This window comes from Paenibacillus sp. FSL P4-0081 (assembly GCF_000758565.1).
GTDB lineage: Bacteria > Bacillota > Bacilli > Paenibacillales > Paenibacillaceae > Paenibacillus_AQ > Paenibacillus_AQ phytohabitans.
On the sequence record NZ_CP009280.1, the window covers coordinates 2,133,845 to 2,249,187 of the forward strand.

Consider the following 115,343-nt stretch of genomic DNA (forward strand, 5'->3'; position numbering starts at 1 on the left):
AGAGGGCGGGACTGCGGCTGATTCTGGCGCATCCGGAACGCGGTCAATTACTGCTGCTCAAACAGGGAGATAAGGTGACCGGTATGGTGAATCTGGTGTTTGCGTTCAGCACGTTTGAAGGCGGGCCGGTAATTATGCTGGAGGATTTCATTGTAGCAGCTGAAGAGCGGAGGCAGGGCAGCGGCCGCTTCTTCATGGACGGCATAGTGGCTTACGCCAAAGAGCACGGATTTCTGCGGATCACCCTGCTGGCCGATGCGGAGAATGCGCGGGCGCTGCATTTTTATGAAGCGGCGGGCTATGAGTACTCTAATATGAGATGTCTGCGGCTGGCGGTGAAGTGATGGAGAGCAGGGGACTTGCGCTAAAACAATTGCTGATAAGCATTCTGGTACTTCTCGGATCAGCGGCTGTGCCTTATGGGGTTCTTCAGTTGTTTTTAATTTTCTTTGCCGATTTTTATCAAACAGGTTTTTTGACCGGTATGTCACATATATTGTATTGCATGGGAATCATGTTCATTCATGCTATTGTAAGCCTCTCATTAATGAATAATTTCTGGAGAGAGAAGAATAACGGATTAGATGGAACAAGGTTTATCAAATATCTGCTCATCTATCTGGCCATCGCTTTATTCGTGCAGGTTGGTCTGAATATTGTTACTGAGAATCCGTTTAAAGATCCGCCTGCCCCGTCATTTTTTTGAATGTGCGCAGCTCGTGTTCAGACAAGTTAATGAGAATGAGAGGATACATATAAATGAAGCAGATGTTAAAAAGCATATTTCGCGGTCCCGGATCAGCGGGTTGGTACGCGGGGCTCCTTGCCATTCTTCTGTGCTTATTGGCGGCAACTCCCGCTCAGGCAGCAACTCCGCTAAGTGCTTCTTATGCCGGAGAATGGGCAGATTCTGAGTTTGCGGGGGATTATGTAACGCGCACTATTCAACTGACTATCAGCGAAGTCAAAGGACAAACAGCCTATATTGAAGCAGCGAGCAGCTATTTCAGCGCTTTTATGTCTACTAAAAAGAACTTTGATGCATCGACCGGCAGATTCCGCGGCAGCCTGGTCGACGGGACGGTTACTTTTAACACATCCGGTATAGCAACGCTGAAATATAAAGATGAATATAACGATGGTGTACTAACAATCGGGCTGAGTAAGGGCAGCATTGCCCTTACCTGGACAGGTGAAGAAATCAGCGAATATTCATTCCTGCCAGGCAGCTACACCATATATCCAGAAATAAATCTAAGCGAAGCAGAGCAGGGGAAACTCGGATTGTTTCTCAGTAATTTTACCGAGCTCGGAATGTACAAACTGGACAGCAGCCAATTAAAGCCGGCAGACCTGATCCGGTTCGGCATTTGGCATAACTATATCAATAATTACAAGTCTGCTATATCCAGCACCAAAGGAAACAAGCTATTTATTTCCCAGGAAACGGTGTCTGCCTCCATCAAGAAATATTTCAATCTCTCGTTCACGAAGCATGCTACAGTTCCGGAATACCAGTATAACGGCAAAGGATATGTGTTCACTGGAGCAGACGGCGAAACCCCTGTGTATGTCAGAGCCCATGATGTATACCAGATTGCTGCCAATCAATATAAAGTAGATGGGAGCATGTACAATCCAGATAGCAGTGATGAAGCAGGATACGGATTTGTTAAAGCTACGGTGAGCAAAGTTACGGAGAATGGGAAGAGCAGATATGTCCTGCAGAAAATCGACGCCAGATAATGGCACAGAAGTTTTTTCTGCTTAGGAGAAAGGTGCCCCGGCAGGCAAGCCTGCATGCAAAGCAGGAAATTAGATTATTCCTGCCGGGATACTCTTTATTCTATCAAGCCCTATCAGGCAAACAACGGGTTCCCCTTCATTCCCACCCACAGCGGTGATTGTTCCAAGCAAGCGGCCAGCTGGAGCAGCAGGTCCTCACGGCCTTTGGAGGCCATGACCTGAACCCCGATCGGCAGCCCCTCTGGTGTGAGATGCACAGGAACACTCATCGCCGGCTGACCGGTCAGATTCGCCAGCTGGGTGAAAGGCGTATAGGCTAGGCTGGGCTCGAACATCTCGTAGATCATCCGCCGCTGAGCGTCTTTGGACAGACTGCTGACTTCCAGCAGCTGCTGAATCTCCTCAGGCGTCTGGGTCAGCTCCCCGATCTTCGGTGCGGAATCCGCATTCGCAGGCGTGATGTACAGGTCGAACCGGTCCATCAGCGCCGCCATCTGCGCGGCGGCCACATCCCATTCATGCAGACTGTGTACGAATTCTGCAGCTGAGACCTGTTTACCAGCTTCGGCCAGCACCCAGGTAACAATATCCACTTCGCTTGCCGCAATCGTACGGCCCATACCGCTCTCGAGCGACAGGAACATTGCCGATACCTCTCCGGCATTCATTGTATAGTAGTTATCCATCAGTCTGACCCCGTTAACCGGACTCAGCTTTTCCTCGACTGCATAGCCTTCCGATTCCAGCCACTTTACAGTGTTCATCACAGCTTGTACAGCTTCTTCCGATACCGGTGTACCCACCGGCGAAGCTGTAGTGTACGCAATTCGCAGCTTCCGCTGCGCAGGCTTCAGCAGATCATCCAGATAGACCCCCGGATACAGCGGGGTCTGAAAAGCAGCTTCCGGCTGCACCACCTGCAGCAGATCAAGCATCGCGGCACTGTCGCGCACAGTCCGCGTCAGGGCGAAGTCGATCGACGCGCCCTGCCACTGGCGGCCGACGCCAGGGCCGACCGGCGTGCGCCCGCGCGTCGGCTTCAGTCCGAACAGGCCGGTGAACGAGGCCGGTATGCGGATGGAGCCGCCGCCGTCACTGGCTCCGGCGGCCGGAACGATCCCTGCGGCAACGGCCGCAGCAGCACCACCGCTGGAACCGCCGGGGGAATAGGCGGGGTTCCACGGATTACGCGCCGGCCCGTGGAGCAGGGGCTCGGTAATATTTTTGAGGCCGAATTCCGGGGTATTCGTGTGTCCCAGCGGTATGAAGCCGCCGCGGCGGATACGGGCTACGTAATTGGAGTCCCGCTTGGCAATATTGTCCTTCATGAGCAGGGCACCCGAAGTCAGCGGTTCTCCGCCGATCGCCTGGGAGATATCCTTCAGCAGGTAGGGCACGCCGGCAAACGGCCGGGAAGTGTCATCATCAAGAACCGGCATCTCATCCGCTTCCTTCAGCGCTGCCTCCCGCCGGGTGCGGACTACTGCATTCAGCAGCGGATTCATTTCATCGAGCCGGGCAAAGGCGGTTTCCACGAGCTCGCGGGGTGAGACTTCACGTGCCTTGACAAGGGCGGCAAGCCCCAGAGCATCATGAGCGGAATAAGAAGACAACGACATGTGAACAACCTCTTTCTGGCAGGGTGTGCAGGCTATAATCGCTATAGATGCGTCTGCGGATAGTAATAGTTGGGACCAGCATCTCTAGTATACTTCGGGAGCGTCAGACTTCCCAATCGGCTGCTAGAATTCACCTGGGTCGATGCTTCTTCGCACAGCCTGGATATCCTTGAGCGGCGGGAGGCCGAACAGTCTGCGGTATTCGCGGCTGAACTGCGAGGCACTCTCATAGCCTACTTCCATGGCAGCAGCCGTGGCACCCATGGAACCGCTCAGCATGAGCCGTCTGGCTTCCTGGAGGCGCAGCTGCTTCTGATACTGCAACGGTCCCATTGCCGTAATGGCTTTGAACTTATGGTGCATGCCGGACACGCTCATATTATTGGCATCAGCAAGCTCATGGACGGTGAAGGAGCGGCTGTAATTCTGGTGAATCCATTCGATGGCCTGGCCGATACCTCCGGCTTTCTGGTCAAAGAGCACCTCCTGCAGGAACAAATGCCCGTAATCGCCGGTCAGCAAATTGAAGATCAGCTCATGCTTGATGAGTCCGGACAGATAGACGGCTTCCCGGGGACTGCCGTTGCCTGTGAGCTTCAGCAGCCGGCTGAACACCTCCAGAAGGCTGGAGTCGGCTTTGCCAATAAAGGCGGCATTATTCACCTTCTTGTTTCTGGGCTTTATGCTGATTCCAGCCTGCGTCATTACAGAGGCGATTTCCTGTGTAGTGATGTCAATGCGAAGACCGATATAAGGCATTTCCCTGGAGACCCCGGCAATTTGCGCGAAGGCAGGGAGATGGATCATGGACACCATGTAGTCTCCCGGCAGATATTCAAGACTGGTTGAGCCGTAGTGCAGCTTCTTCATGCCTTGTAGGATCAGACAAAAGGAAGGCGTTAAGACACTTGGAATCAGAGGGGTTATCCGGCTGTTGCGGGAAATCGAAAGATACGGGATCACAGTGGGATGGCGTCCGTCCGCAAGGGTGATTTTCTCAGTCTGCGCGATGATCCCGGCGATCTGCTCCTGATGATTACCGGTACTCTTTCCAGAAGCGGCGCGGGTCTCGAGCTGTTGCTCTGTCATTGTACATCCCGCCTTCCTGTTTATATAGGTTCAGTTCTCTCTAGCCTGTACTGTTAGTGTACAGTATAGCCGTAACTTGTACGGAAGCAATAGGCAGAATGGGGTGGTAAAAGATCGATTGCAGCTTTAGGCAAGTTTTAGGCAGAAACGGTCTATTATGTCCATGGCGGGCAAGTGATAATAGCCTTGAGATGTTATTCAAGGAGGTCATGGATCATGACAGTTAACCAGCAACAACCTATCGGCTCCGGTTTTGGAGCCTCCACAACTGCCGAGGAGATTCTGCACGGCACAAACCTCAGCGGCGTCACTGCCATTATTACCGGCGGGTACTCCGGGATTGGGCTCGAAACGGTGCGCGCACTGGCTTCCGCCGGTGCAGAGGTCCTTGTCCCGGCGCGGGATACCGCCAGAGCGGGAGCTGCAATTGCCGGAATAGACAATGTCAGAATTGAGCGGATGGATCTGATGGACCCGTACTCCATTGATGATTTCGCAGCACGGTTTCTTGCGACAGGCCATCCGCTGCATATACTGATTAACAGTGCGGGTATTATGGCTGCTCCCCTGGTGCGCGATAAGAGGGGATACGAGTCTCACTTCTCTACCAATCATCTGGGACACTTTCAGCTGACGGCCCGTCTATGGCCCGCTCTGCGTCAGGCCGAGGGGGCTAGAGTCGTCTCGGTATCTTCATGGGGACACCGGCAATCCCCGGTCATATTTGAAGATCCGAACTTCGTACACCGCAGCTATGACCGCATGTCCGCCTACGGCCAGTCGAAGACGGCCAATATTCTGTTCGCGCTGGCGCTGGACAAGCGCGGCAGGGACGAAGGTGTGCGCGCCTTCTCCGTTCATCCGGGCAGCATCGCCGGTACGGGCCTCGGGGAGCATCTGTCCTTCCAGGAACTTCAAGCCGCCGGTGTGATTGACGGAGCTGGCAAACCTATTCTAGATCCTTCGCGGAATCTCAAAACAGCACAGCAGGGGGCAGCGAGCAGTGTCTGGTGCGCGGTAAGCCCGCAGCTGGAAGGGATGGGCGGCGTCTACTGTGAGAACTGCGATATTGCCCCGCTGGTGGAGAATACCGAAGCTGTCACCCGTAACGAGGCTGCCCGCCGTATAGGCTCATTGGCACTTGGCGTGATGCCGCACGCAGTCGACCCTGAAGCGGCGGACCGCCTCTGGAGTCTGAGTGAGCAGCTGACGAATGTGGATTTCACAATTAAGGGAGAGCAATAATGACAGCGGGGTATTGACCGGGCGCTTGAGATTCAGACAGCGGCGCTTACCCGGTATCTCGGTATATGGAACGGTAGAACAAACCCCCTGCAGAGAGGCTCGCGCAGGGGGTTTACTATGCTCAATAACACTATGTGTCCATCAAGTCCGCTCATCCGTAAGATATTTCTTCACCGGAGGCGGGGTATAATCAGCGAGTTGCTGCAGAATTCCCTCCGCAGTCGTATCGTTCAGCATGATGGAATGCTGTTTCTCCTGCATGAACTTCTCCTGGACCATGTTGCCGAACAGGGCAATCAGCGGATCGTAATAACCGTTGACGTTCAGCAGCCCGCAGGGCTTCTGGTGCAGACCGAGCTGCGCCCACGTGAAGATCTCGAAATACTCCTCCATCGTGCCCGGCCCGCCCGGCATGGCAATGAATCCATCGGCAAGCTCAGACATCTTCAGCTTCCGTTCGTGCATGGAGTCCACCATAATCAGTTCGGTCAGACGGGTATGCTCGATTTCTCTTTTCTTGAGAAAATGGGGCAGAACCCCGATCACGCGTCCCCCCGCCTGCATGACGCTATCTGCAATAGCGCCCATTAAGCCGACAGTAGCTCCGCCATAGATCAGCGTGATGCCCCGTGCAGCCAGCTCTTTGCCCAGAGCAACAGCATACTCTTTGTATACGGGCGAAGCGCCGTCATTCGAACCGCAAAAAACAGCGATACTCTTCATATTATGCTGACTCTCCTTTGCCTAAGTATCTAGAAATAGCTTCATGTATGATATTGCACCTGTATCTACATCAAAGATACCACACGATGTCGTGTGGTAGAAGGATATACTTAATGTTTAAACTCTGGATTACATTCAATTTACATAAGAGTCTTATGTACAACAGGAGCCAACAGAAGTTGTTGGCCCCCTTGCGGATGAGCTTAATGGACGGGCGTTAATTCGGCGACTAATTGTACGGCTTTAGCAGCATCGATGCGTCCAAAGCCATAACGGTCATGCCAGCTGCCCGACATAGGTCTTGCGGATTTGCGGAGAATCTCGTGAATTTCTTCACTGGATAAGGAAATGCCGTGGGCCAACGCTTCTGCGAGCATCAGGGCAATAATGCCGGTTACTGCCGGGGCCGCCATGCTGGTGCCCATCATAGGAGTAACACCATCTATTGATCCCGATTTAGCGGCCATAACTTTGAATTTCACAGGTTCATCTTGGGTTTCATTTCCTCCAGGTGCGCTGATCTCGGGCTTTTGTCTTCCGTCCCGTGTCGGGCCGGCGCTGGAGAAGAAGGAAAGTGGTGTGCCTGCTTCTTTGGCGCTGTATGAACCGACAACGATTGTTTTTTTGCCGCAGCAGATTGAACCGAGGGTATGGGTATTATCCAGTGGTTTTTCAAAATGGGACTGGCCAAAATCATCCCGTTCAATCCAGGCATGATATTTCCCCGACCGGATATTCTCTCCGCGCAGTCTAAGTGTCCATGCACCGGCCGGTAAACCTCTCTCCATGAAGATATTGATGACGTTGTCACCGTTGTTCGGATCTTGTTTCCGGTGGGAGATGAAGATCAGGATTTCATTCCGGTTCCCGACCGCCTGGTGAGTCGTGCCGAGCTTAACCTCACCGAGGTTCTCCCCATCCGGAGTAATTAACTGGCAGGAGAATTCATCTGCTGCATCGTACCAAAGTTCGATTTCATTAGAGGTACGGTCTGACTGTTCCACGATCCAGCGGAGATCCTTCAGCTCATTCTGGCGGATTATGCCACTGGCGTGTATACCATGGGTATAAGAGTTGCTGGCGGCCAATACGATGGCCCGATTGTTAGCAGCAGTAAGGAGTGTATCGAATCCTACCTCAACCAGAGAAGTGCCGTCATGCGGTCCGCCATTGGTGCCCAGGCTTATATTGGTGACACACGGCCGGTTTCCGGCGAGCTTATAGATGTATTGCAGAGCCTCCAGCAGATGCGCCGAACTCCCAAAATCTCCTTTTACCGCGTCCGGTCCCGACCATGGAACATCCTCGGCATTCAATTGCACAAATACGATATCTGCCTGAGGGGCAGGACCGGGTGTATTGGTTCCGTTACCGTTGCCCGCAGCAGTATCCATAACGTGGGTTCCGTGCCAATCTTCAATATCATCTTTAGGGTCAGGAAGGTGTAACGCCGCGAACGGAGCATCTGTTTGCAGAGCACGGCTTAATTGCGCTTGTGAAAAGACCTTGCCGTATCCAAACTCGCTATTACTGGAATCAGGAAGCGTCTGATCCCAGTAGCTAAGAATACGGCTTGTCCCGTCTGAATGGATGAAGTTCTTATGGGTAAAGTCACATCCATCATCCACAATCCCGATGACGATACCTTTCCCGCCGTTGCTTTTAGTATTTTGATTCAGCAAATCCGCCCGGGCTTTAGTTTCTTCAATGGTCTTAAAGAGCTGGGGCTTTAACAATTGTGATGCCTTCAAGCTCATTACGGCCGGTGATTTGCGGATCTGCTCAATTTGGTCTGCGGCAATCCGGGCGGTGACGAGCCGTACATTCTCCTGCTCCTCAGGCACGCTGCCCAGGTCGGCAATTTGCCGGACTCCGGACAGATTTTTCCACGCCTCAATATCCTTTACCTTGGCGATAACCGCGATTTCACGGGCATCCGCTGTCTCCGCTGATTCTGCGTTGAACAAATGCGGATGAGCCTCTTTGTGTTCACTTTGATTGAAAGCAATGACCCGCTGCAGTCTTGGATCAAGGTTAGCGGGGATTTCATTCGTGGTTTCTTTGAGTTTCATGTCATGTCTCCTTTAGCTGGCTAGTGTGCTGGAAAATACAACGTCCATATACTTTCACTAATTTGAATTTTTATAAAATCCATTATATTCAAGCAGAGACGTCATAAGGGGTGTGATGAGTACAGCATGAAAATTATGGCCCTTTATACACGGTCATTCTGATTAAATACATAAGTAGATAATGACAAACAAACAAATATGTAAATAAAAGCAAGTATCGTTGAGTGAACGTTTTCACATAATAGCTCCATTCCTTTTTGGAGGTACCAGAGAAAATATAAACAGTAAGCATCAACAATTCATTACTCTGTTCAAAGAGGCTAAGCTGCTGCTTGAGCAGGATATGTCCATAACCAAATGGGCACTTGAGCGGTTGAAGCAAGCACATACAACACAAACTACACACTAAAAAGGAGCGATTATTATGCCGCTTAATCCATACGGAGTGTTAAAAGGAAAGATCATCAGAGGAATACCTGCACCACCCACAGGTGACAGCACCCCGCATTATCATGCAGTAGTCAAGGCTGACGGCAGAGAATACAAATTAGCCATCAACGTTCAATCCAGAGAGCAGCCTTCAGAGCTGTTATACCTGGTCAGAGATAAATGCCGCCAATTTCACAGCTGAGTCGGTGCGGGGCGGTTATATGACTGTGGACGAAATCGATAACACATTGCTGCAGCTTAGCCGGCAAAACCCGGGGCTGGGCTCGCTGATCACTCTTCCCAACCGGACGTGGGAGGGGCGGATATGCCGTGCCGTTAAGCTCAGTGCCGCTCCACAACAAGCCAGAATGAAACCGGTCATTCTGATTACAGGCAATGTGCATGCGCGCGAGTGGGGTGGTTCTGACATTTGCATTAACTTGTTAACCAAGCTCACCCAAGCCTATACAAGCAGACAGCCCATCCAGTATGGGAACAAAAGCTTTACTTATGAACAAATTAAGCAGGCGCTGGAATCTGTGGACCTGATTATCTTTCCGGAGGTTAATCCTGATGGCAAGGTGTATTGTCAGGAAAACCATGAGCAAGATTCATTGAATGATCAGCTGGCGGGTAATGGCTTCTGGTGGCGGAAGAACCGCCGGCCTGATGAGAACGGGAGACCGATGGGCGTTGATTTGAACCGGAATTTTGATTTCTTGTGGGGGAGTACAATCGGTACCTCAGCAGATAAAAACAGTCTGATTTACCTTGGTCCAGCCCCATTCTCCGAGCCGGAATCGCAAAATATCAAGTATCTTCTGGATACGTACAATCAAATCCGTTTTTATGTGGATATTCACAGCTTTGGAGAGAAAATTATGTACAACTGGGGAAATGATAATAACCAAACCACTGACCCCGGCCAGAATTTCTTGAATCATCAGTATGACGGAATGCGTGGAACTACTGAGTTTATGAGGGACCGCTACAAAGAATACATTGCGCCGCAGGATGAGAAGCTGGAGTATGATCTAGGGAACCGGATGAACGGAGCTTTACAAGCCGTACGGGGCAAATCCTACAAGGTTGAAGAGTCAGCCCAGTTGTATTATACCAGCAGAACGACACAGGATTATGCCTACAGCCGTCATTTAAGCGACCCTTCCAAGCCTAAGATTTACAGCTACACCTTTGAATTCGGTACCACGTTTGTCCCTCCTTATGAGGAGATGCAGCTTATCATTGCTGATTTAAGTTCTGCGTTGACAGAGCTGACTTACGCGGTATCCCAGATAAATGCACTAGAGCCTGTTCGCCCGGGTGATTAGAACCCATTAAGCAAGACCCTGCGGCTCAGTCCGCAAACAGGGTCTTGCTTTTTTTACAGTTAAACCGTCAATAATGTATTACGGATTTCCGGTTATGTACCTTCTTTCTCCGCAGCAGCAGAAGAATTCCGATAGCAAAGCCCATACAGGTAAGCGAAGCCGTTGTGGCGTAGCTGTTAGTCCAGATCACCAGATTCACATTCAGCAGCGAGTGGACGCCGACTACGATGAACAGATTCCGGGTCAGGACATAGAGGAGTGCAAACAGCATCCCGAGAATAACCAGCTGGATAAAATCATACACAAATTCCATTCCGCTAAGTCCGCCGTAAATCCGGTTCGGGATATGCATGAGGGCGAAGACCGTTTGCGAGATGAGCAGCGCCTTAACTATGCGGGAAGAAGGCTTACCCGTTCCAGACAACCAATGATGGATCTGCACAAAAAGGAAGCCGCGGAAGATGATCTCTTCCAGCAAGGCATTGCCGAACAATTGCCCGAGCAAAGCGCCCAGAAACAGATTTGGAAAGTCGGCAAGGTCCTGATTCCATGTAAGTGCTGTACCGGTTATGAGATTGATGCAGGCACTCATTACATTGACAGCCAGCCAGAACACAAATGTCCATAGGCATCCGGCCAGCAGCTTCTCCCGTCTCAGTCCCAGATCCCGCAGCGGAATCCGGACCATTGCCCATAAATAAATAATGACAATTACCATGAGACCGAGCAGCCCCGCGCATAACGTGGCATTTATCCACCCGTGGGTCAGCCGGTTAATGTCATCGAAGGTCCCCTTTTCAAAGAAAAGGAGGTTCACTGTCATCGCGAAAATAATCTCCAGAATAATAAGGCCAACGATAAACCTGGCTGAAATACGTTTTCCTGTAAAAATCCCTGCATGTTCCCCTGTCTTAAGCTGCACCTAAGTTACACTCCTTTGGATGAAGAAATATTTACCAGTAAATCCCTCACTATTACTATATTGGCTATGAAAAGGATTCACTGTCACAGAAGTCACAACAGTCACAGAAGTATTGAAGTCACACCGCTGCACTGCCATAATCCTGCCAGTCATAAAAAGTGCGCTGCTATGGGCATAATTAGCAAAGCTGATTTCTGATACTGACGGTTGACACCGTTTTCAGCTTATGTTAAATTGTTTCCGAGGCTTGTTACCGGTAATGCGGGCAAAACCACAATGGGAATGATTGATTCGTTTCCGTTGTTGTTTTGCCCTTTTTTATTCCTCAAAAGCAGGTGGGCTGAAAGTGATAATCAAACAGATTTTCAACAATAATATCGTCAGCACCGTAGATGACAAGGATCAGGAGCTGCTTATCCTCGGCCGGGGTATCGGTTTCCAGTTCCGGGCAGGGGACCCCATTGACGAGGCACGGATTGAGAAAGTCTTCCGCCTTCAGGATTCCTCCATCTATGAGCGCTTCAAGGCGATTGTTACGGAAATGCCGGTTGAAATCCTGCAGGTGACAGATGATATTGTAAGTCTGGCGCGCATGCAGCTGAATAAGCAGATCAGTGACGGGATTTATGTATCACTGTCGGATCATATCCATTTCGCTGTGCAGCGGATGGAGCGGGAGCAGATTGTCCGCAACCCTTTATCCTGGGAGGTACAGCATTTCTACAAAGCCGAGTACGATGTTGCGAAGGAAGCGCTGACGATTCTGCGGGAGCGGCTGGGGATCGATTTTCCCAAGGATGAGATCTGCAATATCGCGCTGCATTTCATCAATGCCGAAGTCAATGATTCGATGAACGATGTGACGCATCTGATGCAGCTGCTGCAGGAGATTATGAACATTATCAAATATCATTTTGGCGTGGATTTGGACGAGGACAGCGTCAACTATTTCAGATTCATTACGCATCTCAAATATTTTTGCCAGCGGGTCATCACCCATACCAGCCATGACGATACCGAGGAGTATTTGTACAAGGTGGTTAAGAAGAATTATCCGGACACCTTCAAATGCATCCGTAAGATTGAATCTTTTATCCTGAAGAACTACGAGTACGTCATGACCCATTCCGAGCAGCTCTATCTGACACTGCATCTGGAGAGGCTGATGAAAACCAAATAACAAGGGGCTTGTTACTGTTCAATCAGGCAAAACCCGAATGAAAACCGGCATGCACTTCTTTACGTATGCACGTGTTCATTCGGGTTTTTTTATTAGATTTTATGACCTACAATTTAGGGGGAAAGACGAATGAAACATCAGGAAACAGCACAGCAAATCGTCAAGTCGGTGGGCGGAGTATCCAATGTGAAGTCGGTGTACCACTGTGTAACGCGTCTGCGCTTCGAGCTGAAGGACAACAATAAAGCGGATCAGGCCGCGCTCAAAAAGCTGGATATGGTAATGGGCACCAACATCTCGGGCGAGCAATTCCAGGTCATTATCGGCAATGATGTGCCTAAGGTATACGACGAAATGGTTAAAGAGTACCCGGCGCTCAAGCAGACAGCGGAAGGAAATAAGCAGGCGGACGGGAAGAAACAGAATGTAATTCTGAAGATTTTTGAGACAATCGCCGGTGTATTCGCACCGATGCTGCCCGCAATCACGGCTGCCGGTATCCTGAAGGGGCTGCTCGCTCTATTCGTGACCCTGGAATGGCTGTCAGCGGGAACAGACACGTACCGTATTCTGTCTGCGATTGGCGATGGCGTATTCTACTTCCTGCCGATGCTGATCTCCTTCAGCGCAGCGCGTAAATTCGGCAGTAACCCGTATATAGCAGTTGGTGTCGGCGCGGCGCTGATGTATCCGGATATGGGCGCACTATTGTCCAGCGGTAACCCCGTATCCTTCCTCAGTATTCCGGTAACAGCGGTCTCCTACGGATCTTCCGTAATTCCGATTCTGCTCGCAATCTGGATTCTTTCTTATGTGGAAAAAACAGTGGACCGCTTCATCATACCCTCTCTCAAGCTGCTGCTCGTTCCGCTGATCTCCCTCCTGGTGATGGTTCCGGTCACGCTGATTGCGATTGGACCTCTGGGAACCTTCGTCGGAGACGGATTGTCCGGCGGCATTAACTGGCTGCTGAATGAAGGCGGCCTGATCTCCGGGATCGTGCTTGGCGGGGCGATGTCCCTGATTGTTATGACGGGTATGCACTACGCACTGGTCCCGGTTATTATCAGCAACCTGGCTACACTCGGCTTCGATAAGTTCCTGCCGCTGACCTTCATCTCCAATATGGGTCAGGCGGGCGCTACTCTGGGCGTATTCTTCCGGGCTAAAGACAAGAAACTGAAATCCGTTGCCCTGTCCACCAGCTTCACCGCACTTATGGGTGTTACTGAGCCGGCCATGTACGGTGTCAATATGAAATACAAAAAGCCGTTCATCGCGGCGATGATTGGTAGTGCGGCAGGCGGCGGCTTCGCGCTGGCGTTCGGCGCCAAGGCATACGCCCTGGCTGGTAACGGCGGTATCCCGGGTCTGCCGGGATTGGTTGGACAGACCTTCTGGTACGCTTTCGGCGGGATGGTCATTGCCTTTGTAGTTGCGGCGGTTGTTACAGTGTTACTTGGCTTCCAGGAAGAGGCTGATGATGCGGAGCAGATTTCCGGCAGTATCGCCGCTAAACCGGCAGATGTGACCCCGGCAGCTCCCGCACCGGTAGAGGTTGAGGTAGAACCGGCATCCGCTACCGCAGACAGCACAGCTTATGCCCCAATGACTGGCAAGGCAATTCCGTTAAAAGAAGTCAATGATCCTACCTTCGGCGATGAGCTGATGGGTAAAGGCATAGCCTTCGTCCCTACGGTCGGCGAGCTCGTATCTCCAGTCAGCGGTACCGTAATGAATGTCTTCAAAACCAAGCATGCTATGGTTATCCGCAACACTGACGGCATGGAACTCCTGATCCACGTCGGGATCAACACCGTGAAGCTGCGCGGCCAATTCTTCGAAGCGCATGTGCAGGCCGGCGATCCGATTCAGGCCGGCGACAAGCTGCTTACCTTCGATCTGGCGCAAATTGCCCAGAATTATGATATTACGACCGCTATGGTCGTGACTAATACGGCCGATTACAAGCAGATTCTGCCGCTTAAGCTGGGCGAGGTTGCTTTCGGTGAGCCGGTGCTGAAGGCTGAGCTGTAAGGTTGCCGGTTTAGCTTTGGTCGCATCTTCGGTCTTTTATGGGAATTAGCTTGGATCTTCGATTTGGACTTTCGATTTTGGTTTTAGTTTTCGGTTTTAGTTTTTGGTCTTAGTTTTTGGGTTTAGTTTTTTGTCTTAGTTTTTTGTCTTAGTTTTTTGTCTTAGTTTTTGGTCTTAGTTTTTGGTCTTTGATTTTTGTCTTAGTTTTTGGTCTTTAATTTGGATCTTAGTTTTTGGTCTTCAATGTTGAGCTTAGCCTGAGTTATTTCCAGGCGCCAGCTCCGGTTTTAGCCTGAGTTTGAGCTTAGTGATTTCGGAACGAAGCGATCGGGTTGGCTTAGAATTTTGTCACCTCCGAATCCGCTTCATCCAAACAAAAGGCTATTAGTAACGGAGGGAAGTTTGGAACTGTAGGAGCGATAGCGTCCGCCTTTGTCTCCGGATGTTATCCGCTAATAGCGGTACAATTCAGAACATCTGGAGACAACAGCGGCCGAAAGTCCAAACTTTCCCGCAGTTACGGCCCGCCTTTTAGCATTCGATTTTCAAAAAATGAGGAGATGACAAAATGACCACTTTTCCACATGGATTCCTATGGGGCGGAGCAATCGCCGCTAACCAGGCAGAGGGCGCTTTTGACGCAGACGGTAAAGGATTGTCCACGGCAGATATGGTGCCATACTACAAGAAAAAAGATTACACCAACCTCAAAGAGCTGATGCACGTCACCAGTGAAACGATCGAGCGCGGAATGCAGCATGCCTCAGCGGAAGGCTACCCGAAACGGTATGGGATTGATTTCTATCACCGGTTCAAAGAGGATATCGCCTTGTTCGGCGAGCTGGGCTTCAAAGTGTTCCGCATGTCGATCAACTGGTCACGGATCTTCCCGAATGGGGACGATGCCGAGCCTAACGAGAAAGGCCTGCAGTTCTATGATGACATGTTCGACGAGATGCGCAAATATGGTATTGAACCGCTCGTCACCCTCTCCCACTATGAGATGCCGATGTCGCTGGTGCTGAATTACGGGGGCTGGAAGAACCGCGCGGTGATTGCGTTTTATGAGAAATATGCTGAGACTGTCATGACCAGATACCGCGACAAAGTGAAATATTGGCTGACGTTCAATGAGATCAATACTACCATCATCGAGCCGTTTACCGGCGGCGGGGTAGTAGAGGATACGGTGGATAACATCCGCGAGGCGTCCTATCAGGCGCTGCATCATCAATTCGTCGCCAGCAGCCTCGCGACCCGCAAAGGGCGGGAGATTAATCCGGAATTCCGCATCGGCTGCATGCTCGCGCGTATGATCCATTATCCGGCGACCAGTGATCCGGAGGATGTGCTGCAGGCCCAGATCGATAATCAGCTCAACCTGATGCATACCGATGTGCAGGCGCGGGGAAGCTATCCTCCGTTCATGAAGCGTTATTTTGCCGACAATCATATTCAGCTTGTGACTGAACATGGCGATGAGCAGCTGCTGCGTGAGAACACGGTGGACTTCATTTCCTTCAGCTACTATACGTCGCTTATTTCCACAGTTACTCCTGAGAAATATGGTGTTACCGGCGGCAATCTGTTCAGCACCGTGAAGAATCCGAACCTGAAGATTACCGAATGGGGCTGGCAGCTGGACCCGATTGGCCTGCGGATTGTGCTCAAAGAGCTGTACGACCGTTACCAGCTTCCGCTGTTTGTGGTGGAGAACGGGCTGGGTGCAAAGGATAAGGTCGAAGAGGATGGTTCCATCCAGGATGATTACCGGATCGATTATTTGCGCAAGCATATCACTCAGGTCAAGGAAGCGGTTCTGGACGGAGTCGAAGTCATGGGCTACACCGCCTGGGGGGCGATTGATATTATCAGCGCGTCGACTTCGGAGATGTCCAAGCGTTACGGCGTGATCTATGTGGACCAGGACGATGACGGAAACGGAACGCTTGACCGGAAGAAGAAGAAGAGCTTCTACTGGTACCAGAAGGCAATTGCCAGCAATGGAGCGGATTTGGAGTAGGCAGTTCCTGGCTGGTGCTGCCTCTGCATTGACAACGATTTTAGAAGCGGCTATACTTTCTGTAATCTTATAGTTGGTATACGTTGAACGAGCCAGTAGCAGACTTGTCCCTGTTCCCAGAAAGCCGGGGGTTGATGGAACCCGGTATATACAATGGACTGCGAATTACACCTCGGGAGTATCTTGGGTAATGCCAAGCGGAGCTAAGCGAACGATAACTCGCGGAAGAGTGGTACGGACATGTTTGAATGTGATGTCTGTGCAATTTGGGTGGTAACACGGTTAATGATAATCGTCCCTGTGTCTATATAGACAAGGGGCGATTTTTTGTTGCCCAAATTCGGGAATTGCAGAGTTACCCGGTAAGCTGGCTGTTTTTCAATGCATACCAATTACACACAAAACAAACCAAAGGGGCTGTACATGTTGAACATTATCGACGAGTTGCTGTGGCGCGACGCCATTAACCAGCAGACAGATGCGGACGGGCTGCGTGAATTAACGAATAGTAAGGCTGTATCGCTGTACTGCGGCGTGGACCCTACAGGCAACACTATGCATATCGGCCACCTGATTCCTTTTATGATGCTTAGACGCTTCCAGCTGGCAGGACACCGTCCGGTCATTCTGATCGGCGGGGCTACCGGAACGATTGGTGATCCGAGCGGACGCCAGAGCGAGCGCTCCCTGCAGACGCTGGAGCAGGTACAGGAGAATGTGGATGCGCTGACGGCCCAGATGAAGAAGCTGTTCATTACTGAAGGCGACAATCAGGTGCGGATGGTTAACAACTACGACTGGACCAAGGACATGAACGTCATCGAATTCCTGCGCGACATCGGCAAGAACTTCAGCATCAATACGATGCTGGCCAAGGACGTAGTCTCCAGCCGCCTGGACAGCGGAATCTCGTTCACCGAGTTCTCCTACCAGATCCTGCAGTCCATGGATTACCTGCATCTGTACCAGCATGAGGATGTGCAGCTGCAGATCGGCGGTTCGGACCAGTGGGGCAATATCACCAGCGGCCTGGATCTGATCCGTAAAAAAGAAGGCAACGAAGCCAAAGCCTTCGGCCTGACCATCCCGCTGATGCTCAAGGCAGACGGTACCAAGTTCGGCAAATCCGCCGGCGGCGCCATCTGGCTGGATCCGAAGCAGACCACACCTTACGAGTTCTACCAGTTCTGGGCGAACACCGATGACCGCGACGTGGTGAAATACCTGAAATACTTCACCTTCCTGAGCAAGGAGGAAATTGAGGCGCTTGCCGAGAAGGTGGCGACGGAGCCGCATAAACGCGAGGCCCAAAAAACACTTGCCGAGGAAATGACCCGCTTCGTCCACAGCGAAGAGCTGCTGGAGCAGGCTAAACGCATCAGCGCAGCGCTGTTTAGCGGGGATATCAGCTCCCTGACTGCCGATGAAATCGAAGAAGGCTTCAAGGAAATGCCGACCTTCACCGCCACTAAGGAGTCGAAGAACATTGTCGACTGGCTGGTCGACCTGGGCATTGAGCCATCCAAACGCCAGGCGCGTGAGGATATTACCAAAGGTGCAATCTCCATTAACGGCGAACGTGTCAACGAGCTGGAGACAGAGATTACCGCTGAGCTTGCCATCGGCGGCAAATTCATCATCGTCCGCAAAGGCAAGAAAAACTACAGCCTGGTGAAATTGGGCTAAGCCCTAGCTGCTGGCTGGGAAGTCCTTAGGTAAACAGGTAAATAGGTAAATAGGTAAAAAGGTAAATAGGTAAATCATAAGAGGCTATCCCGCTGTGTCAGCAATGACGGGGATAGCCTCTTTTTTATAAGGTGATTTATTTGTTTTAGGGTGCCTGCAAAGTACCTGAGTTGTCAGCGTGATAGGGAGTATGAAGTGGCGAGTATGGACGGGGCGGGCAAATGGAAGCAGATCCGCAACATCACACTGCCAGGGATCAGCCCGACCATCGTCATCATGCTGATTCTTGCTATGGGACGGGTGATGGAGGTAGGGTTCGACAGTAGTCAAACAGTAGTCAGCGTGGCAGGGAGGAGGTAACTAGTAGTCAGTGCGGTAGTGGGCAAGTAATTAGTGGTCAGCGTGGTAAGGAGGAGGTAACCAGTAGTCAGGGTGGTAGTGAGTGAGGTGATCAATTATCAGCGTGGTAGGGAGCGAGGTAGTCAGCGAGCAAAAGCCCCGCTCTTGTGGGGATAATTGGTTGGACTCGCCGGGCGGACAGTGCCTGCTGGGCGAGAATCCTGCACAAAATACAACATTTTCTTCCTATGTCTGCCTCAAATTGAGAATTGTTGTATGAAATGCAACATTTCCTTTCTTTCCGGCGGCTTAGCCTGACAATTGTTGTATTTCATACAACAATCTCCTCAAACTCCTTGGAAACTAGGGGGCAGAGTTGTAATACGTACAACATTTCTGCCTGGACAAGGCTGTAAAGTGTAATCTTTGCTCAAAAACTCATTCGCTGCCGGGCAGAACGCTCGGAATAACGCTCAGCACGCCCCCAGCACTCAGCACACACAAAACGCCCAACACACACAACGCCCAGCACACACAACGCTCAGCACGCACCCAGCACTCAGCACACACAAAACGCCCAACACACAAAACGCCCAGCACACACAACGCTCAGCACGCACCCAGCACTCAGCACACACAAAACGCCCAACACACAAAACGCCCAACACACACAACGCCCAACACACACAACGCCCAACACACACAACGCCCAACACACACAACGCCCAGCACCCACCCAGCACCTACCCAGCACTCACCCAGCACCCATCCCGCACTCACCCAGCATACCCAGCACCCATCCCGCACTCACCCAGCGTACCCAGCACCTACCCATCACACCCTAGCACACCCAGAACAACCCCATATTCCCCGCAGCAGCCAGAAGCCCGGCACCGAATGACTATCGGTTTGCTTGAGAAATCAGGTGCCTACTGCGGCGCTGCTGGAATCTACATCTTTTTGTCATTGATAATCATTATCACATGATCTATTGTTAGAGATAGAATCGAGAAGTGACGGTACTAAAATAATCGGCTTAGTCAGGCTTAGTCAGGTGTAATCAGGTGTAATCAGGTGTAATCAGGTGTAATCGGCGTAATCAGATGTAATCAGGTTTAATCCTCAAGCAGCGCCAGCTCGTCTTCGAGTTTGGCAATTTTCTCGCGGATAGCCTCTGCCCGGGCTTCGTCTTGCGCCTTTAATACCACCGCCAATTTTTCTGCAGCTAATTCGATCTGGTATTCCAGATAGGTGTAGTCCGATGCGGCAGCAGGGTGACTGGAACGCTGTGAATAAGTCATGGTCTCACACTTCCTTTCTATTACTAATGTGATGCCCGGCTCTGGGCATCGTATCCATCGTTCAATCGTATCTACAGTATGTTCATGATACAGCCTTTCTGTGAGCGGCTCAACCTTAGTCACCCGTGAAAGCAGTATTTTTGCGCCGGAAATAAGGCTTTGCCGATGGAATTGCGACATTATTCACAGACAGTAGGCCCGGTTCTGGTTTTACCATAAGAAGTATTGAAAATTAAAGCTTAATTTTTCAGTAACGTTTGCAGGGAGAGATCCCGCGAAGGAAGGTTGATATACATAATGAAAGCTTTATCTTTTAACACACCGGGCGAAGCCAGGCGGTATCTGGAACAACTCGATAGCAGCAGAGGCTTGGTGCTGTTCGCTTCCGCTGCGGCAGTCAGCGAATTGTCCCGGTATGCACCCTCCCGGGCGGTATTGTGCTCGACCAAAGGCGAATATACTCCGCAGGGCTACCGCAGCGGCGTAGTCACAGGGTTCGAATACGAATCAGGGATAGCCGATATTGTGGAGATCCTGCATCCGCCCGTGCTTAGCGGCAATATACTACGTGCCTCATATCACAAAGTCCAAGGCAACGCTAATGCCTTTCTGCTGCTGCTATGTGACGGTACAGGCGCGATGGAGGAGACGCTCCTCTCCTCGCTGTTTTTCATTGCCCCGGAATTCAAGATTATCGGGGGAAGTGCAGCGGATGATGAGCATGGAGAGACTTATATTTACATAGGAAGCCGCCGGGTGCGGAACCTGGGAATTTTTTTCAATATGCCGGGCCGTACCGCACTGGTTAAAGAGAATATTTATGTTCCCACCGGGACAACGCTGCTGGTGACAGAAGCCGATGTGTTCGGCAGAACGGTGTATTCCTTCAACGGACGTCCTGCTGCGGAAGAATACGCGCGCGTGCTTGGTATCCCGGAGGCGGACCTGGAAGAGCATTTCCTGAGCAGCCCGCTGGGCAAAAGATACGAAGACGATCTGATCATCGCCTCACCGATGACAATTAACCCGGATGGCTCTGTCACGTTTTACAGCCAGGTTATGTCTAGTACTTATGTGGAGGTGCTGAGCGCGGCAGATCCGCTTGCTGTGCTGGAGGAGACGCTGGGCGGGAGCCCGTACAAGCCATCCTTTGTGCTCAACATTAACTGTACGCTGCGGGATCAGCTCTTCATCCGGGACGGTCTGTGGGCGGATTTCGACAGGACGATGCTCGGATTCTGCGGCAACACTACAGGTTTCATCAGCTACGGAGAGCAATATTATAAAAAGCATGCCAACCAGACCATGATTCTGCTGCTGGTTGAATAAGGGAGAGTAGATTGATTATGCAGTGGATAACCAGATTACGCACTTCATGGGGCAAAAGCACCTCTGCCGGAGGTGTTCAAAGTCATAATACACTAGCCGTTCTTGAAAAAACGGACAGCTCCGGACAATCAGCCGGGACGCTAAAGACAGCTGGAACAGCGGCAAATGCTCCTGAGCCTCCAGAGAATACTGGCGGGATAGCTGACGCTGCCCCCGCTTCGGCCACTGAATCCTATGGGATGCACGCCTATACCCTGGCAGGACAGATCCGCCGCGAAACTGACGAGATTCTCAAGGAAGAGGCACAGCTGGTAGAGGAGTTTGCGGCTTTACGGGCGGGCAGCGGTGAGCTGATCAGCCAGATCGGCGGGACCCAGCAGCTGCTGGAGCATCTGAAGACCAACAGCGGGCAGACCGAAGATCTCATCAATGAAATGTATGGCAGCCTCTCTTTTTCCTCCAATAAAATTGAATTCGCCAAAGAGTCCAATATCCAGATCTCGGCTGAAATGCAGAAGGCTTCGGCGGTATTTACTGAATTTGTCACCTTGAATGAGGACCTGCGGGGGCATTTCCGGAGCATCGAGCAGCTGGCGAAGATCATTACGGATATTGCTGAGCAGACGAATCTGTTGTCGCTGAATGCAGCGATCGAGGCGGCGCGGGCCGGAGAGCACGGACGGGGCTTCTCGGTGGTTGCCACAGAAATCCGCAAGCTGGCCGACAGCACGCGCAGTCATGTGAAGGAGATCATGGGCTCCCTTTCGGGGATGACCCAGGTGATGGAGCAGCTACACAGCAAGTCCGGTGACGGGACAACAGCGATGACAGAGACGAATGCGAAGATCAGCCAGTCCACGGTATATATGAACGAGATCGTGGAGGCGGAGGAAGAGGTGTTCCAGCATCTGGAGAAGATTCAGGAGTCGCAGGAGAGCAGCATGGAGGATGTGGAGCAGATCAATGGCGATCTCCTGCGCATTCTGGAGAAATCGGGACAGGATGCAGGGCAGTTCCAGAAGATGGTGCTTACCGTCCAGAAAAAAGCCGATCACTATCAGCAGCTGCTTAATCATCTGCACCAGATAGAGCAGCTGCAGCAGCTTGATGAAGCACAGAAGATGGGCGTATAAGCAGAAGCAGGTATCCGATAAAAAAGACTACACCCGGCAGAGGGTATGCTGTGGTGTAGTCTTTCGTATGATTAGGTCAGCCAGAACCTTCTGGCTGGCCTTTTTGGTTATCGGGCAGAGGATTGCGAAGATAAGGTACAGTGTGCTGGAGCAAGTGGTCGTCAGCAGAGTGAAGTGGACTGAAAAGCGCTTATTTCCCGGAAAACCCTAATATTGAGGCCGAAGCGGACTGAGAATCACCTATCCTGTTCATTCGTGCCCAAAATGATGGCCAGCTGGCCCATTAACTGAATCTGAGTCCGCTTATCCCGCAATTCAGCCTGATGGGCCCGATTAGCGGATTGTGAGTCCGCCAGAGCAGCTGATGTGCGATTAGGGCCTGGGCCTGAGGAGGCTGAGGAGGCTGAGGAGTGGCAGTAAACTCTGTTGCTTACTGCCGGTCTCAGATAGGAGCAGCTCCAGCCCGGATGAATTCTCCCCCGCCCGCTTGGCGCCCTTGCCTACAACGCAATAAGTCTGTAGCCGTAAGCACCGACCATCAGCGGACCGGCTGGCACGTGCTCATCGCTCAGCACATCCTGTCCGCCCCGCGGCAGGGTTACACTGCCTCCGAGTCCGTCCATGTTCACGATCGTCCATAGTTCACCGGACGCTCCGTGTCTTGGACAGACAACCGTCCCCGCGGTGACATCGCTCCGCAGAGTCACACCGGCCCGGGCTGCATAATGATCGATCAGCGCGCACAGCAGCTTGTCCCCCGCTTCTCCGGAGGGCAGGGAGCCGAGCATTACGATGGCTCCGCGGCCATAGGGCTGCTCGGTCAGGAAGGCCAGGCCCGGCGTCCGGCCTGCCGTGATCCTGCCGGTCACGGTTGCACCGCCCGGCAACGGCTCGAATACCGCACTCCACAGGGACAGCGGCGCGGAGATGCCGAAGGCCTCGCCAATGCTGCCCGTTCCCTCCATCGGGTAGACATATCTGGTGATTACCCCGGCGATGCGCTCCAACCCGCCCAGTGCAGCATCGGTATGCAGGGTATGGTCGGCCGTGCGGCCTCCGCTCAGCGGACCGGCGATCCAGATGCCGCCAGCCTCTGCAAAGCTGAGAGCCTTCTGCATATATTCCGGTGACAGATAATGTACAAAAGGGGTGAACAGCAGCTTGTAGCCGCTAAGCTCTCCGCCTTCGGGCAGCAGGTCACGGTGTATGCCCATATCGAGTACCCGCTTGTAGTAGTCCCCCAGCAGGGAGCGGTAGCTTAGCTTCCGGTGCGGCTCCGTCGCCAGGTACGCCTTGGTCCGGTCCGAGTAGGTAATTGCGACCTCGGCCTGCACCGGCCGGGTAGCCAGCAGGTGCGGCTCGATCAGCAGACGCGCTGCGGAGGCTTCCCGCACATTGTCATAGCCGAGCGCAGGCTGCCCCCAGGCGCTGATGATAGAGCTGTGCGTCTGCTCGCTGCCGGTGCGCTGCTGCCGCCACAGCCAATAGCAGAAGGCTCCTGCCCCCAACGCATAGGCAGACACAGCCTCAGCGGTGAGATAGCCGTCCGGATGGGGTTCGCCGTAGCTCATGAGCGAACCGGCATAGGCCGGGCTGGTCTCCAGCAGCCAGAAGTCCCGCTCTGGCTTAATATTACGCCACAGATCACAGTTCAGCAGATAGGCGTGCTTATTGGTCTGGGAGGCGTAAGTGTCGTACGAGGCGAAATCGAGCTCCCGGAACAGCTGTTCATTGTCCACGTGGAAAGCGACGCTGCTGTTATGGGTTATGGGAGCTGGCGAATAGCGGCGGAGAACCGCTGCCTGCTCAGCCGCGAATCCGGCGGTTGTCTCCATCTGAAACAGGCGGTACAGGGTTACAAGAGATGAGTTATGCAGGAAGGGAGTAGCCACCGGCTGCGGCACCTGATCAAATTGCTGATAGGTCTGGCTCCAGACTCCCGTTCCCCAGGCTTCATTCAGCTTCCCGATATTGCCGTAGCGGCTCTTCAGCCACTCATGCCATAGTGACTTGCAGGTCCCGCACATGCATTCTGACACATGTGCCTTGAGTTCATTATCGAGCTGCCAGGCGACCAGACCCGGCAGCTGCCCCAGCTCTTTTGCCAGCTGTTCGGTGATTATCGCAGCCCGCTGCCGGAAATAAGGGTGATTCGTGCAGACATGCTGCCTGGACCCATGGCCCATAACCGCCCCGTCCGCCCTGATGACCAGGCGTTCCGGGTGCCCGTGTGTCAGCCAGACCGGCGGAGTGGCCGTCGGGGTGCACATTATGGTGTCGATGCCGTAGGCATGCAGCTGCCGGATATGCTCAGCGAAGGGCCGGATATCAATGGAGCCTTCCTCCGGCTCCAGCTCCGACCAGATGAACTCACCCATCCGGACGAGATTGATGCCGGTTTTATTCATAAGCTGAAGGTCATGCTTCCGTTCAGCTTCCCCCCAGAGCTCGGGGTACCATGCAGCGCCGTAATATAGCTTATGATTCACTTGCTTTACCTCCCGGGGAGCCCATTATGAGCGTTTTGGTCTCCCGGCATCATAGTTGCCCCCCGTGCAGCAGGCAATAGTAAAGTTTTGCCGGCTTTGCACTTTATTGTAGCGGAGCGGATCAGGGCAGGACAGGCCCCTGTCCAAAAAGTCCGATTGCCGGAAAAATCTGCTGAAACCATAATAGGAAGCGCAGCCAAGGCACGGCAACGCAAGGCTGCTTATCTATGTGGAGGTGAATGTAATGAAGCAAGGAGCGGCAATAGGGACAGCAGATATACATGCTGCTGCAACCTACCGCAGCAGGCGGGAGCTGCGCTTCAGACGTCTGAAGCGGGACAAATGGCTCTACATCCTGCTGACCCCGGGACTCCTGTATTTTCTCGTATTTAAATATGTACCCATGTGGGGAGTGCTGCTCGCGTTTAAAGATTATCAGCCCTTTCTGGGCTTCTGGAAAAGTGATTGGGTCGGTCTTGAGCATTTCCGCACGTTTTTCCAGAATCCTGACTTCTTCATGCTGCTGCGCAATACACTCGTGTTGTCGCTGTATAATCTGGTGTTCTTTTTTCCGGCCCCGATCATACTTGCCCTGCTGCTGAATGAAGTCCGGCTGTCCTTCTATAAAAGGACGATTCAGACGATGATTTATGTACCGCATTTCATATCCATGGTCATCGTCGCCAGTATATCGTATGTATTCCTGACTACACAGGGCGGTGCTGTCAACGAATTCCTGTACTCCGTGACCGGGAGCAAGATCGATTTCCTGGCCAGCCCCGACTGGTTCCGCCCGCTGATCATCCTGCAGACCATCTGGAAGGAATGCGGCTGGGGGACGATTATCTTCCTGGCGGCGCTGGCCGGTGTTGATGTTGAGCAATATGAAGCAGCCGTAGTGGACGGGGCCAGCCGCTGGCGCCAGACCTGGCATATTACGCTGCCGGCGATCCGCAGCACCATTGTCATTCTGCTGATTCTGCGGATGGGAACCATTCTGGATAATGGGTTTGAGCAGATTTATCTGATGATGAATGCGCTGAACCGTGAGGTGGCCGAGGTGTTTGATACCTACGTATATGCACTAGGGATCACACAGGGGGCGTTCAGCTACAGCACCGCAGTCGGACTGTTCAAATCGGTGATAGGGGTTGTACTGGTGCTCGGCACCAACTGGCTCGCCAAGAAATCGGGCGAATCGGGACTTTATTGAGAGGGAGGCTGTGTGCGTGGCTAAACATTATAAGAGCCCCGGAGAGATTACGTTTGACGTATTTAATTATTTTGTATTGGGAGTTATCGGAATTGCCGCAATCCTGCCGTTTCTGTTCGTGGTCTCCGGTTCATTCGCAACCGAGGCGGAAATTACGAAACGCGCTGTCTTTCTGATTCCGACTACGATCTCGTTTGATGCCTACCGGTTCATTTTCTCCACGGATACCATTGTAAGAAGTATCGGGGTATCGCTGTATGTGACGGTGATCGGTACGGCGGTCAATCTGTTTTTCACAGTAACCATGGCGTATCCGATGGCCAAACGTTATCTGATGGGCCGCAATGTAATCCTCAATCTGGTTATTTTCACCATGCTGTTCGGGGGCGGGATGATTCCCACCTATCTGGTGATCCGCGAGCTGCAGCTGCTGGATACGCTGAATGCGTTAATTCTTCCGGGTGCGATCAGCGCCTTCAATCTGATTATCGTCAAAAACTTCTTCCAGGAGCTTCCGGTCGAGATTGAGGAGGCAGCCCGCATCGACGGCTGTACCGAGCTGGGGCTGCTGTGGAAAATCGTACTGCCGCTCTCCAAGCCCGTGCTGGCGACGTTCACTCTCTTTTATGCGGTCGGGCATTGGAATAACTTCTTCTCGGCGCTGCTCTACATTAATGATCCGTCCAAGTGGCCGCTGCAGGTGATGCTGCGCCAGATCGTTATGCTGTCCCAGTCGGCAGCTGGTGATCTCAGCTCGATGGACCCGAATTTCGTACAGCCGCCTGAGCAGTCGATCAAAATGGCAGTTATCGTGGTCGGCACACTGCCGATTATGTGCGTCTATCCGTTTCTGCAAAAACACTTTGCCAAAGGGGTGATGCTCGGTTCGGTTAAAGGGTAAAAGGGTATGCCAACATACAAAGGGAGGCTAAGTAATGAAGATTGCGCGTAAAGAAGGTTCCATACATTTGAAACGATGGTTGTTTATGTTACTAGCTGCTATTATGATTTTAAGTGTATTCACCGGCTGTGCCGGCAATAAGGAGAATAATGCTGCAGGGCAGAAGGAATCTGCCTCAAGTGAAGGAAATGCGCCTGGCGGAGCTGAAGCTGCAGAACCGCTGGATCTGACGCTGATGCTGCCGATTTTCAAAACGAATTATCCGAAGGACGGCAGTCCGGTTGCCGCTAAGCTCGAGGAGCTGACGAACACCAAGATCCATTTCGAATGGGTGCCGAACGCTTCCTATACCGACAAATTTAATATCACGCTGGCTTCCGGCAAGCTGCCTGACATTATCTATGTGGGCGATGTCAAAGCCTCAAGTTTCGTGAATGCGGCAAGATCGGGCGCTTTCTGGGAGGTAGGTCCGTACCTGAAGGATTATCCGAATCTGAGCGGAGCGAAGGAAGTTATTCTGAGCAACTCAGCCATCGACGGCAAGAACTATGGAATCTACAGAGGACGGGCGCTGGGCCGCAACGGCGTGGTTTTCCGCAAGGACTGGCTGGAGAAGCTGGGGCTTGAAGCTCCGCAGACCGTGGATGATTTCTACAATATGCTAAAAGCGTTCAAAGAACAGGACCCTGACGGCAACGGTCAGGCGGATACCTACGGCATGGTGCTGGTGAAGTGGACCGGCGGATGGGCCAGCGGCTTCGATACAATCAAGCTGTGGTTCGGTTCCCCGAACAAATGGGGCGTACAGGATGGCAAGCTGGTTCCTGAGCATGAATATCCGCAGTACTTGGAAGCGCTTAAGTTTATGAAAAAGCTGTATGATGAGCAGCTGATCAACTCCGACTTCGCGGTGATGGACAGCTCGAAGTGGAATGATCCGGTGGTCAACAACAAGGCCGGTGTCATTGTCGATGTGGTGGACAACGGGGCACGGCTCGATGACAAGATTCATGCTGCACTCCAGAAGGAAGGCACGGATGAGCCTGACCGTCATTATATGGATGTCATCGGCGGTGTGACAGGAACGGACGGAGCACTGCATACCCTTCCGACTTCCGGTTTCTCCGGCATGCTGGCTATACCGAAGTCGTCGGTCAAGACTGAAGCAGAGCTGAAGCAGGTGCTGACCTTCCTGGACCGGCTCAACGAAGAGGATCTGCAGACGATGCTGAACTACGGAATTGAAGGTGTCCATTATAATCTGGTGGACGGATATATTGAACGCTCAGGCGATACGGTTCTGCTGGAATCGGAAGTGGAAGGTCTCAACCAGATGCTGCCGTTCATTCCGGAGGACAAGGCGAAGCTGGTGAAGCAGACTGCCCTGCGGCTGAAGCAGACAGAGGTACAGAAGGCTAATGAAGCGACGATTGTGACCAATCCTGCCGAAGCGCTGATCTCTGCAGTATATACGCAAAAAGGCTCGCAGCTGGATAATGTAATCAATGATGCGCGCATTAAGTTCATTGTCGGCCAGATTGACGAAGCAGGCTTGAAGTCAGCTTTTGAGGTATGGCGGAAGACAGGCGGGGACGAGCTTGTGAATGAAATGAACGAACTGTACTCGAAGACGGGCAAGTAAGTCCGGCACTGCTCCAGGCACCAGCCGGTTTATACCCGTTATAGCCGTAAGGCTGCAACTCTAAACTATGGATTCGGCTGGTGAATGATATGGAGAATGGAACGGCAGGGGAACGAAAGGGATATACAGGGGGGCGTACCGGCCGGAAGGGCCGGTATTACCGCAATAATCTCATTATTGTGCTGATCGTTTCGTCTATCCCCGGCCTGATCATCGGGTCTCTGGTGTACTTTATGGCAGGGGGCAATCTGGAGAAGGAGCTGCTGGGTATGCATAACCGCCAGATCGAGCAGCGTGCGGACAACATTAATGACCAGCTGTCCAATCTGGAGCTGATGCTGGCCCACTGGGCGTTCGAGCCGAAGTTCGACTACAGCCTAAGCAACATGGATTTCACCCTGAATCATGAACGGGCCTGGGATATTACCAAAACCCTGGTGGTCATGCAGGGCTCGAATTCGATGGCGCGGCAGGTGGAGCTGTACCTGGCGGGCGATCAGCCGGTGCTGTTCGGCACGGAATACGGGACACTGGCGCCCGAAGAAGATGCAGTGTACGGGAAGCTGCTGGAGCAGGAGCGCAGCACCTATTGGACGGAATGGGCGTTTGATCCGGCCAAGCCGGAGCAGAAGGAGCTGACACTGGTGCATCATATTCCCGGCGGAAGCCTGGAGCCCTTCGGGGCACTGCTGCTGCGGATGGACACAGAGAAGGTATCCGCCATGCTGCGGACCATGACCCCGTACAACACGGGGGAAGTATTCATGCAGCAAAAGTCCGGGGGCCTGTTCATCTCCGGGAACGGGATCGATGCAGCCACACCGTTTGTTACTGCGCTGCAGAAGGCGATAGCAGACAGAGGCAGTAAAGACAGCACATCGTTCCTGTATGACTGGGACGGAGTTACTTTCGCGGTGACCTACGGCGATTTCTCCCGGATTGCGAATGAATGGATGTATGTGTCGGCTTCTCCGATATCCAGTGTGACTTCACCGGTGGTGGGGTTATCCCGGATGATCATCCTGGTCAGCTTGTGCGCGCTGCTGCTTGCGGCAGTCCTCTCCTGGATTGCTTCCCGCAAAATCTACTCGCCTGTCCGCCGCCTGCTTCAGACGCTGCTTCCCGAGCATGCGGCCTCCGGGGGCCGGGTGGACGAGATGACGCTGATTGAGCGGCACTGGCAGAATCTTCACGGGCAGCGGCATGCCCTCCAATACACGCTTTCGGAGCAGCTTCCGCACGTGCAGCAGAGCTTTCTGCATCAATTGTTCCAGGGTTATCTGTATGCTTATTCCGAACAGGATCTGCTGAGCCGGATGAAGCAGTACAAGTGGGAAGTGGACAATTGCGTTTTTGTGGTGCTGTATATTCAGCTTACAGGAATCTCCAGCCTGGAGGCCAAGTTCCGCAGCGGTGACGAGAGCCTGGTGTCCTTCGCGGCGGTGAACATTATCGGCGAACTGGCTGCTGAGCATTTCGGGCGGGCTGAGACCGTTAATCTGCATGATCTTACGTCGGGCATTCTGCTGATTGAGCAGGGGAGCGGCCCGGAGCCGGAGCGGGTTCAGGCTTTCGGTGAGGAACTGGCAGCCACGATTAACCGGATGCTTAAGCTGCAGGCAACTGTAGCGTACAGTGCAGAGGTGAACAGCATCTCCGGCATTCCGCGCTCGTTCGAAGCGGCGAAGCAGGCAGCCAGTCACCGCAGATATGGAGGCGGGAACCAGGTGATCAGCCTGGAGCAGCTGGAACGGGAAGGGCAAGGCACGCAGCTGCCGCAGTATTCGTTCGCGCTGGAGCGCGGCCTGATTCAGGCGCTGCGTACCGGCGAAGCGGAAGAGGCGGACCGGCTGCTGGAGGAGTTCCTGAAGACGCTGTCCGAGGGCGGCGCGAAGGTCATTGACGTGCAGCAGGGAATGCTGCATCTGCTCGGCGCGATCCTGCATGCGGTGCTTGAGGCAGGGATTGCCCCGAATCAGCTGTTCAAGGGCAAGAACCTGTATGCAAGCCTGTCACAGATTCATGAGCCGGGCCTGATCCTCTCGTGGTTCCGCGGGCATGTGGTGGCCCCCTTCCTGAAGGAGCTGTGCGAACGTTCGGACGCCGGCATCCGGCGGACGGTTGAACAGGCCATGCTGTACATTCAGCAGCATTATATGGACAATATTTCGCTGGACAGCTGTGCGGATTATACGGGAACCAGCCCTTTTCTGCTCAGCAAGTCCTTTAAACGGGTAACCGGAATTAATTTTATTGATTATTTAACAGAGCTGCGGCTGGACAAAGCTAAGGAGCTGCTGCGCGATACGGATCTGAAAATGAACGATGTCGCCCAGCAGGTCGGCTATCAGCAGAGCTATTTTAACCGGATATTCAAAAAACAGGAGGACATCACTCCGACACGCTACCGTGAACTGAGCCGGCATGAAGGGGAGAAGGAGAACGGAATCAGGTGAGACAGGTACCAAAGGGCTTCTCATTTGCCGTACACGAATAAGCAGCTTTCTCCGGCTCGGATCATTAGTCTCTGTGATCGGTGATGTCACATAAGGAGATGACCGTTTTGTCCTCAGCCATGCCAATACAATTAAGGTGGTTGAATCAGCCAACAGCTGCTGCGGGGGTTACCTGGGGTGTACCCTGGTCCAAGGGAGAACTGAAGCGCGGGGACCTGTCCGCCCTATGTCTTAACGGGACGGGTGAGGGTTGCAGTCTGCCGCTGCAGAGCCGCCCTGCCGCTTATTGGCCGGACGGCAGCATCAAGTGGTCGTTTCATTCGGCCGTATGCCCTGACGGGAGTACGGAGGGTTATACGCTGGAGCGGTCTGCAGTGCCGGGGGATATGCCGGCAGCCCTGCAGGTGTCCGTTCAAGAAACAGAAGAAGCCTATTTTATCGATACCGGCACCATCCTGTGTACCGTGGGCAAGCGGGGGGCGGGACCAATCTCCCGGATTATCCGCCGGTCTCCGGAGGAATCCGGAGGCTCTGGCAGCGATCATGGATATTCCGGAGCTGCGGAGGCTGGCGCAGAGCAGCTCCTGTGCAGCGGAAGTGAGCTGGTCTGCCTCCGCGAGCAGCGCGATACGCTCAGCGGTGAGCTAACACTGCGGCAGGAACGCTTTACAGGCGTGACCCGCAGGGCAAGCCTGGAAGAAGCCGGACCGCTGCGTGCTGTGGTTCGGCTGGAAGGCAGGCATAGAAGTGTGAGGGGAGCCAGAGAATGGCTTCCTTATACTTTGCGGCTATACTTCTATGCCGGGCTGGATTCCATCCGGCTGGTGCATACCTTTCATTATGACGGCAATCCGCAGCAGGATTTCATTAAGGGGCTGGGCATCGTGTTCAAGGTGCCGCTAAGCGGTCCGTTGTACAATCGCCATGTCCGGCTGGGTGGCAGTGAAGGAATCTTCAGCGAGTCGCCCAAGACGCTTCATACCCGCAGGACCAAAGGCAAATACGCTGTCATGTTCGCCGGGCAGCTGGAAGGAAAGCTCCAGCAGTTTGACCCGGGGGAGGATGCTTATTTCACGGGACTGCTTCAGGATTCTGCAGTATGGGACAGCTTCAAGCTCGTTCAGGATTCGTCCGAGCATTATGTAATCCATAAGCGGACAGGGGCGGGCTGCACCTGGATTAAGGGGGCAGAAGGCCGGCGGGCAGGAGGGCTAAGCTATGTCGGCTCGGAATGCGGCGGTCTGGCCGCCGGAGTGAAGAACTTCTGGCGAAAGCACCCGTCCGGGCTGGAGATTACCGGAACCTCCGGCAGTGAAGCAGCGTTAACGGTCTGGTTCTGGTCGCCGGAGGTTCCGGCCATGGACCTGCGCCACTACGATACGAAGACGCATGTGGAGTCCTCCTACGAAGGCGCAGATGAACTGCGTGCTACACCGTACGGTATTGCGGGCACCAACGAGCTGACCTTGTGGTGCACCGCGGAAACGCCGGGAACTGCACAGCTGCTGCAGATGCAGCAGGAAGCGGATGAACCGGCGCTGCTGGTCTGCGCTCCGGAGTATTATCACCGCAGCCGGGCGTTCGGCCTGTGGAGCCTGCCGGACCGGAGCACACCGGCCAAGGCCTGCCTGGAGGACCGGCTGGACGGCATCCTCTCCTTTTACCAGTCGGAGATCGGGCAGCGGAAATGGTACGGCTTCTGGGATTATGGCGACTTCATGCACAGCTATGATCCGGTCCGCCATGTCTGGAATTACGATCTGGGCGGCTGCGCCTGGCAGAATGCCGAGCTGGTGCCGAATATGTGGCTGTGGCTCAGCTTCCTGCGGACCGGGCGCGCAGATCTATTCCGTATGGCGGAAGCGATGACCCGGCATACCAGCGAGGTGGATGTTTATCATTTCGGGGAATATGCGGGCCTTGGCTCACGGCATAATGTCGTGCACTGGGGCTGCGGCTGCAAGGAAGCACGGATAGCTATGGCCGGACTGCACCGCTACTACTATTATCTGACCGGCGATGAGCGGACCGGCGACATCATGGACAGTGTGAAGGATGCGGATTATTCCACGGTGACGCTGGACCCGATGCGGGCTTATTTTCCGAAGGATGAATTTCCGACCCATGTGCGGGTAGGCCCGGATTGGGCGGCGTTCAGCTCCAACTGGATGACCCGCTGGGAACGGTATGAAGATACGGCCTACCGCGACAAAATCATAACGGGAATCAACTGCATCAAAGCGGCCAATCTGCGGCTGATCTCCGGTCCAACCTATGGCTACGACCCTAAGACGGGAATTCTGAGCGCTATGGGTGATGACAACTGGGGACGGCATCTGGCGATCAGCATGGGCGGGCCGCAGGTATGGTTCGAGCTGGCAATGATGCTGGAGGACCCGGAGTGGGAGGATATGCTCGCGGAATTCGGCGTGTTCTACAACCTGCCTCAGGAAGAGAAGGATGTCATTACCGGAGGAGCGATTACAGGCAGGCTGCGGTTTGAGCATCCGGTGCTGAGTGTGGCTATTGCCGCCTATGGCGCATGGTACAAGGATGACCGGGCTACTGCTGAACGCTGCTGGGACATCCTGCTGGAGAATCCGTTCGGAGCCGTTGACCTTCAGGCAGAGCAGACGCAGGTTACTTATCTGGAACCGATCAATGAGATCGGCTGGATGAATACGAATGAAGCTTCGCAGTGGTCGCTGAACACGATCATTGCCCTGGAGCTGATTGCTGAAGCTCTTCCGGAGCGGGGAGCAGGAGCAGAGGCGGATGCCGGAAAGGCGGTGGCGGCTGAGTGACTGCGCAGCAGGACTTGACGCTGATTCCGGAAGGCTGGCGGGAGATCTACCGCAATACACTGGAAGGACCCGGGCATGTGGAAGGTTTCCGGATGGAAGGCGACGGCATAGCCACCTTTCCGCAGGGACGTTTAAGGCTGGAGAGTAAACGGGATGCAAAAGAAGGGCAGCAGGCGAATGTGGTCTTCTGGTGCCCGGAGGTTTGTCCGGCGGAGCTTGCGGTATCGTGGAAGTTCCGCCCGCTGCGGGAACCCGGACTGGCTATTCTGTTCTTCGCTGCTGCCGGCGCCGGGGGCAAGGATCTGTTTGATCCGTCCCTGCCGGTCCGCACGGGGGAGTATGACCAGTACCATCATGGGGAGATGAATGCTTTCCATATCTCCTATTTCCGCCGGATGTGGGAAGAGGAACGGTCCTTTCACACCTGTAATCTGCGCAAAAGCTACGGCTTCCACCTTGTCGCGCAAGGCGCTGATCCGTTGCCGGATGTTGCCGATATGACTGGAGCCTACCGCATGCTGGCCGTGAAGCAGGGTCCTGCGGTGACCTTTGCCGTGGACGGATTGCCGCTGCTGCACTGGGTGGATGACGGTTCGTCCTTCGGCCCGCTGCTGGCAGGCGGCAGAATAGGCTTCCGGCAAATGGCACCGCTGATTGCAGAGTATAGTGATCTGGTTGTCTATGCTCCTTGATTGCCCGGAGGAACGAAAAGAAAAAAAGAGGCGATAGGGGAAATTTCGCACTGCAGGAGGATTGAACCGGTAACCTTTCGTATTAGCACCGGGTTCCTTGCTTGAAATGCTGGCTTTCTGTGACGCTCCCTTAGGGCCTAAGCTTTAACTGTATTTTGTGCAACTAAAGCGATCGATTATTGCACTGCGAGAGCTTTAATTGTATTTCATGCAGTTAAAAGTACACATATTTGGAAAAGAAGACGTTTCGCCATTTTTAATTGTACAGAATACAGTTAACCCGGCAAAACCCGTGTTTTGCCGTCTTTTAAGTGCAGGAAATACAACTATATAGAGTGAGCTTAAGAATCTGACTTGCTGCATGGACGAAATCCTTGCTCCGCAAGGGGGGGGCGTCCATCAACTGGCCATCATTCTATAACTGCTATCTGCTCCTCATTATTACACTCAACAGACCTGCTAGCGCAAGGTTCTGCAGAGGAAGTCTTTTACAAGTTCAAGCCATATAGTTCAGATCCTAAGTGTGTCTTATATAGATCATTCATTCTCATATGCAAAGGAGGCTTAACCGTAATGTCCGGAGTGTATTACTGCTATCCGCAAGGCCGGCATAAGGCGCTGACGATGAGCTATGACGACGGCAGACGGGCAGATGAACGGCTGGTCGGCCTGTTCAACATGCACGGAATCAAGGGTAGCTTTCACCTGAATTCGGGACTGCTTGGAGAAGGGGACCGCATTCGGGCAGAGGAAGTCGCCGCCTTGTACCGCGGTCATGAAGTCAGCGCGCATACGCGGAGCCATCCAACCCTGGCACGCTGCCCGCAGGAGTATATCGTTGAGGAGATTATGGAGGACCGCAAAGTATTGGAAGGGCTAATCCGCCAGCCGGTCCGCGGAATGTCTTATCCGAACGGGTCCTATACGGCGGAGATCAAGGGGCTGCTGCCCCATCTGGGCATCGAATATGCCCGTACTGTCCAGAGCAGCGGCGGTTTCGCCCTCCCGGAGGACTGGCTGGAGTGGCAGGCCACCTGTCACCATAACCGGGATTTGCTTGCCCTCGGCGAGACTTTTATAGGACTGCATAAGCGCCAGTATCTCTATCTGATGTATGTGTGGGGCCATAGCTACGAATTCGACAATGATAACAACTGGGAGCTGATGGAGCGCTTCTGTGCCATGGCCGGCGGCCGGGACGACATCTGGTATGTGACCAACCTGGAGCTGGTTCATTATATGAAGGCCTGCCGGGGTCTGGTTTTTTCTGCCGCACGGGATTTTGTATACAATCCGGGAGCTGCTGCCGTCTGGCTGGAGGTTGCCGGAACTGTGGTCGGGGTGCCTGGAGGACAGACTGTGGAGTTAGGCTGATTACAGGACTGGGATAGAGATAAGGAGGAATTACTGTGAAAAAAACGAATCAATCGCTGCACCGGCTGGCCGGAATCGATATTTCAGCCGCCGGTCCAAGATGTAAAATGCTGCTCGGTGATCTGGACGGGGACGGCAGGGCAGAGCTGCTGCTGGTTCAGCCGGATAACCGCCAGGATGTCCGTTATATTCCGCATCAGGTGCAGTGCCTGACTGCCTATGACTTGGAGGGCCGTCTGTTGTGGCAGACCGGGAGGCCGGATAAGGGTGCAGGCAGCTCAGGGTCGGATTATCCGGCCCAAATCTTCGATATTGACGGAGACGGCGCGCTTGAGGTGCTGTGTGTGATGGATGACCGGCTGCAGATTCTGGAGGGGGCGACGGGCAAGGTCAAGTCGGTCCATCCGCTGCCGGCCAAGGAAGCCCATGACTGCATCATTATTGCCAACCTGAAGGGCAGCGGACATCCTTCCGACATTATCCTCAAAGACCGCTATCATCAGCTGTGGGCACTGAACTCCAGCTTCGAATTGCTCTGGACCCATCAGGGCAATGTGGGGCATTATCCGTGGGTGTACGATTTTGACGGAGACGGGCGTGATGAGGTCATGGTCGGATATGATCTGCTGGATGCGGACGGAAAGCGGCTGTGGAGCTGCCATGATCTGGAGGATCATGCGGATTGCCTGTGGGTCGGCGATGTGAATGGAGACGGAGTGCCGGAGCTGGTGATCGGCGGCAGTGTGACGGTGATGTATGACCGTGACGGGCATGAGCTGTGGCGGTATGAAGGCTCCATTGAATCGCAGCATCTGGCGCTCGGACGGTTCCGTCCCGACCTGCCGGGTCTGCAGATTGCCGGTCTCGACCGTATGGTCCGTGAAGATGACGGCAAGGGCCTGCGCGGTAAAGACGCGATGTTTCTGCTGGACCAGTCCGGTCAGGAGCTGTGGAAGGAAGAGCGCACCACGGACGGCTGGCTGACGATCGTTGAAGCCGTAAGTCATTTCTGGAAGGATGCGCCGGATTATATTCTTGCTTACCGCCGGGGCGAAGCTGTGCTTCCCGCGCTCTATGACGGCTATATGAATATCGTTGCCCGGTTTGCCGAGCAGGGATACGCCGTGCATGGGGACCTGCTGGGCAGCGGGACCGAGCAGGTCATTATTTATACGGATGAGCTTGCGGCCGTCTATGCCGGCGAACCGCTCCCGCTGCAGGCGGTGCATCCCGGGCGGCAGCTGCCGCAGCCCAAGCGGCTGTACAGCTCCACCCTCTATCCCGGCGGTGAGGTGGCGTTGTGATAGGCGGTGAGGCAGGCAATGGAAGGGTGACGGTGAAGAGTGGTGAGGCAGCGAAGAGCGGGCATACTGTGGAGGCTGGCGGGACTGTGAAGAACAGCAAGACTGTGGAGGCTGGTGTTCCGGCATATTTTGATCCGCAGAATTCTATCGTGCGTACGGCTGGAGAGCATACCGAATCCGTGCTTGCGATCGTAGCCAATCGCTATATCGGTGCCAATCCGCCGCAGCCTCCAGTGTACCGGGTGCATCTGGAGGACAGCTTTCCGCGGCTATCCGACTGCCGGTATGAGATGAATCTGAAGGAACGGCTGCCGGAGCTGCAGGACGGGGAATTTGTCTATGTCTGGGGCAAGCTGTGGAGCGAAGCAGAGAGCGATATCCCGCTGGCTGTCAGCTGCTTCGGTCCGGTAACGGTCTATGTCAATGGCTCCGCCGTGTTCCAGTCCAATCTGAACGACGATGTATTTCCGGACCGCAGGGCCTACTTCCGGACCGGGCTAAGCCAGGGCTGGAACCATGTGCTGCTGGAATTCACCGCAGTCGGCACGGGCTGCGGCGGCATCTTCGGCACGGGCAGCGTGAAAGGCGCGCCGCTGCATTTCCTGGCCCCGACAGCCGGGCGCAGCGGCTGTGAGGGCTGGATTTACAGCGCGCCGCAGCAGAGCAGATGGATGCTGCAGCCGGAGTGCGAGCGCGCCGGCGTTCCTCAAGGAGGAACAGCAGCACTCCAGGCGGAGCCGCTGCAAAGCGCATTCCGCAGCGGCGCGGACGAAGCGGCGCTCGCGTCCCGCTGTGCCTGGTATCCGCAGGCCGGATGGCCGGATACCGTGGCCTGCGCCGGGAATCTCGCGCGTATCTTCGGCGAGGTTCCCGGCGCGAAGGCGCTGGCCTGGAGCCGGCTGGCGGTGACAGCGCCGGGCTTCACTGACACCCGGCTGAGCCTCCGCAGCCGGGACGTGGCGGCACTCCGGGTCTATGTGGATGGCAGGCTTGCCGCCATCCAGCCCGGGGGGAGTGCCGGGCTTGAATGTGTGCTGCCGCTGGGCTTCGGCAGCCATGATCTGCTGGTCGAGGCCGTCTGCGGCGGCCCGGACTGGGGCTTCCGGCTGGAAGCGGCGGACGCAGGGGGAGAAGCGGAAGCGGACACCGTGAACCTGGTCTTGCCGCATCCTGTGGAAGGGCAGGCAGGACCCTGGCTGTATCTGGGGACCTTCCTTGCATCGGCTGCACCGGAGGCTGCTGCGGCGGCTATGATGGATACTCCCTTTGGGGAAGGGGCGGAGAGCTGCTTCTGGCGGGTAGACCGCCCCGGCGGAGCGGTCAGGCCGTATCTGGAGAGCACGCTGTACGGACGCTGGAATTATCCGCTGGGCGTGACGTTATACGGGCTGCTGTGCACAGGGACAGTGCTGGATGATTCCCATTACACCGCTTATACCAGAGGCCATATTGAGCAGTGCACACGGCTTCATGAATATTCACTCTGGGACACGGGCCGTTACGGCGCTCCGGGAATTAATCAGCAGCTGGCGCTAATCGACTCCCTGGATGATTGCGGCTCATTCGGTGCGGCGATGCTGGCAGCGCACAGCGTGCAGCCGCTGCCTGGAGCAGCCGGGGCGGCAGAATACATTGCCCGCTACATTCAAGGGACACAGTCCCGTGACGAGGCGGGTGCGCTCTACCGCACCCGGGGCACGACCGATTTCATGCAGGGAACAATGTGGTGTGATGATTTGTATATGAGCACCCCTTTTCTGGTCCGGTACTATCAGCTGACCGGCAATGCTGCCTATCTGGATGACGCCGTGGCCCAGTTTCTGCATTACCGCGCGCGGCTGTTCCAGCCGGAGCTTGGCATTATGCACCATGTCTATGACTATAAATTCGGCAAGCCGAACGGTGTGCCTTGGGGCAGAGGCAACGGCTGGGTGCTGTTCTCACTGACCGAGCTGCTGGAGATTCTGCCGGAGCAGCACCCGCAGCAGCCGGAGCTGCTGGATTATTTCCGGGAGCTGTGTGAAGGGTATCTGCGGCTACAGGATGCAGCAGGGCTATGGCATCAAGTTCTGACGGATGCTGAAACCTATGCGGAGGCATCCTGCTCTTCAATGTTCGTGTATGCCTTCGCGAGAGGGGTACGCAGAGGCTGGCTGCTCAAGCCGCAACCCTACGCCGCTGCAGCAATACGCGGCTGGCACGCCCTTGCCGAATACTGCATCGACAAGCAGGGGAATGTCTACGGCGTCTGCCGGGGATCAGGCTACTCCTTCAATAAGCTCTATTACAAGGAGCAGCTCACCTGGCAGCTCAACGATACTCACGGAATTGGCATAGTACTGCTGGCCGGTATTGAAGCGCTGGAGCTTACGCGGGAGCTGGAAGCACAGAAACGATAAAGAAATTATACTGTATTGATAATATTTGCCGGCCGGGGCTGTCTAGTAAGCAGATTCACTGCTTACTAGACAGCCTCTTTGCTATGTAACAGCACTGCTCCAGAGAAACGGAGCAAGAAGGAGTAAATCATCGGCCGCTTAAGAACGAAAGCAAAGAATACGCCTTCATTCATGCAGGGACGGCATTTTTGGCTTCTTTTGTCAACCGCAGCGTTTTACATTAAATGGCTGCAGGCGTAAGATTCAAATCAACAACCGAATGAAATTTAACTGTTCTCAAATGGCTGAATTCCAGTAATGGGAACGGGGGAACCAACGGTGATTACGGCTTTTGCTCAGATAGCGGCCGCTCACCTGGGGTGAATCCTTGCTGCATGCTGTAACGGTGCTCCGGCAAGGTAGGGCAATCTCGCTGCCCGAATCCGTCAGCTAACCCCGTAAGCCTCGAAGAGAGAGGATGAGCGCCATGATCGATTAACCGACCACGGAGAGCCCTGCTGCTGCTGTGGTCTTTTTGCTGTGCAGGCAGTGGGGGAAGACGGTCTGAATCAAGAATAACAATTCATATAACAACGTAAAAAGTATCTTTATAATGTGATCTGAACTGCCTAAGGAGGTGATCGTTATCTTAACTATATTTATCGTGTGCTTCTGGGTCGGACTGCTCCTGCTCCTCAGCGGCGGACTTCACGGGCATAGCCTGGCGGGTCATCTGCATGCGGGGGGCGGTGACGCCGGGGGTCCGGGCTTTGTGCCTATACTCCCGCTGATGGTGTTTGTAACAGTCTGGGGCGGCTCTGGTTATGTGCTTATCCGCTTCAGCGGAATGAGCGTGCTTGCAGTAGTGCTGATCTGTACCATGATTGCCTTGCTGACAGGGTGTCTGATGTATGCAGTGCTGGCCCGGGTGATGACCCGGTATGACAGCAGCATGAATGAATTGGATTATGAGCAGGCAGGGCAGCTTGGATACATCAGTGTGCCTGCAGCGGATGGGGCAGCCGGGGAAATGAAATATGTGCTGCACGGAACGATGCGCTCCATTGGAGTGCGGGCAGCAACCGGCCAGCAGCTCGTGAGGGGCGACAGGGTGATTATTTTGAAGGTGGATAAGGGAATGGCGGAAGTAACCCTCTTCGAGAGGGAATTCGGAGAAGTATAAATGACGGGGAGTGTCGGACCAAATGGTTATTCTTTATTTAATCTCAGGCATTGTTGTTGTTATTCTGCTGGCTTTGTTCAGTATCGTGACCGCTTATAAAAAAGTCCCGCCCAATCAGGCGATGATTGTATACGGTCTCGGCGGTAAAAGAGTGGTGCAGGGCGGCGGGACGTTCGTCATCCCCGGCTTCCAGAACAATAAGACCATCTCGATGATGCTGATGAGCTTCGATGTCATTCCGGCGCAGGCGATGTTCTCCCGGCAGGGCATCAAGCTCAACCTGGAGGCGGTCGCCCAGATAAAAATCAAAAGCGATCCCACCGCTATTCTGACGGCCAGTGAGCAGTTCATCGACCGGCCGGAAGAAGACCGCGAGACGATTATCCTGCATTCGGTGGAGGGCCACCTGCGCGGCTTAATCGGGCAATTGACGGTGGAATCCATCCTAAAGACGCCTGATGAAATCAACAGCAAGATGAGGGAGACCTGCTCGGAGGACCTCGACAAGATGGGGCTTGAGGTCGTCAGCTTCACCATCAAGAAAATTACGGATGACAAAGGGTATATCGACAATATGGGGGTTCCGGAAATTGAGCGCATCCGCCGCGATGCCAGCATTGCCAAGGCGGAAGCGGAACGCGACATTCAGATCAAGCAGGCCGAGGCGGAGAAGGAATCCTCCATTGCCAAAGCCAATGCGCATCAGGCCACCATTGAAGCGGGAACCGCCGCCCGCGCGAAGGAATCCCTGTTTGAGAAGGAACTGAACATCAAGCAGGCGGATTTCAAGCTGGAGACAGAAGTGAAGAAGGCACAGGCGGATCTTGCGTATGAATTGCAGCAGAACAAAATTAAGCAATCGCTCGTTACCGAACAGGTCAAAATCACGCAGATGGAAGCGGAGGCCAACCGCACAGTCCGGGAAATTGAAGTCGAGCTGAGACAGCGGGAGCTGGAGGCAACGGTGATCAAGCCTGCCCAGGCGGAGAACCAGGCTACGGTCATGAGAGCGGAAGCCGCCAAGCAGCGGCAGATTCTTGAGGCGGAAGCCGAGGCAGCGACAACGACCAAGCGCGGACTGGCCACGGCGGAAGCTGAGCTGGCGAAAGGGAGAGCGAATGCGGAGATTGTCCAGCTGGCCGGAGCGGCGGAAGCGGGAGCCCTGGAGAAGAAAGCCGAAGCGTACAAACAGTTCACACAAGCTGCGCTTACCGTGGAATTCCTGAAAATACTGCCGGAGCTGGCTGAGAAAATTGCTTCCCCGCTCGCCAAGGTGGATAAGATTACAGTGATTTCCCAGGATGGAGCTACCTCAGGCGTGAACAAAATTACCGGTGATATCGCCAAAATAATGGCCCAGGTTCCTGAGTTGACCCAGACGCTTACCGGTATGAATGTGACCGAAGCGCTCAGCGGACTGCTTGGCCGGGATAAAGAGCAGTAATTCATATACAGCAGCAATAAAGCCGCCGTTCTTTCGTTAATGGAGAATTGCGGATTTATTGCTTTTTTGTGTGCCGGTTATTCTCACTGGTCACAGACGTGAAGCTGGATTTGTAGTAAACTGGAAGGAATGTACTGTCTGCTCGCAATTATTCTACAGAAAAGAATGTGATATATTTATGCAGCTTCAGGCTCGACTGCCGGCCAAAAAATGGCTGGAGAAGTACCTTTCCGGGGAAGGGATGGATTACCGGCAAATTGTAGCTTTATTTATTCCGATCCTGATTGACCAGGCTTTCATCATCGGGCTTAATCTGGTAAACACTGCGATGATCAGCTCATCCGGCATGGCGGCGGTCAGTGCGGTGAATATGGTAGATTCACTGAATATATTCCTGATCAACGTATTCGTTGCCATTGCTACCGGCGGGACAGTGGTCGTTGCGCAGTACAAAGGCAGCGGCAACGACCGGATGGTATCCCAGGCTACGGCGGGTTCGGTTACCTCGGTATCGCTGATCGCCGTGGGAATCGGACTTCTGCTCATGGGCTTCCACACGCCGATACTGAACCTGCTGTTCGGAACAGCTTCCGCCGATGTGCTGGATAATGCCCGGATCTACATGATCGGCAGCAGTATTTCTTATCTGGGGATCGCCGTGGTTCAGGCTGTGTGCGGTGCGCTGCGCGGCGTCGGCAGGACGCGGGCTTCGCTGATGCTGTCGCTGATCATGAATCTGCTGTACGTACTTCTGAACGTAGTCTTCATTAACCTGCTGCACATGGGTGTGCTGGGGATGACGCTGGCGGTCAATATCGCGCGGTATGCGGGCATGATCTTTGCCCTGGTGTACCTGTTCAAGATTGACACGGTACTGCGTGTGCGGGTCCGCGACCTGTTCCATGTTCCGGTCTCTATGCTGCGCAGAATTATGTTCATCGGCGTTCCATTTGCAGCTGAGCAGATGTTCTTCAATGGCGGCAAGCTGCTGACCCAGATTTTTATTGTTAGTATGGGCACCTATGCGATTGCGACCAATGCTATTGCCGGCTCGCTGGCGATGGTGTTTCAGATACCGGCCAGTGCGTTGTCTCTGACGATCGTGACGGTGGTGGGCCAAAGCATCGGGCGGGGGGATGTGGCAGATGCCAGAAAATTCATCAAGTCCTTCCTCTGGATCGGTTCAGCCTCGTATGCCTTGGTCGCCCTGCTCCTGATGCCGCTGTTCCATCCGCTGGTGTCAATCTTCTCTCCGCCTCCTGAGATCATTGACGACTTGTTTGTAGTCCTGCTGGTGAATGCTATTGCCCAGATTCCGCTGTGGGCGGTCAGCTTCATTCTGCCGTCCGCGCTGCGGGCAGCGGGGGATTCCCGCTTCACCTCTATCACCTCCATGCTGTCGATGTGGCTGTTCCGGGTCGTATTCGGTTACATTCTCGGGATCGTCCTAGGCTACGGTGTGCTGGGGGTCTGGCTGGCGATGAACTGCGAGTGGGCCGTCCGGGGATTTGTGTTTCTATGGCGCTTCAGAGGCGACAAATGGTTTGCGCATAAGCTGATATGAACGCTGTGGCTGCTGATCTAAAGGCTGTCCCGTAAGTAGTTTTCCCATAAATGTAAGACAACAGAGCAGCGTTGCCCGTTATTAAGTGGCGCTGCTCTGCGTTTTTTGTATCGCGTGCAGATTCCCTGCACGTGGTGTAATGAAGTGAAGGCTGGCGCGATATGATGTCGAGCCGCGTCGGGCTGTCCAAGTGTTCTCCGGTAGGAGTGGCTTCTTCAGGCCAGCAAGTGGAAAAACGTATCTTAATTCGTCAATTTCTGAGCGATGTGCGGAAGCAAGTGGAAAAACAACATCTAATAGGGGTAGTTTTCACTACTTTGGATGAAATGGAGTGATTTAAGTGCTGTTTATCCAACTGCTGATTAAGCAGGGGGACATTCGCTCATCAGCAAGTGTAGTAAATCCAACTGCTACTAATCCGGCCTCTATAGCATCCGGCTTATAAAGTGGCAAACAGGTGCTTCTTAGTTCTGACACTCCAGTGAAATGAACTATAAAAAGCACGGTACAATCTTTAGTTTCGGGTAAGACGCTTTTTTTGCATTATGCTACGATTTGGGTTGAGAAGGGGGGCAGCTTTCACATAACTGTAAGCGCTTAACTCAAAAGAAACCCAAATTCATACAGAGGAGTGCAATGCATGAAGCGAATAATCAAGCAAGTCTCTCTCGTATTACTGGCAGCCGTCCTGCTTCTTCCGGCAGGCGGGTATATTCCGGCTGCTCAGGCAGCAGAGGCCCCGGCCACGGTATACCACGAAAGCTTTGCGGGCGGCACAGGCAAGGCAGTCCAATCCGGAGGCGCCAGCCTCAGTGCAGTCACGGGAGTTTCTTTTGACGGAAATGCCGATGGGGCAGCGTTATACGTAAACAACCGGGTAAATAACTGGGATGCGGTTGATTTTAATTTCTCGGATGTCGGCCTCAAGAACGGGCACACGTACACCGTCACTGCTGTCGTCTACGTTGATGCAAATGTAGCGGTCCCGGACGATGCGGCGGCGGCGCTCCAGACAGTGAAAAGCTATGGGAATTATACGGCAGTACCCTATGTGGCAGGCCAATCAGTCACACTAAAGAAAACATTCACTGTGGATACCAGTGCCGTGGACCCCGACAAGAAGGATTATGCCTTGCGCATCAATTCCAACGAGGCCGGGGCCGCAGTGCCATTTTATCTTGGAGATATTCTGTTCACTGAAGAGGGCACTCCAGGCGGCGGGGAAGAACCTGTCCGGGACCCGGCTTTACCATTCAATACGATCACCTTTGAAGACCAGACGGCAGGCGGCTTCACCGGCAGAGCGGGAACTGAGCTGCTTACGGTGACCAATGAAGCGAATCATACGGCGGATGGTTCCTACGCGCTGAAGGTTGAAGGCAGATCCTCTACCTGGCACGGGCCTTCCCTGCGTGTGGAGAAATACGTGGATAAGGGCAGCGAATACAACATCTCTGCCTGGGTCAAGCTGATCGATCCTGCCAGCTCGCAGCTCCAGCTGTCTACGCAGGTGGGCAATGACAGTGGTGCGAGATATGTGGCCCTGTCCCCCAAGACGATCAGCACTGCTGACGGCTGGGTGAAATTTGAGGGCAGCTACCGCTATAACAGTGTGGGCGGCGAATATCTGACCCTTTATATTGAAAGCTCCAACAACACAGCAGCCTCCTTTTATATCGACGATATCACTTTTGAGCATACAGGCACCGGCCCGGTGGATATTCAAAGGGATCTGGTTCCTCTAAAAGCAGCCTATCAGAATGACTTCCTGATCGGTAACGCTATTTCAGCCGAGGATCTGGAAGGTGTCCGGCTGGATCTGCTGAAGCTGCATCACAACGTTGCTACCGCAGGCAATGCCATGAAGCCGGATGCGCTGCAGCCGACTAAGGGGAATTTCACTTTTACAGCGGCAGATGCGATGGTGAACAAGGTGCTGGCGGAAGGGATGAAGATGCACGGGCATGTGCTGGTATGGTACCAGCAGTCGCCTGACTGGATGAACCTGACCACGGATGCAGCAGGCAATACCGTTCCTCTGGGACGTGCCGAAGCACTCACCAATCTTAGAACTCATATCCGGGAGGTTATGGAGCATTTTGAGGGCAGGGTGATCTCCTGGGATGTAGTTAATGAAGCAATGAATGATAACCCGTCCAACCCGTCCAACTGGCAAGGGGCTCTGCGTCAATCCCACTGGTATGATGCCATCGGTGCGGACTATGTAGAGCAGGCTTTCCTGGCGGCCAGAGAGGTGCTGGACGATCATCCAGAGTGGGATATCAAGCTGTATTACAATGATTACAACGATGATAACCAGAACAAAGCCCAGGCCATCTACAGTATGGTCAAGGAAATCAACGACAGGTACGCTCTTACTAACCCCGGGAAGCTGCTGATTGACGGTGTGGGGATGCAGGCACATTACAATATCAACACGAATCCCGATAACGTCAAGCTGTCGCTGGAGAAATTCATCTCGCTTGGAGTAGAGGTCAGCATTACCGAGCTCGATATTCAAGCCGGAAGCGACAATAAGCAAACGGAGAAGGAATTGGTCGACCAGGGCTATCTGTATGCGAAATTGATGGATCTCTACAAGGCACATGCCGCCAATATCGAGCGCGTTACCTTCTGGGGAATGGATGACCGTACCAGCTGGAGAGCTGTCTCAAGTCCGCTGCTGTTTGACAGGGATTTGCAGGCCAAACCGGCATATTACGGCGTCATTGATCCGGCAAAATATATGTCAGAGCATCAACCGAACACGACAGAGGCTAATGTGTCTGAGGCCGTTTACGGCACACCGGTCATTGACGGAACAGCGGATGCAATCTGGTCCTCAGCGCCTGAGATGGCAGTGAACCGGTATCAGCTGGCCTGGCAGGGTGCAAGCGGAACCGCGCGTACTCTGTGGGATGAACAGAATCTATATGTACTGGTCCAGGTCAGCGATGCCCAGCTGGACAAGAGTAACGCGAATGCGTGGGAGCAAGACTCGGTTGAGGTCTTCCTGGATGAGAATCTGGGCCGCACCACCTTCTATCAGGACGATGACGGACAGTTCCGGGTCAATTATGACAATGAAGCCTCCTTCAGTCCGGCAGCCATCGGTGCAGGCTTCGAGTCGGCAACCAAGGTAGCCGGAACAAGCTATACCCTTGAAATGAAGATTCCGTTCAAAAAAATCACCCCGGCCGGCGGCACCAAGGTCGGCTTCGACACTCAGATTAACGATGCCAAGAGCGGCGTCCGGCAAAGTGTTGCCGCCTGGAATGATACCACCGGGAACGGTTATCAGGACACGTCTGTGTACGGCATATTGACTCTCAAGAGCAGGGATGAAGAGCCGGAACAGACAACGGCACCAACGCCGACACCAGCAGCAACGACACAACCAACTGCGGAACCAACAGCAGAACCAACACCAACAGCTACACCAACCCCGGCACCGGTATCTGGCGGAACAAACTATGTCAATAGCACACCTACACCGAAGCCTGTGAATCTTGAGAGTAAGGACGGCGTGGTTACGATCAGACCGGAAATCAAGAATCAGGGAGGAGAGGCAAAGGCCACGGTTACGGGCGATATTCTGCGCAAAGCGCTGGAGCAGGCAGTCCCGGCAGCAGACGGCATGAAACAAATCGTGATCGACCTGCCGAAGCAGACGGGTGCAGCCTCATACGAAGTTGAACTGCCGCTGCAAAGCCTGAAGGGGCAGGCGAACTTCGTGCTTGTGATCAAGACAGGCCCTGCAACGCTCGCAATCCCAGGCGGGCAACTGGCTGGCATTACAGCAAACAGTGAATACATCTCCATTCATGTAAAAGAGTCCCCGGCAGCCAGTCCGGATGCGGCAGCCCGCAGTCTGACCGGCAGTCGTCCGGTAGTGGAGCTGAAGTTGTCGGCCGGAGGCCGGGAGATGGCCTGGAGCAGCCCGGATATGCCTATAACTGTTTCAATTCCTTACAAGCCGGCAGTGGAAGAGCTGGGTTACCCAGATTCACTGCTGGTGCGCCATCTCCGTGAGGATGGCCATATGACTGCTGTCGTGAACAGCCGTTATGATGCGGCGAACGGATCACTTGTGTTCCAGACATCAGAGTTTGGCACTTTTGCAGCGGCGTATGCTCCATTGACATTCACGGATCTGGGGAATCTGTCTTGGGCTAAGCAGGCTGTCGCTGCCATGGCGGCGCGTGATCTTGTGAAGGGAACCTTCAGCGGTAATTTCTCACTGGCTGTTCCAGTGAGCAGAGCAGATTTCACCGCATCCCTTCTGAAGGTGCTTGAACTCAAAGCTGCTGCTGAAGCAGGTGCTGGATTCAGCGATGTCGGGAATAATGCGGAGCATTTCAAGGAGCTTGCTGCCGCGAAGCAGCTCGGCATCGTCACCGGCTATGCAGATAACACCTTTAAGCCGGACAGCACGATTTCACGTCAGGAGATGATGGTGATCGCCGCCCGCGCGCTGAAGTCAGCCGGGATAGCGGCACAAGGCAGCGGAACTCTGGATGCTTACGCGGATGCAGAGCGGATCTCCGCTTACGCCAAGGACAGTCTGGAAGCTCTGCTGAAATATGGAGTTGTGAACGGTAAGAACGGCAGGCTTGCCCCGGATGATACTCTTACCCGGGCGGAAGCAGCGGTCATTCTGTACCGGATCTGGAAGCTGTAATTAGGACTTAGAATTTTCTTCTGATTGAGCGCAGCAACAGCCAGCCGCCGGGCGGATCCCGGAGGCTGGCTGTTCATGCTGCAGGTTTATTTTTGTTTTTAAGTATGCCGGCAATCAGCGTCCATTGTAATTCCGCACAAGTTCATCCATCACGCGGCTGGTACGGATAGCGGTATCGCCGGTGCTTAGAGCGGTGCCGCATCCCAGAAGCTCATCTACAATGGACTGGATCAGCGGCTGTTGGATATGGGGCGGGTGGGCGATAAATTCAGGGTACTCCCCGTTTTTGGTCCGGAGAATAACCGGCTGCTCCGCAAAGGTGGAGAAGGTGATACTGCCACGGCTGCCGATAATTTCAGTAACGTCTTCGTTAGCAAAGGCATTGAAGCACCAGATGCCCGTCCCATGAACGCCTGTCTCAAAGCGGTATCTGCCGGATACGGTATCCTCAGGTTTGTAGGGGCTTCCAAAGTTGGACGCATGTCCGTTGACATCTTCAATCGGGCCAAGCAGGAAATCGAGCAGGTCCAGCGTATGGCTGCCCACATCCAGCAATAACCCGCCGCCGGAAATTTCCGGGTCCACCCGCCAATTCTCCACACTTACCGCTGCGAGCGGCTTAGTCATATGCAGGGTGCGCACAAACCGGGGTTCACCGATCGCTCCTGTGTCCAGCCACTCCTTAACCTTGCGGAAGCGCGGAAGCCCTCTGCGGTAATAAGCGACGTACAGCGGAACCCCCGCCTGCCCGCAGGCAGCAATCATGGCTTCGCATTCCGCCGTATTAAGACCCATGGGCTTCTCCACATAGACTGGCTTTCCGGCCTGCGCTGCCGCTAAGGTGTATTCCATATGGGTGGACGGCGGTGTAGCGATATACACGGCATCCACGCCAGGGTCGGCTATCAGACCGGCTGCCCTGTCGTACCAGCGGGGTACCCCATGCCGCCGCGCATAGTCGGCTGCAAGTTCTCCGTTGCGCCTCATGACGGCCGCGAGCTGCGATCCTCCGGCCTTTTGCAAGGCCGGACCGCTCTTAACCTCGGTTACATCCCCGCAGCCGATAATGCCCCAGTGAATGATTTTGCTCAACTCAGTATCCTCCTCCGCATCTAGTCCTGCTTTTGGGTTTTGCTTTGAAATCCTGCATTAAATACAACATTCTCTTCATTATATCAACCATATTCCTGAAATGTTGTACGAAAGACAGCATTTTTGCGCCTCCGAGCGGCTTGGCAGGAGAAATCTTGCAGTTTCTGCAACAATTCTCTCGGACACCTGGTATCTATGAATCAGAGTTGCAGAGCTATACGAAATAATGCCCTTCTTCCAGATCGGCAATCAGTCCGGGCTGTACCGGCTGCCAGCCCAGAAGCTCCCGCGTTGCCAGGCTTGCCTGCGCAGTGTTGTATAAGCTTGTGATGTCGATTGCCGCGATAGCACCAAGGAAGCCGAAGTGGGCGGCGGCTTCTTCAGGGGTTATGCTGGCCGCCGGCACACTCAATTGCCGCCCGATGACTGCGGCGATCTCGCAGAGCGGAATGCCTTCATCGCCGGCGCCCAGCAGCCGCGAGCCCGCCGGGGCGGCTTCCAGCGCCAGGCGGTACAGCACCGCCGCATCCAGGCGGTGGACTGCCGGCCAGCGGTTACTTCCGTCGCCGATGTAGGCGGCGAAGCCCTTCTCCCGGGCGATGTCGATCATCATCGGCACAAAACCCCGGTCGCCTTCGCCGTGCACAGACGGTGCAAGCGAGACGATGGATGCCCGGATGCCCCGCTCTGCCATTGCGAGCACTGCAGCATCTACGGCATGTCCATTTGCGTGAGCCGTGGTAATAAACGGCTTCCCGGAGCCTTCCAGCGCCGCTCCCATAGCTTCAACGGCCCCCAAATCCAGGGCCAGCGCACCTTCAAAGTCGGAGAAATCATTGGTGAACGCCAGATGAATCACGCCGTCCGCAGCAGCAGCGCCGCTGCTCAGAGTCTCTAGATCATCCAGAGTACCGTACAGCGCTGTGGCTCCCGCCGCCGTTAGTCCCGCTGCTTTCTCTTCAGAACGGCAAAGACCCGTCACAGTATGTCCCGCACTGATCAATTCCTTGACAACCGCGGAACCGATATACCCCGTTGCTCCAGTAACAAAAACATGCATAATGATATCCTCCTTCATAAGTTGACTGCCTGATCATGTTAAGCATAAACTATGAAGTGAACTCTAGGGCAAGCGGTCCAAAGGAGAAATAATGATGAAAATTCAGGAACTGGCAGACAAGATGGGACTCACGATCCATACGATCCGTTTTTATGAAAAGGAAGGCCTGCTGGATGAACGGCATGTCCGGCGGGAAAGCAACAATTACCGCAACTATTCGGAAGAGGCTGTCTAGCGGCTCAAGCTCGTCAAGAAGTTCCAATCCATCGGCTGTTCACTGGCGGAACTGAAGGAAGCTCTGCAGGACCACGATTCCAATGCGCATACGAACCAGCAGATCATAGATTGGATTCGCAGCAAGAAGAGGGAGATCGAACGCAAGAAGGAAGAATACGACCAAATGCTGAATACCCTGAACTGGATGCTGGAGTACCGGATGTTGCTCATGACAGATCCGCAGCAGGCGCAGGAGATGATGAAAAGCTGGCAGGCGGGCTCATCTGATTGAGCGGCGGAGACATCAAATTGTATGTTGAAATCAGGCGAGAGTGAGATTTACGGCGAATTATTGGCGGCGTATCTCCTCTCGTTTTTCTATTTAGATAGGGTAATCAACGCTTTAATACGAGCGGCAGGAACACTTCGTCCACAATATTGGCAATGGTCTCCTCGGACATTGGTTTGTTATACAGCATTAGCTCATGGCGTGCCAGATCTGCCGGCAAAGTAAGCATCCGGGGCGTAACGGACTCGGCCGATACCTCTCCCCGTTCAACGGCCCGCTGCAGTACAATCGTCATTGTCCTGTTTTGACGCCCGTCTGGGAATATCAAGGAGGCAAGCGGCATGGCGCCGATTTCCGTTACAAGCCCGTAGAAAGCCTTCATCATCACTTCGATATTGTTCTGATTCATGGACCGGAGCACACCGCACACATCGTCCCTCAAATTCCCGTTATCGGGTACCTCCTCCAGCGGCAGAGGCACGCGTTCCCGGACCGCCGCCAGTACAATCTCAGCACGGTTGGCCCATCGGCGGTACAGCACGGCTTTGCTTGTTCCTGACCGCTCCGCTACTCCATCCATCGTTAGATTAGAATAGCCTTGTTCATGCAATTCTTCCCGTACCGCCTGCAGTATAGCCCCTTCCAGCTCTTTGCCTCTGCGTCTGTTTTTCAATTTATCCTGATGTTGAGAAGTAGACATATGGGTCTCATACTCCTTTAGAAATTTTCGTTGCGTTTCATATGGGGATAGTATATCATAAGCGCAAATAAGAAACTTTTTGTTTCTTATTTCTCGATCTAAGGGAGGGAATCTATTTTGCAAAAACAAGATACTGCAGTGCTTGAATCGGCTGAACAGCAGGCAGCCGCGAAGAAATTGATGTGGATTCTCATGCTTGGTATTCTGGCCCCGTTATTCGACACGACGATAACGAATGTGGCTATTGATACACTGGTGCGGGAATTTAACACCTCGGTGTCAACCATTCAATGGGTGATGACCGGTTATCTGCTTGCGCTTGCAATGGTCATTCCTATTAGCGGCTGGGCGGTGGAGCGGTTCGGGGGCAAGCCGATGTGGCTATTTTCGCTAGGCATGTTCTTGCTCGGTTCTGTGCTGTGCAGCATGGCGTGGAATGTGGAGAGCCTCATTTTTTTCCGTACCATTCAAGGGATCGGCGGGGGATTGCTGATGCCCATTATGCAGACCTTGGCCGTACGCGCCTCCGGAGGACAGAATATGGGCAAAAGAATGGCCACGGTGGCTCTACCGGCGCTGCTTGGGCCGATACTCGGGCCAGTGCTGGGAGGCCTTATCATCAATCATCTGAGCTGGAGATGGATTTTCTTTGTGAATATTCCGCTCTGCATCGTTGCCATCCTCATGGCGTGGAAGGGATTGCCCGATGAAGAGCGCGGAACCCGGACACTGCGGCTGGATCTGCCGGGACTGATGCTGTTGTCCCCAGCTATCATTCTCATTATTTATGGTCTAGGAGAGGTAAGCTCGAGCCACGGTTACGGTCATGCCGCTGTTCTCGTTCCCGTTATAGCCGGGTTAGTGCTTTTAGCAGTGTTTGTTATTTATGCTTACCGCAAAGGAGACGAAGCCTTGCTTGATGTTAAGCTGTTTCGGGTGCGTCCCTTTACGGTATCCTCGACACTGCTATTCCTGTCCGGTCTGACTACTTACGGGGCGATGCTGCTGCTGCCGCTGTACTTCCAGCAAGTCCGCGGCGAATCCGTGCTAATATCCGGTCTGCTGCTCGTTCCGCAAGGAATCGGGATGCTGCTGACAAGATCACTTGCCGGCAAACTAACGGATCAGATCGGTTCGAGACCCGTCGTTCTTGCCGGAACCCTCCTTACCATACTTGGAACATGGCCGCTTACGCAGCTTAGCGGAGAAACGAGCTATTACTATTTGAGCGCAGCATTGATCGTGCGGGGGGCAGGATTAGGGGCTGTTTTTCTGCCGGTCATGGCTTCGGCCTATATTGGCCTGTCTTCGAAGCAAATTCCGCATGCCAGCAGCACCACTCGTATTATGCAGCAGATCGGCGGCGCCTTTGGCGTATCGGTTATCGCTATTATTTTGCAGAACGAGCTTAATTCAGTCCTGTCCCATGACCCGGCAGCTATGGCTGTTGCGTTCGATCATACGTTTATCTGGTCGATTGCCTTCGCTACACTGGCGCTGATTCCGGCGGCATTTCTGCCGAGAATAAAAAGATAAATCCGGGCTAAGTCACAATATAATTACGGTCAATTCATTGTCTCCTCCCGTACAAATCGTTTGTTTCGGTTCGTATTGGAAATAATGGAGGGAGGAGGGATTGCGCTATGCATGCTTATATGGATATTCTGGTCCGCACGATAATTTCCGTCATTCTGCTTTTGTTTATCCCTAAGCTGCTGGGCAAGCAGATGATATCGAACATGACTTCTCATAACTTCGTCACCAGCATCATGCTGGGGTCGATAGCCGCCAACCTGGCGTTCAATGAGAGCCTGAAATCGGTCTATTTGATTCTGGCCCTTGTCGCTGTTGCCGCCCTTTCTTTTCTGCTGTCGCTGATCGCGCTGAAAAGCCATAAGTGGAGAGCTTGGATCTCCGGTTCGCCCACGGTACTGATTGAAGGAGGAAAGATCCTGGAGGGCAACATGCGCAAGCTTAAATATACGATGGATTCACTGGATCAGTCGTTGCGGGAGAAAGATATTTTCGATATAGAAGAGGTGGAGTATGCCATTCTTGAAGATAACGGAAGGTTGTCCGTCCTGAAAAAGGAGGCCTTTCAGGGAGTACAGAAGAAGGATATGAAGCTGCCGTCCCATCCGCAAGCCTTCCCGGTGGAATTAATTATGGATGGCATCGTAATGGAGGATAATCTGAAGAATTACGGACTTACGGCACAATGGCTGGAGAACGAGCTAAGACGCAAAGGAAAACATATCTCCGACGTGTTCTATGCAGTGAGAGGAACGCAGCAGCAGCTCATTTTCGATTTCTACAAGGATGATATCCGCAATCCGCTGGATAAAGAGTGACATCATATGCATATCTAATTATTCCGTTCCCAGTTCTGGTCTTTGATTTCGTGGCGTCTTAGCGCCTTTACAAGCTCCTCGTGATTTATGCTATGGTTATGCTTCGCAATTGCCGGAATAATCAAAAATAAACAACGCCGTTCAGCTTTCCAGATGGAGGATGAACAGCATTGTTTATCATAATCCTTCTCTCCAATAAAGCCTCAACTTGCTCGTTTGTGGCTGGCTGGATTAACTGGCAGCCTGAATTGAAGGTACTCCTTTATGTGGAGAAAAAGATGTAATTGCCTTAATTGGTTAAGACTCATGCATAAACATACAAAGGATGATCATAAAGAGTCCAAACAAAAAACCCTTATAAATCAAGGGTTCCGGCACTAACTGTATGGTCGAGACGACAGGATTCGAACCTGCGGCCTCTTACTCCCGAAGCAAGCGCTCTACCAAGCTGAGCTACGTCTCGACATTTGAAATTAGTAGAATCTGATGCATAAAATACAATTGCTCCAATTCTTTGAGCATTCTCATATCACCAATAAACCCTAGGTATCCAGTTCAGCAATGTTCTAGCTATATTATTAAATAATACGCTCGTATGTAAGCGCTGTAAATATCATTTTACATAAGTTTCAGCTCCCCTTCCTGCAATTTTCCTGCCCGAGATTGATAGTGCCAAAGCCGCTGGATATACTGGAAATGTTAAAAATCAACGCAGAAAGCTAATTTCGGAGTGCGGGGAACAATCCCGCCGGGGGCACCCGTTAACAGCCGCGCAAGGCGATCGTCTGCTACAGTCCGTGATTCTGCGGAACAAGGCGAAAACCAGGGTTGTACCGCAATAATCATCGTCCCTGAATTTCATTCAGGGGCGTTTTTTGTTTTTGATTTTGGGTAACGTCAAGAATTACGGCCGGAGGGCCGCACTAATGATGAGACGGGAGCTGTACAAGAAGAAAGCAAGTGAAATCTGTTCCAAATGGCTGCAGTTTTTCAAGAGTAAAGGGCACCGCATTGAGCCGAGCGCCTCGCTCGTGCCGCACAACGATCCGTCGCTGCTGTGGATTAACGCAGGCATGGCACCGCTGAAGGCTAACTTCGAAGGCCGGGTGGTTCGGGACCTTGTACTCGCCCTGAGCGGGATCGTGCTGCTGCGGCTGCTGGCGTAGAATTCAGAAGGTTGTAACAATAGGCGCTACAAAGGGGCGTTACACCAGAATGGACAAGAGTCCCGTTCTGGTGTAACGTCCCTTTCGCACTCGCAGCACGTTAGTTTGAATCCAACTCTTCATCCCCGTCCGGATCCGGCTTCGGATGAGAGGTCACCTCCTTGGCAGCTGCCACACCTTCTAGATCGAAGGCCTCCAATTTACCCAGATAGGCTTCGTAGAGCTTGTCCAATTCCGATGGGAGTGAAGCGCTGCCGGTTTGCGCGGTATAAGCAGCTCTTGCCACAAGAATCAGATCGGGCTGTTTGTTTATGATTTCAACTAATTGTTCCATATATATTTCTTCATTTTTAAGTACTAAGACTCTAGCGAGACATTCTACGGCATCATTCAGCTCAACTAAATACTCATGGATGAGGAATTTATTCCAGAGTGAATCCGGATCTTTGGGTTCAAGCTCCAATGAAAGATTGTAATCATCAATCGACTTTCTATATAGGGCTTCTTTAGTAACTTCACTCTCTTCCGATTCAGCTTGTTCCTGAAGACAATAGGCTCTTCTAAAATATAGTTGCTTACTGTTTTCAAGAGATCTGCGTTTCCGTTCCTCGATCGCCTCACTTAATGAATAGATGGCTTTTTCCAGTATTGCATAATAATCATCCGAGTTATTTTTTAATATTTGGAATAATTTATAGCAAGAAAAACCTATATTTTGCTTATAGATGTGGTACCGATTCTCACCATGAAGTGAATTTTCAACAGCCTTCTCACACATCTCAATAACTTTTTCGTAATACTTCATATTCGCTTGATCATCGTCTTGATTATGGGCTTTAGCATAATAGCAAATCCCGATCAGATTATAATTGGATGCGGATATAAATTCCGAATTCGCCTGGTCCTCGGCGTGATTTGCAAATTCAAAAGCTTTATCATACATTTCCGCATTCCAGCAGGCTCTCCCCACCTTAAACAACCACTCACTATCGACGATGCTGGATTCCAGCAGCAGTTTCCCCTTGGCCTCCAGCTTGTTCAGATCCGGCTCATCCACATTAATGAGGTCAATCATCTCTTCGGCAGTGGCCAGCAGCAGGTCTTCGTTCTCATTCTCGGGAATCAGATTAACCATGCCGTCTTCGGAAATGATCGCAATGACACATTTCTGGTCACCGTTATCCTTAAGCTTATGCAGATAGCGATGGGCCGAGTTGAAGCGGGCGCCGCGGCTGGGATCGCCGATGTCCGGTTTGGCATTGCCGTCCAGAATCACTCCAAGCGCGTGGCACCGGGCTTGGGTGTCGAAATAGATCGCGCCGTCAATCGCTGTCAGAAATTTAACATGATCCGGATGAATTGCTTTTTCCTCAATGGGCGTGGATTGTTTGCTTAAGGTGGTAAGCTCCTGCTCGGCCGTATCGGGATTTGTAATAACGACCATAGTTCCGTGCTTCTGTTCCCTGGCCTTTCGGACAATCAGGTCCAGAGCTTTAATGCTGGATTGGTGGGCAGCAGTGGACTGCCCCTTCCAGAACGTATTCTCCAGCAGCTTCATGAACCGTTCAGAGCTGTAGCCTTCTTCGCCCAGTCTGGGATTCTTGGAGCATAATGAAATCAGCGGTTGCTCCACCATGGCAAGATCTGAACGGTAGTAACGCTTGTCATTCTCTACAATGAGTTCCCCGCCTTTGGACAATTCAGCTTCGGTGTGAACCAGAACCAGCTTTAATTTGGATAAGCCGTTGAAATCGAGACGAACGGCAAGGGTGCTATGCTGCAGGTTCCAGTTCACTTCGCCCAGTCCGTAAATATGCCTATGGTCCGCAATGAGATACAGATCCTTATCTTCATTGGTCAGCTCCAGCAGCTTACGGATACGTTTGGCATCGTCCAGCAGAATTCGGCCCGTCTCCTTGAACTGGATGCTGAAGCGGATCAATCCCGGCAAGTCGATGGCCTGGCTGTTCAGAAACAGGATGGAGCCGAACGGGCTTGCATTCTCATAGGGGAGGCTGGAGATTTCGTCCATCTGTTCCATTAGGCTATGTATAGAATAATCAAACTTTAAGTCATTGTTGAATTCAGGAACGTCAGCAGATTTATTGCTAAGGATGTACTCCTGCATTTTGCCAAAAAATAAACGTGACATTCTTCGGTTGAACAGCAGGGGGTCCTCATCGAAGCGGCTCTGGATCTTGTTGTCTTGCAGTGTAATTTCTCCTTTGGGATTCATCGAGAAATAGTTACCGAAGAAATAGTCCAGCGACATCCGGAGGAACGAGAACTGAGGCCTGGAGAAGAATAGCTCCCGCGACACCGCATCCACATTCCTTATTTCCAATAGGTAAGAAAGCGTAACTTGTGTATTCTTGGCCCCAAGGTATTGAAAATGATTAGCATAGAGTAGCCTTGTATCTTCACTCTCTGGCTGCGCCTTGACCTCGCTTTCCTCTGTTTTGTCCTCGGCACTCTTCTGTTTGTAATCCGCCAGGGACTTGTAGCATTGTTTATCCAGAAAGCACTTTAAGACCTCAATTGTAGCGGGCAGTTTGCCTTCATCGGCTGGAAGAATACGCAGCTCGTCAAATACCGTCTGCAAGTCCACCTCCGGGAATATATCCTGGGCAACGCCAGGCTCACCATTGGAAGCGGGTACTGTTTTTTTGACACGAACGATTTTGGTGAGCTTGTCATTGTTGTCATACACCAGCGCATATAGCTTGAGGTGAATGCGTTTGTTCAGCTTCTTGAGCCATAGGTCCATATTCTTATAAATAATCTCATTGACCGTTGACAGTTCTTTTTTACTGATTTCCAAGAAAGCTCCCCCAGTGACAAATGGAATGAATTGCTAAATAATAATTTGATTATATTCGGACATGGAAGAGCTGTAAATCTCTTGATGAAGATTGACAGAACCAAAGCCGCTGGCTATACTGAAAATGTTAAAATGCAAATCGGACAAAACGTTGATGAAAACAAGTACGCCGGAGAATGGCTCCATCAGAGAACAGGTTCCTTTGCGGATTCCCCGCAATTGGCTGTGAGAACCTTGAAGACAGGCCGGCAGAAAGCTAGTTTCGGAGTGCGGGGACAATCCCGCCGGGGGGCACCCGTTAACAGCCGCACAAGGCGATCGTCTGCAATAGTCCGTTTTCTCACGGAACAAGGCGATAACCAGGGTGGTACCGCGATAATCATCGTCCCTGAATCTAATTCAGGGGCGTTTTTTGTTTTTGATTTTTCGGGTAACTTTTGGGGCAACAATGAGATTTCCGGCCAAAGTGCCGCATTAAATGATGAGACGGGAGCTGTACATGATGAAAGCAAGTGAAATCCGTTCCAAATGGCTGCAGTTTTTTGAGAGTAAAGGTCACCGCATTGAGCCGAGCGCCTCGCTCGTGCCGCACAATGACCCATCGCTGCTGTGGATTAACGCAGGTATGGCGCCGCTGAAGGCCTACTTCGACGGCCGGGAGATTCCTGAGAATCCCCGCCTGACCAACTCACAGAAATGTATCCGTACCAATGATATTGAGAACGTAGGCAAGACGCGCCGTCACCACACGTTCTTCGAGATGCTGGGTAACTTCTCCATCGGCGATTACTTCAAGGAAGAAGCGATTACCTGGGCTTGGGAATTCCTGACCGGCAAGGAATGGATCGGCTTTGACGGCGACCGGATTTCCGTTACCGTGTATGCAGAGGACGAAGAAGCGTTCAAGCTGTGGAATGAAAAAGTCGGTCTGCCTGCAGAACGCATCATCAAGCTGGGCGACGAGAACTTCTGGGACATCGGTGAAGGACCTTGCGGCCCTTGCTCGGAGATCTTCTATGACCGCGGCGAGGCTTACGGCAGTGATATGAGTGATCCTGAGATGTATCCGGGCGGCGAGAATGAACGCTGGCTGGAAGTGTGGAACCTCGTGTTCTCGCAGTTCAACCATAACAAGGACGGCAGCTACACACCGCTTCCTAACAAGAATATTGATACCGGCGCAGGTCTGGAACGCTTCGCTTCCATTCTGCAGGATGTGGACTCCAACTTCGACACTGACCTGTTCCAGCCGATTATCCAGAAGACTGCCGGACTTGCCGGTGTAACCTACAAGGATAATGTTGAACAGGATATCGCGCTCAAAGTCATTGCCGACCATGTGCGTACCGTTACTTTTGCAGTAGGTGACGGAGTGCTTCCTTCTAATGAAGGACGCGGCTACATTATCCGCCGTCTGCTCCGCCGTGCCGTGCGCTACGGCAAGACTCTGGGACTGGACCGCCCGTTCCTGCATGAGCTGACAGAGACAGTGGGCGACATCATGGGAGTGTATTATCCTTCCGTAGTGGAGAACCGTGAATATATTGCCAAAATCATCCGGTTGGAAGAGGAACGCTTCCACGAGACACTGTCCGACGGTCTGGCTATCCTGGGCGAGATCAGCGCCAAAGCCAAAGGGGACGGACTGAGTACCATTGCCGGCGCTGATGCGTTCAAGCTCTATGACACTTACGGATTCCCGTTTGACCTGACAGAGGACTTCGCTTCCGAGCAGGGGCTTACGGTAGACCGTGAAGGCTTCGATGCTGCGATGCAGGAGCAGCGTGACCGCGCCAGAGCAGCCCGCCAGGACAGCGCCAGCATGAAGATTCAGGGCGGAGCACTTGCCGAGCTGACGGTTAAAAGTGAATTTGTTGGATATAATGACACGGTAACCGAGTCAAAAGTGCTGGCGATTGTAGTTGACGGCGCACTTGCTGATGTCGTCAGTGAAGGCGCCCAGTGCCAGGTTATCCTTGAAAAGACTCCGTTCTATGCGGAAAGCGGCGGCCAGGTCAGCGACACCGGACTATTGACCGGCGGCTCTGTGACTGCCAAGGTTACCGGACTCTTCAAAGCTCCGCATGGCCAGCATGTGCATCTGGTTACTGTCGAAGCCGGGGACCTGAAGGTTGGAGACACGGTCCGTGCGGAAGTGAACCGTGCCGAGCGTGAGGATATCGTGAAGAACCATACGGCAACACACCTGCTGCACAAAGCGCTGAAGGAAGTGCTTGGCAGCCATGTCAACCAGGCAGGTTCTTTAGTAGAAGGTTCACGCCTGCGCTTTGACTTCTCGCATTTCGGAGCCATCACTCCGGAGGAGCTCAGCGATATCGAACAACGCGTGAACGCCCAGATCTGGCGCGGCCTCGATGTTGTCATTGAGAACAAGCCGATTGATGAAGCCAAAGCTATGGGAGCGATGGCGCTCTTCGGTGAGAAATACGGCAATATCGTCCGTGTCGTGCAGGTCGGCGACTACAGCCTGGAGCTGTGCGGCGGATGCCACGTAGCCAATACATCGCAGATCGGAATCTTCAAGCTGCTCAGCGAGAGCGGCATCGGTTCCGGTGTGCGCCGGATTGAAGCGGTGACCGGCCGCTACGCCTACCAGTTCACGGAGAGCCAGCTGGATCTGCTGAAGCAATCGGCAGCACTGCTGAAGTCCTCGCTGGGCGATGTGCCTAAGCGGATCGAAGCCCTGCATGCCCAGGTTCGTGAGCTGGGCCGCGAGAACGAATCGCTGCAGTCCAAGCTGAGCGCAACCTTTGCAGCTGAGCTGACCAGCAGTGTAATTACAGTTGGCGGCGGCACACAGCTGTTGGCAGTATCCGTGCAAGCCGGCAATATTGATGCTCTGCGCTCGACTGCCGATGAACTGAAATCCAAGCTTCCGGATGCCGTACTGGTGCTCGGCGCAGTAATGGATGACAAGGTGAACTTTGTGGTTGCTGTGCCGCAGGACCTGGTGAAGAAAGGCTTCCACGCCGGCAAGCTGGTCAAAGAAATCGCTGCGGTCTGCGGCGGCGGCGGCGGCGGACGTCCGGACATGGCACAGGCTGGCGGCAAGGATGCCTCCAAGCTGGGCGAAGCCTTGAAGAAGGCCGAAGAGCTTGTAGCTGCATTGGCTTAACGGATTGCCTGAAATAGCTGAGAAATTCCCCGGATAAAGATACAGCGGTACTGAGGGCAACATATCAGTACCGCTGCTTTATTCACAAAATGTATAATTTTTGGGGTTATTCATTATTGACCCGGGGCTTGCAATAGCTTAAAACCCAAAAAAACATCTATTTTTGTAGATAAAATACCAAAAAAAGCGCTTTTACAGTGGCAGGATTTCCTCGTTGGGCCATGAATATGTTATGATGAAGGCAGCAAGTAAGCTGTACAGCAGCAACTTTGCGAAGCCGCCCGAATAGGGGTGATTTTGCAGAAGGAAGGTGTCACAAATGGACTCCATGGACAAAACGGTCAAATTCAATGTGAAGGGCGACGAAAAGGAAGCTTCTCCCCAGGAAATTTTACTCGCCGTGTACGACGCGCTGGTGGAGAAGGAATATCATCCGATCAACCAGATCGTAGGGTATCTACTTTCCGGAGATCCGGCTTACATTCCGCGCCACAACAATGCGAGAAGTTTGGTCCGGAGAAAAGAACGTGATGAGCTGATTGAGGAACTGGTCCGGTTCTATCTGGCCAATCATCGGGTGGACCAGCCGAAATGATGAAGAAGCTGGGACTGGATTACGGCGACCGCAGAATCGGTGTCGCCACAAGCGATATTTTCGGGTGGACAGCGCAGGCTTTGGAGACTATTGAGCGGCGCGGAAACGGCAACGAATTCGACCGTATCCGTGAACTGGTCAAGGAGTACGAAATCGGTGAGATTGTCGTTGGGCTGCCGAAGAATATGAACGGCTCAGTAGGACCCCGTGGTGAAATTTGCATCGAATTCGCAGACCAGCTGCGGGAGCAACTTGATTTACCCGTACACCTTTGGGATGAGCGTCTGACGACGGTATCTGCTGAGCGGGTGCTGATTGAAGGGGACGTCAGTCGGAAGAAACGCAAGGGGATTGTGGACAAAATGGCCGCAGCCCTGATATTGCAAAATTTTTTGGATGCTAACAGTAAAAGGTGAGGGGTGTGCGGATATGACAAACGAGCAGATCGGCCAAGAAGAAGAACCGGAAATTATCTATATTCCTGATGAGGAAGGTAATGAAGAGGAATTTGAGGTCATCATGAAGTTTGAAGTCGACGGATCGGACGCGAAGTATATGATGGTGGTTCCACTGGATTCTGAGGATGAAGAGACTGATGAAGTCTATGCGTTCCGTTACGAAGAAGACGGCGACGACTTGCAGCTGTTCATGATTGAGAATGACGAGGAATGGGCTATTGTAGAAGAAACCTTCAATACTTTGGTAGACGAGCTGGATGGAGGAGCGGAGAATGACTGATTTTTCCGCTGATCAAGCGGTATGGACTTCGAAGCTTAAAGAAGTATACGGAGAAACAGTAGAACTGGAAGATGAGCAGGGCAAGTCTTCCGTTTACGATATTATTGCTGAATTTGCTGTCGGTGACCGTGCTTATGCTGTTTTGGCCGGTTCAGGAAGAGCTGCGGAGCAGGAAATTCTGCGGATCGTGGTTTCCCCTGACGGGCTTCCTGAGCTGGAGAGCATTATGGACGATGAAGAGTGGGAGGATGTTTCCGAGCTGTACGATGAGCTTACCTTCCCGGCTGAAGATACCGAATAAAGTCATAGCATTAGCACGGAAGAGGGCGGATTTTTTTCCGCGCTCTTTTTGCTTGGAATGCAGGAAATAAAAAAAGTGTTGAATTTAAGACAATACAATTTTATACTTTATAGTCGGAAAGTGAGGCGTAACATTTGAAAGCCGTGATCCGCACTGTGCTTATTATAATCCTTGTCCTGGCAGCTGCTGCAGGGGGAGGAGCATGGTATATCTGGAATGGAATGCAGCCGGTGGAGCCCGCAGGGCCGGCCGTGACGGTTACGATAGAGAAGGGTATGGGAAGCTCGCAAATTGCCGACCTGCTCGAAGAGAAGGGAATTATCAAGAAAGGATTATTTTTTAAAGGGTATTTAAAGTGGGTCCAGGAAGGCTCCAGCTTCAAGGCAGGAACCTATAACGTGAGTCCGGGCGACACTTATGATACCTTGATCAGCCGGATGAATGCAGGGGATGTCGTGAAGGAAGATACCGTTGTATTCACGATACCCGAAGGGTATACGGCGACTCAGGTTGCAGATAAGCTGGCTGAAGCGTGGAACCAGAAGGCAGAGGTTTTCCTGCAGTTGATTGACTCAGGTGCGGGCCTTGAGGCAGTAGGGACTTTAGGAATCCCGGAGAATAAGGAGCTGCGGCACCGTCTTGAAGGGTATCTGTTCCCGGAAACCTATGAGCTGGCCAAGGACAGTACTCCGCAGGAGGTCATTGAAGCCATGCTGGAGCAGCTGGTGAAGAAGCTTGACACGATCCCTGAGTGGAAGGCGAAGCTGGCGAACCGTGGACTTACATTGCATGAGCTGATGACGGTTGCTTCGCTCGTAGAACGTGAGGTGGTAGTGAACGAGGAACGTCCGCTGGTCGCCGGTATTATTTATAACAGACTGGACAAGGGGCAGAAGCTGGAGATTGATGCTACGGTCCAGTATTTGCTGGACAAGCAGAAGGAGCGGCTCTACGAGAAGGACCTGAAGGTGGACAGCCCTTATAATACGTACAAGCAGGAAGGATTGCCGCCTGGACCGATCAGCAGCCCGGGGCTTGCTTCTATTGAAGCCGCAATGACTCCGGAGGTATCGGAGTATTTCTTCTATGTCACCAAGAAGGATGGTTCCCAGGCGCATTTATTCGCCAAGACCTACAAGGAACATTTAGCCAATATCGAAAAAAGCAAACAAAATCAGTAGGAAAAGAGCTACAATAGTATTGATGCGATAGGCACAGGAGGTAACACAATGAATAACAAACCGGAGCTGCTGGCGACAGCAGCCTCGCTGGAAGAAGCGGCAGCTTTGCTTGCGGCAGGCGCAACTGCGCTGCTGATCGGAGATGACCGTTTCGGCATGCGGCTCGCCGGGCATTTCTCGCTGGAAGATACTGCAGCAGCTGTAAAGCTTGCACATGATGCAGGCGGTAAGGTGTACGTAAGCATAAACGGGCTGATCTCCAATAAAATGCTGGAAGAGCTGCCGGCTTACATCAAAGCAATCGGCGAATTGGGTGTAGACGGGGTCGAATTCGGAGACCCTGCTGTCCTGGCAGCCGTAAAGGCGGAAGTACCGGAACTTAAGCTGCACTGGAATGCGGAAATGACCTCCACCAATTACGCCACAGCCAACTATTGGGGCAGTAAGGGAGCTTCGCGGGTCGTCTTGGCACGTGAGCTGAATATGGATGAAATGACCGAAATGGTACCTCATCTGGAAGTCGAAGCCCAGGTGCAGGTGCATGGCATGACGAATATTTATCATTCCAAGCGTAGGCTGGTAGCCAGCTATATGTCTCATCAGGGGCGTCCGGGTGATGGCGGCAGCCTTGGCAAGGAGCGCGGGCTTTTCCTGATTGAAGCGGAACGGCCGAATGAGAAGTTCCCGATATATGAGGATGAGAACGGAACGCATATTATGAGCTCGGACGATATTTGTATTCTTGAGGATCTGCATTTCCTGCTGAAGGCTGGTGTGCACAGCCTGAAGATTGAAGGGCTGCTGAAGCCGGTGGCTTATAATGTAGCTGTGGTTAAGGCTTACCGCCATGCCATTGACTTGTATTCCGCTGATCCGGCTGAATATGCTTACGATGAGGCCTGGATGGATGACATCCGGGCGCTGCAGGACCCTGAGCGTGAACTGTCGTTCGGCTTCTTCTACAAAGAACAGGTATATTAAAATATATAAAAAGTATTGTCTCAGCTTTTGCAATGGATTGTCTAGGCTACATTATGGTGTAAGCAGCGGAGGGGAAGTTTGAACTGGAGGAGCGCCAGCGTTCGCCTTTGTCTGCGGATTTCAACCGCTAAGCGGTATAAATGAAGAAATCTGCAGACAACAGCGACCGGAAGTCCAAACATTCCCCGCAGTTGCGCCCTCACACCAAATGCCGGCCGTTCAATCTTGCAGCAGCTGAGACAATTAGGAGGGAGAACAGGAATGGGAACTATGACCAAGCCCCAATTCAAGGGCAAACGTTACCGTCTGGACAAACCGGAGCTCCTGGCTCCGGCAGGAAACTTAGAGAAATTGAAATTCGCCGTGCATTATGGTGCGGATGCAGTATATATCGGAGGACAGAAATACGGCCTGCGCTCGGGAGCGGATAATTTCACTTTTGAGGAAATGCGCGAGGGCGTTGAATTTGCCAAGAAATATGGCGCCAAAGTATTCGTAGCGACGAATATCTATGCTCACAATGAAGACATCGCCGGGATTGAAGAATACCTGCGTAACTTATATGAAGCCGGCATTGCTGCCATTATTGTAGCGGATCCGGTAATTGTAGACACCGCACTCCGCCTGGTACCGGGTCTTGAGGTACATCTCAGCACCCAGCAGTCCACGCTCAACTGGCAGGCAGTATCTTTCTGGAAGCAGGAAGGACTGCCGCGGGTCGTGCTTGGCCGGGAGACCAGCCTGGAGGAGATTGCCGAGATCAAGCAGCATGTGGACATCGAGATCGAGAGCTTCATCCACGGTGCAATGTGCTCCTCGTATTCAGGACGTTGTGTATTGTCCAATCACTTTACAGACCGCGATTCCAACCGCGGGGGCTGCTGCCAGTCCTGCCGCTGGAAATACGACCTGTTCGAAGATGGCCGTCCGGAAGGAACCTGGGTATCGGAAGAGGACCAGGCAGTGGCGCCTCAGGCATTGCAGCCTGGCGTAACCCAACTGCCGCTTCATCAGCCGGAGGATAATCCGTTCTCGATGGGTTCGAAGGATTTGTGCATGCTGGAGAGTATTCCTGAGCTGATCGAAGCTGGGATTGACAGCTTTAAGATCGAAGGCCGGATGAAGTCGATCCATTACGTGGCAACGGTGGTCAATGCCTATCGCAAAGCGATTGATGCCTATATGGCGGACCCGGAAGGTTATGTGCTGAAGCCGGAATGGCTGGAGGAGCTGCAGAAGGCGGCTAACCGACCGCTCAATACAGGCTTCTTCTACGATACTCCGGATCATGAGGATCATATTTATGAGCCGGAGGAAAAAGCGGCACCTTATGATTTCGCCGGCCTGGTGCTGGAATATGATGCGGAGAGCGGCATGGCACTTGTCCAGCAGCGCAATAACTTCAAGCCGGGCCAGGAAGTGGAATTCTTCGGACCGGATGACACCTTCTTCAAGCAGACTGTCGGCGAGCTGTGGGACGAGGCGGGGAATCCGCTGGACGTTGCCCGTCATCCGCTACAGCGGGTGCGAATGAAGGTCGACCAGCCGGTAGCTTACTTTGACATGATGCGTAAAAGAAAATAAAGTCATAAGAATGATTTAAAGGGATGCCCTTCTTCTGGAAGGGCGTCCTTTTTTGCGTATATTCCTTGGAATCCGCCGGAAAGCAGGCTGGTTCTGAATAAGGATGAATGTGGAATGAACTTTTCCGGCTGCTCTCCCGGGAGTAGAATGCTTCCTCTTCCTGAACCCGGACTGAGATGCCGTTATTTTGCTGAAAGCCTGCCTAATCTGGATGAAGCGGACTGAGAATCCTTTATCTTGTTCTTCTAAGCTTCAAATGAGCTGATTCAGAGCAATTAACGGAATCTCAGTCCTCCTCACAAGCCGATACGTCCATGGAGCGTCTGCCAGGTTCCGGCTGGAAAATCATGCAGCCGGGGAGCTTCATACGCTCCGGTTCGATTAACCCGTAGGGGGATTTTAGTTCTAGACCAAAATACTTATGCAGTTCGACAAAAACATAAAAATTCTGAAGTAATTTCTATCAAATACTAAGAAAAATGAGCCTTTGTGCCGATATATATCACAGGTAACGCTTACATACGTCTTCTAATCTAATTGGCAGGTGATTGTAATGGGGGCTCCAAATCCGGAGAGCGACAGAGACAAACCGAAAGAGAGAAGGATTAAAGTGGGAAAGAACAGTAAAAAGCCTAAGGTTATACAAAAGGCTGAGACAGGCCAAGCAGGTGATACCCAGTCAACAAGTAAAGCGGCAGTTCAAAAACTAACTTTAAAGAACGTACTGAATGGTTCAGTACGCCAGGTTAAGAGAGTTAACCCGCTGAAATCAGTTGGTGTTAAGCTTTTCCTGATATTCTTATCTTCTATTGTGATTGTTGTACTGTTCCTGGGGATTCTGTCTTACAACAAAGCCAAGAATACCATTAAGGATAATGTTTCCGAAGCCAACCGGCAGACGATTATCCAGACTTCCGAGAAGCTTGATATTACCTTGAAGCAGTATGAAAATTTGGCACTCCAGCTGTATTTCGATACGCAAATGCAATCGAATCTGACTGAGCTTGCCGCTGCTGCGAGCAGTTATGATAAATTTGTGGCTACAGATGCCATCAGCAAAAAGCTCTCGAGCCAGACTACAACAGATTCCAATATCGTAGCGATCTCACTGATTCCAGAGGATCCTGCGATGACGATCATATCGAGCGGGAGCTCCGGTCTTACCGTGGACGGCTTAAGAGATCAGGAATGGTACAAGACTGCTGTCAAAAATTCAACCTCATATGAGCCATACTATACCTCGGAAGCGAAGTCCGCACAGAACTACTGGTTCCCGACTTCCGTTGAAGGCGATGGCGGCAAGAATATCGCAATGGTCAGATCGCTCAAGAACCTGGGCTCCAATGCAGGTTATGTTGTTTTGCTTGAGCTTAAGAGCACTCTGCTTGAAGAAGCCTTCGAGAGCGTGAAGCTTGGGGACGGTTCGCGGATTCAGCTGGTATCACCGGAAGGAATGGTAGTTGCTTCTTCCGTACCGGCAGAGGACGGCAAGGTCTCAGAGCTTAACTTTATTATGGAGAGCAAGAAGAACAGCGAGAGTCAGGAAGCTAAGGATGCGAATGGCAAAGATGTCCTGGCTGTCTACAACCCGATGGAGAAGGCGGACTGGAAGCTTGCAGGAGTTGTTCCTACCGGCCAGCTGGTTAAGGCTGCCACTCCGATTCTGTTCACAACATTCATAGCGGCTGGAGCTGCAGCTCTGCTTGCCATTCTGGTCGGCTTCTGGATGGTACAGATGATTGCCAAGCCGTTGGCACGTCTGAAGGATCTTATGGTTCAGGGGGCTCAGGGTGACCTTAGCGTCCGTACAGAGTATGTCTCGAAGGATGAGATTGGAGATCTGTCCGCCTCCTTCAATCTGATGATGGGACGGATCACCGAGCTGGTTGCCCAGACAACGGAAACTGCGCGCGAGGTGCTTGAAACAGCCAATGATCTGGGCGACGCTTCCCGCAAGACGGCGATTTCTGCCAAGGAGATTGCTGCTGCTACGGAAGAGATTGCCGGCGGTGCCGGAAGCCTGGCGCAGGAAGCGGAACGTGGCAATGAGCTGACGGATCTGATTGCTACGCAGATGCAGAGTGTTATTGCTGCTAATGCCGAGATGGACCAGGCCGCCCGCGGAGTAGGGGAAGCCAGCGGACACGGTGCCAGCCAGCTCGAAGAGCTGCTGGAACAGACTGGCCGCACCGGTGAGATGACCAGCGCACTGGTGGACCGGGTCAACAACCTGAAGGACACGGTATATTCGGTGATTAAGGTACTGGATGTCATGAAGAATATTACCCAGCAGACGAATATCCTGTCTCTAAATGCAACGATTGAAGCGGCAAGAGCGGGTGAAGCAGGCAGAGGCTTCATGGTGGTTGCTGGTGAAGTCCGGCAGCTCGCTGACCAATCCAAGCAGTCTATCGCCCTGGTTGCCGGCATTACAGACAAGATTATGGCTGAAATGGATGAGACAGTAGCCGTATTGTCAGAAGTGGCCCCGCTGTTCAAGGAACAGATGAGTTCAGTCAAGAGTACCAGTGATATCTTCGTATCAGTGAAGGGACAAATGGAAGACTTCATTACCAGCCTGGAATCGGTCACCGGTGCCATCGACAGCCTGAATCATTCCCAAGGCGTATTGTCCGATGCCATGAGCAATGTAAGTGCGGTTGCACAGCAGTCTTCTGCTACTTCTGAAGAAGTTGCTTCCCTCAGCAATGAGCAGCAGAATGTTAGTGATCAGCTCGTATCGCTGTCCGGTAAGCTGCAGAGTGCATCGACACAGCTGGAGAGCAAGCTGTCACTGTTTAAGATATAGTCAGGCGGCAACGTACAATAACAAATTAAATCGTTCCGGGCATATATCCGGGCATATAAATTACTGCATTCCGCCGCTTCTTTCCATCCGGGAAGGAGCGGTTTCTTTATGCTTGTGCATCGGTTCGCGACCCCGTATAATTATTTTGTTAGCTAAATGTTATGATTTCCGAAAAAGTTAGCAACACTGAATAAAGCTCGTTATGCGAAACCGTGAATAGTATCTGGAGGTCTTATATATGGCTAAGAAAGTCACTATGCAAAAAATCGCCGACCATCTCGGCGTTTCCAAGTTTGTCGTGTCCAAATCCCTGTCCGGCAAAGGCGGCGTCAACGAAACTACCCGGGAGCGGGTCATTCAGGCGGCTTCGCAATTAGGCTATTTCACTCAAAAGAATGCCTATGTTCAAAGCATCAAACGTCCTCCGCAGTCTGCGGACAGTGACCGGAACAAACAGTCTGTGCTGGTGCTGATGCCTAATATCCGTTCGCAAACCCAGGATTCCCTGTATTGGGGGAAGATTGTAGACGGCATTGCACTGGCGCTGGACCAGGAAGGTCTGGGTATGGTCATAGTCTCTGAGCACCGGACGGATAACTTCGTCAATATTCTCAACCCTAACGGACTGCTCGGGCTGATTGGCGTGGGCCAGATCTCGACCTCACTGCTGCTGGAGGTGCACCGCATCGGCCTGCCGATGGTGCTGATTGACCATGAAGATCCGCTTATTCCAAGCGATACCGTATTCGCCAATAATACGGATTCCATGACCCGGCTCAGCAATCACCTGATGGGCACGGGGCATACAGAGCTGCATTTTATCGGAAATATCCGCTATTCCCGCAGCTTCCGTGACCGTTGGATCGGCTTCCGCAGCGCCCTGGAAGAGAATGGAATGAAGACGCCTGCCGGCGATGATGAAATGCTGCAGCTGGAGGGAATGGATGATGGAACTTTTGATGAGGGCTTTAAGCAATGGCTGCAGAGACGCAAGAAAACCAAAAGTCTGCCAACCGCACTAGTGTGTGCCAATGATTTCATTGCGCTCACCATTAGTGATGTGCTCAAAGCAGAAGGCTTTGTCATCCCGGGTGAAGTTTCGGTAACCGGCTTTGACAATATTGAGGACGCCACACGGGGGGTTCCCCCGCTCACTACTGTTCATGTTCCGAAAGAGGCAATGGGCCGGGCGGCTGTAGAGAAGCTGCTGAACCGTATCCATAACCCTGCCGCACCGCTGGAGAAGATCCTGATTGCTGCCGACATTGTCCACCGGGATTCGGTGGCTGGACCAAGAGCATAGTTGGAATTATATTGTATTTCGTGCAGGATAATCGAAGGTAAAATAGGAAATGTCCCGGTTATAGTTTCTCTTTTTGACCTGAGCACACGCCTATATAATTTGGACATCAGTTAAGAGAAGGGTGTGACGTTACACATGGCTGCGATTCCGCAGAACGAGCAGGCTCTGCACCGGTTCATTTCAATAATCTGTTCACCGCTGTCCATCGTTCAATATGTCCTTACGAAGCGTGATGCTCTAACCTACAAGCCTCCTGGAGAAATGATTCCTGTGCAGGATGCCTGCCTTCATGCCCATGTTATGGGAAAGGGAGAACACACCGTAATTCTGGAAGCGGGTATGGGCGGATCATCCCTGGACTGGTCAATGGTGCAGCCGGAGCTGTCGCTGTATGCCAAGGTAGTCTCGTATGACCGGGCAGGCCTGGGCTGGAGCGGGAGCGGCAGCCAGCCGGAAAGTGCAACCTGCAGGAAATACGTCCGGGAGCTCAGGGAACTGCTGAAGGCAATGGACTGCAAGCCTCCCTATATTCTGGTGGGACATTCCTATGGAGGCATGATTGTGAGATGTTTTGCGGGGGAATATCCGGATGAAGTGGAGGGGCTGCTGCTGGTTGATGCTGTACATGAGAGCCGTTATCTTACGGATGAAATGAGCAACCGCCGGAAACAGCAGCGGGAGGCGAACAGACGGCAATATAAGCTGGGTTATCTGTTGGCGCCTGCGGGGATTCCCCGCTTGCTTAGAAGGCCTGTAGGAGGGCGGAGACTCCCGGCAGCTATCCAAAAAAACGCCTCAAGTCTGGGATACCGCAAGAGTGCTTACCGGGCCGCATATGCAGAACTGCTCTGCGCGGAAGAGAGTGCCCTGCAGCTGAAGGCGGCAGAGCCGCTAAGCAGCAAGCTGCCCATTACGGTGCTTAGCGCAGGCAGTCCGGATGAAGAATGGAAGCAGGGCCAGCAGCGCTTAGCCAGGCTGACCCCAAATGTACAGCATATTACCGAAGAAGATCCCCGGCATTCCATTCCCATTCACAGACCGGAGACGGTCGTTAAATACGTCACCGAATTATTGAATACCTTATAGCCAGCGGCTCAAACGAATAAAAGGCAGTACCGGCAGAGCATTCTGCAGGTACTGCCTTTTTACTGGTATAAGCGCTTCGTGCAATCTGCCCTCAGACGGATATTACAGCTGTAATTACAGCTGGAGATTCCGGTCAATCAGGGCAATGCGCTGCTGGACACAGGCATAAGAGCGGAGCGGATCTTCAGGAGTATTCAGCACATAATCAAGCATTTGATCTACCGTAGTGGTAGCCACATGAATCCGGGTGTCGGAGGAAGCGTAGTAGATATAGATGTCCCCGTTGTCCCGGGCGATTATGCCGTTGCAGAATACAACGTTGGATACATCGCCGACGCGTTCTTCACCGTCCGGAGCGATGAAATGTCCGCCGGGAGCATGGGTAACCTTGTTCGGCTCATCCAGATCGGACAGGAATGCGTACAGTACATAACGCAGTCCCGCAGCAGTGTTGCGGACACCGTGGGCGATGTGCAGCCAGCCTTGAGGGGTTTTGACCGGCGCCGGGCCCTGGCCGTTTTTCACTTCCTTGATCGTATGATAATAACGCTGATCCATAATGGATTCGCTGGTAATTACAGCATTCTCAATGGTATCGGACAGTCCCCAGCCGATGCCGCCGCCGGAGCCTGCATCAATGAACCCATCCTGCGGGCGGGTGTAGAAGGCATATTTGCCGTCTACGAATTCAGGATGCAGCACTACATTACGCTGCTGGGCAGAGCCGGTCTTGAGGTCAGCCAGACGTTCCCAGGTCTTCAGGTCCTTAGTGCGGGTGATTCCGCACTGGGCAACTGCACTGGACAGATCGCCGTGCGGGGCAGCGGGATCTTTGCGCTCGGTGCAGAACAGGCCGTAGATCCAGCCGTCGGCATGTTTCACCAGACGCATATCGTAGACGTTGATATCCGGTTCTTCAGTTTCCGGCAGGACAACCGGATGATCCCAGAAGCGGAAGCCGTCTACACCGCTGTCGCTCTCGGCTACAGCGAAGAAGGATTTGCGGTCATTCCCCTCGACACGGGCCACAATGTAGAACTTGCCGTCCAGCTCAATGGCTCCCGGGTTGAAGATGCCGTTCACGCCGATCCGTTCAGCGAAATAAGGATTGGTTGCCGGGTTAAAGTCATAACGCCAGATCAGCGGCGCATGTTCCGCTGTGAGCAGCGGGTATTGATAACGGTCATAGGTACCGTTGCCAAAGGGAACCTTCTCATTTTTGCGGCCAATCAGTGATTCATATCGTTCTGTTAACTGCGCCTTGCGTTCTGTGAATAATGTGCTCATTATTTAGTCTCCTTTGAGGTTGTTGTCAGTCTTCCGATCATTTCAAAGCAGGCTCTGCTGTTATGATAAGGGCATTTCCAGGCACTGACCTTGGATGCATGCGCCAGCGGCTGCAGGGATTCATCAACGGCCCAGAACCACTCGCCTAATGTATGATCGACCATGTAGCTGTTAGTGAACGTCCAGGCTGCCTCAGCAGCATCGCGGAACCTCGGATCTCCGGATAGCTGGTAGGCATTATAGAAGCCGACGATCGCTTCGGCCTGCGGCCACCAGTCTTTATTCTTATCCAGCAGCCCGTTCGAATCCGCCTCATTCCAGATTCCGCCGTCAGCGTCAATGCCTTCAGCCAATGTTGCTTCGGCCATGGACAAAGCCACACTGCGCACCCGGTGCAGCAGCTCCTCATCCCCAAGCACTTCAGCCGCTTCGACCAGGAGCCAGCTGCCTTCGATATCATGACCGTAGGAGATATGGTCGGACTTGATATTCCACTCTTCATCCAGGAACAGATGGAAATGCTTGCCCTCCTTATCAATGATGTGGAGGAGCATGACCTCAATCAGCTCAGCCAGCCGGGTCCGCAGCTCTTCGGATTTCCACACACGGTACAGGCCGGTGTAGCCTTCCAGCACATGCAGATGGGTGTTCATCGATTTCTTCTCATTCATGTCCTTGCTGCTGAGACTCAAATTCTCTGTCATCTGCCACTGCTCAGAGAGGGCTTCGATATAACCTTTATTAAGCGGATCATAGCCGTATTGCTCGACCATACGGAACAGTGCCACAGCCTGATCGAGTGCATCCTGGCGTCCGGTAGCATGATGGAACTCAGCCAGGGCGTAGATGGCGAAGGCCTGGCCGTAAATTTGTTTTTTGCGTTCGGAAGGGGCGCCCAGCGCATCTACCATCCAGTAATAGCCGCCGTATTCGGCGTCGGTGAAATATTGAAGCAAATAGGCGTGGGCCCGTTCAGCCATAGTCAGGTATTCAGCGTTGCCATACATGCGGTAAGCGCTCGCAAAGGTCCACAGAATCCGCGCGTTCAGCACCAGGCTTTTTCCGGCCTCCGGATTGATATTCATCTGGTTATCTATTTCACCTACGAATCCGCCATGCTTGTCATCCAGGGTATGCTTCATCCAAAAGCTGAGGATATTATCTTTCAGCTCTGCTTCCATTTCATTCCGCCAAATCTGTGGCGATTTCGTCATATGGTTGTTCACTCCTAAACAGTAATGGTAGATATTGAAATCAAGGCTATAAGGTAGGCGGGGATTTCGTCTTGGAACTGTAATACTCTTCAATAATGCCTGCCGCCGGCTTGCCGTACATGCAGTAATCATCGTTGCCTGCTGCTTCGTCCAGCGGATAGAGCTGTGCCGGCCAATCCCACAGCATGAAGCCCTGTACCCAGTCCCGCTTCCCGCAGGCGCCGAACATGGCAAGGTAGAACCGGCTCTGCTCTTCAAGATCCGGGCCGCCCTCGAGACTCCAGTCATTCGGGATGGCGGCACTGCCGGTCCGGCTGGGGCATCCCGCTTCCATGAAGAAGAAGGGCTTGCCGTGTTTCGTGACCACCGCCTCAATCCGGTCAAGCTGTACTTCCCAGTCCTGCTCGGGATAATAGCCGCTCGAAGAGATTACATCAAGCGCATCCCACCAGCTCACGTTATCCTCCTGATACTTATCGCAGTTGTAGGTGATTACACCGCTGTATACCTTGCGGACTTCGGCAATCAGGGCACGCCATTCTGCGGCCCGCCGGTCCGTCTGGACCAGCTCACAGCCGACACAGAACATCTCGCAGCCGCTCTCTTCGGCAAGCACAGCATAATGAAGGATAAAGGCTGTATAGGAACGGAACCACTCTGACCATTTCGGCTCGCAGGGAACATCCTTGTCGAAGAAGTTGATATGAGCCCGCCATGTGCCGTCTGCACAATTCACAATGGGCTTCAGGCAGACCTTCAGTTCAAGTGATTTTGCCTGGCGGATGGCCCAGCGTACCTCTTCATCACTGACCGTGGGTTCTGACCAATAGGGGATTTCTGTAGATTGCGGGGTAGCTTGAAGTGCGCTGAATGCGATGGCGGTCCAGTTCGCACCGGTAGCCCTTTTCATCAGTTCCATGGAAGACTCCGCTGCATCATTGGCCCAGGTTCCCCGTCTGCCCATGAACCCCCAGGTTACGCCTCCGATATACTCGCTAAGCAGTGACATGTGGTAACCTCGCTTTGCTGTAGAATGAACAAAAAAATATAGTGTATAAAACAAAAATAATAATTTATTTGTATTTTGTTATTATGTTATTGTTATTTAACGATAACAAGAATACAATTAAGTTATAACGCTTTTTATGAATGTTTTCAAGGGGGAATTGTGCGGGAAGCCTGAAACCGGCCTCTATGTATGTCCATTCTGCGGAGTGGACGGAATCATCAGTCAACTGCAGCCGCGGCTGCGCCAATCTGAAGGGAGACTATTGCTATGAGAGAAGTTCAACTGACCGGAAGTAACATTCCGAATATGCCTTGGCAGGACAGACCGGAAGGAAATGAGAATCCGGTATGGAGACACAGTGACAACCCGGTCATCAAACGCAATCCGGCCAAAGGGGTTGCACGTATTTTCAATAGTGCGGTAATTGCCTATGAAGGAAGCTTCCTCGGCGTATTCCGGGTAGAGGATAATACGACCCGCCCTCATCTGCGTATGGGCCATAGCCATGACGGACTGGACTGGAAAATTGAAGACGCTCCCATTCCATTCATTGATGAACAAGGCAACCCCTACATGCCGAGATATGCCTACGATCCGCGTCTGGTTAAGGTTGAAGATACGTACTATATTATCTGGTGTACGGATTTCTACGGCGCCGCCATCGGTGTAGCCAGAACGCAGGACTTCAAGACCTTCGTCAGCCTGGAAAATCCATTCCTGCCGTTCAACCGCAACGGTGTGCTGTTCCCTAAGAAACTTAACGGCAACTTCGTGATGCTCTCCCGTCCAAGCGACAGCGGTCATACCCCGTTTGGCGATGTCTTCCTGAGTGAGAGTCCTGACTTCGTCTACTGGGGCAAACACCGTCATGTGATGAGCAGAGGCGGACAGGGCTGGTGGCAGAGCACCAAGATTGGCGGCGGTCCCGCCCCGATTGAAACCTCCGAAGGCTGGCTCATGTTCTACCATGGTGTAACTGGAACCTGCAACGGGCTGGTGTATAGCATGGGTGCGGTTATTCTGGATAAAGACGAGCCGTCAAGAGTCAAATACCGCTCAAGGAACTTCGTGCTTACACCGGAAGAATGGTATGAGGAGAGAGGCTTCGTGAACAATGTTCTCTTCCCGTGCGCGACCTTGAATGATGCCGAAACGGGCCGCATTGCCATCTACTACGGGGCGGCTGACACTTATGTAGGTGTTGCGTATACGACGGTGCAGGAAATCGTCAACTACGTGATCGACACTCATGAAGAGGTTGGCGATGATGCGGATTTAGGCAAAATCTAGGTCGAATAAGGCAGCAGAGGCCTTTTCACCTGACACCGTTGGTCTGCATTCTATGCTACTCATCTCATACAACAAAATCACAGCGTTACAAGATCTGATGGTATATTATTAATACTGGCCTTGTGCGGAATCATTCCCTACAAGAATACAGCAGATCCGGCGGTGATTTTTTGAGCAAGTCAACAGTTCGCGGTAAAAGTATTCTTACTCGGCTGCATCCCTCCAAGTCGCTGGGGGTGCGGCTCTTTCTCGTGTTTTTCGTTGCGACGATGGGAATCGTCCTGTCTTTGGGCTATACATCCTACTCTGTTGCCAAACAAACAATCGAGAACAATGCACTGTCCGCTAATCAGCAGACAGTCGAGCAAACGGCAGAGAAGCTTGATGTAACTCTGCTGCGCTTTGAAGATAATCTGGGCCAGCTGTTCTACAATAAGGATATCCGGCAGGCAGTCTCGGAAGAAAGTACTGCTGCTGCAGGCGGGGGGACGGAACAGGCCGCTGTGATCAGCGGCCAATTGAACCATTGGCTCTCTGCAGTTACTAATGTGCAAGCGGTTTATCTGATTCCTCTTAATGAAGCGCTGCCTGCCGCGTCAGCGGGGGCTGTGGACAATGAATTCCTGGCGGGTGTCCGCGAAGCTTCGTGGTACAAGCAGCTGCAGGATAAGCCGCAGGGCTTGTGGATTACTGAGGCCCTGAAGCAAGGGGAAGCAGAAGGCGTGGTCCATTTCGCCAAGTCCGTAGCGGGGGAAGAGGGAAGCTTAGGATACATAGCGGTCTGTGACATCAAGACTACGGAGCTGGCCAGCCACCTCAGCAAAGTCGATCTGGGGATGGATTCTTATATCCAGCTGCTGACTACCAAAGATGAGATGATTGCCTCTTCCCAGCATCAGGAGACAGACACTTACTTGCGTCTGGGAGGGACCCTGTTCAAGGGACTCAGCGAGAGCTCAGGCTCCCTGCCGACCAAGGATGAGAAGGGCAAATCCATTCTTGCCGTGTATGGTACACTGCAGAGCTCGGGCTGGAGACTGCTTGGCGTTGTCCCTTCCGAGAATCTGATTAAAGATGCGGGCCGTATCCTTAACACCACTTACATAGCAGTGGCTGCCGCTGCCGTCATCGCTATTCTCATTGGCCTCTGGATGGTAAGGATGGTCTCACGGCCGCTGTCGCGTCTGCGGGACCTCATGTTCCAAGGGGCAGAAGGTGACCTGCGTGTGCGTACAAAGGTAGTCTCGCATGATGAAATCGGCCAGCTGTCAGGCTCCTTCAATATGATGATGGAACGGATCACAGAGCTGGTCGTGCACACCAATGAGACTGCACGTGAAGTACTGGAGACCGCAGATGCCCTGGGCAATGCATCCCGTGAGACCGCAGTGGCCGCACAGGATATTGCCGCAGCAACTGAACAGATTGCCGGCGGTGCAGGAAATCTGGCGCTGGAAGCAGACCGCGGAAATGAGATGACCGCCCGGATCTCCGAGCGGATGGATGCGGTGATTGCTGCGGCCCAGGAGATTGGCGGGACCGCACATAACGTACAGGCGTCCAGCAGGGAAGGTGTCGTCAAGCTGCAGGAGCTGCTGGGCAGAACGCATGAGACCGGCGATAGGACAGGGAAGCTCGTCATTAAGGTCAATGAACTGAAGGATACCACCTCGTCAGTCATCCGGGTGCTTGAGGTCATGCAGAACATTACCCAGCAGACTAATATTTTGTCGCTTAATGCTACTATTGAAGCAGCCCGGGCAGGCGAAGCAGGCAAAGGCTTCACCGTGGTCGCTGATGAAATCCGTCAGCTGGCTGAACAGTCCAAGCGTTCCATTGCAGTAGTTGCTGAGATTACCGACAGAATCATGAATGACATGCATGAGACTGTAGCCGCATTATCCGAGGTGGCACCTTTGTTTGGAGAACAGATGACGTATGTTCAGAGCACCAGCGAGATCTTCGTCAGTGTACAGGGGCAAATGAATCATCTGATTACCCGGCTGGATTCCGTGTCAACATCCATTGACGGACTGAACCACTCGCAGAGAGTGCTGTCCGAGACGATTGGCAATGTCAGCTCGTTTGCGGAAGAATCCTCTGCCGCCTCCGAGGAGGTTGCATCCCTCACCGGTGAGCAGGAGAGCGTAAGTGAATATCTGGTCAATCTCTCCGCCAAACTGGAGAATGCATCGTCCAAGCTCAAAGAACGATTGTCTAAATTCAGCGTGTAAGCTGCAAGTGTATTAACCGCTTTTCCTTCGGGGGAAGCGGTTTTTTTGCGGTTTGGGGTGGGCATAATAGAACCCATAGTTCCGCAGCCCACTTGATGGAGGAATAACACTTGCAGAAGCTGGTTCACAAACGTATATTTTGGAGTCTGCTGATCCTGTCTGTGCTCGTTGCAGGCTTGATCATCAGACTGGCCTGGGTCCAGCTGCTGCTGAAGAATCAGCAGGTAAGCAGCAGCGGGTACACGATGGCACAGATGGCTGAAATTCAGAGCGAGCGGGAGACAGTGCTGGACAGCGGACGGGGCCGGCTCTATGACAGGAACGGAGAACCGCTGGCCGGAGAGACTGTGTGGACAGCGGCGCTGTTTCCGCAGGAAGAGTCACTTCCGCTGCATACGGTTACCGGGGAGCCTGCCGGGGATAACCAATTGCACCGCCTGGCAGAAATCCTTGGGGTCAGCTACAACAAGCTGCAATCCAGACGCACAGGACTTAAGGAGCCGCTGCTATGGCCCTCCGGCAAAGGGAACATTCCGCTGGCATTGTCGTTGTCAGAGGCCCGCGAAGTGGAAGAGCTGGGAATTGAGGGGGTTAAGGCGCTGCCCTTTGCCCGCAGATATGATGGAGCCGCTTCAGGGCGGCAATGGCTTGGTTATTTGTCTGAAGCTTCGGGTGAAGCCCTCCGGCAATCACCGACTGGTCTGCGGATTCCGCGTACAGGTACGGACGGGCTGGAGAAAACACTGGAGCCGCTGCTGCAGGGAGTGGGGCATACAGAGGCGGTTGCCCAGGTGGATGCCAGGGGCAACCGTGTTCCAGGCAGTCCGATTGTAGTCAAAGCACCGGGGAATCCTTATTACCCGCTGTCTTTATATACCACGATTGATAAGAAACTACAGGAGAGTATTGAGCAGCTGGCCGCAGAAGCAGGCGTGAAGGAGGGAGCCGTTGTAGTCCTGGATAGCCAGAACGGCGATATTGCCGCGATGGTCTCCTTGCCGTTCTACAACCCGGAGCAGATCTCGCCGCAAGGGGGCGAATGGAACAACCGGGCGCTGCAGGCAGCGGTACCCGGGTCCATCTTCAAGATAGTCACTGCCGCTGCTGCCCTGGAGGCCGGATTAACTTCACCGGAGGAACCGTTCTATTGTAAAGGAGAATACGGGAAATACGGATTAACCTGCCTGAACGGCAAAGGACACGGCGCCCTTACGATGGCGCAAGGGTTCGCCGTGTCCTGTAATACCGTGTTCGCCACGCTTGCCGAGCGGCTTAGTGGAGCACAGCTTAATGCTGCTGCTCTGGCACTGGGCCTTGGCCGGGACATCGGCTGGCAGGCGGAGAATACGCTGGGCCTGCCGCTGCTCCGGCCGCTCTCCGGGGAGCAGGCGGGGACGATCTTCACCACGCTGCTGCCGGATGACGGCGGGGTCAGGGTGCAGACTGCAATCGGCCAGCGCGATGTGCGGATTACACCGCTGCAGGCGGCGAATCTCGTAGTCACGCTGCTGCATGGCGGGGAGGTTAGAGCGCCGCGTATTCTGCAGCGGGTTGCTTTTGCCAACGGCCAGACGCTGAAGGAGCTTCCGGGACATTTGGCCCCTGCGCCGCAGGGCAGAATATCCGGGGCAACCGCCCGCGTGCTGCTGTCCATGATGCGTAAAGTGGTGACAGAAGGAACAGGCCGGACGCTGCAGGGCCTTGAATGGCCGGTCGCCGGCAAATCAGGCACAGCGCAGACTCTGGTCAAAGGCGTGGCCCGCAATAATCAATGGTTCATCGGCTATGGCCCGGTAGACCATCCGAGATATGCTGTATCCGTTGCTGTCGAGAACGTGGCTCCAAGCAGTCCGCAGGCAGCTGCCAAATTATTCGGTCAAGTATTTGAGCTGCTGTCCGGGTCAACGGGGGCTTGAGTACCGACTGTGCCTGCTGTACCAGCCGAAGCTGTACCAGCCGTATTACCCGGTACAGGGCCGCCGGCTGTGGAGGGTTCAGAAGCGGCAAACGGAGACACGATGAATTCCTCCTGCGGCAGATAGATCCAGCGCTGCAGATACCCCTGCTGAATCAGCTCCTTGAGCAGGATCAGCAGGATCGGCGACAGAATAAGGCCAGCGATGCCAAATACAGAGGAAGACAGAATTACGAAAGATAACATCAGGAACGCCGAGGAGACGCCGATCGAATTTCCGGTGATTTTGGGCTCCAGCAGCTGCCGTATAACCATCACCACTGCCAGCAGAATGATCAGACCAATGGCAAGTGAGGTATTGCCGACAATGAACAAATAAATAATCCAGGGGATCAGAATCGCCGGTACTCCAAGTAGCGGCAGCAGGTCGAACAAGGCGCAGATCAGAGCCAGAGTAAGAACATTTCCAGTCTGCAGAATCAGCAGTCCGGCGAGAACGATCACGAAGGTAATGCTGATCAGAATCAGCTGGGCTTTTAGATAAGAACCTATAGCCTTGAACACATTCCCCTGCAGGAAAGCGTAAGCCGTCTTAAAGGTCTTGGGCAGCTTGTCATGGGCGATCCGGCGCCAGTCCTTAATCTCCATACTGAGGAAAAAGGCCAGAATAATCGCAATGCCGAAATTAGCCATAAAAGAAGAGAAGGAGCCAAGCACACCGATCATATATTTAAAGAAGGTGACCATCCACGTCGAGAGGACATTGGTCGCATCGGTGAAATAACCGTTCAGTTTGTCTGTGAGATCGGGCGGGAGCGCATCAATTTTTTGCTGGAGATAGGTGGTAGCCTCAGTAAAATGCTGCTGGACTATGTATGTATATCTGGGCAGATTGTCCTGGAATTGAATGACCTGAGTCGTAATCAGCAGTCCGGCAGCAAATAATGCGCCAAGCAGGATCACTAAGAAGAGTACCACGGAGATAGCGGAGGCGAAAGGCTTAGCCATTCCCTTGCGGTTCAGGAACCGGGCCAGCGGCTCAATCAGCAGGAAGACAAAAAAGGACAGGAACACAGGAGCGGCCAGCTGATACAGCTTACTGAATCCCAGCATCACGAGATATAGCGTCAGAATAACCAATCCTATGTCGAAAAAAGTGCGCCAATATTTATTGTACAGCGGCAGCATAGAGATAAACGACTCCTTTTTTAGATAAATTTACAATAATCACTTCAATTCATTGTACACGATTTTAATAAAAAAGCGTCTATTTCTTTGGCAGCTGTGTTAAAATAGGGGGTAACGTTTTTTTTGAATGTACTACTTGTCGCCACAACGGTATTGTCCTCTTGCAGGACAGCAGACGCTTCTACTTACTCTACTTGGCCGTATCACATGTAAGACGAGCCAAAGTCAACTCTGGAAAAGCGGGGAATTTACATGCAGACTTTGCTGCTCTGGCTATTTTACATTTCTACCTTTTATGCTTTCATTCCTGGAATGATCAGCCGTATATTTGGTTATCGTGTCTTTCGGAAGGGAATCGGGCGCACGGATTATGGCCTGACCTTTGATGACGGACCTGACCCGCATTATACACCGTTATTGCTGGATTTGCTTAAGCGCTATGGAGCTAAGGCGACTTTCTTCGTGGTAGGTGCTCATGCTGAAGCGCATCCGGAGATTATTAAGCGTATGCATGATGAAGGGCATCTCATCGGGATTCACAATTATGTGCACAAGACGAACTGGCTGATGCGTCCGGCAACGGTGAGGAAGCAAATTCAGCGGACCGATGATATTATCTTCAAAATAACCGGCGAGCGCAGTACCTATTACCGTCCGCCGTGGGGAATTGTGAACCTGTTTGACTTCTCGAAGCGGCGGCAGGTGCAGATTGTACTCTGGTCGGCCATGTTCGGCGACTGGAAGGAGAAGCTGGGGGCGGAACGTCTGACCGACAAGCTGATCTCCAAGCTGGGCCCTGGTGAAGTCATGCTGCTTCATGACTGCGGTACTACGCTCGGTGCCGATCCGCATGCACCGGAGCATATGCTTATTGCCCTGGAGCGGATGCTTCAAGAAGCGGATAGGCGGGGGCTGCGAAGTATCCGGATTGACAAGATGATCAAGGCGGTGCAGGAATCACCTATCACGCGTCTGTCTTTCGGCAAACGGCTGGTTGTCGGCTTATGGCTGGCCTGGGAACAGGTATTCCAGCTGTTGTTCCAGATCAAGACGATCTCACCGGCAGATCCGTTCCTGCATTACCGGCTGCGTAAGTATCAGGGGAATCCCGTGCAGATGGATAACGGCGAGACCTTAAGCAAAGGCGACAAGGTGATAGAGCTGCATATCGACAACAGGCAGCTGTTCGAGCTGGGGGTGCATTCACGTTCCTCTGCACAGCTTGCCATCCGCATGATCCGCCGTATGGAGAAGGATCTCCCGGTGCTTGCGGAGCGGATTGCCGGTGATGTGGATCTGGCGGAAGCCAAGGCACTCTACGGTGTGAGCATGCTGAACCGCGGGCCGGAGAAATTCGGATTCATGGTTCTGGATCTGCCAAGCGGCCTGTTCGCAAGTTCCACCAAATTCTATCTCAGTATTCTGCTCAGCGTCATTCATCCGTCAGGCGGAGCGAGACTTAAAGTCCGCAGTGAGCTGCTGGTACCAAAAATGATGCTGATGCCCGTGTCGCAGCTGCTCGACCAGATGAACCAGCAGCGGCCGCAGAAGCCGGTGAAGCAGCGGGAGCGGATGCGGGAAGAGGAGCATTCCCTTGAAGCTGAACTTGAACTACCCGGAGCAACGGTTGTTCATTGAATGCAGCAGGCAGACAGCACTTATAAATTTTGATATTTATCTATACCGCAACTGAAGCTGCTTCTTATGCTCCGCTGGCCTGAATGGGCTGGCGGGGCTTTTTATATATCTGGAGCTATTGCCGATATGTTTGCTGCCTGTGTCGGACGGAGATCCCGAGACCTCCATCCTAAGTCGAAATCCTGCACGAAATACAACATTTCCCGAGTTAAATCGGAGATTACCGGAAAATGTTGTATGAAATGCAGGATTTCACCTACTCCAGGCGGCTTAGCGGGAAGATATTGTATTTCATACAACAATCTTCCGGAACAACCCGTTATCGATGAATCAAAGTTGCAGAGCGTACAACATTTCCCTAGCGAACAGCGATAGAGACAATTTGGGTGGTCCCTACATCTGCTGGAACTGTGCAATTCTAGTCGCAAATCGGTCCTTACATGTCAAAAAGAGCAGTCCCGCCGCATTAACGGAGGAGACTGCTCTTTCAGTTCGTTCTTTCTATCTCAGGCTGCGGCCGATTAGATCTTCAGCACGCCGCCTTTGCTTGCATTGGTAACCAGCTTGGAGTAACGGGCCAGGTAACCGGTCTTCACCTTCGGTTCGAAGCCTTTCCAGCCGCTGCGGCGGACAGCCAGGACTTCTTCTTCAACCAGCAGCTCGATCTTGCGGTTGATCAGGTCCAGTTCGATGATGTCGCCATCCTCGACAAAAGCAATCGGTCCGCCCTCAGCCGCTTCCGGCGAGATGTGGCCGATACTGATACCGCGGGACGCTCCGGAGAACCGGCCGTCGGTGATCAGGCCGACCTTGGCGCCAAGACCCATACCGACGATCTGCGAAGTCGGTGCCAGCATTTCCGGCATACCCGGTCCGCCCTTCGGACCTTCATACCGGATAACAACGACATGGCCTTCTTTGACCTTGCCGTTCGCGATCCCTTCCAGCGCCTGCTCCTGGGAGTCGAAGCAGATGGCAGGGCCCTTGTGGTAGCCGCCAACGGAAGCATCTACGGCACCAACCTTGATGATGGAGCCTTCCGGAGCCAGGTTGCCGTAGAGTACAGCCAATCCGCCTACCGGGGAATAAGGGTTGTCTATTGTATGAATAACCGACGTATCCTGAATCTCATGACCCGTGACATTCTCGGCCAGAGTCTTGCCGGTTACGGTCATGCAGTCGCCGAAGATGGCGCCCGGCTTCTTCAGCAGCTCGTTCAGCACAGCGCTGACGCCGCCCGCCCGGTCCACATCCTCGATGAAGATATCGGATGCCGGAGCCAGCTTGGCCAGGTAAGGCACGCGGTTGGCTACTTCATTGATGCGCTCCAGCGGATAGTCAATTTCAGCTTCCTGAGCTAGTGCCAGGGTATGCAGCACAGTGTTGGTGGAACCACCCATAGCCATATCCAGCGCAAAGGCATTGTCCAATGATTCATGGGTTACGATATCACGCGGCTTCAGATCCAGCTTGATCAGCTCCATTAGCTGGGTAGCTGATTTGCGGACGAAATCTCTGCGTTCTTCGGCAACAGCCAGAATGGTGCCGTTGCCCGGGAGAGCAAGGCCCATAGCTTCAGCCAGACAGTTCATGGAATTGGCTGTGAACATACCCGAACATGATCCGCAGGTTGGACAGCCGAATTGTTCCAGTTCAAGCAGTTCAGCGTCATTGATCTTGCCGACCTGATGGGCGCCAACGCCTTCGAACACGGATGTCAGGGATAGCTTCTTGCCTTTGCTGTCTACGCCGGCCTTCATCGGTCCGCCGCTGACGAAGATCGTCGGGATGTTGACGCGCAGTGCGCCCATCATCATGCCCGGGGTGATTTTATCACAGTTGGGAATGCACACCATTCCATCGAACCAGTGAGCGGAAACCATCGTTTCCACAGAATCGGCAATAATCTCGCGGCTTGGGAGCGAATAGCGCATTCCGATATGTCCCATGGCAATACCGTCATCTACGCCGATGGTATTGAATTCGAACGGAACCCCGCCGGCTTCACGGATAGCTTCCTTAACGATTTTGCCGAATTCCTGCAGATGCACATGACCCGGTACAATGTCGAGATAGGAATTGCAGACTGCGATGAACGGCTTGCCGAAATCCTCTTCCTTAACGCCTGCGGCCCGCAGAAGGCTGCGGTGCGGAGCACGGTCAAAGCCCTTTTTGATCATGTCTGAACGCATTTTCTTGTTTGCCATGATGAAATTTCCCCCTAAAAGTAATGTGAGCCTAACCTCTTGGAACGGTGAGAACAAATATAGTGCCGCATTAACGCATTGCAATCCCAAAAGCTGCGTGTCTGCGGTTTATAGAAGGTACAAGGTCCAGCTTCCTGCAGTGAACAGAAGTAGGGCGGAGCCGTTTCTATAAAACAAGCGGATTGGATACGAACGTTAATAGAGAGTCTATCACAAAAAACCTCATTTTTCTACCGGGCAATGTGAAGTTTGTCGCAGTCATCTCCCGGCTGACCCATGGAAACGGCTACACTGTCCTCCACAGGAATTCATACACAAAAAGCCTATCCGCGGCGGGACAGGCTTCTACATATTAATAAGGGAAGAGGTTTCTGTGAATAATTACTAAAGTGAACGCCGGATGGCGGCGCGCTGGAGTGAGAGCATCCAGTCTACAGACGGCTCCACCAGAGGGTTCAGCATACGTCTGACAGCGGGCTGGGCCAGCAGCACCGTGCAGGATACTGCGCCTGCAATCAGAAGAGCGGCTCCGGCAGCATTTCCGATATAGGCATACAGGCCGGAAACGGCAGCCGCCCGGACAATGAATCCGTGAAGTAGGAAGACGTAGAGGGTCCGGCGCCCCAAGTCTGTGATGCGGCTTAACCCGTAAGGGACCAGGCCCAGAAATGCCAGGGAAGCGGCAAATTGCAAACCATACACAGCGAGCCGGAACACCCCCGCATACCATTCATGAGCACCGAGCTGCATATAGGTCATACTGCCGAACAGCCAGCCCATCGGGAGACCGCGTCCCGCTAAGCCCATCACGATAAGCAGCAGGATTGAAGCTGCAGCGGCAGCGGTTTTGACATATTGCTGATACAGCTTAATGAAAGCTCCGAATGAGAAATGAAATCCGATGACGAAAAAGGGCAGATAGACAAAGGTGCGGCTGATGCTGAACCAGATTCCATCCAGCTGCAGATAACCTACAGCCACACCTGCGGCGATAGCAAAGGCAAACTGGGCGCTCTTGCTCCAGCGGCTCATCCCCAGCATGAGCAGACGCCAGAAGGCGTGGCTGGCCAGGAACCACAGCAGCAGGTAAGGAGCGAAGAAGGAATGCTGTATGTTATTTACATGGAATAAGGAAATGTCGAGTGCGGAGTAGAGGCTCTGAAAAATAATATATTGCAGTCCGATCTGCAGCAGCACCTTACGGCCGGCCGCGCCATTTAAGCTTTTACGGGCAAAGTAACCGGTCACAAGCACAAACAGCGGCATATGAAAGCTGAAGATCCATTGGTACAGGGTGTGGAGTCCGCTCATTTCAAGAATCAGGGGTTCGATCGCATTGGCCACAAAGACAGTTACAATAAGCATGAAGCGCAAATTAAGAAAAAACGTTTCTCCACGCGTGTCGAGCGAGCTTTCCCGGTTCATGACGTTACCTCCAATAAATGCGGTTTGCGCGATGCTTAATACTTTAATTTTAAAATACATGATTTCCGGTAAATAAATTGTGAAATACATCACAATGGTAAGCGCTCTCATGGCCGCCAGATGTGGCGAAGTGTTGAAGGTTGTTTGATTTCATTGATTACACTATAATTTTCTGTATGCAGTATCCGGGAGTGAATTCTATTGAGAAAAAGCAGTACCAAACGTAATGTGCTTATAGGAATTGTATTGATTCTGCTGGTGGCAGGGGTGTTTATATGGAAGTACCTGACTCCGTATCAGCCTGCTGAAAGAGCCGAATCCGCACTTGTCTCTGCCGGGGGAGTTACAGTAGAGCAGAATGACAACTGGATCTCGTTCGAGCCATCGGTTGCACTCGGCACCGCCGTGATCTTTTATCCCGGCGCACTGGTCGAGGCGGAAGCTTATGCTCCGCTTGCCAGGAAAATCGCAGCAGCCGGCCACCCGTTCTATATCGCGAGAATGCCGCTCAATCTGGCCGTGATCAAGGGGAATGCTGCCGAAGAGATTATCCGCGTGCATCCGAAGCAGTCCTTTGTGCTTGGCGGACACTCGCTTGGCGGGGTAATGGCCTCGCGCTTCGCCGCAGATCATGCCGACCAGCTGGAAGGCGTTTTTTTTCTGGCTTCCTACCCGGATGAGAAGGGCAGTCTGAAGGATACTACGCTGTCCGTATTGTCGGTGCTGGGTACGGAGGACAAGGTGGTTGATCAGGAGAGCTATAACGAAGGCCGGGCTTATCTTCCGGGCAACACTGTATACACGCCGGTCAACGGCGGCAATCATGCCCAGTTCGGGAGCTACGGCCCCCAGAAGGGTGACGGCATAGCCACGATCACAGAGGAAGAGCAGCAGGCACGCACTGCGCGGGCCTTGCTGGATTGGATAGGGAATCTGCGTCAGAGCAAGTGAGCACCGAATGACGGAAGTAACTCCGCCTGGGAGAGGAGTGTCAGTCTGAATGCCTGAATTGCATATTAATGAGATATCCGTTCCGTGCAGGGGCATCTTGTTCGACAAGGATGGAACGCTGCTGGATCTGCTTGCCACCTGGGGAAGCTGGGCTGATCTGATTCTGGAGAGGCTGGGCAGCCAGCTGGCATTCATCGGCGGCCTGCCGCGAGCCGGGCCGGAGCTTGCTTCTGTGCTGGGTACGGTTCATGATGCCAACGGCAAGGTGACCGGCTATGATCCCGCCGGGCCGCTCTCCATGGCGACCGCCGAAGAAACGACCGGGATTCTGGCCTGGCAGCTGTATGCTGCCGGCGTTCCCTGGAATGAAGCGGTAACGCGGGTGAATGCGATCTCCAAGGAAGCTATGAACGAGCTGCGCCGGCGGAGGGCGGCGGTGGCAATACCGGGGCTGCCGGATTTCCTGGAGCAGTGTGCGGCCGCTTCGCTGAAACTCGGTGTAGTGACCTCAGACAATATGGCCACTACCCGTGAGCAGCTGGAGTGGCTTGGGATATCCGGTTATTTTCATTCTGTCGTCACCAGAGACAGAGTGAAGCACGGCAAGCCTGCACCGGAGATGGCCGAGACGGCCTGCCGGGAGCTGGGCCTGCTGCCCGGGGAGACGGTCATTATCGGTGACAGTAATGCGGATATGCAGCTTGGCAAGGGAGCCGGACTGCGTCTTGCTGTGGGTCTGTCTCCAGACGGGGCCGCAGCCCACCTGCTGGATGCGGATATTGTTGTTTCCGGCTATCCGCAGCTCCGGTTAACATTCTGATTTCATTTCTGTACAGAGAGGAAACGTGTGGACTCTATGGATCAATTGCAGCTACTGGCTTCCTGGATCAAAGACAGCGGGAATATTGTTTTTTTCGGCGGCGCCGGAACATCAACGGAGAGCGGCATACCGGATTTCCGTTCGGCGGCCGGTCTATACCAGACTCAGCACAACTCTCCTTATCCGCCTGAAGTCATGCTGAGCCGCAGCTTTTTCATGTCCTCGCCGGACATTTTTTTTGATTTCTACCGCAGCAAGATGATACATCCGGAGGCGAAGCCGAACGGAGCCCACCGGCTGCTGGCTGAACTTGAAGCCAAAGGCAAGCTGAAGGCAGTCATTACACAGAATATCGACGGTCTGCACCAGCTGGCGGGAAGCCGCCGGGTGCTGGAGCTGCACGGCTCGATTCACCGCAATCACTGCATGGACTGCAATACCTATTACGGTCTGGAGCAGATTCTGGAGCAGACGGCTGCTGTACCGCTGTGCCCGGAGTGCGGCGGCATCATTAAGCCGGATGTGGTGCTCTATGAGGAAGCGCTTGATCATGATGTGCTGGTCGAAGCAGTGGCGGCGATTGCGGCAGCAGATCTGCTGTTGATTGGCGGCACCTCGCTCACCGTCCAGCCGGCGGCAAGTCTGATCACCTACTTCGGGGGAAGGCATACGGTGCTGCTCAACGGCGATCCGACACCGTACGACCATCAGGCAGATCTGATCATTACGGACCGGATCGGCGATGTGATGGGCAGAATACAAGGGCTGATCGGATGAGGATTTCAAGCTTTTCGCCGGGGTGAAGATTACAAAGTCTGTACGGAGTTTAAAATAGGGTATTGCAATAACTGAGGAAACGAGAGGCAGGGATAATCAATGGTATATGTGGCTAGCGATGAACGGTATGAAGTCATGCGTTATAACCGCACCGGCAGGTCGGGCCTCAAGCTTCCGGCAATTTCACTGGGCCTGTGGCATAATTTCGGCGGCATCGACACTTATGAGAATGGCCGTGAGATGATCACCCGCTCTTTCGATCTCGGAATTACCCATTTCGATCTGGCTAATAATTATGGCCCTCCGGCAGGCTCGGCAGAGGAACTGTTCGGCAAAGTTCTTGCCCGTGATCTCGCTCCGTACCGTGACGAGCTGGTAATCTCCACCAAGGCGGGATATTATATGTGGCCCGGCCCTTACGGCGACTGGGGTTCACGCAAATATATACTATCCAGCCTGGACCAGAGCCTGAAACGGCTGGGACTGGACTATGTGGATATTTTCTATTCCCACCGTCCGGACCCGGAAACACCGATGGAAGAAACGATGGGAGCACTGGATCATGCCGTGCGTTCAGGCAAAGCGCTCTACATCGGCCTGTCCAACTACACGGCTGAGCAGACGGAGCAGGCAATTGGCATCCTGAAGAAGCTCGGAACACCGCTTCTGATTCATCAGCCGCGGTATTCCATGCTCGACCGCTGGATCGAAGGCGGGCTGCAGGATGTGCTGCAGGAGCATGGCGTCGGCAGTATCGCCTTTACACCGCTGGCGCAGGGCCTGCTGACCAGCAAATACCTGAACGGCATTCCGGGCGATTCCCGGGCCGCCGGGCCATCCGCCTTCCTGAACGAGAGCCGGATTACGCCGGAGGTGCTGCGCAAAATCCATGCGCTCAATCAGATGGCGGTAGCTCGCGGCCAGAGCCTGGCCCAGTTCGCGCTCCTCTGGACGCTGCGCGGCGGCAAGGTGACCTCGGCGCTGATCGGCGCCAGCCGGGTAAGCCAGATCGAGGAGAATATTGCCGCTCTGGCGCATGGCGATTTCTCGCAGGAAGAGCTGGAACGGATTGAGACGATCCTTGGAACAGAGGATGAAGCCTGAGTAATCTATAGAATTGACAAGCAACAGCCCGCTTCCGGAACAGGAAACGGGCTGTTGGCTTAAGCGGAGTTCTGGTAGAACGCCGGATGCTCTCCTGAGCCTATTTCTCCCCGGGATTGGCAGTTGCCTGCCGGTAAGTGCTGGGAGACTGGGCACAAAATCGTTTGAACTGCCGGGAGAAGTACAGGGCATCGGTCAGGCCGACGGAGGCTGCGACCTGCTCTACTGACAGCTCAGGGCGTTCGCGCAGCAGCTGGCGGGACTTCTCAATGCGCAGCTTCAGCAGATAGGTCACCGGCGAGAGGCCGGTCTCCTGCTTGAAGATGCGTGACAAATAAGCGCGGTTATAGCCCAGGCTGCCGCACATCTGTTCAATGGAGACCGGATGGGCATATTGTGATGTCATATAGTTGATCATTTGCTTCACTGTGCGTTTGACCTGCGACTCCGCCCCGGGCGACCTTAAGGAGGAGATCAGCAGACCGGATGCTTCGCCGATGATCAGGTAAAGATAGCCGAGCGAGGTCAGATGCGCGCTCTCCTTGCCCGCATAGAAGGCGGACATCATCCCGGCGAGTGCACCCGGGATCAGACTGCCTTCAGCCGTGGTCAGGACCGGCTTCTCCGGGGAGAAGCCGGCCTGCAAGGCGAGCTGCTCCGCCTCCGTTCCGGTGAAGGCAGCCCAGCGGTACCGCCAGGGCTGCTGCTGATCCGAGATGTAGCTCACCAGCTGGGCCGGGTGGATCAGGAAGCAGTCTCCCGCCCCCAGTTCATATTTGCGCTGCTCGGTCCGGAAGACACCGGAGCCGGACTCAATGTAGTGAAGCAGATAATAATCGTAGATCTTGGGGCCGGCCTGATGCAGCGGAAGCGTCTGGCTCTCCCCGGCGAACAGCACATGCAGAGACTGCTGATCGAAATACACGGGATTTGATCCTACGGAATAGGTATGTTCCAACGGCCATCCGCCTTTCTTGAATATAACGCTATCATAGCTTAGCATGAGGGGAAGCGCAGAAATGAATCTTTATCTCCAGTATATCCTCCCGGCTGCCGGAAGTCACATTTGTCCATGTATTGCACACATGATTGCATTATCAGGGCAAGTCTGATTTTATTATAATGTAAGCAGAAGGAAGCAAGTTGGAAACAAGTTGAAAGCCCAAGCACAAGCAGCGAAAGGATGGAGTGGCAATAATGAGCGTACAGGAACTTAACAGTAAATTTATCGAGAAATACGGGGAGAGCAGCGAAGAGGCGCGGGTATTCTATGCACCAGGCCGTGTGAATCTCATCGGAGAGCATCTGGACTACAACGGCGGTTATGTGTTCCCGGCAGCACTGGACTTCGGAACTACCCTTATCGTACGTCCGCGTTCGGATGGCAAGGTTCAATTCGCATCAACGAATTTCCCTTATGAAGCCTCTATCGACTACAGCGAAATCGGCAAAGCCAAAACCGGCGAGTGGGTTGACTATCCGGTTGGTGTTATGGTCGAGCTGGCCAAGAAGGATCTTCCGGTATCCGGAGGGTATGACCTCTTGTTCCACGGAGAGATTCCGAACGGCTCGGGCTTGTCCTCTTCCGCTTCCATCGAGGTAGTAACAGGTTATGCCTTCCTGACGCTGCTTGGCGGAGACACGGATACTGTAGAGATCGCCCTGCTGTCCCAGCGTGCGGAGAACCAGTATGTGGGTGTAAACTCCGGCATCATGGACCAGTTCGCTGTCGCCAACGGCAAACGCGACCAGGCCATCCTGCTGATGTGCGACACCCTGGAATACAGCCTGGTACCGTTTGTGACCGGCTCTTATAAGCTGGTTATCGGCAATACGAACAAGAAGCGCGGCCTTGTGGACTCCAAGTACAATGAGCGCCGCAGCCAATGCGAGGAGGCTCTGGCTATTTTGAAGCAAGAGGTGCCAACCCTGTCTTACCTGGCCGAGCTTAAACCTGAACAATTCGAGCTTCATCAGCATAAAATCACCGACGAAACCGTCAGACGCCGCGCCCGCCATGTGGTGGAAGAGAATCAGCGTGTGCTCGATTCGGTTGAAGTGCTCAAGAACAATGACCTGAAGCAATTCGGACTCTATATGAACGACTCCCATGTCTCCCTGCGTGACCTGTATGAAGTCAGCTGCGAAGAGCTGGACATCATGGTTGAAGAAGCACAGCGTATTCCGGGAACACTCGGCTCGCGTATGACAGGTGCCGGATTCGGCGGATGTACAGTATCTCTGGTGCATGAGGATGATGTGGAACGTTTCATTGCCGAAGTCGGCGAAGCTTACAAGAAGAGATCCGGTCTGACGGGCGAGTTCTATGTATGCACGATCGGCAACGGCGTTGAAGAACTGAAAGGAGTGAAGTAAGATGGCGATTCTGGTAACGGGCGGAGCAGGATATATCGGTTCCCACACAGTGGCGGAGCTGCTGGACCGGGGCGAAGAGGTTGTAGTTATCGACAATCTGCTGACAGGGCACCGCGAGGCGCTGCTGGGCGGCAAGCTGTATGAGGGAGACCTGCGCGACAAGGCACTGCTGGCCAAGCTTTTCTCCGAGAACAAGATTGAAGCGGTAATCCATTTCGCAGCGAGTTCCCTGGTGGGCGAGAGCATGAAGGATCCGGTAAAATATTACGACAACAACGTGTATGGTACACAGTGTCTTCTCGAAGCGATGCAGCATGCCGGAGTGGACAAAATCGTCTTCTCCTCCACAGCCGCAACCTACGGCGAACCGGAAAAGGTGCCGATTGAAGAAACGGACCGCACTGAACCTGCGAATGTGTACGGGGAGACCAAGCTGACCATGGAACGCATGATGGCCTGGTTCGACAAGGTACTCGGCATCAAATACGTAGCGCTGCGCTACTTCAATGCTGCAGGTGCACATGCCAGCGGCAAAATCGGCGAAGACCACCGTCCGGAGAGCCACCTGATTCCGCTGGTGCTCCAGGCTGCACTTAAGCAGCGGGAGAACATCGCGGTCTTCGGCGAAGACTACCCGACAGAAGACGGAACCTGCGTACGCGACTATATCCATGTCAGCGATCTGGCGGATGCGCATGTCCGTGCGGTAACCTACCTGCGCAGCGGCAGTGCAAGCAATATCTTCAACCTGGGCAACGGCCTGGGCTTCTCCGTCAAGCAGGTGATTGAAACTGCGAAGAAGGTCACCGGCCTGGACATTCCGGTTGTAATCCAGGAGCGCCGCGCCGGTGATCCGGCGGTACTTGTCGCTTCTTCGGCCAAAGCCCGGACGATCCTGGGCTGGGACCCGCAGCATGCCGATCTGGAAGGCATCATTCAAAGCGCCTGGAACTGGCACTCCGCGAATCCGGAAGGGTATGGCGGCTAAGCCTGCCAATGTACTTTGTTGTGAATAGTACGGAAGCCTGGCTTGAAGAATAAGCAATCCTAAGATGAACAAAAGAAAAATAAAAAGCCAGAAGGATAGAAGGGGGATTTTGGAACTGTAGGAGCGTTAGCGACCGCCTGAAAGCTTTCCGCAGGAAAGCTCGCTTCGGAAGCATCAGCAGTCACCGGATTTCTACCGCAATCAGCGGGTCAATCAAGAAATCTGGGGACAACAGCGGCCGGAGGTCCAAATATTCACCGTAGTGACGTCTATGGCTTAAGTTAATATCTTAAGTTCAGCTATACAGGTTGCAGCAAATAAGGAGAATTGAAATGCAGAACGATAATATTACGGTTGCAGCCTCTGAGAAGGCATTGTATGCAATTGAACAGCTGGTCCTGTTCGCGCAGCACAAGGGGCTGATTCAGCCGGCTGACGTTGATTACAGCCGCAATGAGCTGCTGGACCAGTTCGGCTTCAGTGAGCCGTATGCCGGTGAATTCACTGAAGGTCCGCTTGAGAGTCCGCAGGCCCCGCTGGATCAATTGATCGACTACGGGTTTGAGTCCGGGCTGATTCCGGAGAATACGGACACATACCGCGATCTGCTGGACGCCAAGATCATGGGCCTTCTGATGGCCCGGCCGTCTGAGGTAAATGCGGAGTTTGCCGCGATCCAGGCGGAGCAGGGCATTCAGGCGGCCACTGACCGCTTTTATAAGCTGAGCATTGATTCCAACTATATCCGTATGGACAGGGTGGCCAAGAATGTATATTGGCTTCAGGAGTCGCCTTACGGGGATATCGAGATGACGATCAATCTCTCCAAACCGGAGAAAAGCCCGAAGGAAATCGCCATGGCCCGGCTGCTCCCGCCGCCGGTCTATCCCAAATGCCAGCTCTGCCGCGAGAATGTCGGCTATGCCGGACGGGTCAATCATCCGCCGCGCCAGAACCTGCGCGTGATTCCGCTTGCAATGAATAATGAAAAGTGGTTCTTCCAGTACTCGCCGTATGTGTATTATAACGAGCATTGTATCGTGTTCCACCATGATCATGTGCCGATGAAGCTGACGAAGGATACGCTGAAGCGTCTGCTTAGCTTTGTTGAATCCTTCCCGCATTATTTCATCGGCTCGAATGCCGATCTGCCGATTGTCGGCGGCTCCATTCTGACCCATGATCACTTCCAGGGCGGACGCCACACCTTCCCCATCCAGAAGGCGCCCAAAGAGGATAGCTTCACCCATGCTGCATATCCAGGCGTTAGCCTAAGCATTGTGAAATGGCCGATGTCTGTGCTGCGGATGCACGGGGCAGATCCTGCCGTGCTGCTGGAAGCAGGCAACAGTATCTATGAGGCCTGGAAGACTTACAGCGATCCGGCAGCTGATGTCCTGGCCTTCAGTGAAGAAGCCGGGGAGAGCGTGCCGCATAACACGGTTACACCTATCGTCCGCCGGGCAGAAGACGGCGGCTATGAGATGGATCTGGTGCTGCGCAACAACCGGACCAGCGAAGAATATCCCGAAGGGATTTTCCACCCGCACCGGGAAATGCACCACATCAAGAAGGAGAACATCGGCCTGATCGAGGTTATGGGCCTGGCGATTCTGCCGGGGCGCCTCAAGGAAGAGCTCGATGCTGTCGCTGGCGTTTTGGCCGGAGACACCGCACTGCTGGAAGCAGTCCAGAGCCAGGGCGCTGATCATCCGCTCGCGCTGCATGCCTCCTGGATCGCGGAGCTGGCCAGCCGTTTCGGCACCTCCCTGAGCCGCGAGGAAGCGGTGAAGACAGTGCAGAACGAGGTAGGCACCAAGTTCACGCATATTCTGGAGCATGCGGGAGTCTACAAACGCACACCGGAAGGCCAGGCGGCATTCCGCCGGTTCGTGAACAGCAGCGGGTTTAACTAAGACCGCTGTGTCTTGTAAATGAGATGTCCCTGCCGGAGTGTCGGCGGGGGCATTTTTTGTTGCGCGGGAAACTACGATGCAATGATGTGTCCGCCGGAAGTGGACGGCAGGAGGAAATGAGGGGCAGAAGTGCCCCTGATTTCGCTGAAATCGGGCGATGGGAGGAAATGAAGGGCAGAAGTCCCTCTGATTCCGCCGAAAGTGGCCGGCAAGCGGAAATTAAAGGGAAAAATCCCTCTGATTCCGCCGAAAGCGGGCGGCATGGGGAAATTAAAGGGATAAATCCCTCTGATTTCGCTGAAAGCGGGCGGCAAGCGGAAATTAAAGGGATAAATCCCTCTGAGTCCGCCGAAAGCGGGCGGCATGGGGAAATTAAAGGGATAAATCCCTCTGATTTCGCCGAAAGTGGGCGGCATGAGGAAATTAAAGGGATAAATCCCTCTGATTGCGCCAAAAGTGGGCGGCAAGCGGAAAATAAAGGGATAAATCCCTTTGAATTTGTGCTAGGCAGGCGTTAAGGGAACGCCGTGTCTTTTAAACACGATACCGACCTTTTGCCGCTCCTCTGTAGTCATTTGAATGCGGCAAGCCGGAGGTCTATAATATACAAGTGCGTCACATTCATATACTCATGGAGGTTTACCCATATGCGTAAGTTTGAGTTCTATAACCCTACCAAGCTGATTTTTGGACAAGGGACATTGCAGGCACTCCGCACCGAAGTGCCGAAATACGGCAAGAATGTACTGCTGATGTACGGCGGCGGCAGCATTAAGCGCAGCGGCCTGTACGACAATGTAATTGCTGAGCTGAATGCCATCGGAGCTGTAGTTACGGAATTGGCCGGAGTGGAGCCTAACCCGCGCCTGTCTACCGTACATAAAGGCGTGGATTTATGCCGCGAGAACGGGATCGAACTGATCCTCGCCGTCGGCGGCGGCAGTGTGCTGGATTGTGCCAAGGCTGTAGCTGTCGGTGCGAAATACGATGGGGATATGTGGGACTTCGTGGAGCGCAAAGCGGCGCCTCAGGGAGCTCTTCCGCTGGGGACTGTGCTGACTATGGCGGCTACCGGTTCGGAAATGAACAACGGCTCGGTAATTACGAATGAAGTGACCAAGGAGAAAATGGGCTGGGGCAGCGTGCATGCCTATCCGGCATTCTCGATTCTTGATCCTGAGAACACCTTCTCCCTGCCGCGTGACCAGACGGTCTACGGTATGGTGGACATCATGTCCCATACACTGGAGCATTATTTCCACACAGACGGCAATACGCTAGTACAAGACGGCTTCTGTGAAACCCTGCTTCGTACAGTAATCGAGACTGCACCGAAGCTGATCGAAGATCTGAACAACTATGAACTGCGTGAGACCATCATGTACTGCGGCACCATGGCACTGAACGGGATGGTCAGCATGGGCTTTGCCGGAGACTGGGCTACGCACAATATTGAGCATGCCGTATCCGCCGTTTACGATATTCCGCATGGCGGAGGATTGGCGATTCTGTTCCCGCAATGGATGAAATACAACCTCAGTACGAATCCTGCCCGTTTCCGCCAATTGGCAGTGAACGTATTCGGGATTGATCCGGCTGGCAGAAGCGATGAGGAAGTCGGTCTGGAAGGCATCGAGGCGCTTCGCAGCTTCTGGGATTCCATCGGAGCTCCGAAGACGCTTGGTGATTATGACATAGATGACAGCGAAATCGGCAATATGGCGGACAAGGCTGTCCGTTTCGGCCCGTTTGGCAACTTCCGCAAGCTGCAGCGTGAGGATGTTGTAGAGATTTACAAACTGGCTCTGTAAGCTGCATTTACAAGCAGTTAACCTTGTAAGCCGGTCCTGCAAGGCAGCTGGATAGACATACCGGCAATGGTTAACCATATTTGCTGCACCCAAAGATCAGCCGCTCCCGTTCACCGGGAGCGGCTTTTTAACATGGAAATCCCTTAATGTTCTCTCTCCGGAGATACAATAATGAGATTAATACCCAACTTTGTGAAACCAAGGACATGGTTTCTGCGTTTAAACTAGTATGACAGTCCGGAAGTAAAGACGGGAGGAGACCAATATGCAAACGCTGTATTTGGGCTGTTTGGCGCTGGGCATTATTTTTGCCGTAGTCAGTGTACTTGTAGGCGACCTGATCGGAGGCGCTCTGCACGGGGTTTTTGACTTCGTATCCTTTGATTTCGTCAATCCTGCCATCTTGGCAGGCGGAGTAACAGTGTTCGGCGGAGCGGGGGTGCTGCTTAGCCGCTACAGCGGACTGGAAGATGGCGCAATTCTTGCCTTGTCCCTGCTGATTGCGGCTTTTATGGGAGTGGTGCTGCATCTTGTTGTAGTGAAGCCAATGAGGAACAGCGAAATGTCGAACGGGTTCTCCATGAACGATCTGCCGGGAAGAATCGGTGAGGTTATGGTTCCGGTTCCTGCATCAGGCTATGGTGAGATTATGGTGAAATTCGGTGCAGGCAACAGTCTACATACCGCAGCCAGCTTCGAACAGCATCCGCTGCCGGCCGGCATTAAAGTTGTGGTGGTAGAGGTCCGGGAGGGCGTAGCCCTTGTGTCAGAATTCGAAGACAGAAGAGGAGTGGATTCTTAATGTTCGGTATTCCTGATTTTTTGTTTATTCCCGCAGTCGTTGTGGCTGTATTATTTGTACTGGGGATTGCATTCTGGGCCCGTTACAAAACGGTAGGACCTGATGAAGGTATGATCGTCACCGGTTCCTTCCTGGGCAGCAATCATATCTCAGATGACGGCTCCGGCCGCAAAATCAAAATCGTCCGCGGCGGCGGTGCATTCATCCTGCCGGTCTTCCAGAAGGCCGAGTTCATGTCACTGCTCTCCCACAAGCTAGACGTGACGACCCCGGAGGTCTACACGGAGCAGGGCGTTCCGGTCATTGCCGATGGAGTGGCGATCATCAAGGTGGGCAGCTCGACCGAGGATGTGGCGACGGCAGCCGAGCAGTTCATGGGCAAGCCGATTGAGGCGCTGAAGAGCGAAGCCCAGGAAGTGCTCGAAGGCCATCTGCGGGCGATTCTCGGCTCGATGACCGTTGAAGAGGTCTACCGCAACCGGGACCGTTTCGCCCAGGAGGTTCAAGGCGTTGCGGCCCGTGATTTGAAGAAAATGGGGCTGCAGATCGTCTCGTTCACCATTAAGGATGTGCGTGACAAGCACGGCTATCTGGAAGCGCTGGGTAAACCTCGGATTGCCGCAGTGAAGCGGGATGCAGAGATTGCCGAAGCCGAAGCAGTGCGTGACGCGCGGATTCAGAAGGCCAATGCCGAAGAGCAGGGGCAGAAGGCAGAACTGCTGCGTGATACCAACATCGCCGAAGCCTCGAAGGAGAACCAGCTGAAGGTAGCGGCGTTCAAACGTGATCAGGATACCGCCAAAGCGGAAGCGGACCAGGCGTACCATATTCAGGAGGCGCGGGCCAAGCAGACGGTGGTTGAAGAGCAGATGAAGGTCGAGCTGGTCCGCAAGGAACGCGAAATTGATCTGCAGACCAAGGAAATCCAGGTTCGCGAGAAGCAGTATGATGCGGAAGTGAAGAAGAAAGCGGAAGCGGATCGTTACGCGGTGGAGCAGGCGGCGGAAGCCGACAAGGCCAAGCGGATGCGTGAAGCCGATGCGCTTCAGTATAGTATTGAGAAGCAGGCTCAGGCTACCTCCGAGCAGAAACGTCTGGAAGGGCAGGCGGTGGCCGATGCCGAGCTGGCCAAAGGTAAAGCGGAAGCGGAAGTTATCCGCCTGCGCGGTCTGGCCGAAGCGGAAGCCAAAGAGAAGCTGGCGGAAGCCTTCCAGAAGTTCGGCGAAGCGGCGGTACTCGATATTATCGTCAAAATGCTGCCGGAGCTGGCCGGAAAGATCGCCGAGCCGCTGGCTTCTATCGATAAGCTGACTGTTGTGGATACCGGCAACGGTGAAGGTGCGGCCCGGGTCAGCAATTATGTGACCCAGCTGATGGCGACAGCCCCCGAGATGCTGAAAAGTGTGTCCGGCATTGATGTTGAGGCTCTGATTAAAGGGCTGACCCAGACTAAGGGCAAGCCGGAGCTGGCGGCAGCTGCCGAGTATACCGGAGCGCCAGTAACCGCCCTCCCAAGCAAACCGAAACCGGCCGTAATACCACCGGCCGCCCCGGTTGAACAACCAGAGGAATAATAGCGTATCACCGAGGTATGGCCGGCAGGTTTAACCGCCTGTCATACCTTTTTTATAGAATTAGGGCAATAGGAAACGGAGGTGCAGGCATGGAGCTCATTTTGGATAATATACGGAAGAGCTTTGACGGTAAGGAAGTGCTGAAGGGAATTGACTTCACCTTCGAGCAAGGCAAGATTTACGGGCTCCTGGGACGCAACGGTGCCGGCAAAACCTCACTGTTCAACTGCCTCAGCGGTGAGATACGCATGGACAGCGGCGGGGCTTTCCTGCGGCGGGAGGAAGTGAGTCTTCCGCTTCGCGAAGAGGAGATCGGCTATGTCTTTTCCCTGCCGATTCTGCCGGATTTCTTAACGGGGTATGAGTTTGTGAAGTTCTACATGGATATCAATAAGGATAAAATTGAACCGGGCAGAAGTATCGAAGAGTATTTTGATATCATCCGTTTTGAGGAGGAGGACCGTCACCGCCTGATCAAAGGCTACTCCCACGGGATGAAGAACAAGATCCAGATGCTCTGCTTCATCATTTCCCGGCCGCCGCTGATTCTGCTTGATGAGCCGCTGACCTCCTTTGATGTAGTGGTCGCGCTGGAGATCAAGAAGCTGCTGCGTGAGATGAAGCAGAAGCATATTATTATTTTCTCCACCCATATTCTGCAGCTGGCTGCCGATCTCTGTGATGAGCTGGTGATTCTGAATAAGGGCTCACTCCGTGAGATTCCCGCGGAAACGCTGCGCAGTCCGGAATTCGAGGAGCAGATTATCGCGCTGCTGAAGGATGGAGACCATGATTAGCACGCTGAAGGCGATCATGGAGATTCGCGGGATGTCCGGCGCTAACCGGCTGATATTCTATTTCAGAAAAATTCCCGTTATCGGCAAGCTGTTACCGGCCTCGGCCTATGCTGAGACGGCGCTTAAGCGGACTTTATCGGTAATTGTCTATATCCTCAAAGCCATCTGGGCTTTCTTGTCCAAGTTTGCCTATTTGGGGCTTATGGTTTATATGCCCGTCAAGCTTGCAGGCAGTGAATTAACCTTAACGCTTTCAGCACAATATCAGCTGTACCTGCAGGTCCTGCTCTGTTTAAGCTTTCTGGTCGCTGCAGTTTCCAGCGCGGTTATTCTAGAGCCCAAACGGGACAAGTATATCTTCGTGAAGCTGATGAGGCTCCCCGCGGAGAGATATATGCGTGTTACGCTGACGCTGCGCGGGATCAGCTTTGCGGTAACATTTATCCCGGCGTTGATGGTCTTCGGGAATCTTCTGGGGGCTCCGCTGTGGCAGGGAGGTGTTCTTGCTCTGCTGCTGACCTTCTGGCGTATTGCCTGCGAGGCCCTGCATTTGTGGATTTTTGATAAATACGGCATTGTCGTAGTCAAAAAAACAAGCTGGGTCTGGACCGCCATTGGTGCTGGTTACCTGCTGGCTTATGTGCCTCTGCTCCCGGGCTTTGCGTTGGTGGACAGTCACATGTTGTTCAGTCTGCCTCTGGTGCTTGGTGTCACTGTGCTGGGAGCCTTATGTGCGGTCTACATCGCCCGTTATCCGGATTACCGCAATGCAGTGGATGCCGTTACCAAAATTGATGATCCGCTGCTGGATATGGGACGCATGATGAAGGAGGCGCGGGTGAAGGATGTCGCAACCCGGGAGCAGCAGTACACGGCGGAGCAACTGAACCCCGGACAATTCGCAGGTAAAAGCGGGTATGCTTATCTTAATGCGATTTTTTTCTCGCGCCACCGGCGGTTACTCATTCATCCAGTGCAGCGGCGTCTGGTAATTATTGGCGCACTCTTCGCAGCTGCTTTGCTGACGCTGCTCTTCTCACAAGCAGCTTTTAACAGAATGGCCCATTATCTGATCAGTGCTTTGCCGACCTTTCTGATCCTTATGAATTACACCTCCATCGGTGAACGTGTCTGCAAGGCTATGTTCTACAACTGTGATCTCAGTCTGCTGCGTTACGGGTTCTACCGTGAACAGTCGGCGATCCTGAGCAACTTCCGGATCCGGCTGCTGCGCATCAGCCTGCTTAATCTGATTCCGGCTGCAGCGATCTGCCTGGCGGTGAATCTGCTGATCCTGCTGTCGGGTGAGAACTGGGGCGCAGCGGATGCGGTTATCTTTTGCGTGACGATTGTGGCACTGTCCCTGTTCTTCTCGGTGCATCATCTGTTCATGTATTACATCTTCCAGCCGTACAGTACCGAGCTGAATGTGAAGAATCCGTTCTTTACGATTGTGAACAGTATCGTGCTGGCAGCCGGTTTTATAGCCATACAGTTCAAGAGCGAGCCAGGGATTTTTGCTTTTATCGTAGTACTCTCTGCTGTTGTCTATATGCTGGCGGCCCTGATATTGGTCTACAAATTCTCAGGGCGGACGTTTCGGGTGAAATGAGCCTCCCGGCTCTTTGCCGCACACTTCTAATTTGAGATTCTTGATGTTATGATAGTAGCTCAAGGTTAATTTTCACATGCTGATACGTGTATCGTGCTGCCTTAATAGATCGGGTATTCAGAATTAAAAGAGGTGTCGCAAGTGAGCAGCAGCATAACAGTGGCCAAGGTACTGAATAACAACGTTATCATTGCCGAGCATCCCCAGTATGCCGAGGTAGTGGTCATTGGCAAGGGTATCGGCTTCAACCGTAAGACACGGGACCGGATCAACCTCTCTTCTGTGGAAAAAATGTTCATCCTGCGGAGCCAGGAGGAGCAGGAGCAGTATAAGCAGCTTGTGCCCCAGGTGGACGAGAAGCTGATTGAGGTGGTCCAGGAGATCGTCCTGCATATTATGCAGAGCAGCAGGCAGGCACTTAACGAGCATATCCATATCGCGCTCACTGACCATATTTCCTTTGCCATCCGCAGGAGTGAACAGCATATAGCCATACATAATCCTTTTCTGTACGAGACCCGGGAGATCTATCCGGAGGAATACAGGCTGGCCGAATATGCAGTGGACCGGATTAACGAAGCCATGAAGGTTTCACTGCCGCCGGATGAGATCGGATTTGTGGCACTTCACATTGTCAGTGCACTCAGCAACCAGCATATCTCGGAGGTTAAGCAGCATTCGCAGCTGATCGGGGACATGGTGGGACTGGTGGAGGATAACCTCGAATACCGCATTCCGCGTGACTCCCTGGACTATTCACGTCTGGTGACTCATTTGCGTTTTGTGCTGGAGAGGCTGCGCCGGGGGGAGACTGTACGTGAGACTTCCTCCCTTGACGGGCTGATGAAACGTGAATATCCCGAGATGTATATGCTTGCCTGGAAGCTGACCAAGGTTATCGAACAGCGCGTGCATATCCCGGTATATCCTGCCGAGGTGAGTTATCTGACGATTCATCTGCAGCGTCTTGCCCAGAAGAAGGAAGATGAATCCGGTATGGAACAGCAGGACAGCATTTAGCCTGTTAATTAATGCTTGCAACTTCAAATTATCAGTGCTACAATGATCCCTGTTATTAACAAAACAGAATACAAACGTGTAACTGATACGATCAGGCATGAGTGATTTACAGTATTATGGTTGTCTTGCCCCAACTCGGGGTACTCTAACGTTAGCGTTAGACGACAATCTGTGTGCTGTATTGCTCATGCCTTTTTTGGCTTCTGTTTTGAATGAAATTTAGGATTAGGAAGTGACCTCAATGTTCAAAAAGTTATTCGGCGTTTTGCAGAGAGTTGGTAAAGCGCTCATGCTGCCCGTTGCCATTCTGCCTGCAGCAGGGCTGCTGCTCGGGATCGGGAACATGCTCGTTAATCCGGATTTCCTGCAGTATGTGCCGGCACTGGAAAATCATGTAGTTCAAGCTATTGCTACCGTATTGATGAACTCGGGGCAAATTGTATTTGATAATCTCTCCTTGCTGTTCGCAGTCGGCGTAGCCATCGGGCTGGCCGGAGGTGAAGGTGTAGCGGGTCTGGCAGCTATCATCGGATTCCTGGTTATGAACGTAACCATGGGTACGGTTGTTGGCGTCAACGCCTACGTCCTGACCTGGAAAGATTTCGCCTACTCCAGCGTGCTGGGGATTCCTACGTTGCAGACAGGGGTGTTCGGTGGTATCCTGGTGGGGATATTGGCCGCATCCATGTACAAAAGGTTCTTCCGTATAGAGCTGCCGTCTTATCTCGGCTTCTTCGCGGGTAAACGTTTCGTACCGATCATGACTGCGGTAACTTCCCTGATTCTCGGTCTTGCGCTCACACTGGTATGGCCGCCGATCCAGCACGGCCTGAACTATGTATCGCAGAGTATGATCAACACCAACCTGACGCTGTCGGCCTTTATCTTCGGGGTCATCGAGCGTTCCCTGATTCCTTTCGGCCTGCACCATATCTTCTATTCGCCGTTCTGGTACGAATTCGGAAGTTATGTGGACAAGGCAGGAGATCTGGTCCGCGGTGACCAGCGGATCTTCATGCAGCAGCTTCGTGACGGTGTGGATTTCACAGCCGGTACATTTACCACTGGTAAATATCCGTTCATGATGTTCGGACTTCCGGCAGCCGCCCTTGCGATCTATCATGAGTCCAAACCTGAGAACAGACGGGTTGTCGGAAGCTTGATGATTTCCGCAGCGCTGACTTCGTTCCTGACAGGTATTACCGAGCCGCTGGAATTCTCATTCCTGTTCGTGGCTCCGCTGCTGTTCGCTGTACATGCGGTATTTGCAGGTCTTTCCTTCATGACCATGCACATCCTTAATGTCAAAATCGGTATGACCTTCTCCGGCGGTTTCATCGACTATGTGCTATTCGGCGTCATTCCGAACCGTACAGCCTGGTGGCTGGTTATTCCGGTAGGTCTGGTGCTCGCGGTGATTTACTACTTCGGATTCCGCTTCGTGATCCGCAAATTCAACCTCAAGACTCCGGGCCGCGAAGATGCATCTGACGACGAGGAAGAAATAAGCACAGAGAGTGTATCGAAGTCGGGCGACGATCTGCCGCGCAACATTCTGTCCGCTCTGGGCGGCAAAGAGAATATTACGCATCTGGATGCCTGCATCACCCGTCTTCGTGTTGAAGTCAAGGATAAAGCGGGCGTTGATAAGAACCGGCTGAAGAAGCTGGGTGCTTCTGGAGTTCTGGAAGTGGGTAACAACGTACAGGCGATCTTCGGTACCCGTTCGGACACCATCAAATCGCAGATTCAGGATGTCATGAACGGAAGAACACCGGCTGCTGCTCCTGTAGCGCCGAAGCCGGAGCTTGAGAAGCAGGCCGGCGAGCAGGGTGAGGCTATTATCCCTGAGGATATCGTATCCCCTGTAAACGGCGAGCTGATGGATATTACACTGGTTCCTGATGCGGTCTTCTCGCAAAAAATGACCGGTGACGGCTTCGCCTTCCTGTCCGATGACGGCAAGATTGCCTCGCCGGTATACGGCAAGGTGTTCAATGTCTTCCCGAGCAAGCATGCAATCGGCATTATGTCCGACGGCGGCAAGGAAGTACTCGTGCATATCGGTGTCAATACCGTTAAGCTTAAGGGCCAGGGCTTCACGGTTCTTGTAGAAGAAGGCGATCTGGTAGCTGCCGGACAGCCGATTATGGAAGTGGATCTGGAGTATGTGAAGGCCAATGCACCTTCCGTCATTTCTCCGGTCATCTTCTCCAACCTGCCTGAAGGCTCTTCTGTCACCCTGAAGAAACCGGGCAAAGTATCCATCGGTGATAAGGATATCATCACCATTCAGTAAAATGTGCAAAGGCGAAGCGCTTCCATTATAATTAAAGGGAGCGCGGCCTTCACCATAAGCAACTATCCTAATTAATAGAAAGCGAGTTGGATATTATTATGCAAACAACTTTCAGAATCATTGACGAAGATGGAATTCACGCACGCCCGGCAACAGCGCTGGTAAATACAGCTACAAAATTCAAAGGCACTGAGGCTTTTGCGGAAGCCAAAGGTAAAAAAGTAACCCTTAAATCCATCTTGGGCGTTCTGTCCCTTGGCCTTGAAGCAGGAGATACCCTGACCCTTATTACTGAAGGCAGTGAAGAAGCTGAAGCCCTCAGCGCACTGCAGGAGATCATGGTTAAAGAAGGGCTGGGAGAAGTTCATGAGTAAAATTTCAGGAATCGCGGCTTCCGCAGGTATTGCAGTAGCCCGTGCCTTTATCCTGGAACATCCGGACTATACCATTACCAAAACAGCGGTCACTGATGTGGACGCTGAGCTTGCGAAGCTGACTGACGCCCTGGACAAATCCAGAGGCGAACTGCAGAGCATCAAAGAGCGGACACTGGCAGAGCTCGGCGAGAAGAAAGCAGAGATCTTCGAATCCCATCTGCTGATTCTTGATGATCCCGAGCTGATCACGCCTGTAATGGATAAAATCCGCGAGGAATCGGTTAATGCGGACTATGCCTTGAATGAAGTAGCTAATCAATTCGTGGAAATGTTCCAGAACATGAAGAGCGCGTACCTGCAGGAGCGTGCAGCCGATATGCGTGACGTAACCAAACGCGTACTGAACCATCTGCTTGGCATTCACTATGTGAGCCCGGCTGAAATCAGTGAAGAGGTTATCGTTATTGCACTCGATCTGACGCCTTCGGATACAGCACAGCTTAACCGTAATTTCGTAAAGGGCTTCACGACCAATATCGGCGGACGTACTTCCCACTCCGCAATTATGGCCCGTTCCCTGGAAATTCCGGCTGTAGTAGGAACTAAGAACGTATTGTCTCTCGTCAAAGCCGGCGATCTGATCATTGTTGACGGTCTGAACGGCGATGTGCTGATTAACCCTACTGAAGCTGAAGTAGCTGAATACACCGCGAAGCAGGAAGCTTACAATCTGCAGATTGCCGAGTGGAAGAAGCTCCGCGACGAACCAACCGTGTCGGCTGACGGCAAGCATGTAGAGCTGGCTGCCAATATCGGTACACCGAATGATGTAACGGGTGTAATCGAGAATGGCGGCGAGGGCGTAGGCTTGTACCGTACAGAGTTCCTGTATATGGGCCGCGACAAGCTGCCTTCCGAAGAGATTCAATACAATGCCTACCGCAGCGTGCTTGAGAACATGCAAGGCAAGCCGGTAGTTGTGCGCACGCTGGATATCGGCGGCGACAAGGAGCTGCCTTATCTGGATCTGCCGAAGGAAATGAATCCGTTCCTAGGTTTCCGTGCCATCCGTCTGTGTCTGGACCGTCAGGATATCTTCCGCACCCAGCTGCGTGCCCTGCTCAGAGCCAGTGCCCACGGCGATCTGCGGATTATGTTCCCGATGATCGCGACTCTTGGCGAATTCCGTGCAGCCCGTGATCTGCTGCTGGAAGAGAAGGCCAAGCTGCGTGAAGAAGGCAAGGAAGTATCCGATAACATCCAGCTGGGCATCATGGTTGAGATTCCTTCGACAGCTGTACTGGCTGACCAGTTCGCCAAAGAAGTGGATTTCTTCAGTATCGGTACCAATGACCTTATTCAATATACAATGGCTGCGGACCGTATGAATGAGCGGGTATCCTACCTGTATCAGCCATATAACCCGGCGATTCTGCGTCTGGTCAAAATCGTCATTGATGCAGCACACGCCGAAGGCAAATGGACCGGCATGTGCGGTGAAATGGCCGGCGACGCTACAGCGATTCCGCTGCTGCTCGGCCTTGGCCTGGATGAATTCAGCATGAGTGCAACCTCCATCCTTCCGGCACGCAGCCAGATTGCCAAGCTGTCTGCTGCTGACATGAAGGAAATGGCTGCCCAGGCGCTGCAGCTCGGCACTGCCGAGGAAGTAGCCGCACTTGTGCAAAGCCGTGTGAATTAATTCGTTTTTGGTTTTCTGTTTGAGGCAATTCCACTTTTCCAACTACTTTAGCCGGTCTCCGTTACAGGAGGCCGGTTTTTTTTGAATTGTGAGCATGCATCCACTTCAGCAAGAACGGAACCGCCCTTTCCGGCAGCATTATATATAATGAGTCCATTACTTCCGAAGGGTGGAACCATTTTGCAGAAGTTCAGTGCCTCGCAGCTGTATATGTTCATGGTTTTTATGATGTCTTTAGCGGGCAGCACCATATTTACAACCTACAGCATTTATTATGTTACTGAGCTAGGGTTAAATCCGTTTCAGCTGGTGCTGGTCGGGACGGTACTGGAGATAACGGTGCTTATATTCGAAGGAATTACCGGGGTGGTTGCCGATACATACAGCCGCAGACTGTCGGTTATTAATGGAATGTTTGTGCTGGGAAGTGCATTTGTGCTGGAAGGGAGCATTATCTGGATCATGCAACCTGCTTCCTTTCTGCCCGCATTTGGGTGGCTGGTAGTCTCCCAGATGCTGTTTGGAATCGGCTGGACGTTCGTCAGCGGGGCAGACACAGCCTGGATTGTAGACGAGCTGGATGAGGAGCAGACGGGGGCGATTTTTATGCGTTCCAAAGTATTTGCGCTAAGTGCATCTCTGCTGGGCATTGCTGTCAGTGTAGGATTATCACTGCTTGCGCCTAATATGCCGTTTCTGGCAGGAGGAGCTGTCTATTTCATGCTTGGGCTGGTATTGATCCGTTATATGAAGGAAACGGGCTTTATCCGGCGTGAGCGGGAGCCGCACACCTCACCAATCCGTGAACTGGGCAAGACCTGGGTAAGCGGCGTATCCGTACTCAGACATCACCCGCTGCTTCTGCTGCTGACTGTTGTAACATTATTTAACGGGGCTGCGTCTGAAGGGTATGACCGCCTGTGGCAAATCCACCTGATCGATGAAATCGGCTTCCCGGATGCCTCCGTGTCAATGGCGGTATGGTTCGGCCTGATCAGTGCAGCGGCTACAATGTTGGGGATGCTGGCCGTGCGTTTTGCCGGGAAAAGAATGGACCTGCTCCTGGAACGAAAGCTCTCTGCCACTTTGTTCATACTGACCTGTATCCGCATGGGCTGCATCCTGCTGCTTGCGCTTGCGCCGAATTTCTCGGCCGCGATCTTTGCGGTGCTTCTCCTGGGGGTGGCCGGCTCCGTGAGCGATCCTATCTACACTACCTGGCTGAACTCGAAGCTTCCAAGCCGGAACCGGGCCACAGTCTTGTCTATGATTAGTCAATCGGATGCACTCGGCCAGTCCGCAGGCGGTCCGGTTGTTGGTTATATAGGCAGCCGTTTTTCGATCAGGGCCTCCATTCTGGCTGCCGGATTCCTGCTGCTTCCAATTCTGGCGTTGTTCGGAAAGGTCATGCGTAAGCGCTAAAGGAAGCAAAACAACATTTAACAGTTGTTATTTGGCAGCAGGACAAGTATACTTCCGGGTAGATTCGCAGCGGTCACCTCATGAGCTTAAATACCCGGGACTTCATGCCGATATAGGATATAGCAAGCAGATGCAATTCTACCCTGTAACCCAAACCTGTGAACATAATGTTACATATTATAAGATGAACCGTAAGTAAGAATTCTCAGCAATACCCGCTTGCAGAGCCGTGCAAGTATTAGATTGGTGATATGTGGAAATAGCTTGGTTGTAATAGAGTGATCAGTTTTCGGCCGGATGGCAGAGAGCATTAGGATGGTGAATATGAATGAGCAGCAATTATATAAATGCAGAATCAGTAATGGAGACCTATGAAGGCAAAGACCTCGGCTTAACGTATTCTGCGGAGTACAGTATGTTTAAAGTCTGGGCGCCGACCGCGTTTGCAGTATCGCTGGTGCTGTATGCTACCGGCGGGAATGGCATCTCAGCCGGTCATACCGGAGATTACAAGGACAGCGGCCGGATTATCAACATGCAGCGCTCAGACGGCGGAATCTGGGAAGTCAGGGTTTCCGGTAATCTTAAGGGCAGGTATTATATGTACCGGGCTGTATTTGCGGACGGAAGCATCAACGAAGCTGCAGACCCTTATGCAACGGCTGTATCGGCTAATGGTGTGCGGACGGCGGTCATCGATTTGCAGGATACGAATCCGGCTGGCTGGGATCAGGACACTTCTCCTGCTCTGCCGCATCCGGCTGATGCTGTAATTTATGAGCTGCATGTACGTGATTTCTCGGCTCATGAGAGCTCGGGTCTTACCCATAAGGGGAAATTCAAGGCGTTCACTGAGTTGGGACTGAGGGATGCTGCGGGTCATGCACTGGGCATAGACCATCTGGCTGAGCTGGGGATTACGCATGTGCATCTGCTGCCGGTATTCGACTTCCAGACGGTGGATGAGCTGAAGGCTCCCGGTGAAGCACCGAGATCTCCGCTATTCACAGACTACAATTGGGGCTATGACCCTCAGCACTATAATGTACCTGAAGGCTCATACAGCACAGACCCGGCCAGTCCGCCTACCCGTATCCGTGAGTTCAAGGAGATGGTGCAGGCCCTGCACAGCCGTGGTATCTCTGTCATTATGGATGTGGTCTACAACCATACGTATTCTATAGAAAAAGGGCCCTTCCAGCCGCTGGTGCCGGATTATTACTACCGCCATGACTATAGCGGACGGCTCTCCAACGGCTCGGGTGTCGGCAATGAGCTGGCTACCGAGCAGCCGATGGTCCGCAAATACATTAAAGACTCCTTGTCCTACTGGGCATCAGAGTATCATATCGACGGTTTCCGCTTCGATCTGATGGGATTGATGGACAGTGTGACCATGCGCGAGATCACGGAAGAGCTGCGGCTGGAGATTAATCCGAATCTGCTGCTCTACGGTGAGCCCTGGACAGGCGGAGACTCTCCGCTTGCCACCAAGACCCTGAAGGGTGTGCAGCGCGGCAAAGGTTATGCCGTCTTCAATGATAACTTCCGGTCTGCTATCAAGGGAGACAGTGACGGCTGGGGTAAGGGCTTCGCTACCGGAGAATACGGTAAAGAAGGTGCGGTTGCTTCCGGGATCAAGGGGGCCATACATGAGTTCACCGATTCGCCTGTAGAGACAGTGAACTATGTAACGGCACATGATAATCTCAATCTGTGGGACAAAATTCTCGCTACCCAGGGATTACGCCAGGAAGCGCGTTTACTGGAGCTTGAGAATGGCAGGCTGCGGAGCGGCGGGGATCTGGAAACCGCTGTGGAGCAGGCTGACCCGTATTTCGCGATTGATACCCTTGATGTACTGGAGAATGAGACTGTACGGCGCTCTCTGCTGGCTAACGGGATTATCCTGACCTCGCAGGGAATACCGTTCCTGCACGCCGGTGATGAGCTTCTGCGCAGCAAATACGGGGACCATAACAGCTACCGCAGTCCTGACTGCATCAATGCCATCCGCTGGGAGAACAAGAAGAAGTTCATTCCCGTCTTTCAATATTACAAAGGACTGATTGAGCTGCGGCGGGGACATCCGGCTTTCCGTCTGCATGGACGTCAGGAGATAGAGCGCAGCCTTGAGTTCCTGCGCTGTGACAGCGGAGTCATTGCCTATGTGCTGAAGAATCATGCCGGCGGCGATGGTTGGAATAATATTGTCGTGATTTACAATGCAAATATGGGACCGGTAACCCAGTGTCTGCCTGAATCCTCCGGCTGCTGGAATATCGTTGTTGATCATACCCATGCAGGAGCGGAGGCATTCCGGCAGACGGAGAACGGCAGTATTGAAGTGGCCGGGCTGTCGATGATGGTGCTCTACGATAAATACGGCGAGCCTGAACCGAGATCCAAGGTAGTTGAAGTTCATTATGAACGGCCGGACGGCGATTACCGGGGCTGGAATCTCTGGGTATGGGGTACAGGCATTCAGGATGGACAACGGGACTTCCAGCACATGGAGGACGGTCACGCAGTAGCGCGGATCGAGGTGCTGCCAGGCACAGCATCTATCGGGTACATCCTCCGGCTGAATGACTGGGAGGAGAAGGACGGTACCGGAGACCGCTTCATCGACTGCTCCGGCAGCGAGGAGCAGGTGCTGAAAGTAACCATACGGGAACGTAAGCTGGAGCACGACGGTGAAGCGGCTGATCCGCTGCAGCGAACCAGTTAGATAGAATAAGAGCTGATCTGTATCGTCCCCCGGGGGACGGCAGATCAGCTTTTTTTATAAGGCACCCATGAAAATTCACTTATCAGGGAAGTCTGTCAAATTTATTTTCTTGGGCATCGATTAAGGCGAGCTTGTAATTGATCTTTTCCAGCATTTTTATCATCCGTGTTAATTGTTCCTCCACTTTGCTCTTTTGGGTGAACAGCATCGTTTTTCTCAGGTGCAGTGTACGGTCTCCGCGCTTGTACAGCTCAACGTATTGTTTTATTTCTGACAGCGGCAGCCCTGTCGAACGAAGAGCCTGAACCGTCTCAACGCACTCGATGTAGTGATCGTTGAATTGGCGGACCCCGTTTGTATCCCGGTCAACAGCCGGCAATACGCCTTCCTTCTCATAATAACGCAATGTATATGCAGTAATGCCCGTTTTCTCAACGATATCCCTAATCGTATAAGCCATAAGATGTTTCACCGCCTATTGAATGTTAGAGTGACTCTAGTATATTCTACAATCCGGACTTGCCTCCAGTCCATATTATCCCTATATAAAAGGCTTGAATTGATAGATTTGACTTAGAGCCGCTTCAATCCGCTAAGCTGAGAGAGCAGCAACAAACTAATGAGGAGGATGTTCAATGCCCAAAACAGTGTTGATCACCGGGAGTTCGACCGGACTGGGAAATACAACAGCGAAGAAATTTGCGAAGGAAGGATGGAATGTGATCGCGACGATGCGCAAACCGGACCAGCGCTTGACTGAGGAGAATCCCGAACGGATTTTCGTCACCGGGCTTGATGTTACTAAGCCCCCTTCCATCGAGGCGGCCATTGCGGCAGGGATCAACAGGTTCGGCCGGATCGACGCTGTTGTGAACAACGCCGGAGTCAGTATTCTCTCGATATTTGAGGCAACACCCATGGACATTACCCGCGGAATTTTCGAGACGAATGTCTTCGGTGTCATGAACGTCATTCAGGCAATCACCCCTTATTTCCGCGAAGAAGGCGGCGGCACAATCATCAATATCACTTCAAACGTAGGTTTTGCCTCCAACCCGCTTCTGGCCGTATATGTCTCAACCAAGCATGCCATTGAGGGGCTGTCCGAATCACTCTCGTACGAGCTGGAATCACAGAATATCTCCGTCAAGCTTGTGGAACCCGGAGCCATGATCACTACGAATTTCTCATCGAACACCATGGCCGCAACTCAAAACCTGTCCGTTCCGCAAGCGTACCAGCCTTATTACGAACATATGATGAACTGTATGCTGGACTATCCGTTTGAGAGTTCAGATGAGAATCAGGCTGCAGATCAGGTGTATGCCGCTGCATGCGATCCGTCTGACCGGCTGCGCTATCTGGCAGGTCCGGACGCTGAAGAAACAGCCGGGCTGAGATGGTCCCAGTCGGAAGAGAAGTACATGAAGACCATGCGGGAGCTGTTGGGGCAAACGGCGTGGCGAAATGGACAAGCCAACATTCAATAAGGAATAATAATCTGCTTCACAAAGGATGGTTGGAGAATGGAGGAAAAAGTACATCCGGAACTTCAAAATATGTTTTCCGGCTTACCAAAAGTTGTATATACGCGAGAGAATTTGGCAGTGCATAGGAAAGAGATGCAGGAGTTTACTGCCGGAATGGCGGCATCTCTGCCCTTTAATGATGAAGTGCTGATCTCAGAAAGAAAGGTTCCGGGTGCAGAAGGAGCGCCGGATGTCCGCATCAAAATATACGAGCCCAGAGTGAAAAATCAATCTCTCCCGGGTGTCTTATATATTCACGGCGGAGGATATATTCTGGGGTCCGCCGATATGATGGACTTTACCCTGCAGCAGCTGGTATCAGAGCTCGACTGTGTCATTGTTTCTGTGGATTACCGGCTGGCTCCGGAGCATCCGTTTCCGGCTCCTCTCGAAGATTGCTATGCTGCACTCACCTGGTTCTCCGAAAACGCAGAATCACTGGGAAGCGATTCATCCAGAATCGCAGTATTCGGCCCAAGCGCCGGCGGCGGATTGACGGCTGCTCTCTCCCTGCTGGCAAGAGATAGAAACGGCCCTCCGATTATGTTTCAAATGCCCCTCTATCCGATGCTTGACGATCAGCTCCTTACAAGGTCCAGTAACGAAATAACAGATGACAGAGTATGGAACAGAGCCAAAAGCCAATTGGCTTGGGAAATGTACTTAGGAGAACAAGGCCAAGAATCCCCGTATGCCGCTCCGGCACGGGCAGACGATTTGTCAGGACTTCCGCCCACATACACCTGCGTCGGTGACTTAGATCCGTTTCGCGATGAAACGATTCAGTATGTGTTAAGGCTCACGCAGGCGGGTGTGCCGACTGAATTTCATTTGTACCCCGGATGTTTTCATGGGTTCGAAGAATACTTTCCTTCTGCGGAGATCAGCCAGAGAGTTGTGCAAGAATATTACACGGCTCTGAAGCATGCCTTATACAAATAAACAGCTGATTTCTTCAGCATAACAGATAGAGGGGGCGCATTCGCTATGGAATGCGCCCCCTCTATCTAAGGGCTTAGGCTATTTCGGCTGGCGGGTGTATTTTTCATCCACATTCTCGCTGTACAGATTGGCCTCATTGCCGCCATGATTCTTGGAGCGGTACATGGCCAGATCGGCGGCGCGGAGCAGATCATTGATGCTGCTGCCATGCTGTGGATAGAGGGCTACACCAATGCTGGCAGAGGTATGGAAGCTGGAGCCTTTGTTGACCGACCAGGATTTATTGAACAGCTGGAGCAGACGCGCCAGCATTTCATCTAGCATTTCCGGACTTGTGAACCGGTGCAGCACCACCGCGAATTCATCACCGCCGATGCGGAACGCCTGGCCTGAGCCCTTAACGGTCTGCTGCAGCTCCCGTGAGAGCAACTGCAGGAATTCATCGCCTGCCAGATGGCCCAGCGTATCATTCAGCTGCTTGAACCGGTCGCAATCCAGCAGGGCTACGGCAATCTCCTGCCGGCGCTCCTCCGGCTGGTTAATCAGATTCTCCATGTACATTTTGAAATGTGCCCGGTTGGGAATGGCAGTCAAATGATCATAGAAGGCCAGCTTGTGCAGCCGTTCCTCATATTGCTTGCGCTGGGT

Annotated in this window: 85 protein-coding genes, 1 tRNA gene, 3 pseudogenes and 1 riboswitch (2 of these 90 running past the window's edge); of the genes and pseudogenes, 68 read left to right on the plus strand and 21 right to left on the minus strand. The window is 53.0% G+C overall.

What is annotated here, in order from left to right:
• The 3 genes in view from P40081_RS09105 to P40081_RS09115 are tightly spaced (at most 53 nt apart) and all read left to right on the plus strand, a layout consistent with a single transcriptional unit that may run on beyond the window.
• On the plus strand, positions 1-344 hold the 3' portion of the coding sequence (locus tag P40081_RS09105) for a GNAT family N-acetyltransferase (RefSeq protein WP_042134916.1). Its footprint begins 112 nt before the window's first position; only the last 344 of its 456 coding nucleotides appear in the window; the start codon falls outside the window, past its left edge; the stop codon is at positions 342-344.
• A complete protein-coding gene (locus P40081_RS09110; protein WP_156118566.1) occupies positions 320-706 on the plus strand; it encodes a hypothetical protein in 387 nt (128 codons plus the stop codon). The genes P40081_RS09105 and P40081_RS09110 overlap by 25 nt, the downstream gene beginning before the upstream one ends.
• Positions 707-759: 53 nt before the next feature.
• Positions 760-1,746, plus strand: coding sequence for a hypothetical protein (locus P40081_RS09115; protein WP_052421733.1), 987 nt, complete (start codon positions 760-762; stop codon positions 1,744-1,746).
• 113 nt (positions 1,747-1,859) lie between these two features.
• Here P40081_RS09115 and P40081_RS09120 read toward each other — a convergent pair whose 3' ends face one another.
• Positions 1,860-3,365, minus strand: coding sequence for an amidase (locus tag P40081_RS09120; protein WP_042134919.1), 1,506 nt, complete (start codon positions 3,363-3,365; stop codon positions 1,860-1,862).
• 123 nt (positions 3,366-3,488) lie between these two features.
• The gene (locus P40081_RS09125) at positions 3,489-4,454 is read right to left on the minus strand and encodes an AraC family transcriptional regulator (RefSeq protein ID WP_042134922.1); all 966 of its coding nucleotides are present in this window, start codon (positions 4,452-4,454) and stop codon (positions 3,489-3,491) included.
• Between the two features lie 216 nt (positions 4,455-4,670).
• On the opposite strand from P40081_RS09125, the gene P40081_RS09130 reads away from it, so the two are divergent.
• Positions 4,671-5,699 (plus strand): oxidoreductase, encoded by a 1,029-nt coding sequence (locus tag P40081_RS09130; RefSeq protein ID WP_042134924.1) that lies wholly within the window; start codon positions 4,671-4,673, stop codon positions 5,697-5,699.
• A gap of 141 nt (positions 5,700-5,840) precedes the next feature.
• On the opposite strand, the gene P40081_RS09135 is transcribed toward P40081_RS09130, so the two are convergent.
• Both P40081_RS09135 and P40081_RS09140 read right to left on the minus strand, forming a co-directional pair.
• Complete coding sequence (locus tag P40081_RS09135) at positions 5,841-6,422, minus strand: LOG family protein (protein ID WP_042134926.1); 582 nt, start codon at positions 6,420-6,422, stop codon at positions 5,841-5,843.
• Between the two features lie 203 nt (positions 6,423-6,625).
• Complete coding sequence (locus tag P40081_RS09140; RefSeq protein ID WP_042134927.1) at positions 6,626-8,494, minus strand: S8 family peptidase; 1,869 nt, start codon at positions 8,492-8,494, stop codon at positions 6,626-6,628.
• Positions 8,495-8,918: 424 nt separating this feature from the next.
• Between P40081_RS09140 and P40081_RS09145 the strand changes: the two genes are divergently transcribed.
• Both P40081_RS09145 and P40081_RS09150 read left to right on the plus strand, forming a co-directional pair.
• The gene (locus P40081_RS09145) at positions 8,919-9,125 is read left to right on the plus strand and encodes a DUF2278 family protein (RefSeq protein WP_042134929.1); all 207 of its coding nucleotides are present in this window, start codon (positions 8,919-8,921) and stop codon (positions 9,123-9,125) included.
• 19 nt (positions 9,126-9,144) lie between these two features.
• Entirely contained in the window at positions 9,145-10,254 is a 1,110-nt protein-coding gene (locus tag P40081_RS09150; protein WP_052421734.1) for a M14 family zinc carboxypeptidase, read from the plus strand.
• Between the two features lie 67 nt (positions 10,255-10,321).
• Here the strand turns inward: P40081_RS09150 and P40081_RS09155 are convergent, their stop codons facing one another.
• Positions 10,322-11,176 (minus strand): CPBP family intramembrane glutamic endopeptidase, encoded by an 855-nt coding sequence (locus P40081_RS09155; RefSeq protein WP_042134931.1) that lies wholly within the window; start codon positions 11,174-11,176, stop codon positions 10,322-10,324.
• A 346-nt stretch (positions 11,177-11,522) separates the two neighbouring features.
• Between P40081_RS09155 and licT the strand changes: the two genes are divergently transcribed.
• The 5 genes and pseudogenes from licT to P40081_RS37370 all read left to right on the plus strand — a co-directional run.
• Complete coding sequence (gene licT / locus P40081_RS09160; RefSeq protein WP_042134932.1) at positions 11,523-12,356, plus strand: BglG family transcription antiterminator LicT; 834 nt, start codon at positions 11,523-11,525, stop codon at positions 12,354-12,356.
• Between the two features lie 129 nt (positions 12,357-12,485).
• On the plus strand, positions 12,486-14,393 hold the full coding sequence (locus tag P40081_RS09165) for a beta-glucoside-specific PTS transporter subunit IIABC (protein ID WP_042134934.1): 1,908 nt from the start codon (positions 12,486-12,488) through the stop codon (positions 14,391-14,393).
• Positions 14,394-14,961: 568 nt separating this feature from the next.
• Positions 14,962-16,416: a 6-phospho-beta-glucosidase gene (gene ascB, locus P40081_RS09170; RefSeq protein ID WP_042134936.1), complete on the plus strand. Its 1,455-nt coding sequence runs from the start codon at positions 14,962-14,964 to the stop codon at positions 16,414-16,416.
• Positions 16,417-16,842: 426 nt separating this feature from the next.
• Positions 16,843-18,102, plus strand: a complete 1,260-nt coding sequence (gene tyrS, locus P40081_RS09175) for a tyrosine--tRNA ligase (protein ID WP_039306839.1) — start codon at positions 16,843-16,845, stop codon at positions 18,100-18,102.
• A 189-nt stretch (positions 18,103-18,291) separates the two neighbouring features.
• Positions 18,292-18,423: pseudogene (locus tag P40081_RS37370) on the plus strand (ABC transporter permease subunit); the annotation flags it as partial.
• A gap of 1,133 nt (positions 18,424-19,556) precedes the next feature.
• On the opposite strand, the gene P40081_RS09180 reads toward P40081_RS37370, so the two are convergent.
• On the minus strand, positions 19,557-19,742 hold the full coding sequence (locus P40081_RS09180) for a hypothetical protein (RefSeq protein ID WP_042134938.1): 186 nt from the start codon (positions 19,740-19,742) through the stop codon (positions 19,557-19,559).
• Positions 19,743-20,039: 297 nt separating this feature from the next.
• On the opposite strand from P40081_RS09180, the gene P40081_RS09185 reads away from it, so the two are divergent.
• On the plus strand, positions 20,040-21,071 hold the full coding sequence (locus P40081_RS09185) for an FIST signal transduction protein (RefSeq protein WP_042134940.1): 1,032 nt from the start codon (positions 20,040-20,042) through the stop codon (positions 21,069-21,071).
• A 17-nt stretch (positions 21,072-21,088) separates the two neighbouring features.
• Positions 21,089-22,204, plus strand: a complete 1,116-nt coding sequence (locus tag P40081_RS39740) for a methyl-accepting chemotaxis protein (protein WP_052421735.1) — start codon at positions 21,089-21,091, stop codon at positions 22,202-22,204.
• A 500-nt stretch (positions 22,205-22,704) separates the two neighbouring features.
• Here P40081_RS39740 and P40081_RS09195 read toward each other — a convergent pair whose 3' ends face one another.
• Complete coding sequence (locus P40081_RS09195; RefSeq protein ID WP_042134942.1) at positions 22,705-24,693, minus strand: beta-galactosidase; 1,989 nt, start codon at positions 24,691-24,693, stop codon at positions 22,705-22,707.
• A gap of 244 nt (positions 24,694-24,937) precedes the next feature.
• Here P40081_RS09195 and P40081_RS09200 point away from each other — a divergent pair, with 244 nt between their 5' ends.
• The 13 genes from P40081_RS09200 to P40081_RS09260 all read left to right on the plus strand — a co-directional run bounded on the left by P40081_RS09200 (position 24,938) and on the right by P40081_RS09260 (position 48,329).
• Positions 24,938-25,906, plus strand: a complete 969-nt coding sequence (locus tag P40081_RS09200) for an ABC transporter permease (protein WP_039306775.1) — start codon at positions 24,938-24,940, stop codon at positions 25,904-25,906.
• Between the two features lie 16 nt (positions 25,907-25,922).
• Positions 25,923-26,807, plus strand: a complete 885-nt coding sequence (locus P40081_RS09205) for a carbohydrate ABC transporter permease (RefSeq protein ID WP_039306771.1) — start codon at positions 25,923-25,925, stop codon at positions 26,805-26,807.
• A gap of 34 nt (positions 26,808-26,841) precedes the next feature.
• Positions 26,842-28,449, plus strand: a complete 1,608-nt coding sequence (locus P40081_RS09210) for an extracellular solute-binding protein (protein WP_042134944.1) — start codon at positions 26,842-26,844, stop codon at positions 28,447-28,449.
• A gap of 89 nt (positions 28,450-28,538) precedes the next feature.
• Entirely contained in the window at positions 28,539-30,905 is a 2,367-nt protein-coding gene (locus tag P40081_RS09215; protein WP_042134946.1) for a helix-turn-helix domain-containing protein, read from the plus strand.
• Between the two features lie 119 nt (positions 30,906-31,024).
• Positions 31,025-33,709, plus strand: coding sequence for an exo-rhamnogalacturonan lyase family protein (locus tag P40081_RS09220; RefSeq protein ID WP_052422174.1), 2,685 nt, complete (start codon positions 31,025-31,027; stop codon positions 33,707-33,709).
• Positions 33,706-34,401, plus strand: a complete 696-nt coding sequence (locus P40081_RS09225) for a DUF1961 family protein (RefSeq protein ID WP_197074343.1) — start codon at positions 33,706-33,708, stop codon at positions 34,399-34,401. Before P40081_RS09220 ends, P40081_RS09225 begins: the two co-directional genes overlap by 4 nt.
• Before the next feature lie 573 nt (positions 34,402-34,974).
• The gene (locus tag P40081_RS09230; RefSeq protein WP_042134949.1) at positions 34,975-35,775 is read left to right on the plus strand and encodes a polysaccharide deacetylase family protein; all 801 of its coding nucleotides are present in this window, start codon (positions 34,975-34,977) and stop codon (positions 35,773-35,775) included.
• Positions 35,776-35,882: 107 nt separating this feature from the next.
• Complete coding sequence (locus P40081_RS09235) at positions 35,883-37,079, plus strand: hypothetical protein (RefSeq protein ID WP_231575405.1); 1,197 nt, start codon at positions 35,883-35,885, stop codon at positions 37,077-37,079.
• Positions 37,076-39,478 (plus strand): glycoside hydrolase family 88/105 protein, encoded by a 2,403-nt coding sequence (locus tag P40081_RS09240; protein WP_231575311.1) that lies wholly within the window; start codon positions 37,076-37,078, stop codon positions 39,476-39,478. The genes P40081_RS09235 and P40081_RS09240 overlap by 4 nt, the downstream gene beginning before the upstream one ends.
• 272 nt (positions 39,479-39,750) lie before the next feature.
• A riboswitch (cyclic di-AMP (ydaO/yuaA leader) is annotated at positions 39,751-39,937 on the plus strand.
• A 157-nt stretch (positions 39,938-40,094) separates the two neighbouring features.
• Positions 40,095-40,640 (plus strand): NfeD family membrane protein, encoded by a 546-nt coding sequence (locus P40081_RS09245; protein WP_156118567.1) that lies wholly within the window; start codon positions 40,095-40,097, stop codon positions 40,638-40,640.
• Positions 40,641-40,662: 22 nt separating this feature from the next.
• Positions 40,663-42,084, plus strand: a complete 1,422-nt coding sequence (locus P40081_RS09250; protein ID WP_039295561.1) for a flotillin family protein — start codon at positions 40,663-40,665, stop codon at positions 42,082-42,084.
• A gap of 178 nt (positions 42,085-42,262) precedes the next feature.
• Positions 42,263-43,648, plus strand: coding sequence for an MATE family efflux transporter (locus P40081_RS09255; protein ID WP_042134954.1), 1,386 nt, complete (start codon positions 42,263-42,265; stop codon positions 43,646-43,648).
• Between the two features lie 640 nt (positions 43,649-44,288).
• Positions 44,289-48,329, plus strand: coding sequence for a glycoside hydrolase family 10 protein (locus tag P40081_RS09260; RefSeq protein WP_042134957.1), 4,041 nt, complete (start codon positions 44,289-44,291; stop codon positions 48,327-48,329).
• A gap of 114 nt (positions 48,330-48,443) precedes the next feature.
• On the opposite strand, the gene P40081_RS09265 is transcribed toward P40081_RS09260, so the two are convergent.
• On the minus strand, positions 48,444-49,421 hold the full coding sequence (locus P40081_RS09265; protein ID WP_042134959.1) for a Gfo/Idh/MocA family protein: 978 nt from the start codon (positions 49,419-49,421) through the stop codon (positions 48,444-48,446).
• A gap of 214 nt (positions 49,422-49,635) precedes the next feature.
• Positions 49,636-50,481, minus strand: a complete 846-nt coding sequence (locus tag P40081_RS09270; RefSeq protein WP_039295569.1) for an SDR family oxidoreductase — start codon at positions 50,479-50,481, stop codon at positions 49,636-49,638.
• A gap of 91 nt (positions 50,482-50,572) precedes the next feature.
• Between P40081_RS09270 and P40081_RS39275 the strand changes: the two genes are divergently transcribed.
• Positions 50,573-50,716, plus strand: coding sequence for a MerR family DNA-binding transcriptional regulator (locus tag P40081_RS39275; protein ID WP_231575312.1), 144 nt, complete (start codon positions 50,573-50,575; stop codon positions 50,714-50,716).
• A gap of 12 nt (positions 50,717-50,728) precedes the next feature.
• Positions 50,729-50,989, plus strand: a pseudogene (locus tag P40081_RS39745) (MerR family DNA-binding protein); the annotation flags it as partial.
• 103 nt (positions 50,990-51,092) lie between these two features.
• Here the strand turns inward: P40081_RS39745 and P40081_RS09280 are convergent.
• Entirely contained in the window at positions 51,093-51,686 is a 594-nt protein-coding gene (locus P40081_RS09280; protein WP_042134962.1) for a TetR/AcrR family transcriptional regulator, read from the minus strand.
• Between the two features lie 117 nt (positions 51,687-51,803).
• Between P40081_RS09280 and P40081_RS09285 the strand changes: the two genes are divergently transcribed.
• Both P40081_RS09285 and P40081_RS09290 read left to right on the plus strand, forming a co-directional pair.
• Positions 51,804-53,222, plus strand: coding sequence for an MDR family MFS transporter (locus P40081_RS09285; RefSeq protein ID WP_052421736.1), 1,419 nt, complete (start codon positions 51,804-51,806; stop codon positions 53,220-53,222).
• 107 nt (positions 53,223-53,329) lie between these two features.
• Positions 53,330-54,037, plus strand: coding sequence for a DUF421 domain-containing protein (locus tag P40081_RS09290; RefSeq protein WP_042134964.1), 708 nt, complete (start codon positions 53,330-53,332; stop codon positions 54,035-54,037).
• A gap of 386 nt (positions 54,038-54,423) precedes the next feature.
• Here the strand turns inward: P40081_RS09290 and P40081_RS09295 are convergent.
• Positions 54,424-54,500, minus strand: a tRNA-Pro gene (locus tag P40081_RS09295).
• Between the two features lie 466 nt (positions 54,501-54,966).
• On the opposite strand from P40081_RS09295, the pseudogene P40081_RS09300 reads away from it, so the two are divergent.
• Positions 54,967-55,149 (plus strand): annotated as a pseudogene (locus P40081_RS09300) (alanine--tRNA ligase-related protein); the annotation flags it as partial.
• A gap of 154 nt (positions 55,150-55,303) precedes the next feature.
• On the opposite strand, the gene P40081_RS09305 reads toward P40081_RS09300, so the two are convergent.
• The gene (locus P40081_RS09305; protein WP_042134967.1) at positions 55,304-58,024 is read right to left on the minus strand and encodes a tetratricopeptide repeat protein; all 2,721 of its coding nucleotides are present in this window, start codon (positions 58,022-58,024) and stop codon (positions 55,304-55,306) included.
• Positions 58,025-58,105: 81 nt separating this feature from the next.
• Between P40081_RS09305 and P40081_RS09310 the strand changes: the two genes are divergently transcribed.
• The 12 genes from P40081_RS09310 (at position 58,106) to P40081_RS36265 (ending at position 71,738) form a co-directional block, all read left to right on the plus strand.
• Positions 58,106-58,540, plus strand: coding sequence for a hypothetical protein (locus P40081_RS09310; protein WP_042134969.1), 435 nt, complete (start codon positions 58,106-58,108; stop codon positions 58,538-58,540).
• Positions 58,527-61,160 carry an alanine--tRNA ligase gene (alaS, locus tag P40081_RS09315; RefSeq protein ID WP_042134971.1) on the plus strand — a complete coding sequence of 878 codons (2,634 nt, stop codon included), beginning with the start codon at positions 58,527-58,529 and terminating at the stop codon, positions 61,158-61,160. The genes P40081_RS09310 and alaS overlap by 14 nt, the downstream gene beginning before the upstream one ends.
• Positions 61,161-61,479: 319 nt before the next feature.
• Complete coding sequence (locus P40081_RS09320; protein WP_036696603.1) at positions 61,480-61,755, plus strand: IreB family regulatory phosphoprotein; 276 nt, start codon at positions 61,480-61,482, stop codon at positions 61,753-61,755.
• Positions 61,755-62,171: a Holliday junction resolvase RuvX gene (gene ruvX / locus P40081_RS09325; protein ID WP_042140895.1), complete on the plus strand. Its 417-nt coding sequence runs from the start codon at positions 61,755-61,757 to the stop codon at positions 62,169-62,171. Before P40081_RS09320 ends, ruvX begins: the two co-directional genes overlap by 1 nt.
• A 13-nt stretch (positions 62,172-62,184) precedes the next feature.
• Entirely contained in the window at positions 62,185-62,493 is a 309-nt protein-coding gene (locus P40081_RS09330) for a DUF1292 domain-containing protein (RefSeq protein ID WP_036696606.1), read from the plus strand.
• The gene (locus P40081_RS09335) at positions 62,486-62,794 is read left to right on the plus strand and encodes a DUF1292 domain-containing protein (RefSeq protein WP_039295631.1); all 309 of its coding nucleotides are present in this window, start codon (positions 62,486-62,488) and stop codon (positions 62,792-62,794) included. Before P40081_RS09330 ends, P40081_RS09335 begins: the two co-directional genes overlap by 8 nt.
• A gap of 134 nt (positions 62,795-62,928) precedes the next feature.
• Positions 62,929-63,975, plus strand: a complete 1,047-nt coding sequence (gene mltG / locus P40081_RS09340; RefSeq protein WP_081969892.1) for an endolytic transglycosylase MltG — start codon at positions 62,929-62,931, stop codon at positions 63,973-63,975.
• Between the two features lie 48 nt (positions 63,976-64,023).
• Positions 64,024-64,956, plus strand: coding sequence for a peptidase U32 family protein (locus P40081_RS09345; RefSeq protein ID WP_042134975.1), 933 nt, complete (start codon positions 64,024-64,026; stop codon positions 64,954-64,956).
• 261 nt (positions 64,957-65,217) lie between these two features.
• Entirely contained in the window at positions 65,218-66,540 is a 1,323-nt protein-coding gene (locus tag P40081_RS09350; protein WP_042134976.1) for a peptidase U32 family protein, read from the plus strand.
• A gap of 610 nt (positions 66,541-67,150) precedes the next feature.
• Entirely contained in the window at positions 67,151-69,349 is a 2,199-nt protein-coding gene (locus P40081_RS09355; RefSeq protein ID WP_231575313.1) for a methyl-accepting chemotaxis protein, read from the plus strand.
• 238 nt (positions 69,350-69,587) lie between these two features.
• Positions 69,588-70,652 carry a LacI family DNA-binding transcriptional regulator gene (locus P40081_RS09360; RefSeq protein WP_042134979.1) on the plus strand — a complete coding sequence of 355 codons (1,065 nt, stop codon included), beginning with the start codon at positions 69,588-69,590 and terminating at the stop codon, positions 70,650-70,652.
• Positions 70,653-70,775: 123 nt separating this feature from the next.
• Entirely contained in the window at positions 70,776-71,738 is a 963-nt protein-coding gene (locus tag P40081_RS36265; protein WP_231575314.1) for an alpha/beta fold hydrolase, read from the plus strand.
• Between the two features lie 114 nt (positions 71,739-71,852).
• Here P40081_RS36265 and P40081_RS09370 read toward each other — a convergent pair whose 3' ends face one another.
• From P40081_RS09370 to P40081_RS09380, 3 genes are read right to left on the minus strand one after another with little or no spacing between them, the layout of a single operon-like run.
• Complete coding sequence (locus tag P40081_RS09370; protein ID WP_042134981.1) at positions 71,853-73,025, minus strand: glycoside hydrolase family 130 protein; 1,173 nt, start codon at positions 73,023-73,025, stop codon at positions 71,853-71,855.
• The gene (locus P40081_RS09375) at positions 73,025-74,239 is read right to left on the minus strand and encodes an AGE family epimerase/isomerase (protein WP_042134982.1); all 1,215 of its coding nucleotides are present in this window, start codon (positions 74,237-74,239) and stop codon (positions 73,025-73,027) included. Before P40081_RS09375 ends, P40081_RS09370 begins: the two co-directional genes overlap by 1 nt.
• A gap of 46 nt (positions 74,240-74,285) precedes the next feature.
• Positions 74,286-75,248, minus strand: a complete 963-nt coding sequence (locus P40081_RS09380; protein WP_042134984.1) for a glycoside hydrolase family 113 — start codon at positions 75,246-75,248, stop codon at positions 74,286-74,288.
• 267 nt (positions 75,249-75,515) lie between these two features.
• Between P40081_RS09380 and P40081_RS09385 the strand changes: the two genes are divergently transcribed.
• The 3 genes from P40081_RS09385 (at position 75,516) to P40081_RS09395 (ending at position 80,688) form a co-directional block, all read left to right on the plus strand.
• Positions 75,516-76,538 (plus strand): glycoside hydrolase family 130 protein, encoded by a 1,023-nt coding sequence (locus P40081_RS09385; RefSeq protein ID WP_042134986.1) that lies wholly within the window; start codon positions 75,516-75,518, stop codon positions 76,536-76,538.
• 170 nt (positions 76,539-76,708) lie between these two features.
• Positions 76,709-78,772 (plus strand): methyl-accepting chemotaxis protein, encoded by a 2,064-nt coding sequence (locus P40081_RS09390; protein WP_156118569.1) that lies wholly within the window; start codon positions 76,709-76,711, stop codon positions 78,770-78,772.
• A 110-nt stretch (positions 78,773-78,882) separates the two neighbouring features.
• A complete protein-coding gene (locus P40081_RS09395; RefSeq protein WP_042134990.1) occupies positions 78,883-80,688 on the plus strand; it encodes a peptidoglycan D,D-transpeptidase FtsI family protein in 1,806 nt (601 codons plus the stop codon).
• On the opposite strand, the gene P40081_RS09400 is transcribed toward P40081_RS09395, so the two are convergent.
• The gene (locus tag P40081_RS09400; RefSeq protein ID WP_042134992.1) at positions 80,649-81,875 is read right to left on the minus strand and encodes an AI-2E family transporter; all 1,227 of its coding nucleotides are present in this window, start codon (positions 81,873-81,875) and stop codon (positions 80,649-80,651) included. The two genes, P40081_RS09395 and P40081_RS09400, sit on opposite strands and share 40 nt — an antisense overlap.
• A gap of 252 nt (positions 81,876-82,127) precedes the next feature.
• Between P40081_RS09400 and P40081_RS09405 the strand changes: the two genes are divergently transcribed.
• The gene (locus tag P40081_RS09405; RefSeq protein ID WP_042134994.1) at positions 82,128-83,513 is read left to right on the plus strand and encodes a polysaccharide deacetylase family protein; all 1,386 of its coding nucleotides are present in this window, start codon (positions 82,128-82,130) and stop codon (positions 83,511-83,513) included.
• Positions 83,514-84,034: 521 nt separating this feature from the next.
• Here the strand turns inward: P40081_RS09405 and ilvD are convergent.
• Positions 84,035-85,720, minus strand: coding sequence for a dihydroxy-acid dehydratase (gene ilvD, locus P40081_RS09410; RefSeq protein ID WP_039295667.1), 1,686 nt, complete (start codon positions 85,718-85,720; stop codon positions 84,035-84,037).
• Positions 85,721-86,104: 384 nt separating this feature from the next.
• The gene (locus P40081_RS09415) at positions 86,105-87,145 is read right to left on the minus strand and encodes an acyltransferase family protein (RefSeq protein WP_042134996.1); all 1,041 of its coding nucleotides are present in this window, start codon (positions 87,143-87,145) and stop codon (positions 86,105-86,107) included.
• Positions 87,146-87,346: 201 nt separating this feature from the next.
• Between P40081_RS09415 and P40081_RS09420 the strand changes: the two genes are divergently transcribed.
• The 4 genes from P40081_RS09420 (at position 87,347) to mgrA (ending at position 90,797) form a co-directional block, all read left to right on the plus strand.
• Positions 87,347-88,096, plus strand: a complete 750-nt coding sequence (locus P40081_RS09420; RefSeq protein ID WP_042134998.1) for an alpha/beta hydrolase — start codon at positions 87,347-87,349, stop codon at positions 88,094-88,096.
• A gap of 49 nt (positions 88,097-88,145) precedes the next feature.
• On the plus strand, positions 88,146-88,916 hold the full coding sequence (locus P40081_RS09425; RefSeq protein ID WP_042135000.1) for an HAD family hydrolase: 771 nt from the start codon (positions 88,146-88,148) through the stop codon (positions 88,914-88,916).
• 36 nt (positions 88,917-88,952) lie between these two features.
• Positions 88,953-89,693 (plus strand): NAD-dependent protein deacylase, encoded by a 741-nt coding sequence (locus P40081_RS09430; RefSeq protein WP_042135002.1) that lies wholly within the window; start codon positions 88,953-88,955, stop codon positions 89,691-89,693.
• 99 nt (positions 89,694-89,792) lie between these two features.
• Positions 89,793-90,797: an L-glyceraldehyde 3-phosphate reductase gene (mgrA, locus tag P40081_RS09435; protein ID WP_042135004.1), complete on the plus strand. Its 1,005-nt coding sequence runs from the start codon at positions 89,793-89,795 to the stop codon at positions 90,795-90,797.
• Positions 90,798-90,897: 100 nt separating this feature from the next.
• Here the strand turns inward: mgrA and P40081_RS09440 are convergent, their stop codons facing one another.
• A complete protein-coding gene (locus tag P40081_RS09440) occupies positions 90,898-91,755 on the minus strand; it encodes an AraC family transcriptional regulator (RefSeq protein WP_231575315.1) in 858 nt (285 codons plus the stop codon).
• A gap of 239 nt (positions 91,756-91,994) precedes the next feature.
• Between P40081_RS09440 and P40081_RS09445 the strand changes: the two genes are divergently transcribed.
• The 15 genes from P40081_RS09445 (at position 91,995) to pulA (ending at position 112,224) form a co-directional block, all read left to right on the plus strand.
• Positions 91,995-93,173 (plus strand): galactokinase, encoded by a 1,179-nt coding sequence (locus P40081_RS09445; protein WP_042135009.1) that lies wholly within the window; start codon positions 91,995-91,997, stop codon positions 93,171-93,173.
• 1 nt (position 93,174) lies between these two features.
• On the plus strand, positions 93,175-94,161 hold the full coding sequence (gene galE / locus P40081_RS09450) for a UDP-glucose 4-epimerase GalE (RefSeq protein WP_042135011.1): 987 nt from the start codon (positions 93,175-93,177) through the stop codon (positions 94,159-94,161).
• Positions 94,162-94,493: 332 nt separating this feature from the next.
• A complete protein-coding gene (locus P40081_RS09455) occupies positions 94,494-96,077 on the plus strand; it encodes a UDP-glucose--hexose-1-phosphate uridylyltransferase (RefSeq protein WP_042135013.1) in 1,584 nt (527 codons plus the stop codon).
• 167 nt (positions 96,078-96,244) lie between these two features.
• Positions 96,245-96,595: a hypothetical protein gene (locus tag P40081_RS09460; protein WP_156118570.1), complete on the plus strand. Its 351-nt coding sequence runs from the start codon at positions 96,245-96,247 to the stop codon at positions 96,593-96,595.
• A 129-nt stretch (positions 96,596-96,724) separates the two neighbouring features.
• Entirely contained in the window at positions 96,725-97,888 is a 1,164-nt protein-coding gene (locus P40081_RS09465) for an iron-containing alcohol dehydrogenase (protein WP_042135017.1), read from the plus strand.
• 265 nt (positions 97,889-98,153) lie between these two features.
• The gene (locus P40081_RS09470; protein ID WP_042135018.1) at positions 98,154-98,690 is read left to right on the plus strand and encodes an NfeD family membrane protein; all 537 of its coding nucleotides are present in this window, start codon (positions 98,154-98,156) and stop codon (positions 98,688-98,690) included.
• Positions 98,690-100,264, plus strand: a complete 1,575-nt coding sequence (locus P40081_RS09475; protein WP_042135020.1) for a flotillin lipid rafts scaffold protein FloT — start codon at positions 98,690-98,692, stop codon at positions 100,262-100,264. Before P40081_RS09470 ends, P40081_RS09475 begins: the two co-directional genes overlap by 1 nt.
• An 89-nt stretch (positions 100,265-100,353) precedes the next feature.
• On the plus strand, positions 100,354-101,061 hold the full coding sequence (locus P40081_RS09480) for an ABC transporter ATP-binding protein (RefSeq protein ID WP_042135023.1): 708 nt from the start codon (positions 100,354-100,356) through the stop codon (positions 101,059-101,061).
• On the plus strand, positions 101,054-102,673 hold the full coding sequence (locus P40081_RS09485) for a hypothetical protein (protein WP_042135025.1): 1,620 nt from the start codon (positions 101,054-101,056) through the stop codon (positions 102,671-102,673). Before P40081_RS09480 ends, P40081_RS09485 begins: the two co-directional genes overlap by 8 nt.
• 141 nt (positions 102,674-102,814) lie before the next feature.
• A complete protein-coding gene (gene glcT, locus P40081_RS09490) occupies positions 102,815-103,693 on the plus strand; it encodes a glucose PTS transporter transcription antiterminator GlcT (protein WP_042135027.1) in 879 nt (292 codons plus the stop codon).
• A 241-nt stretch (positions 103,694-103,934) separates the two neighbouring features.
• On the plus strand, positions 103,935-105,992 hold the full coding sequence (ptsG, locus tag P40081_RS09495; RefSeq protein ID WP_042135028.1) for a glucose-specific PTS transporter subunit IIBC: 2,058 nt from the start codon (positions 103,935-103,937) through the stop codon (positions 105,990-105,992).
• Between the two features lie 98 nt (positions 105,993-106,090).
• On the plus strand, positions 106,091-106,366 hold the full coding sequence (locus P40081_RS09500; RefSeq protein WP_039309348.1) for an HPr family phosphocarrier protein: 276 nt from the start codon (positions 106,091-106,093) through the stop codon (positions 106,364-106,366).
• Positions 106,359-108,071, plus strand: coding sequence for a phosphoenolpyruvate--protein phosphotransferase (gene ptsP / locus P40081_RS09505; RefSeq protein WP_042135030.1), 1,713 nt, complete (start codon positions 106,359-106,361; stop codon positions 108,069-108,071). The genes P40081_RS09500 and ptsP overlap by 8 nt, the downstream gene beginning before the upstream one ends.
• 180 nt (positions 108,072-108,251) lie before the next feature.
• Entirely contained in the window at positions 108,252-109,493 is a 1,242-nt protein-coding gene (locus tag P40081_RS09510; protein WP_231575316.1) for an MFS transporter, read from the plus strand.
• Positions 109,494-109,821: 328 nt separating this feature from the next.
• Complete coding sequence (pulA, locus tag P40081_RS09515) at positions 109,822-112,224, plus strand: type I pullulanase (RefSeq protein ID WP_042135032.1); 2,403 nt, start codon at positions 109,822-109,824, stop codon at positions 112,222-112,224.
• Between the two features lie 82 nt (positions 112,225-112,306).
• Here pulA and P40081_RS09520 read toward each other — a convergent pair whose 3' ends face one another.
• Positions 112,307-112,684 carry a MerR family transcriptional regulator gene (locus tag P40081_RS09520; protein WP_039310237.1) on the minus strand — a complete coding sequence of 126 codons (378 nt, stop codon included), beginning with the start codon at positions 112,682-112,684 and terminating at the stop codon, positions 112,307-112,309.
• Between the two features lie 175 nt (positions 112,685-112,859).
• On the opposite strand from P40081_RS09520, the gene P40081_RS09525 reads away from it, so the two are divergent.
• A complete protein-coding gene (locus P40081_RS09525) occupies positions 112,860-113,714 on the plus strand; it encodes an SDR family oxidoreductase (protein WP_042135035.1) in 855 nt (284 codons plus the stop codon).
• A 36-nt stretch (positions 113,715-113,750) separates the two neighbouring features.
• Positions 113,751-114,695: an alpha/beta hydrolase gene (locus P40081_RS09530; protein ID WP_042135036.1), complete on the plus strand. Its 945-nt coding sequence runs from the start codon at positions 113,751-113,753 to the stop codon at positions 114,693-114,695.
• A 78-nt stretch (positions 114,696-114,773) separates the two neighbouring features.
• Here P40081_RS09530 and P40081_RS36270 read toward each other — a convergent pair whose 3' ends face one another.
• Positions 114,774-115,343 carry the 3' portion of a diguanylate cyclase domain-containing protein gene (locus P40081_RS36270; protein WP_052421739.1) on the minus strand. The gene runs 1,035 nt beyond the window's last position, so only the last 570 of its 1,605 coding nucleotides appear in the window; its start codon lies off the right edge, out of view; its stop codon occupies positions 114,774-114,776.

Bases quoted from the DNA above. Each gene is read 5' to 3' on its own strand.
- P40081_RS09330 (WP_036696606.1), top strand. From the start codon at position 62,185: ATGACAAACGAGCAGATCGGCCAAGAAGAAGAACCGGAAATTATCTAT.
- P40081_RS09165 (WP_042134934.1), top strand. From the start codon at position 12,486: ATGAAACATCAGGAAACAGCACAGCAAATCGTCAAGTCGGTGGGCGGA.
- P40081_RS09115 (WP_052421733.1), top strand. From the start codon at position 760: ATGAAGCAGATGTTAAAAAGCATATTTCGCGGTCCCGGATCAGCGGGT.
- P40081_RS09430 (WP_042135002.1), top strand. From the start codon at position 88,953: ATGGATCAATTGCAGCTACTGGCTTCCTGGATCAAAGACAGCGGGAAT.
- pulA (WP_042135032.1), top strand. From the start codon at position 109,822: ATGAGCAGCAATTATATAAATGCAGAATCAGTAATGGAGACCTATGAA.
- P40081_RS09210 (WP_042134944.1), top strand. From the start codon at position 26,842: ATGAAGATTGCGCGTAAAGAAGGTTCCATACATTTGAAACGATGGTTG.
- P40081_RS09270 (WP_039295569.1), bottom strand. From the start codon at position 50,481: ATGCATGTTTTTGTTACTGGAGCAACGGGGTATATCGGTTCCGCGGTT.
- P40081_RS09345 (WP_042134975.1), top strand. From the start codon at position 64,024: ATGAATAACAAACCGGAGCTGCTGGCGACAGCAGCCTCGCTGGAAGAA.
- ptsP (WP_042135030.1), top strand. From the start codon at position 106,359: ATGAGTAAAATTTCAGGAATCGCGGCTTCCGCAGGTATTGCAGTAGCC.
- P40081_RS09425 (WP_042135000.1), top strand. From the start codon at position 88,146: ATGCCTGAATTGCATATTAATGAGATATCCGTTCCGTGCAGGGGCATC.
- P40081_RS09385 (WP_042134986.1), top strand. From the start codon at position 75,516: ATGAGAGAAGTTCAACTGACCGGAAGTAACATTCCGAATATGCCTTGG.
- P40081_RS09290 (WP_042134964.1), top strand. From the start codon at position 53,330: ATGCATGCTTATATGGATATTCTGGTCCGCACGATAATTTCCGTCATT.
- mgrA (WP_042135004.1), top strand. From the start codon at position 89,793: ATGGTATATGTGGCTAGCGATGAACGGTATGAAGTCATGCGTTATAAC.
- P40081_RS09220 (WP_052422174.1), top strand. From the start codon at position 31,025: ATGCCAATACAATTAAGGTGGTTGAATCAGCCAACAGCTGCTGCGGGG.
- P40081_RS09200 (WP_039306775.1), top strand. From the start codon at position 24,938: ATGAAGCAAGGAGCGGCAATAGGGACAGCAGATATACATGCTGCTGCA.
- P40081_RS09335 (WP_039295631.1), top strand. From the start codon at position 62,486: ATGACTGATTTTTCCGCTGATCAAGCGGTATGGACTTCGAAGCTTAAA.
- P40081_RS09460 (WP_156118570.1), top strand. From the start codon at position 96,245: ATGAAGGGCAGAAGTCCCTCTGATTCCGCCGAAAGTGGCCGGCAAGCG.
- P40081_RS09400 (WP_042134992.1), bottom strand. From the start codon at position 81,875: ATGCTGCCGCTGTACAATAAATATTGGCGCACTTTTTTCGACATAGGA.
- P40081_RS09145 (WP_042134929.1), top strand. From the start codon at position 8,919: ATGCCGCTTAATCCATACGGAGTGTTAAAAGGAAAGATCATCAGAGGA.
- P40081_RS09135 (WP_042134926.1), bottom strand. From the start codon at position 6,422: ATGAAGAGTATCGCTGTTTTTTGCGGTTCGAATGACGGCGCTTCGCCC.
- P40081_RS09375 (WP_042134982.1), bottom strand. From the start codon at position 74,239: ATGACGAAATCGCCACAGATTTGGCGGAATGAAATGGAAGCAGAGCTG.
- P40081_RS09455 (WP_042135013.1), top strand. From the start codon at position 94,494: ATGCAGAACGATAATATTACGGTTGCAGCCTCTGAGAAGGCATTGTAT.
- alaS (WP_042134971.1), top strand. From the start codon at position 58,527: ATGAAAGCAAGTGAAATCCGTTCCAAATGGCTGCAGTTTTTTGAGAGT.
- P40081_RS09525 (WP_042135035.1), top strand. From the start codon at position 112,860: ATGCCCAAAACAGTGTTGATCACCGGGAGTTCGACCGGACTGGGAAAT.
- P40081_RS09405 (WP_042134994.1), top strand. From the start codon at position 82,128: ATGCAGACTTTGCTGCTCTGGCTATTTTACATTTCTACCTTTTATGCT.
- P40081_RS09150 (WP_052421734.1), top strand. From the start codon at position 9,145: ATGACTGTGGACGAAATCGATAACACATTGCTGCAGCTTAGCCGGCAA.
- P40081_RS09120 (WP_042134919.1), bottom strand. From the start codon at position 3,365: ATGTCGTTGTCTTCTTATTCCGCTCATGATGCTCTGGGGCTTGCCGCC.
- P40081_RS09255 (WP_042134954.1), top strand. From the start codon at position 42,263: ATGCAGCTTCAGGCTCGACTGCCGGCCAAAAAATGGCTGGAGAAGTAC.
- P40081_RS09485 (WP_042135025.1), top strand. From the start codon at position 101,054: ATGATTAGCACGCTGAAGGCGATCATGGAGATTCGCGGGATGTCCGGC.
- P40081_RS09110 (WP_156118566.1), top strand. From the start codon at position 320: ATGTCTGCGGCTGGCGGTGAAGTGATGGAGAGCAGGGGACTTGCGCTA.
- P40081_RS09520 (WP_039310237.1), bottom strand. From the start codon at position 112,684: ATGGCTTATACGATTAGGGATATCGTTGAGAAAACGGGCATTACTGCA.
- P40081_RS09350 (WP_042134976.1), top strand. From the start codon at position 65,218: ATGGGAACTATGACCAAGCCCCAATTCAAGGGCAAACGTTACCGTCTG.
- P40081_RS09445 (WP_042135009.1), top strand. From the start codon at position 91,995: ATGAGCGTACAGGAACTTAACAGTAAATTTATCGAGAAATACGGGGAG.
- P40081_RS39740 (WP_052421735.1), top strand. From the start codon at position 21,089: ATGCAGTGGATAACCAGATTACGCACTTCATGGGGCAAAAGCACCTCT.
- P40081_RS09360 (WP_042134979.1), top strand. From the start codon at position 69,588: ATGGCTAAGAAAGTCACTATGCAAAAAATCGCCGACCATCTCGGCGTT.
- P40081_RS09465 (WP_042135017.1), top strand. From the start codon at position 96,725: ATGCGTAAGTTTGAGTTCTATAACCCTACCAAGCTGATTTTTGGACAA.
- P40081_RS09260 (WP_042134957.1), top strand. From the start codon at position 44,289: ATGAAGCGAATAATCAAGCAAGTCTCTCTCGTATTACTGGCAGCCGTC.
- ptsG (WP_042135028.1), top strand. From the start codon at position 103,935: ATGTTCAAAAAGTTATTCGGCGTTTTGCAGAGAGTTGGTAAAGCGCTC.
- P40081_RS09320 (WP_036696603.1), top strand. From the start codon at position 61,480: ATGGACTCCATGGACAAAACGGTCAAATTCAATGTGAAGGGCGACGAA.
- ilvD (WP_039295667.1), bottom strand. From the start codon at position 85,720: ATGGCAAACAAGAAAATGCGTTCAGACATGATCAAAAAGGGCTTTGAC.
- P40081_RS09230 (WP_042134949.1), top strand. From the start codon at position 34,975: ATGTCCGGAGTGTATTACTGCTATCCGCAAGGCCGGCATAAGGCGCTG.
- P40081_RS09215 (WP_042134946.1), top strand. From the start codon at position 28,539: ATGGAGAATGGAACGGCAGGGGAACGAAAGGGATATACAGGGGGGCGT.
- P40081_RS09130 (WP_042134924.1), top strand. From the start codon at position 4,671: ATGACAGTTAACCAGCAACAACCTATCGGCTCCGGTTTTGGAGCCTCC.
- P40081_RS09415 (WP_042134996.1), bottom strand. From the start codon at position 87,145: ATGAACCGGGAAAGCTCGCTCGACACGCGTGGAGAAACGTTTTTTCTT.
- galE (WP_042135011.1), top strand. From the start codon at position 93,175: ATGGCGATTCTGGTAACGGGCGGAGCAGGATATATCGGTTCCCACACA.
- P40081_RS09480 (WP_042135023.1), top strand. From the start codon at position 100,354: ATGGAGCTCATTTTGGATAATATACGGAAGAGCTTTGACGGTAAGGAA.
- P40081_RS09235 (WP_231575405.1), top strand. From the start codon at position 35,883: ATGCTGCTCGGTGATCTGGACGGGGACGGCAGGGCAGAGCTGCTGCTG.
- ruvX (WP_042140895.1), top strand. From the start codon at position 61,755: ATGAAGAAGCTGGGACTGGATTACGGCGACCGCAGAATCGGTGTCGCC.
- P40081_RS09140 (WP_042134927.1), bottom strand. From the start codon at position 8,494: ATGAAACTCAAAGAAACCACGAATGAAATCCCCGCTAACCTTGATCCA.
- P40081_RS09185 (WP_042134940.1), top strand. From the start codon at position 20,040: ATGAAAGCTTTATCTTTTAACACACCGGGCGAAGCCAGGCGGTATCTG.
- P40081_RS09250 (WP_039295561.1), top strand. From the start codon at position 40,663: ATGGTTATTCTTTATTTAATCTCAGGCATTGTTGTTGTTATTCTGCTG.
- P40081_RS09280 (WP_042134962.1), bottom strand. From the start codon at position 51,686: ATGTCTACTTCTCAACATCAGGATAAATTGAAAAACAGACGCAGAGGC.
- ascB (WP_042134936.1), top strand. From the start codon at position 14,962: ATGACCACTTTTCCACATGGATTCCTATGGGGCGGAGCAATCGCCGCT.
- P40081_RS09475 (WP_042135020.1), top strand. From the start codon at position 98,690: ATGTTCGGTATTCCTGATTTTTTGTTTATTCCCGCAGTCGTTGTGGCT.
- P40081_RS09470 (WP_042135018.1), top strand. From the start codon at position 98,154: ATGCAAACGCTGTATTTGGGCTGTTTGGCGCTGGGCATTATTTTTGCC.
- P40081_RS09500 (WP_039309348.1), top strand. From the start codon at position 106,091: ATGCAAACAACTTTCAGAATCATTGACGAAGATGGAATTCACGCACGC.
- P40081_RS09125 (WP_042134922.1), bottom strand. From the start codon at position 4,454: ATGACAGAGCAACAGCTCGAGACCCGCGCCGCTTCTGGAAAGAGTACC.
- P40081_RS09180 (WP_042134938.1), bottom strand. From the start codon at position 19,742: ATGACTTATTCACAGCGTTCCAGTCACCCTGCTGCCGCATCGGACTAC.
- P40081_RS39275 (WP_231575312.1), top strand. From the start codon at position 50,573: ATGATGAAAATTCAGGAACTGGCAGACAAGATGGGACTCACGATCCAT.
- P40081_RS09370 (WP_042134981.1), bottom strand. From the start codon at position 73,025: ATGAGCACATTATTCACAGAACGCAAGGCGCAGTTAACAGAACGATAT.
- P40081_RS09380 (WP_042134984.1), bottom strand. From the start codon at position 75,248: ATGTCACTGCTTAGCGAGTATATCGGAGGCGTAACCTGGGGGTTCATG.
- P40081_RS09530 (WP_042135036.1), top strand. From the start codon at position 113,751: ATGGAGGAAAAAGTACATCCGGAACTTCAAAATATGTTTTCCGGCTTA.